The 115,343-nt window shown below is 36.3% G+C and carries 94 protein-coding genes and 1 other RNA gene (2 of these 95 only partly in view); 41 read left to right on the top strand and 54 right to left on the bottom strand.

The window, feature by feature from the left end:
* From ACZ1JT_RS01500 to ACZ1JT_RS01485, 4 genes are all read left to right on the top strand, one after another.
* Nucleotides 1–7,215: the 3' portion of a PKD-like domain-containing protein gene (locus ACZ1JT_RS01500; RefSeq protein ID WP_465094402.1), read on the top strand. Its footprint begins 4,425 nt before the window's first position; 7,215 of the gene's 11,640 nt are visible here — the last part of the coding sequence; its start codon lies off the left edge, out of view; the stop codon is at nt 7,213–7,215.
* A 351-nt stretch (nt 7,216–7,566) separates the two neighbouring features.
* Entirely contained in the window at nt 7,567–7,941 is a 375-nt protein-coding gene (locus ACZ1JT_RS01495; RefSeq protein WP_465094401.1) for a hypothetical protein, read from the top strand.
* Between the two features lie 6 nt (nt 7,942–7,947).
* Nucleotides 7,948–18,759: a T9SS type B sorting domain-containing protein gene (locus tag ACZ1JT_RS01490; protein ID WP_465094400.1), complete on the top strand. Its 10,812-nt coding sequence runs from the start codon at nt 7,948–7,950 to the stop codon at nt 18,757–18,759.
* 157 nt (nt 18,760–18,916) lie between these two features.
* The gene (locus ACZ1JT_RS01485) at nt 18,917–25,318 is read left to right on the top strand and encodes a T9SS type B sorting domain-containing protein (protein WP_465094399.1); all 6,402 of its coding nucleotides are present in this window, start codon (nt 18,917–18,919) and stop codon (nt 25,316–25,318) included.
* 243 nt (nt 25,319–25,561) lie between these two features.
* Here ACZ1JT_RS01485 and ACZ1JT_RS01480 read toward each other — a convergent pair whose 3' ends face one another.
* Nucleotides 25,562–26,752 carry a pyridoxal phosphate-dependent aminotransferase gene (locus ACZ1JT_RS01480; protein WP_465094398.1) on the bottom strand — a complete coding sequence of 397 codons (1,191 nt, stop codon included), beginning with the start codon at nt 26,750–26,752 and terminating at the stop codon, nt 25,562–25,564.
* 125 nt (nt 26,753–26,877) lie between these two features.
* Between ACZ1JT_RS01480 and ACZ1JT_RS01475 the strand changes: the two genes are divergently transcribed.
* On the top strand, nt 26,878–28,194 hold the full coding sequence (locus ACZ1JT_RS01475) for a PDZ domain-containing protein (RefSeq protein ID WP_465094397.1): 1,317 nt from the start codon (nt 26,878–26,880) through the stop codon (nt 28,192–28,194).
* 45 nt (nt 28,195–28,239) lie between these two features.
* Here the strand turns inward: ACZ1JT_RS01475 and ACZ1JT_RS01470 are convergent, their stop codons facing one another.
* Nucleotides 28,240–28,674: a DUF1573 domain-containing protein gene (locus tag ACZ1JT_RS01470; protein WP_465094396.1), complete on the bottom strand. Its 435-nt coding sequence runs from the start codon at nt 28,672–28,674 to the stop codon at nt 28,240–28,242.
* 314 nt (nt 28,675–28,988) lie between these two features.
* Between ACZ1JT_RS01470 and ACZ1JT_RS01465 the strand changes: the two genes are divergently transcribed.
* On the top strand, nt 28,989–31,616 hold the full coding sequence (locus ACZ1JT_RS01465) for a valine--tRNA ligase (protein ID WP_465094395.1): 2,628 nt from the start codon (nt 28,989–28,991) through the stop codon (nt 31,614–31,616).
* Between the two features lie 46 nt (nt 31,617–31,662).
* Here ACZ1JT_RS01465 and ACZ1JT_RS01460 read toward each other — a convergent pair whose 3' ends face one another.
* The 7 genes from ACZ1JT_RS01460 to rsfS all read right to left on the bottom strand — a co-directional run bounded on the left by ACZ1JT_RS01460 (nt 31,663) and on the right by rsfS (nt 37,265).
* On the bottom strand, nt 31,663–32,448 hold the full coding sequence (locus ACZ1JT_RS01460) for a superoxide dismutase (RefSeq protein ID WP_465094394.1): 786 nt from the start codon (nt 32,446–32,448) through the stop codon (nt 31,663–31,665).
* Nucleotides 32,449–32,474: 26 nt separating this feature from the next.
* Nucleotides 32,475–32,759, bottom strand: a complete 285-nt coding sequence (locus tag ACZ1JT_RS01455) for an acyl-CoA-binding protein (protein ID WP_465094393.1) — start codon at nt 32,757–32,759, stop codon at nt 32,475–32,477.
* On the bottom strand, nt 32,759–33,421 hold the full coding sequence (locus tag ACZ1JT_RS01450) for a phosphatidylserine decarboxylase family protein (protein ID WP_465094392.1): 663 nt from the start codon (nt 33,419–33,421) through the stop codon (nt 32,759–32,761). Before ACZ1JT_RS01450 ends, ACZ1JT_RS01455 begins: the two co-directional genes overlap by 1 nt.
* Nucleotides 33,402–34,223: a phosphatidate cytidylyltransferase gene (locus ACZ1JT_RS01445; RefSeq protein WP_465094391.1), complete on the bottom strand. Its 822-nt coding sequence runs from the start codon at nt 34,221–34,223 to the stop codon at nt 33,402–33,404. The genes ACZ1JT_RS01450 and ACZ1JT_RS01445 overlap by 20 nt, the downstream gene beginning before the upstream one ends.
* Nucleotide 34,224: 1 nt before the next feature.
* Nucleotides 34,225–34,830 (bottom strand): lactate utilization protein B/C, encoded by a 606-nt coding sequence (locus ACZ1JT_RS01440; protein WP_465094390.1) that lies wholly within the window; start codon nt 34,828–34,830, stop codon nt 34,225–34,227.
* Nucleotides 34,831–34,943: 113 nt separating this feature from the next.
* Complete coding sequence (ftsH, locus tag ACZ1JT_RS01435) at nt 34,944–36,881, bottom strand: ATP-dependent zinc metalloprotease FtsH (RefSeq protein ID WP_465094389.1); 1,938 nt, start codon at nt 36,879–36,881, stop codon at nt 34,944–34,946.
* Nucleotides 36,882–36,893: 12 nt separating this feature from the next.
* Nucleotides 36,894–37,265, bottom strand: a complete 372-nt coding sequence (gene rsfS, locus ACZ1JT_RS01430) for a ribosome silencing factor (protein WP_465094388.1) — start codon at nt 37,263–37,265, stop codon at nt 36,894–36,896.
* A 95-nt stretch (nt 37,266–37,360) separates the two neighbouring features.
* On the opposite strand from rsfS, the gene ACZ1JT_RS01425 reads away from it, so the two are divergent.
* Together ACZ1JT_RS01425 and ACZ1JT_RS01420 are read left to right on the top strand one after the other, a co-directional pair.
* Nucleotides 37,361–38,092 carry a biotin--[acetyl-CoA-carboxylase] ligase gene (locus tag ACZ1JT_RS01425; protein WP_465094387.1) on the top strand — a complete coding sequence of 244 codons (732 nt, stop codon included), beginning with the start codon at nt 37,361–37,363 and terminating at the stop codon, nt 38,090–38,092.
* Nucleotides 38,093–38,103: 11 nt separating this feature from the next.
* Nucleotides 38,104–38,466 carry a hypothetical protein gene (locus ACZ1JT_RS01420; RefSeq protein WP_465094386.1) on the top strand — a complete coding sequence of 121 codons (363 nt, stop codon included), beginning with the start codon at nt 38,104–38,106 and terminating at the stop codon, nt 38,464–38,466.
* Between the two features lie 33 nt (nt 38,467–38,499).
* Here the strand turns inward: ACZ1JT_RS01420 and ACZ1JT_RS01415 are convergent, their stop codons facing one another.
* Nucleotides 38,500–38,892: an SRPBCC family protein gene (locus ACZ1JT_RS01415; protein WP_465094385.1), complete on the bottom strand. Its 393-nt coding sequence runs from the start codon at nt 38,890–38,892 to the stop codon at nt 38,500–38,502.
* Nucleotides 38,893–38,919: 27 nt separating this feature from the next.
* Nucleotides 38,920–39,567 carry an orotate phosphoribosyltransferase gene (gene pyrE, locus ACZ1JT_RS01410; RefSeq protein WP_465094384.1) on the bottom strand — a complete coding sequence of 216 codons (648 nt, stop codon included), beginning with the start codon at nt 39,565–39,567 and terminating at the stop codon, nt 38,920–38,922.
* Between the two features lie 7 nt (nt 39,568–39,574).
* On the opposite strand from pyrE, the gene ACZ1JT_RS01405 reads away from it, so the two are divergent.
* Complete coding sequence (locus ACZ1JT_RS01405) at nt 39,575–40,177, top strand: NUDIX hydrolase (RefSeq protein WP_465094383.1); 603 nt, start codon at nt 39,575–39,577, stop codon at nt 40,175–40,177.
* A gap of 13 nt (nt 40,178–40,190) precedes the next feature.
* Here the strand turns inward: ACZ1JT_RS01405 and ACZ1JT_RS01400 are convergent, their stop codons facing one another.
* Genes ACZ1JT_RS01400 through ACZ1JT_RS01385 form a run of 4 tightly spaced genes read right to left on the bottom strand, consistent with a single transcriptional unit; the run spans nt 40,191 to nt 43,982 of the window.
* Nucleotides 40,191–41,927: a M14 family metallopeptidase gene (locus tag ACZ1JT_RS01400; protein WP_465094382.1), complete on the bottom strand. Its 1,737-nt coding sequence runs from the start codon at nt 41,925–41,927 to the stop codon at nt 40,191–40,193.
* Complete coding sequence (gene coaD, locus ACZ1JT_RS01395) at nt 41,927–42,391, bottom strand: pantetheine-phosphate adenylyltransferase (protein WP_465094381.1); 465 nt, start codon at nt 42,389–42,391, stop codon at nt 41,927–41,929. Before coaD ends, ACZ1JT_RS01400 begins: the two co-directional genes overlap by 1 nt.
* A 2-nt stretch (nt 42,392–42,393) precedes the next feature.
* Nucleotides 42,394–43,005 carry a zinc-ribbon domain-containing protein gene (locus tag ACZ1JT_RS01390; RefSeq protein ID WP_465094380.1) on the bottom strand — a complete coding sequence of 204 codons (612 nt, stop codon included), beginning with the start codon at nt 43,003–43,005 and terminating at the stop codon, nt 42,394–42,396.
* An 8-nt stretch (nt 43,006–43,013) separates the two neighbouring features.
* On the bottom strand, nt 43,014–43,982 hold the full coding sequence (locus tag ACZ1JT_RS01385; RefSeq protein WP_465094379.1) for a D-alanine--D-alanine ligase: 969 nt from the start codon (nt 43,980–43,982) through the stop codon (nt 43,014–43,016).
* Between the two features lie 184 nt (nt 43,983–44,166).
* On the opposite strand from ACZ1JT_RS01385, the gene ACZ1JT_RS01380 reads away from it, so the two are divergent.
* Nucleotides 44,167–44,796: a PASTA domain-containing protein gene (locus ACZ1JT_RS01380; RefSeq protein ID WP_465094378.1), complete on the top strand. Its 630-nt coding sequence runs from the start codon at nt 44,167–44,169 to the stop codon at nt 44,794–44,796.
* Complete coding sequence (locus ACZ1JT_RS01375) at nt 44,786–45,832, top strand: RluA family pseudouridine synthase (RefSeq protein WP_465094377.1); 1,047 nt, start codon at nt 44,786–44,788, stop codon at nt 45,830–45,832. The genes ACZ1JT_RS01380 and ACZ1JT_RS01375 overlap by 11 nt, the downstream gene beginning before the upstream one ends.
* Nucleotide 45,833: 1 nt before the next feature.
* Here the strand turns inward: ACZ1JT_RS01375 and ACZ1JT_RS01370 are convergent, their stop codons facing one another.
* The 3 genes from ACZ1JT_RS01370 to ACZ1JT_RS01360 form a co-directional block, all read right to left on the bottom strand.
* Nucleotides 45,834–46,379 carry a GNAT family N-acetyltransferase gene (locus ACZ1JT_RS01370; protein WP_465094376.1) on the bottom strand — a complete coding sequence of 182 codons (546 nt, stop codon included), beginning with the start codon at nt 46,377–46,379 and terminating at the stop codon, nt 45,834–45,836.
* A gap of 64 nt (nt 46,380–46,443) precedes the next feature.
* Entirely contained in the window at nt 46,444–46,914 is a 471-nt protein-coding gene (locus tag ACZ1JT_RS01365; protein ID WP_465094375.1) for a PepSY-like domain-containing protein, read from the bottom strand.
* A gap of 50 nt (nt 46,915–46,964) precedes the next feature.
* The gene (locus tag ACZ1JT_RS01360) at nt 46,965–47,363 is read right to left on the bottom strand and encodes a hypothetical protein (protein WP_465094374.1); all 399 of its coding nucleotides are present in this window, start codon (nt 47,361–47,363) and stop codon (nt 46,965–46,967) included.
* Nucleotides 47,364–47,464: 101 nt separating this feature from the next.
* Here ACZ1JT_RS01360 and yaaA point away from each other — a divergent pair, with 101 nt between their 5' ends.
* A complete protein-coding gene (gene yaaA / locus ACZ1JT_RS01355) occupies nt 47,465–48,223 on the top strand; it encodes a peroxide stress protein YaaA (protein WP_465094373.1) in 759 nt (252 codons plus the stop codon).
* A gap of 2 nt (nt 48,224–48,225) precedes the next feature.
* Here the strand turns inward: yaaA and ACZ1JT_RS01350 are convergent, their stop codons facing one another.
* The 15 genes from ACZ1JT_RS01350 to ACZ1JT_RS01280 all read right to left on the bottom strand — a co-directional run bounded on the left by ACZ1JT_RS01350 (nt 48,226) and on the right by ACZ1JT_RS01280 (nt 62,320).
* Complete coding sequence (locus ACZ1JT_RS01350; protein WP_465094372.1) at nt 48,226–48,576, bottom strand: hypothetical protein; 351 nt, start codon at nt 48,574–48,576, stop codon at nt 48,226–48,228.
* 235 nt (nt 48,577–48,811) lie between these two features.
* The gene (locus ACZ1JT_RS01345) at nt 48,812–50,389 is read right to left on the bottom strand and encodes an MDR family MFS transporter (RefSeq protein WP_465094371.1); all 1,578 of its coding nucleotides are present in this window, start codon (nt 50,387–50,389) and stop codon (nt 48,812–48,814) included.
* Between the two features lie 2 nt (nt 50,390–50,391).
* Nucleotides 50,392–51,471, bottom strand: coding sequence for an HlyD family secretion protein (locus ACZ1JT_RS01340; RefSeq protein WP_465094370.1), 1,080 nt, complete (start codon nt 51,469–51,471; stop codon nt 50,392–50,394).
* A gap of 13 nt (nt 51,472–51,484) precedes the next feature.
* A complete protein-coding gene (locus ACZ1JT_RS01335; RefSeq protein ID WP_465094369.1) occupies nt 51,485–52,795 on the bottom strand; it encodes a TolC family protein in 1,311 nt (436 codons plus the stop codon).
* Nucleotides 52,785–53,408, bottom strand: a complete 624-nt coding sequence (locus tag ACZ1JT_RS01330; RefSeq protein WP_465094368.1) for a TetR/AcrR family transcriptional regulator — start codon at nt 53,406–53,408, stop codon at nt 52,785–52,787. The genes ACZ1JT_RS01335 and ACZ1JT_RS01330 overlap by 11 nt, the downstream gene beginning before the upstream one ends.
* 332 nt (nt 53,409–53,740) lie before the next feature.
* Nucleotides 53,741–54,502 carry a tryptophan synthase subunit alpha gene (gene trpA / locus ACZ1JT_RS01325; protein ID WP_465094367.1) on the bottom strand — a complete coding sequence of 254 codons (762 nt, stop codon included), beginning with the start codon at nt 54,500–54,502 and terminating at the stop codon, nt 53,741–53,743.
* A gap of 113 nt (nt 54,503–54,615) precedes the next feature.
* The gene (gene trpB / locus ACZ1JT_RS01320) at nt 54,616–55,797 is read right to left on the bottom strand and encodes a tryptophan synthase subunit beta (protein ID WP_465094366.1); all 1,182 of its coding nucleotides are present in this window, start codon (nt 55,795–55,797) and stop codon (nt 54,616–54,618) included.
* Nucleotides 55,775–56,386: a phosphoribosylanthranilate isomerase gene (locus ACZ1JT_RS01315; RefSeq protein WP_465094365.1), complete on the bottom strand. Its 612-nt coding sequence runs from the start codon at nt 56,384–56,386 to the stop codon at nt 55,775–55,777. The genes trpB and ACZ1JT_RS01315 overlap by 23 nt, the downstream gene beginning before the upstream one ends.
* Nucleotides 56,383–57,174: an indole-3-glycerol phosphate synthase TrpC gene (trpC, locus tag ACZ1JT_RS01310; RefSeq protein ID WP_465094364.1), complete on the bottom strand. Its 792-nt coding sequence runs from the start codon at nt 57,172–57,174 to the stop codon at nt 56,383–56,385. The genes ACZ1JT_RS01315 and trpC overlap by 4 nt, the downstream gene beginning before the upstream one ends.
* Before the next feature lie 57 nt (nt 57,175–57,231).
* On the bottom strand, nt 57,232–58,230 hold the full coding sequence (gene trpD / locus ACZ1JT_RS01305; protein WP_465094363.1) for an anthranilate phosphoribosyltransferase: 999 nt from the start codon (nt 58,228–58,230) through the stop codon (nt 57,232–57,234).
* A 162-nt stretch (nt 58,231–58,392) separates the two neighbouring features.
* Nucleotides 58,393–58,962 (bottom strand): anthranilate synthase component II, encoded by a 570-nt coding sequence (locus ACZ1JT_RS01300; RefSeq protein WP_465094362.1) that lies wholly within the window; start codon nt 58,960–58,962, stop codon nt 58,393–58,395.
* Nucleotides 58,963–58,972: 10 nt separating this feature from the next.
* A complete protein-coding gene (locus ACZ1JT_RS01295; RefSeq protein WP_465094361.1) occupies nt 58,973–60,373 on the bottom strand; it encodes an anthranilate synthase component I family protein in 1,401 nt (466 codons plus the stop codon).
* Nucleotides 60,374–60,641: 268 nt separating this feature from the next.
* A complete protein-coding gene (locus tag ACZ1JT_RS01290) occupies nt 60,642–61,211 on the bottom strand; it encodes a YceI family protein (protein WP_465094360.1) in 570 nt (189 codons plus the stop codon).
* A gap of 20 nt (nt 61,212–61,231) precedes the next feature.
* A complete protein-coding gene (locus ACZ1JT_RS01285) occupies nt 61,232–61,864 on the bottom strand; it encodes an NAD(P)H-dependent oxidoreductase (protein ID WP_465094359.1) in 633 nt (210 codons plus the stop codon).
* 3 nt (nt 61,865–61,867) lie between these two features.
* Complete coding sequence (locus ACZ1JT_RS01280) at nt 61,868–62,320, bottom strand: MarR family winged helix-turn-helix transcriptional regulator (protein ID WP_465094358.1); 453 nt, start codon at nt 62,318–62,320, stop codon at nt 61,868–61,870.
* Nucleotides 62,321–62,527: 207 nt separating this feature from the next.
* Here ACZ1JT_RS01280 and ACZ1JT_RS01275 point away from each other — a divergent pair, with 207 nt between their 5' ends.
* Together ACZ1JT_RS01275 and ACZ1JT_RS01270 are read left to right on the top strand one after the other, a co-directional pair.
* Nucleotides 62,528–65,473, top strand: a complete 2,946-nt coding sequence (locus tag ACZ1JT_RS01275; RefSeq protein WP_465094357.1) for a M4 family metallopeptidase — start codon at nt 62,528–62,530, stop codon at nt 65,471–65,473.
* 81 nt (nt 65,474–65,554) lie between these two features.
* Nucleotides 65,555–65,869 carry a rhodanese-like domain-containing protein gene (locus ACZ1JT_RS01270; protein ID WP_465094356.1) on the top strand — a complete coding sequence of 105 codons (315 nt, stop codon included), beginning with the start codon at nt 65,555–65,557 and terminating at the stop codon, nt 65,867–65,869.
* Between the two features lie 43 nt (nt 65,870–65,912).
* Here the strand turns inward: ACZ1JT_RS01270 and ACZ1JT_RS01265 are convergent, their stop codons facing one another.
* On the bottom strand, nt 65,913–66,593 hold the full coding sequence (locus tag ACZ1JT_RS01265) for a Crp/Fnr family transcriptional regulator (RefSeq protein ID WP_465094355.1): 681 nt from the start codon (nt 66,591–66,593) through the stop codon (nt 65,913–65,915).
* A gap of 99 nt (nt 66,594–66,692) precedes the next feature.
* Between ACZ1JT_RS01265 and ACZ1JT_RS01260 the strand changes: the two genes are divergently transcribed.
* The 8 genes from ACZ1JT_RS01260 (at nt 66,693) to ACZ1JT_RS01225 (ending at nt 75,604) form a co-directional block, all read left to right on the top strand.
* Nucleotides 66,693–69,065 (top strand): heavy metal translocating P-type ATPase, encoded by a 2,373-nt coding sequence (locus ACZ1JT_RS01260; protein WP_465094354.1) that lies wholly within the window; start codon nt 66,693–66,695, stop codon nt 69,063–69,065.
* A 74-nt stretch (nt 69,066–69,139) separates the two neighbouring features.
* The gene (gene ccoS, locus ACZ1JT_RS01255; RefSeq protein WP_465094353.1) at nt 69,140–69,331 is read left to right on the top strand and encodes a cbb3-type cytochrome oxidase assembly protein CcoS; all 192 of its coding nucleotides are present in this window, start codon (nt 69,140–69,142) and stop codon (nt 69,329–69,331) included.
* A 2-nt stretch (nt 69,332–69,333) separates the two neighbouring features.
* On the top strand, nt 69,334–71,517 hold the full coding sequence (gene ccoN, locus ACZ1JT_RS01250; protein WP_465094352.1) for a cytochrome-c oxidase, cbb3-type subunit I: 2,184 nt from the start codon (nt 69,334–69,336) through the stop codon (nt 71,515–71,517).
* 16 nt (nt 71,518–71,533) lie between these two features.
* Nucleotides 71,534–71,719, top strand: a complete 186-nt coding sequence (locus ACZ1JT_RS01245) for a CcoQ/FixQ family Cbb3-type cytochrome c oxidase assembly chaperone (protein ID WP_465094351.1) — start codon at nt 71,534–71,536, stop codon at nt 71,717–71,719.
* Between the two features lie 103 nt (nt 71,720–71,822).
* Nucleotides 71,823–72,776 (top strand): cbb3-type cytochrome c oxidase N-terminal domain-containing protein, encoded by a 954-nt coding sequence (locus ACZ1JT_RS01240; protein ID WP_465094350.1) that lies wholly within the window; start codon nt 71,823–71,825, stop codon nt 72,774–72,776.
* 7 nt (nt 72,777–72,783) lie between these two features.
* Nucleotides 72,784–74,202 (top strand): cytochrome c oxidase accessory protein CcoG, encoded by a 1,419-nt coding sequence (gene ccoG / locus ACZ1JT_RS01235; RefSeq protein WP_465094349.1) that lies wholly within the window; start codon nt 72,784–72,786, stop codon nt 74,200–74,202.
* Nucleotides 74,203–74,353: 151 nt separating this feature from the next.
* Nucleotides 74,354–74,800: a FixH family protein gene (locus ACZ1JT_RS01230; RefSeq protein WP_465094348.1), complete on the top strand. Its 447-nt coding sequence runs from the start codon at nt 74,354–74,356 to the stop codon at nt 74,798–74,800.
* Nucleotides 74,801–74,902: 102 nt separating this feature from the next.
* Nucleotides 74,903–75,604: a sulfite exporter TauE/SafE family protein gene (locus tag ACZ1JT_RS01225; protein WP_465094347.1), complete on the top strand. Its 702-nt coding sequence runs from the start codon at nt 74,903–74,905 to the stop codon at nt 75,602–75,604.
* Here the strand turns inward: ACZ1JT_RS01225 and ACZ1JT_RS01220 are convergent, their stop codons facing one another.
* From ACZ1JT_RS01220 to ssrA, 4 genes are all read right to left on the bottom strand, one after another.
* Entirely contained in the window at nt 75,605–76,180 is a 576-nt protein-coding gene (locus ACZ1JT_RS01220; protein WP_465094346.1) for a uracil-DNA glycosylase family protein, read from the bottom strand.
* A 42-nt stretch (nt 76,181–76,222) separates the two neighbouring features.
* On the bottom strand, nt 76,223–77,587 hold the full coding sequence (gene hemN / locus ACZ1JT_RS01215; protein WP_465094345.1) for an oxygen-independent coproporphyrinogen III oxidase: 1,365 nt from the start codon (nt 77,585–77,587) through the stop codon (nt 76,223–76,225).
* 115 nt (nt 77,588–77,702) lie between these two features.
* Nucleotides 77,703–78,251: a DUF4468 domain-containing protein gene (locus ACZ1JT_RS01210; protein WP_465094344.1), complete on the bottom strand. Its 549-nt coding sequence runs from the start codon at nt 78,249–78,251 to the stop codon at nt 77,703–77,705.
* 89 nt (nt 78,252–78,340) lie between these two features.
* Nucleotides 78,341–78,738: a transfer-messenger RNA gene (gene ssrA, locus ACZ1JT_RS01205) on the bottom strand.
* 268 nt (nt 78,739–79,006) lie between these two features.
* On the opposite strand from ssrA, the gene ACZ1JT_RS01200 reads away from it, so the two are divergent.
* Nucleotides 79,007–80,209 (top strand): NAD(P)-dependent oxidoreductase, encoded by a 1,203-nt coding sequence (locus ACZ1JT_RS01200; protein ID WP_465094343.1) that lies wholly within the window; start codon nt 79,007–79,009, stop codon nt 80,207–80,209.
* Between the two features lie 57 nt (nt 80,210–80,266).
* On the opposite strand, the gene ACZ1JT_RS01195 is transcribed toward ACZ1JT_RS01200, so the two are convergent.
* From ACZ1JT_RS01195 to ACZ1JT_RS01180, 4 genes are all read right to left on the bottom strand, one after another.
* Entirely contained in the window at nt 80,267–81,127 is an 861-nt protein-coding gene (locus tag ACZ1JT_RS01195; protein ID WP_465094342.1) for a hypothetical protein, read from the bottom strand.
* A 26-nt stretch (nt 81,128–81,153) separates the two neighbouring features.
* Nucleotides 81,154–81,972, bottom strand: a complete 819-nt coding sequence (gene kdsA / locus ACZ1JT_RS01190; protein WP_465094341.1) for a 3-deoxy-8-phosphooctulonate synthase — start codon at nt 81,970–81,972, stop codon at nt 81,154–81,156.
* 87 nt (nt 81,973–82,059) lie between these two features.
* Entirely contained in the window at nt 82,060–82,521 is a 462-nt protein-coding gene (locus ACZ1JT_RS01185) for a 2-dehydro-3-deoxyphosphooctonate aldolase (protein ID WP_465094340.1), read from the bottom strand.
* 4 nt (nt 82,522–82,525) lie between these two features.
* Nucleotides 82,526–83,002: a DUF4199 domain-containing protein gene (locus ACZ1JT_RS01180; RefSeq protein ID WP_465094339.1), complete on the bottom strand. Its 477-nt coding sequence runs from the start codon at nt 83,000–83,002 to the stop codon at nt 82,526–82,528.
* A 117-nt stretch (nt 83,003–83,119) separates the two neighbouring features.
* Here ACZ1JT_RS01180 and ACZ1JT_RS01175 point away from each other — a divergent pair, with 117 nt between their 5' ends.
* From ACZ1JT_RS01175 to ACZ1JT_RS01165, 3 genes are all read left to right on the top strand, one after another.
* Entirely contained in the window at nt 83,120–83,677 is a 558-nt protein-coding gene (locus ACZ1JT_RS01175) for a YeeE/YedE family protein (RefSeq protein WP_465094338.1), read from the top strand.
* A gap of 3 nt (nt 83,678–83,680) precedes the next feature.
* On the top strand, nt 83,681–84,103 hold the full coding sequence (locus ACZ1JT_RS01170) for a DUF6691 family protein (protein WP_465094337.1): 423 nt from the start codon (nt 83,681–83,683) through the stop codon (nt 84,101–84,103).
* Between the two features lie 74 nt (nt 84,104–84,177).
* Nucleotides 84,178–84,447, top strand: a complete 270-nt coding sequence (locus ACZ1JT_RS01165) for a heavy-metal-associated domain-containing protein (protein WP_465094336.1) — start codon at nt 84,178–84,180, stop codon at nt 84,445–84,447.
* 25 nt (nt 84,448–84,472) lie between these two features.
* Here ACZ1JT_RS01165 and ACZ1JT_RS01160 read toward each other — a convergent pair whose 3' ends face one another.
* Complete coding sequence (locus ACZ1JT_RS01160; RefSeq protein WP_465094335.1) at nt 84,473–84,748, bottom strand: ATP-dependent Clp protease adaptor ClpS; 276 nt, start codon at nt 84,746–84,748, stop codon at nt 84,473–84,475.
* A 27-nt stretch (nt 84,749–84,775) separates the two neighbouring features.
* The gene (gene prmA, locus ACZ1JT_RS01155) at nt 84,776–85,612 is read right to left on the bottom strand and encodes a 50S ribosomal protein L11 methyltransferase (protein ID WP_465094334.1); all 837 of its coding nucleotides are present in this window, start codon (nt 85,610–85,612) and stop codon (nt 84,776–84,778) included.
* A gap of 99 nt (nt 85,613–85,711) precedes the next feature.
* On the opposite strand from prmA, the gene ACZ1JT_RS01150 reads away from it, so the two are divergent.
* From ACZ1JT_RS01150 to ACZ1JT_RS01140, 3 genes are all read left to right on the top strand, one after another.
* Nucleotides 85,712–86,929 (top strand): porin, encoded by a 1,218-nt coding sequence (locus tag ACZ1JT_RS01150; RefSeq protein ID WP_465094333.1) that lies wholly within the window; start codon nt 85,712–85,714, stop codon nt 86,927–86,929.
* A 120-nt stretch (nt 86,930–87,049) separates the two neighbouring features.
* Entirely contained in the window at nt 87,050–90,199 is a 3,150-nt protein-coding gene (locus ACZ1JT_RS01145) for a cytochrome c biogenesis protein (RefSeq protein ID WP_465094332.1), read from the top strand.
* Nucleotides 90,200–90,277: 78 nt separating this feature from the next.
* Nucleotides 90,278–90,865: a glutathione peroxidase gene (locus tag ACZ1JT_RS01140; protein WP_465095264.1), complete on the top strand. Its 588-nt coding sequence runs from the start codon at nt 90,278–90,280 to the stop codon at nt 90,863–90,865.
* Between the two features lie 99 nt (nt 90,866–90,964).
* Here the strand turns inward: ACZ1JT_RS01140 and ACZ1JT_RS01135 are convergent, their stop codons facing one another.
* Nucleotides 90,965–91,459 (bottom strand): N-acetyltransferase family protein, encoded by a 495-nt coding sequence (locus tag ACZ1JT_RS01135; RefSeq protein ID WP_465094331.1) that lies wholly within the window; start codon nt 91,457–91,459, stop codon nt 90,965–90,967.
* Nucleotides 91,460–91,603: 144 nt separating this feature from the next.
* Here ACZ1JT_RS01135 and ACZ1JT_RS01130 point away from each other — a divergent pair, with 144 nt between their 5' ends.
* From ACZ1JT_RS01130 to ACZ1JT_RS01120, 3 genes are all read left to right on the top strand, one after another.
* Nucleotides 91,604–92,230, top strand: a complete 627-nt coding sequence (locus tag ACZ1JT_RS01130) for a hypothetical protein (protein ID WP_465094330.1) — start codon at nt 91,604–91,606, stop codon at nt 92,228–92,230.
* Nucleotides 92,231–92,265: 35 nt separating this feature from the next.
* Complete coding sequence (gene menD, locus ACZ1JT_RS01125) at nt 92,266–93,918, top strand: 2-succinyl-5-enolpyruvyl-6-hydroxy-3-cyclohexene-1-carboxylic-acid synthase (RefSeq protein ID WP_465094329.1); 1,653 nt, start codon at nt 92,266–92,268, stop codon at nt 93,916–93,918.
* Nucleotides 93,919–94,009: 91 nt separating this feature from the next.
* The gene (locus ACZ1JT_RS01120; protein WP_465094328.1) at nt 94,010–94,351 is read left to right on the top strand and encodes a DUF2853 family protein; all 342 of its coding nucleotides are present in this window, start codon (nt 94,010–94,012) and stop codon (nt 94,349–94,351) included.
* A gap of 40 nt (nt 94,352–94,391) precedes the next feature.
* Here ACZ1JT_RS01120 and ACZ1JT_RS01115 read toward each other — a convergent pair whose 3' ends face one another.
* Nucleotides 94,392–95,918 carry a hypothetical protein gene (locus tag ACZ1JT_RS01115; protein WP_465094327.1) on the bottom strand — a complete coding sequence of 509 codons (1,527 nt, stop codon included), beginning with the start codon at nt 95,916–95,918 and terminating at the stop codon, nt 94,392–94,394.
* Nucleotides 95,919–96,025: 107 nt separating this feature from the next.
* Between ACZ1JT_RS01115 and ACZ1JT_RS01110 the strand changes: the two genes are divergently transcribed.
* Together ACZ1JT_RS01110 and ygiD are read left to right on the top strand one after the other, a co-directional pair.
* Nucleotides 96,026–96,853, top strand: coding sequence for a CvfB family protein (locus tag ACZ1JT_RS01110; RefSeq protein WP_465094326.1), 828 nt, complete (start codon nt 96,026–96,028; stop codon nt 96,851–96,853).
* A gap of 130 nt (nt 96,854–96,983) precedes the next feature.
* Nucleotides 96,984–97,817: a 4,5-DOPA-extradiol-dioxygenase gene (gene ygiD / locus ACZ1JT_RS01105; RefSeq protein ID WP_465095263.1), complete on the top strand. Its 834-nt coding sequence runs from the start codon at nt 96,984–96,986 to the stop codon at nt 97,815–97,817.
* 4 nt (nt 97,818–97,821) lie between these two features.
* Here ygiD and ACZ1JT_RS01100 read toward each other — a convergent pair whose 3' ends face one another.
* The gene (locus ACZ1JT_RS01100; RefSeq protein ID WP_465094325.1) at nt 97,822–99,012 is read right to left on the bottom strand and encodes a serine hydrolase domain-containing protein; all 1,191 of its coding nucleotides are present in this window, start codon (nt 99,010–99,012) and stop codon (nt 97,822–97,824) included.
* A gap of 305 nt (nt 99,013–99,317) precedes the next feature.
* Nucleotides 99,318–99,512: a hypothetical protein gene (locus ACZ1JT_RS01095; protein ID WP_465094324.1), complete on the bottom strand. Its 195-nt coding sequence runs from the start codon at nt 99,510–99,512 to the stop codon at nt 99,318–99,320.
* Nucleotides 99,513–99,717: 205 nt separating this feature from the next.
* Between ACZ1JT_RS01095 and ACZ1JT_RS01090 the strand changes: the two genes are divergently transcribed.
* From ACZ1JT_RS01090 to ACZ1JT_RS01065, 6 genes are all read left to right on the top strand, one after another.
* Nucleotides 99,718–100,557, top strand: coding sequence for a 1,4-dihydroxy-2-naphthoyl-CoA synthase (locus ACZ1JT_RS01090; RefSeq protein ID WP_465094323.1), 840 nt, complete (start codon nt 99,718–99,720; stop codon nt 100,555–100,557).
* Between the two features lie 71 nt (nt 100,558–100,628).
* Nucleotides 100,629–101,171: a PH domain-containing protein gene (locus ACZ1JT_RS01085; protein ID WP_465094322.1), complete on the top strand. Its 543-nt coding sequence runs from the start codon at nt 100,629–100,631 to the stop codon at nt 101,169–101,171.
* A complete protein-coding gene (locus ACZ1JT_RS01080) occupies nt 101,164–102,666 on the top strand; it encodes a PH domain-containing protein (RefSeq protein ID WP_465094321.1) in 1,503 nt (500 codons plus the stop codon). Before ACZ1JT_RS01085 ends, ACZ1JT_RS01080 begins: the two co-directional genes overlap by 8 nt.
* Nucleotides 102,667–102,671: 5 nt before the next feature.
* Nucleotides 102,672–103,571, top strand: a complete 900-nt coding sequence (menA, locus tag ACZ1JT_RS01075; protein ID WP_465094320.1) for a 1,4-dihydroxy-2-naphthoate octaprenyltransferase — start codon at nt 102,672–102,674, stop codon at nt 103,569–103,571.
* 20 nt (nt 103,572–103,591) lie between these two features.
* Entirely contained in the window at nt 103,592–104,269 is a 678-nt protein-coding gene (locus ACZ1JT_RS01070; RefSeq protein WP_465094319.1) for a metal-dependent hydrolase, read from the top strand.
* 10 nt (nt 104,270–104,279) lie between these two features.
* Nucleotides 104,280–105,320: an o-succinylbenzoate synthase gene (locus tag ACZ1JT_RS01065; RefSeq protein ID WP_465095262.1), complete on the top strand. Its 1,041-nt coding sequence runs from the start codon at nt 104,280–104,282 to the stop codon at nt 105,318–105,320.
* A gap of 7 nt (nt 105,321–105,327) precedes the next feature.
* Here ACZ1JT_RS01065 and ACZ1JT_RS01060 read toward each other — a convergent pair whose 3' ends face one another.
* The 4 genes from ACZ1JT_RS01060 to ACZ1JT_RS01045 form a co-directional block, all read right to left on the bottom strand.
* The gene (locus ACZ1JT_RS01060; protein WP_465094318.1) at nt 105,328–105,603 is read right to left on the bottom strand and encodes a hypothetical protein; all 276 of its coding nucleotides are present in this window, start codon (nt 105,601–105,603) and stop codon (nt 105,328–105,330) included.
* A 35-nt stretch (nt 105,604–105,638) separates the two neighbouring features.
* The gene (locus tag ACZ1JT_RS01055) at nt 105,639–106,310 is read right to left on the bottom strand and encodes an FAD-binding oxidoreductase (RefSeq protein ID WP_465094317.1); all 672 of its coding nucleotides are present in this window, start codon (nt 106,308–106,310) and stop codon (nt 105,639–105,641) included.
* Between the two features lie 103 nt (nt 106,311–106,413).
* Nucleotides 106,414–108,816, bottom strand: coding sequence for an alpha-ketoacid dehydrogenase subunit alpha/beta (locus tag ACZ1JT_RS01050; protein ID WP_465094316.1), 2,403 nt, complete (start codon nt 108,814–108,816; stop codon nt 106,414–106,416).
* A 198-nt stretch (nt 108,817–109,014) separates the two neighbouring features.
* Nucleotides 109,015–111,834 (bottom strand): gluzincin family metallopeptidase, encoded by a 2,820-nt coding sequence (locus ACZ1JT_RS01045; RefSeq protein ID WP_465094315.1) that lies wholly within the window; start codon nt 111,832–111,834, stop codon nt 109,015–109,017.
* Between the two features lie 222 nt (nt 111,835–112,056).
* On the opposite strand from ACZ1JT_RS01045, the gene ACZ1JT_RS01040 reads away from it, so the two are divergent.
* Nucleotides 112,057–114,057: an endonuclease gene (locus ACZ1JT_RS01040; protein WP_465094314.1), complete on the top strand. Its 2,001-nt coding sequence runs from the start codon at nt 112,057–112,059 to the stop codon at nt 114,055–114,057.
* 49 nt (nt 114,058–114,106) lie between these two features.
* Here the strand turns inward: ACZ1JT_RS01040 and ACZ1JT_RS01035 are convergent, their stop codons facing one another.
* Nucleotides 114,107–114,829 (bottom strand): LOG family protein, encoded by a 723-nt coding sequence (locus tag ACZ1JT_RS01035; RefSeq protein ID WP_465095261.1) that lies wholly within the window; start codon nt 114,827–114,829, stop codon nt 114,107–114,109.
* 32 nt (nt 114,830–114,861) lie between these two features.
* On the bottom strand, nt 114,862–115,343 hold the 3' portion of the coding sequence (gene uvrA, locus ACZ1JT_RS01030) for an excinuclease ABC subunit UvrA (RefSeq protein ID WP_465094313.1). Its footprint extends 2,350 nt past the window's final position; 482 of the gene's 2,832 nt are visible here — the last part of the coding sequence; its start codon lies off the right edge, out of view — the gene reads right to left on this strand; the stop codon is at nt 114,862–114,864.

Below are 115,343 nucleotides of genomic sequence, written 5' to 3'. Positions count from 1 at the left end.
TATACCACACCAGTATGTTATGATGCTGCAAATCAAATGCCTGTTCCGGTTCCTGGGTTTACTACTGGAGGAACGTATACCTCTACAGTAGGATTAACATTGAATGGAACAACAGGAGAAATAACACCTAGTTCAAGTACACCGGGAACTTATACGGTTACTTACACTTATCCTGCATCGGCATGTGGTGCTTTAGGTAGTAGTACTTTCAATATTACTATTACCCCACAAAACACGATAGCAGCAGGTACAAGCCAAACGGTTTGTATCAACACGGCTATTACCCCAATCACTTTGGCTACAACGGGCGCTACAGGAGCAACGTTCTCGGGCTTACCGGCAGGCGTAACGGGATCATGGGCAGCCAATACGGTAACCATTAGCGGTACTCCAACAGCATCAGGTACATTCAACTATACGGTAACGACTACCGGCGGATGTCCACCGGCTACAACCACGGGAACCATTACGGTTACACCACAAAACACGATAGCAGCAGGCACAAGCCAAACGGTTTGTATCAATACGGCTATCACGCCAATCACTTTGGCTACAACGGGCGCAACCGGAGCAACGTTCTCCGGCTTACCGGCAGGAGTAACGGGATCATGGGCAGCCAATACGGTAACCATCAGTGGTACACCAACAGCAAGCGGAACGTTCAACTATACGGTAACGACTACCGGAGGATGTCCACCGGCTACTACAACGGGAACCATTACGGTTACTCCACAAAACACGATAGCAGCAGGAACAAGCCAAACGGTTTGTATCAACACGGCTATCACGCCAATCACCTTGGCTACAACGGGTGCAACCGGAGCAACGTTCTCGGGCTTACCGGCAGGTGTAACAGGATCATGGGCAGCCAATACGGTAACCATCAGTGGTACACCAACAGCAAGTGGAACCTTTAACTATACGGTAACGACTACCGGCGGATGTCCACCGGCTACAACAACGGGAACCATTACGGTTACCCCACAAAACACGATAGCAGCAGGAACAAGCCAAACGGTTTGTATCAACACGGCTATTACCCCAATCACTTTGGCTACCACAGGAGCTACTGGAGCAACGTTCTCGGGCTTACCGGCAGGAGTAACAGGATCATGGGCAGCCAATACGGTAACCATCAGTGGTACACCAACAGCAAGCGGAATCTTCAACTATACGGTAACGACTACCGGCGGATGTCCACCGGCTACAACCACAGGAACCATTACGGTTACTCCACAAAACACGATAGCAGCAGGTACAAGCCAAACGGTTTGTATCAATACGGCTATCACGCCAATCACTTTGGCTACAACTGGCGCAACAGGAGCAACGTTCTCGGGCTTACCGGCAGGAGTAACAGGATCATGGGCAGCCAATACGGTAACCATCAGTGGTACACCAACAGCAAGTGGAACCTTCAACTATACGGTAACGACTACCGGAGGGTGTCCACCGGCTACTACAACGGGAACCATTACGGTTACACCTATACCAACAGCTACCATCAGTTATGTAGGAACACCATTCTGTACGAGTTTAACAACCGGTCAGACAGTTACCTTAACAGGAACAGGCGCTTATACAGGTGGAACATACTCTTCAACAGCAGGATTGACAATCGATTCTGTAACAGGAGCTATTACACCAAGTACAAGTACACCGGGCACTTATACGGTAACTTATACAGTTCCGGCAAGTGGCGGATGTGCTTCGGTTACGGCTACTACTAGCGTAACGATTACATTGGCACCAACAGCTACCATCAGTTATGCAGGAACACCATTCTGTACGAGTTTGACAACCGGTCAGACGGTTACCTTAACAGGAACAGGCGCTTATACAGGTGGAACTTACTCTTCAACAGCAGGATTGACAATCGATTCTGTAACAGGAGATATCACGCCAAGTACAAGTACACCAGGAACTTATACGGTAACTTATACAGTTCCAGCGAGTGGCGGATGTGCTTCGATTACAGCTACTACTAGCGTAACGATTACATTGGCACCAACAGCTACAATAAGTTATGTAGGTTCACCATATTGCGCAGGACCTGGAAATGCAGTGGTAACTCAAACCGGAGTTGGAGGTGGAACTTACTCTTCAACAGCAGGGTTGGTTATTAATACAACTACTGGTGACGTGGATTTATCATTGAGTACTCCTGGTGCTTATACCGTTACATATACAATTTCGGCAAGTGGTGGTTGTGCTGCATTTAGTACAACGGGGTCAATTACAATTAACCCAACAAATATTCCGGTTACCGGATTTAGTTATCCAACACCGGTATGTCAGAATGCAACTAATCCTACACCAACAGAAGTTGGAGGTTTTACAACTGGTGGAACCTACTCTTCAACAGTAGGATTGAGTTTAAATGCTACTACTGGTGAAATTAACTTGTCGACTAGCATACCAGGTACTTATACTGTAACCTATACTGTACCTGCTACTGTTTGCGGTCCAGTAGGAAGTAGTACTTTTAATATTACTATTACAGAAGTTCCAACGGCAACAATTAGTTATGCAGGAACACCATTTTGTACGAGTTTGACAACCGGTCAGACGGTTACCTTAACAGGAACAGGTGCTTATACAGGTGGAACTTATTCTTCTACAGCAGGATTGACAATCGATTCTGTAACAGGAGCTGTTACACCAAGTACAAGTACACCAGGAACTTATACGGTAACTTATACAGTTCCAGCGAGCGGCGGATGTGCTTCGGTTACAGCTACCACTAGTGTAACCATTACATTGGCACCAACAGCTACCATCAGTTATGCAGGAACACCATTCTGTACGAGTTTAGCAACCGGTCAGACGGTTACCTTAACAGGAACAGGTGCATATACAGGTGGAACTTACTCTTCTACAGCAGGATTGACAATCGATTCTGTAACAGGAGCTGTTACACCAAGTACAAGTACACCAGGAACTTATACGGTAACTTATACAGTTCCAGCGAGTGGCGGATGTGCATCGGTTACAGCTACTACTAGTGTAACCATTACATTGGCACCAACAGCAACCATCAGTTATGCAGGAACACCATTCTGTACGAGTTTAACAACAGGTCAGGCGGTTACTTTAACAGGAACAGGTGCTTATACAGGTGGAACTTATTCTTCAACAGCAGGATTAACAATTGATTCTGTAACAGGAGCTATCACACCAAGTACAAGTACACCAGGAACTTATACGGTAACTTATACAGTTCCAGCGAGTGGCGGATGTGCATCGGTTACAGCTACTACTAGTGTAACCATTACATTGGCGCCAACAGCTACCATCAGTTATGCAGGAACACCATTCTGTACGAGTTTAACAACCGGTCAGGCGGTTACCTTAACAGGAACAGGTGCTTATACAGGTGGAACTTATTCTTCAACAGCAGGATTAACAATTGATTCTGTAACAGGAGCTATCACACCAAGTACAAGTACACCGGGCACTTATACGGTAACTTATACAGTTCCAGCAAGTGGTGGATGTGCATCGGTTACAGCTACTACTAGTGTAACCATTACATTGGCACCAACGGCTACCATCAGTTATGCAGGAACACCATTCTGTACGAGTTTAACAACCGGTCAGGCGGTTACTTTAACAGGAACAGGTGCTTATACAGGTGGAACATACTCTTCAACAGCAGGATTGACAATCGATTCTGTAACAGGAGCTATTACACCAAGTACAAGTACACCGGGCACTTATACGGTAACTTATACGGTTCCAGCAAGTGGCGGATGTGCATCGGTTACAGCTACTACTAGTGTAACCATTACATTGGCACCAACAGCAACCATCAGTTATGCAGGAACACCATTCTGTACGAGTTTAACAACAGGTCAGGTGGTTACCTTAACAGGAACAGGTGCTTATACAGGTGGAACATACTCTTCAACAGCAGGATTGACAATCGATTCTGTAACAGGAGCTATTACACCAAGTACAAGTACACCGGGCACTTATACGGTAACTTATACGGTTCCAGCAAGTGGCGGATGTGCTTCGGTTACAGCTACTACTAGCGTAACCATTACATTGGCACCAACAGCTACCATCAGTTATGCAGGAACACCATTCTGTACGAGTTTAACAACAGGTCAGGTGGTTACTTTAACAGGAACAGGTGCTTATACAGGTGGAACATACTCTTCAACAGCAGGATTGACAATCGATTCTGTAACAGGAGCTATTACACCAAGTACAAGTACACCGGGCACTTATACGGTAACTTATACAGTTCCAGCGAGTGGCGGATGTGCTTCGGTTACAGCTACTACTAGTGTAACCATTACATTGGCACCAACAGCTACCATCAGTTATGCAGGAACACCATTCTGTACAAGTTTAACAACAGGTCAGGCGGTTACCTTAACTGGAACAGGCGCTTATACAGGTGGAACATACTCTTCAACAGCAGGATTGACAATCGATTCTGTAACAGGAGCTGTTACACCAAGTACAAGTACACCAGGAACTTATACGGTAACTTATACAGTTCCAGCGAGTGGCGGATGTGCATCGGTTACAGCTACTACTAGTGTAACCATTACATTGGCACCAACAGCAACCATCAGTTATGCAGGAACACCATTCTGTACGAGTTTAACAACAGGTCAGGCGGTTACTTTAACAGGAACAGGTGCTTATACAGGTGGAACTTATTCTTCAACAGCAGGATTAACAATTGATTCTGTAACAGGAGCTATCACACCAAGTACAAGTACACCGGGCACTTATACGGTAACTTATACAGTTCCGACAAGTGGTGGATGTGCTTCGGTTACAGCTACTACTAGTGTAACCATTACATTGGCGCCAACAGCTACCATCAGTTATGCAGGAACACCATTCTGTACGAGTTTAACAACCGGTCAGGCGGTTACCTTAACAGGAACAGGTGCTTATACAGGTGGAACTTATTCTTCAACAGCAGGATTAACAATTGATTCTGTAACAGGAGCTATCACACCAAGTACAAGTACACCGGGCACTTATACGGTAACTTATACAGTTCCAGCAAGTGGTGGATGTGCATCGGTTACAGCTACTACTAGTGTAACCATTACATTGGCACCAACGGCTACCATCAGTTATGCAGGAACACCATTCTGTACGAGTTTAACAACCGGTCAGGCGGTTACTTTAACAGGAACAGGTGCTTATACAGGTGGAACTTATTCTTCAACAGCAGGATTAACAATTGATTCTGTAACAGGAGCTATTACACCAAGTACAAGTACACCAGGAACTTATACGGTAACTTATACAGTTCCAGCAAGTGGCGGATGTGCTTCGGTTACAGCTACTACTAGCTTAACGATTACATTGGCACCAACAGCTACCATCAGTTATTCGCCAAGTTTATATTGTGTGGCGGTGTCATCACCTCAATCTGTTACGTTAAGTGGAGGAGTTGGAGCTTATACTGGAGGCGTGTATAGTGCGTCGCCTGCAGGATTAAGTATAAATCCTACAACTGGAGCTGTTACGCCAAGTGGAAGTATTCCAGGAACGTACACTGTAACCTATACTATTCCGGCAAGTGGAGGTTGTTCTTCAGTTCCGGTAACAACAAGTATTGAAATTGCTCCAAGACCAACAGTAATTCCACAAGTTACGACACCGGTTTGTGATGGAAGTACTTTGGATTTTGTTTTAGGAAGTAATATTTCAACAACTACTTTTACTTGGTCGGCAACGATGAGTAATATAAACGGAAGTTATCCTTCGAGTGGAACCGAAGCTAATATCAACGACGTTGTTCAGTTGGTAGATCCGATGGTTTCAGGTTCAATTACATATAGTATTTTACCAACGGCCAACAATTGTGATGGAGTTCCGGTTCAAGTTACTGTTATTGTAAATCCAATACCGGTTATTTCTACGGTTACTGTTGAGGACGATACTTTATGTACGGGAGAGACTGTTCATATAGAAGCCAATGCTTTACCGACAGGAACAACATTTACATGGCAGGTAATTAATGCTACTGATGTTCAAGTCCAAGGTGGAGCAACAAGTGGAACAAGTTCGGATGGACATATTGATTTAGTTTTGATTGCAACCAATGCAACTTCAGCAGGAACGATTCAGTTTGAGATTACTCCGATTAAAAATGGATGTACAGGATTACCTGTAGATACAGGAGTAATTACAGTTCATCCAGTACCAGGAACACCAATTCCTACGCCAATCTATGAGATTTGTAGTGGAGATTCTACCAATATTAGTGTAAATACATTCCCTGTTCTAACAGGAGCAGAGATTGAATGGGAGGTTGTTAATGTTCAGAATGTTACAGGATATTCTAACGGAACAGGAACTGTACCATATGTGATTGTACAACAGTTGTTCAATTCAACCAATCAGGTAGGTTATGTGACTTATCGAGTTAAATCGACTTTAAATGGATGTGAAGGAGCAAGTACTGATTATATTGTACGAGTGAATCCGCTTCCTATAGTTACTTTGAATGGCGGAACGATTTGTATTGATGCTAATGGAGTAGCCTTTACTTCAGTGGTGTTGAATACAGGATTGAGTAATACCGATTATTTATTCGACTGGACTTTGAATGGAAACCCAATTGTGGGAGGAAGCTCGGTGTTGGTTGATGAGACTGACGAGTTGGGTGAATACAGTGTTATAGTAACTAATATTCTAACCGGATGTACATCGGAGCCAGCAACGGCTACGGTAGTGGGTCACGATGTTGGAGTTAGCTTGAACTTGTTTACAAGTGAAGCTTTCTTAGATATGGGAACCATTACAGCTGTAGTTACCGGAGGAACAGGAGATTACTTGTACTCATTAGACGGTGGTGCATACCAAGAGTCAAATGTGTTTAACAATGTTTCTCCAGGACCGCATCAAGTACATGTAACGGATATTTACAACTGTACCAACTTAACACAGAATACATATTTGGTTAATTATCCACATTTCTTTACGCCAAACAATGACGGATATAACGATACATGGAACATTTGGGATTTACAAGATCAACCAAGTGCAGAGATTTATATCTTCGACCGTTATGGTAAGTTGTTAAAACAAATTACCCCGGCAGGAAACGGATGGGATGGAACACACAACGGACAACCGTTGCCATCAACCGATTACTGGTTCACGGTTAAGTTTATCGATCCGGCAACCAATGCGGAGAGAGTGTTTAAATCGCATTTCTCAATGAAACGTTAAATTTATAGTAGATAACAATGAAAAAGACCCCTTATTTAAGGGGTCTTTTTTTGATTATAGAATAGTGAAATTTGGTAATTAATGATGATTGTTAAAAAAAAACTTATTTTAATGATAATTATGTTTTTTTATATTGATAAAGTTTTGCATATTTGTTAATTAACATTATTTTAATATTTCCAAAAATATTTCAAAAATGATCCGAAAGAACAATTGTGTGTTTTTACATATCATTTAGGTTGTATGATTAATAAGTATAACCTAGATTCAATAATATTTTCCTGCTCTAACATCGTTGGGGTGGGATTTTTTTGTTTAAATCAAATCGTAATATTTTAAAAGTTAGTTGTTATGAAGCACTTGTATTTAATGCTTAGTCTGTTTTTTTTCCTTTTGGCTGATGCAACCTATGCTCAGGATAATTATAATTTGCCACCTGGGGCAAAGCTAAAGCCCAAATTTAAATTTTACGATTTATCGCCTAAACTTCATGGTAAAACAGTAGTTTATAAACCAGAAGAAATTAAAATCTTGAAGGATATTCCCAAAAATTCTTTAGAAGATTTAAAAGAACAAGCCCCCGATTATTATACCTACTATATTACTGGAGTTAGTTATATCAGTTCATTGTCTTTAAAAGTCAAGACAATTTATAATGAAGACGAGCTTTGGTATATCTATGCATTAGACCAAAAATTAAAAGAAAAATTAAAAACAATTAAGTAGGTTGGTATGAAAAAAAGATACTTTTTTTGGGTATTATTACTGGTCAGTTTTGGGTTGTATTCCCAAACTTATAACATGGCTAATGGAGCAAATGGAACAATATCAACATGTTCTGGTACTTTTAAAGATGGAGGAGGTAATTCGAATTACTCTAACAGTCAAAGTAGTACAATAACGTTTTGTCCTTCAACGCCTGGTGATAAAATTTCAGTAACTTTTAATTCTTTTTCTACTGAATCTATTGGTAGTACATGTTATGATTATTTAGAAGTTTGGCACGGAACAACCACAACTGGACCAGCAACTGATACTTTTTGTGGAACGTTAACAACTTTTACAGTTACATCAACGAGTCCTGGAGGATGTCTAACTTTTAGATTTACTTCAGATAGTTCTGTGACATATGCAGGTTGGAGTGCAACAATTGCTTGTATAACACCTTGTGTTCCACCAACAGCCGCCTTAACGGTTACTACGCCAGTAAATATTTGTCAGGGCACAGCTTTAAATCCTGGTAGTACAAATGTTGCTTTTAGTGGATCGGCATCAACAACTCCAGCTGGAAGTTTAGTGCGTTATGAGTGGGACTGGGGAGATGGAACTACTAGTGTTACAGCTACTGCAAATACATCTCATACATTTCCAACAACGGGTGGAATATATTTGGTAAGATTAAAGGTAAGAAACAATATAACAACATCCGATCCATTAGGGTGTCAGAGTACTAATTATGCTTCAAGGTTGATAAGGGTAACGCCAAGGCCTAGTTTTGCTGGTACATCGAGTACGCTCAATATAAATTGTGGGGACACGGCCACATTGAATGGAAGTGTTTTATCTCAAACTGTAAATCAAAATCCACCATCTGTAACTTCTGGGACTATTAATTTACCGGATGGATCAGGTGTAAGTTATACATCAGGATTAGATTTTTCTGGATTATTTCCTGCTAGTTCAACGGTTTCGTCCGGATGTTATCCTACATTATCATTTACTATTGAGCACTCATTTACTGCGGATTTGATTATAAAACTTATTTCTCCCACAGGTCAACAAGTTACAGTATTTGATGGTAATAATTTTACATTAGGACTTTTTGGAACCTGTGTTGATGCAGCTACCGATGGTGTTCCAGGATGTCCTGCAACGTATACAGTTGTGAATTCTGGTGGAGTAAACTGGTTTTCTGCCGGATCAACAACCACTACAACCGCTACATGTGCTGCATGGTCAGGCGCTTGTGAAGCCGGAACTTATGCTTTGCCGTTAACATATAATTCTGAGAATTCATTTGCCGCTTTAAATGGAGCAGATTTAAATGGAGTTTGGACACTAAGTATCACTGATGATCAATCGAGTGATGATGGAATTATAACCAGTTGGTCATTGGTTTTCCCTGCATCTTGTTATGGAGGTATAGATACGATTACTCCGGACTTATCAACAGCTGCTTGGACAGCTACAGGAGGTGCACCTGCAGTTCCAGTTCAGTCAACGACCAGTACTGTTGTTAATAATCCTGGTCCAGCAGCATGTCCTTCGGCAGGTGCTTGTGTTGGAAATCAATTAACAAATAATATTACAGTAGGACCTTTTAACACTGCAGGTTCTTATGTATATAATTTTACTGCAACTGATGAATATGGTTGTCAATATAGAACTAGCGCAACGGTTAATGTTTCAGCAGCTTGTCCAACTGCATCTATATCTTATGTAGGTTCGCCATTTTGTAGTACAAGTGGTGCTGTAAATGTGACTCTTACAGGTACGGGATCATATACTACAGGTGTTTTTAGTGCTCCAGCTGGACTTTCTATAAATCCAGTTACAGGACAAATTACTCCTTCGACTAGTACACCTGGTACATATACGGTAACATATACTATTGCACCTAATGCTTGTTGTGCTGTTTCGACAGTAGCGACAACTTCGGTTACAATTAGTACAGGCCCTACCGCAAGTGTAACTTCAACTTCTCCTGTATGTTCTGGAGGAAATGCAGTCTTTAATTTAACAGGAACTCCAAACGCAACTGTTACATATAATATTAATGGAGGTGCTTCAACTACAACTACTTTAAGTGGAGCTGGAACTGCTACAGTTACTATTCCATCAGTTGTAACCAACACTACTTTTAATGGTACTTTAGTGGCTACAGCAGGAACGCCTGTGCTTGCTTATGGATTATCTGCTTCTGGTGGAAACACACCTGCAAATGCTACTGGTACAATATCTGCTTCTGGTGCTGCTGCAAATGGAACAAACTGTGCTTTTGTTGATGGTACAACCACCACATTAACAATTACCTTGCCTAATACGGTACCTGCTGGAACGGTTATTACAATTAGTATTGCTAGAGATACAAATGCAGGGTCGGTTTCAATTTCAGATGGTACTGCTTCGATAGGGACTTTCAATGCTGGTCCAAATGATGTTCTTCAATATATAACTGTTACAACAACTGTTGCAACAAATACAATTGTAATTACTAGAACTGGAGGTATAGTTTGGGTTGATGGTGTAAGATATACATATACACCTCCTGGATGTAGTACAAGTTTGGCAATATCAAGTACTGTAGTTGTTACCCCACAAAACACGATAGCAGCAGGAACAAGCCAAACGGTTTGTATCAACACGGCTATTACCCCAATCACTTTGGCTACAACGGGCGCAACCGGAGCAACGTTCTCCGGCTTACCGGCAGGAGTAACAGGATCATGGGCAGCCAATACGGTAACCATCAGCGGTACACCAACAGCAAGTGGAACCTTCAACTATACGGTAACGACTACCGGCGGATGTCCACCGGCTACAACCACGGGAACCATTACGGTTACACCACAAAACACGATAGCAGCAGGCACAAGCCAAACGGTTTGTATCAACACGGCTATCACGCCAATCACATTGGCTACAACGGGTGCAACAGGAGCAACGTTCTCGGGCTTACCGGCAGGAGTAACAGGGTCATGGGCAGCCAATACGGTAACCATCAGTGGTACACCAACAGCAAGTGGAACCTTCAACTATACGGTAACGACTACCGGAGGATGTCCACCGGCTACTACAACGGGAACCATTACGGTTACACCACAAAACACGATAGCAGCAGGAACAAGCCAAACGGTTTGTATCAACACGGCTATCACGCCAATCACCTTGGCTACAACGGGTGCAACAGGAGCAACGTTCTCGGGCTTACCGGCAGGAGTAACAGGATCATGGGCAGCCAATACGGTAACCATCAGTGGTACACCAACAGCAAGCGGAACGTTCAACTATACGGTAACGACTACCGGCGGATGTCCACCGGCTACAACAACAGGAACCATTACGGTTACTCCACAAAACACGATAGCAGCAGGTACAAGCCAAACGGTTTGTATCAACACGGCTATTACCCCAATCACTTTGGCTACAACGGGTGCAACAGGAGCAACGTTCTCGGGCTTACCGGCAGGAGTAACAGGGTCATGGGCAGCCAATACGGTAACCATCAGTGGTACACCAACAGCAAGTGGAACCTTCAACTATACGGTAACGACTACCGGAGGATGTCCACCGGCTACTACAACGGGAACCATTACGGTTACACCACAAAACACGATAGCAGCAGGAACAAGCCAAACGGTTTGTATCAACACGGCTATCACGCCAATCACATTGGCTACAACGGGTGCAACAGGAGCAACGTTCTCGGGCTTACCGGCAGGAGTAACAGGGTCATGGGCAGCCAATACGGTAACCATCAGTGGTACACCAACAGCAAGTGGAACGTTCAACTATACGGTAACGACTACCGGCGGATGTCCACCGGCTACAACAACAGGAACCATTACGGTTACTCCACAAAACACGATAGCAGCAGGTACAAGCCAAACGGTTTGTATCAACACGGCTATTACCCCAATCACTTTGGCTACCACAGGAGCTACTGGAGCAACGTTCTCGGGCTTACCGGCAGGAGTAACAGGATCATGGGCAGCCAATACGGTAACCATCAGTGGTACACCAACAGCAAGTGGAACCTTTAACTATACGGTAACGACTACCGGCGGATGTCCACCGGCTACTACCACAGGAACTATTACGGTTAATTCCATGATTGTACCGGTAACAGGATTCAGTTATACCACACCAGTATGTTATGATGCTGCAAATCAAATGCCTGTTCCGGTTCCTGGGTTTACTACTGGAGGAACGTATACCTCTACAGTAGGATTAACATTGAATGGAACAACAGGAGAAATAACACCTAGTTCAAGTACACCGGGAACTTATACGGTTACTTACACTTATCCTGCATCGGCATGTGGTGCTTTAGGTAGTAGTACTTTCAATATTACTATTACCCCACAAAACACGATAGCAGCAGGTACAAGCCAAACGGTTTGTATCAACACGGCTATTACCCCAATCACTTTGGCTACAACGGGCGCTACAGGAGCAACGTTCTCGGGCTTACCGGCAGGCGTAACGGGATCATGGGCAGCCAATACGGTAACCATTAGCGGTACTCCAACAGCATCAGGTACATTCAACTATACGGTAACGACTACCGGCGGATGTCCACCGGCTACAACCACGGGAACCATTACGGTTACACCACAAAACACGATAGCAGCAGGCACAAGCCAAACGGTTTGTATCAATACGGCTATCACGCCAATCACTTTGGCTACAACGGGCGCAACCGGAGCAACGTTCTCCGGCTTACCGGCAGGAGTAACGGGATCATGGGCAGCCAATACGGTAACCATCAGTGGTACACCAACAGCAAGCGGAACGTTCAACTATACGGTAACGACTACCGGAGGATGTCCACCGGCTACTACAACGGGAACCATTACGGTTACTCCACAAAACACGATAGCAGCAGGAACAAGCCAAACGGTTTGTATCAACACGGCTATCACGCCAATCACCTTGGCTACAACGGGTGCAACCGGAGCAACGTTCTCGGGCTTACCGGCAGGTGTAACAGGATCATGGGCAGCCAATACGGTAACCATCAGTGGTACACCAACAGCAAGCGGAACGTTCAACTATACGGTAACGACTACCGGCGGATGTCCACCGGCTACAACAACGGGAACCATTACGGTTACCCCACAAAACACGATAGCAGCAGGAACAAGCCAAACGGTTTGTATCAACACGGCTATTACCCCAATCACTTTGGCTACCACAGGAGCTACTGGAGCAACGTTCTCGGGCTTACCGGCAGGTGTAACAGGATCATGGGCAGCCAATACGGTAACCATCAGTGGTACACCAACAGCAAGCGGAATCTTCAACTATACGGTAACGACTACCGGCGGATGTCCACCGGCTACAACCACAGGAACCATTACGGTTACTCCACAAAACACGATAGCAGCAGGTACAAGCCAAACGGTTTGTATCAATACGGCTATCACGCCAATCACTTTGGCTACAACTGGCGCAACAGGAGCAACGTTCTCGGGCTTACCGGCAGGAGTAACAGGATCATGGGCAGCCAATACGGTAACCATCAGTGGTACACCAACAGCAAGTGGAACCTTCAACTATACGGTAACGACTACCGGCGGATGTCCACCGGCTACAACCACGGGAACCATCACGGTTAATCCACTATCGGCTATTGCACTGACTTCGGCTGCAGCAACAACTTCTCAAACAGTGTGTCAAAATACAGCTATTACTACTATTACTTATAATGTTAGTAATGTTACTGGAGCTGCTGTTGTAGGATTACCTACGGGAGTAACAGGAAATTATTTAGGAGGCGTATTAACTATCAGCGGAACACCAACAGTAAGCGGTACGTTCAATTATACAGTAACCACTTCAGGTGGTTGTGCTCCGGACGCTACGGATACAGGTAATATTACTGTAAATCCTTCTATGACACCAGTCACAGATTTTAGTTATCCTACTCCAGTATGTATAAATGCTACTAATCCTACACCGACAGGAGTTGCAGGATTTACCACAGGAGGTACTTATTCTTCTACAGCAGGATTGGTTTTTGTTAGTGCTACTACAGGGGAGATTAATTTGTCAGCAAGCACAGCTGGTACTTATACGATTACGTATAGTTATCCTGCAACTACTTGTGGACCTGCAGGAAGTAGTACATTTAATATTACAATAATTCCATTACCGGCTATTACTTTAACATCTGCTGCAGCTACAACTAATCAAACAGTATGTATTAATAGTGCTATTACTAATATAACTTACAGTGTTACTGGAAGTGCAACTGGTGCAACTGTTACTGGTTTACCTGCTGGAGTTTCTGGTAATTATTCTGCAGGTGTATACACAATTAGTGGAACGCCAACTGCAAACGGTACATTCAACTATACAGTAACAACCTCTGGAGGTTGTGTACCTAATGCTACAGCTACCGGTACAATAACTGTAAGACCACAAAACACAATAGCAGCGGGAACAAGTCAAACGGTTTGTATCAACACGGCTATCACGCCAATCACATTGGCTACAACGGGCGCAACCGGAGCAACGTTCTCCGGCTTACCGGCAGGCGTAACGGGATCATGGGCGGCTAATACGGTAACCATCAGTGGAACACCAACAGCAAGTGGAACCTTCAACTATACGGTAACGACTACCGGAGGATGTCCACCGGCTACTACAACGGGAACCATTACGGTTACACCACAAAACACGATAGCAGCAGGAACAAGCCAAACGGTTTGTATCAACACGGCTATCACGACAATCACATTGGCTACAACGGGTGCAACAGGAGCAACGTTCTCGGGCTTACCGGCAGGAGTAACAGGGTCATGGGCAGCCAATACGGTAACCATCAGTGGTACACCAACAGCAAGCGGAACGTTCAACTATACGGTAACGACTACCGGCGGATGTCCACCGGCTACAACAACAGGAACCATTACGGTTACTCCACAAAACACGATAGCAGCAGGTACAAGCCAAACGGTTTGTATCAACACGGCTATTACCCCAATCACTTTGGCTACAACTGGCGCAACCGGAGCAACGTTCTCCGGCTTACCGGCAGGAGTAACAGGGTCATGGGCAGCCAATACGGTAACCATCAGTGGTACACCAACAGCAAGTGGAACCTTCAACTATACGGTAACGACTACCGGCGGATGTCCACCGGCTACTACAACGGGAACCATTACGGTTACACCACAAAACACGATAGCAGCAGGTACAAGCCAAACGGTTTGTATCAACACGGCTATCACGCCAATCACCTTGGCTACAACGGGTGCAACCGGAGCAACGTTCTCGGGCTTACCGGCAGGTGTAACAGGATCATGGGCAGCCAATACGGTAACCATCAGTGGTACACCAACAGCAAGCGGAACGTTCAACTATACGGTAACGACTACCGGCGGATGTCCACCGGCTACAACAACAGGAACCATTACGGTTACTCCACAAAACACGATAGCAGCGGGTACAAGCCAAACGGTTTGTATCAACACGGCTATTACCCCAATCACTTTGGCTACAACGGGCGCAACCGGAGCAACGTTCTCCGGCTTACCGGCAGGAGTAACAGGGTCATGGGCAGCCAATACGGTAACCATCAGTGGTACACCAACAGCAAGTGGAACGTTCAACTATACGGTAACGACTACCGGCGGATGTCCACCGGCTACAACCACGGGAACCATTACGGTTACACCACAAAACACGATAGCAGCAGGTACAAGCCAAACGGTTTGTATCAACACGGCTATTACCCCAATCACTTTGGCTACCACAGGAGCTACTGGAGCAACGTTCTCCGGCTTACCGGCAGGAGTAACAGGATCATGGGCAGCCAATACGGTAACCATCAGTGGTACACCAACAGCAAGCGGAACGTTCAACTATACGGTAACGACTACCGGCGGATGTCCACCGGCTACAACAACAGGAACCATTACGGTTACTCCACAAAACACGATAGCAGCAGGAACAAGCCAAACGGTTTGTATCAACACGGCTATTACCCCAATCACTTTGGCTACAACGGGTGCAACAGGAGCAACGTTCTCCGGCTTACCGGCAGGAGTAACGGGATCATGGGCAGCCAATACGGTAACCATCAGTGGTACACCAACAGCAAGCGGAACGTTCAACTATACGGTAACGACTACCGGAGGATGTCCACCGGCTACTACAACGGGAACCATTACGGTTACTCCACAAAACACGATAGCAGCAGGAACAAGCCAAACGGTTTGTATCAACACGGCTATCACGCCAATCACCTTGGCTACAACGGGTGCAACCGGAGCAACGTTCTCGGGCTTACCGGCAGGTGTAACAGGATCATGGGCAGCCAATACGGTAACCATCAGTGGTACACCAACAGCAAGCGGAACGTTCAACTATACGGTAACGACTACCGGAGGATGTCCACCGGCTACAACAACGGGAACCATTACGGTTACCCCACAAAACACGATAGCAGCAGGAACAAGCCAAACGGTTTGTATCAACACGGCTATTACCCCAATCACTTTGGCTACCACAGGAGCTACTGGAGCAACGTTCTCGGGCTTACCGGCAGGCGTAACGGGATCATGGGCAGCCAATACGGTAACCATCAGTGGTACACCAACAGCAAGTGGAACCTTCAACTATACGGTAACGACTACCGGCGGATGTCCACCGGCAACTACAACAGGAACCATTACGGTTACTGCTGTGCCTACGGCAGTTATCAATTATGCAGGTTCGCCATACTGTATGAGCTTGACTACAGGTCAGGCGGTTACCTTAACAGGAACAGCAGCGTATACAGGCGGAACTTACTCTTCAACAGCAGGATTGACAATAGACCCTGTAACAGGAGCTATTACGCCAAGTACGAGTACTGCTGGTTCTTATGTGGTGACCTATACTATCCCAGCGAGTGGAGGATGTGCAGCAGTACCAGTAACGGCATCTGTTGTTATTACAGCAGTTCCAACAGCTACCATCAGCTATTCATCAAGTTTATATTGTGTGGCGGTGTCATCACCTCAATCTGTTACGTTAAGTAGTGGAGTTGGAGCTTATACTGGAGGCGTGTATAGTGCGTCGCCTGCAGGATTAAGTATAAATCCTACAACTGGAGCTGTTACGCCAAGTGGAAGTATTCCAGGAACGTACACTGTAACCTATACTATTCCGGCAAGTGGAGGTTGTTCTTCAGTTCCGGTAACAACAAGTATTGAAATTGCTCCAAGACCAACAGTAATTCCACAAGTTACGACACCGGTTTGTGATGGAAGTACTTTGGATTTTGTTTTAGGAAGTAATATTTCAACAACTACTTTTACTTGGTCGGCAACGATGAGTAATATAAACGGAAGTTATCCTTCGAGTGGAACCGAAGCTAATATCAACGACGTTGTTCAGTTGGTAGATCCGATGGTTTCAGGTTCAATTACATATAGTATTTTACCAACGGCCAACAATTGTGATGGAGTTCCGGTTCAAGTTACTGTTATTGTAAATCCAATACCGGTTATTTCTACGGTTACTGTTGAGGACGATACTTTATGTACGGGAGAGACTGTTCATATAGAAGCCAATGCTTTACCGACAGGAACAACATTTACATGGCAGGTAATTAATGCTACTGATGTTCAAGTCCAAGGTGGAGCAACAAGTGGAACAAGTTCGGATGGACATATTGATTTAGTTTTGATTGCAACCAATGCAACTTCAGCAGGAACGATTCAGTTTGAGATTACTCCGATTAAAAATGGATGTACAGGATTACCTGTAGATACAGGAGTAATTACAGTTCATCCAGTACCAGGAACACCAATTCCTACGCCAATCTATGAGATTTGTAGTGGAGATTCTACCAATATTAGTGTAAATACATTCCCTGTTCTAACAGGAGCAGAGATTGAATGGGAGGTTGTTAATGTTCAGAATGTTACAGGATATTCTAACGGAACAGGAACTGTACCATATGTGATTGTACAACAGTTGTTCAATTCAACCAATCAGGTAGGTTATGTGACTTATCGAGTTAAATCGACTTTAAATGGATGTGAAGGAGCAAGTACTGATTATATTGTACGAGTGAATCCGCTTCCTATAGTTACTTTGAATGGCGGAACGATTTGTATTGATGCTAATGGAGTAGCCTTTACTTCAGTGGTGTTGAATACAGGATTGAGTAATACCGATTATTTATTCGACTGGACTTTGAATGGAAACCCAATTGTGGGAGGAAGCTCGGTGTTGGTTGATGAGACTGACGAGTTGGGTGAATACAGTGTTATAGTAACTAATATTCTAACCGGATGTACATCGGAGCCAGCAACGGCTACGGTAGTGGGTCACGATGTTGGAGTTAGCTTGAACTTGTTTACAAGTGAAGCTTTCTTAGATATGGGAACCATTACAGCTGTAGTTACCGGAGGAACAGGAGATTACTTGTACTCATTAGACGGTGGTGCATACCAAGAGTCAAATGTGTTTAACAATGTTTCTCCAGGACCGCATCAAGTACATGTAACGGATATTTACAACTGTACCAACTTAACACAGAATACATATTTGGTTAATTATCCACATTTCTTTACGCCAAACAATGACGGATATAACGATACATGGAACATTTGGGATTTACAAGATCAACCAAGTGCAGAGATTTATATCTTCGACCGTTATGGTAAGTTGTTAAAACAAATTACCCCGGCAGGAAACGGATGGGATGGAACACACAACGGACAACCGTTGCCATCAACCGATTACTGGTTCACGGTTAAGTTTATCGATCCGGCAACCAATGCGGAGAGAGTGTTTAAATCGCATTTCTCAATGAAACGTTAAATTTATAGTAGATAACAATGAAAAAGACCCCTTATTTAAGGGGTCTTTTTTTATTAATAACATTTTATTTGGTTTTTGTGTTATCAATAATTGAGTAAATGTTTAATTATTACTTTAATTAATATTAATTTTGTATTTTAAGATAAATTTATTTGTAATGAAGAATAATTACTTTTACGTATTGTTGTTGAGTTTACTTTCTTTAGGTTTGAATGCTCAAGCTCCAGCACCTATACGTGTTGTAACAAATTCCGCATCACCAATATGTAGCCCGGGTGATGCAACCAGTTTGTCATGTACATTCACACAAACATACCAAACAACAGGTTATAATGTAGCTTCAATTCCTTTTAATCCACCTTTTGGATATACTAATGGAGCTGCTACACAGCTAACAATAGATGATCAATGGACAGGGATAATAGACTTAAAAGGTTTGACACCTCAAGATTTTAACTTTTGTTTTTACGGGAATAGCTATGTAAAGTGTTTGGTATCTACAAACGGAGCTATAACTTTTAGTATAAGTGGCCTAGTAGCTGGAGGTTTATATAATCCTGGTGCATTTAGTACATGGGTTATGTCAGGACCAATACCGTATTCTGGACCATCAGGAAATGCACCCTTTAAAAATTCAATTAATGGCGTTTTTCAGGACACAAATCCCGCCGTTTCAAATGCTTTTGCAAACCCTAACATCAATTATTACACAACAGGAACGTACCCTAATCGTGTTTTTGTAGTTAATATTGCTGATGTTGCACAATATGGTTGTTCATCAGATCCTTCAGTAGGTGCTCAAACCGCTCAAATGATTTTGTATGAAGGAACTAATATTATTGACGTATATGTAAAACGTAGAGTCCCATGTATGTCCTGGACAAGTACAGCACCAGGGAATGGTTTAATTGGGGTCCAAAATGGTACAGGTACCGTAGGAACAGTTGCCCCTGGAAGAAACTGTGTTGCTTCAGGATCTGGGGGGGCTTGGATTGCTAATAATGAAGCATGGCGTTTTTCACCTAATGGTGCCGCTATTACTCCAACATTTGTTTGGAGAGACGATAGTAATGTAGTAGTTGGAACTGGACAAAATATAACGGTTAATCCAACACAAACTACAACCTATACAGTTACGGCAACGTATCCGAGTTGTAGTCCTTCAGTTAATTATGATGTTACAGATGATGTTACAGTCGATTTAATTGATATTCCTACAAATGTACCTCATGATTATACAGTGTGTGATGTAGGTCAGAACCCATATGTATTTGATTTTAGCGATAATACAGATTATATATTGAATGGATTAGATCCATCCTTGTATGTGCTTACCTATCATACTTCGCAATCTAGTGCAGAAGGTACTTACACAGATTTAATTACTAGTGATATTTCTAATTATCAAGTAGCAACGGTGCCACAAACTATTTGGGTAGCTGTTGAAGATTTAATTTGGGGTTGTATTCAAGTGCAATCATTTCAGTTGAACTCACAAAGTTGTCAGGTTTCCGATATGAGTATATGTGATATTGGGAATGATGGCAGTGAATCGTTTAATTTAACACTTCAGGATACACCAATTTTGAATGGTCAGCCTGCAACAGATTACACCATAACCTATCATACCACATTATCTAGTGCAGATGGAACAACTTTAAATAGTGATTTAATTCCTCCGGGAACTGCGCTTGGTCAGGATCAAAATTTTGTTAGTGCAGGACAAATAATCTATTATAGAAAAGTTAATAATTCAAATGCTTCGGATGTTCTTTTCGGAAGTTTTAATTTAATTTTACTTCCAACACCTATAATTAGTGGGACTACTTCTGTTTGTGAAAGTTTTACAACACAACTTTCAGGTAATGGAACACCTGCCTCAACATCACCTTGGACCTCTGATAATACTTCTATAGCGAGTGTAAGTGTAACTGGATTAGTTACAGGAGTTGCTTCGGGAACTGCAAATATTACATATACTAATTCAAATGGATGTCAAGACACTGTTTCAGTAACAGTAAATGCAGCACCAACAATCACAGGAACATTCTCAGCTTGTCAAGGAAACACGACGCAATTGTCAGGTTCAGGGACTCCCTCGTCTACTACACCTTGGTCTTCTAGTAATACGGGTGTAGCAACAGTTAATGCAACTGGATTAGTAACTGGAGTTACTTCAGGTACTTCAACGATAACATATACAGATAGTAATGGTTGTCAAACAACACAAGTAATAACAATTAATAGTTTGCCAACAATTACAGGTGTTGCACCAGTATGTATTGGACAAACAGTACAATTGAGTTCAGGGAATGCTGCAGCAGCCGTTAATCCTTGGGTGTCTTCAAATACTGGTGTGGCAACAGTTAGTGGAACTGGATTGGTAACTGGTGTTACTTCAGGTACTACAACGATAACATATACAGATGTAAATGGTTGTCAATCAAGCTCTAGTATTACTGTAAATGCAATACCTACTGTTACGGTTAATAGCCCAGTTGTTTGTGCTGGAGCTACAGCTACGGTTACTGCGACTCCAGGTATAGCTGGGACATATAATTATGTTTGGACAGTTCCTGCTGCTGCTACCAATCCAGGAAATGTTGCTAGTTTTACAACAACAACAGCTGGTAGCTATTCAGTAGTAATTACAAATACAACAACAAACTGTTCAAGTGCTAGCGCGTCAGGAACAGTTACTCATAACCCTTTACCAACTGTTTCTGTAAATAGTCCTTCTGCTTGTTCAGGGAATAGTGTAACAATGACTGCTACTCCAGGTACAGCTGGGACATATAATTATGTTTGGACAGTTCCAGCTGCAGCTACCAATCCTGGAAATGTTGCTAGTTTTTCAACAACTGTTGCTGGTACTTATAGTGTAGTGATTACTGATACTACAACTAATTGTAGTAGTGCAAGTGCTTCAGGAACCTTTACTGCAAACCCTGCTGGGGGAAGTATGAACTTACAATGTGGTGTATATAATTCTGCTGGACATGCTGGTGAATTATATGTTGATTGGTCGAATGTGCCAGGTATAACTACTTTTAATTATAGTTATTCAATCAATGGAGGTCCAACAATTACAGGTAGTCAAAACAGTCCAAGTTCAATATATATTTTAACTAATGGTCAACCAATAACATTTACATTGTCTGGAGTTGGTAGTGTTTGTGTTGCTGATGAAACAATTACATGTGGTTGTCCAAATCCAGTTATTAATAATAATACTAATCAAACTATTTGTTCTGGCCAAAATGTTGGACAATACAATTTTACAACAACTGATGCATATGATTCTGTAAGTTGGACTAACAGTAATCCAGCTATTGGATTACCGGCTAGTGGAACAACAATGTTTTTGCCTGCATTTGTTGCGCCTGCAGTTGCAACACCTACCGTTGCTACAATTACAGTTAATTTAACAAAATCGGGATGTGAAGGTTCTTCAAGAACATTTACAATTACAATTAATCCACAAAACACGATAGCAGCGGGTACAAGCCAAACGGTTTGTATCAACACGGCTATCACGCCAATCACGTTGGCTACTACGGGCGCAACAGGAGCAACGTTCTCCGGCTTACCGGCAGGCGTAACGGGATCATGGGCAGCCAATACGGTAACCATCAGTGGTACACCAACAGCAAGTGGAACGTTCAACTATACGGTAACGACTACCGGCGGATGTCCACCGGCTACAACCACGGGAACCATTACGGTTACACCACAAAACACGATAGCAGCAGGCACAAGCCAAACGGTTTGTATCAATACGGCTATCACGCCAATCACGTTGGCTACAACGGGTGCAACAGGAGCAACGTTCTCGGGCTTACCGGCAGGAGTAACGGGATCATGGGCAGCCAATACGGTAACCATTAGTGGTACACCAACAGCAAGTGGAACCTTCAACTATACGGTAACGACTACCGGCGGATGTCCACCGGCTACTACAACGGGAACCATTACGGTTACACCACAAAACACGATAGCAGCAGGCACAAGCCAAACGGTTTGTATCAATACGGCTATCACACCAATCACATTGGCTACAACGGGTGCAACAGGAGCAACGTTCTCGGGCTTACCGGCAGGAGTAACGGGATCATGGGCAGCCAATACGGTAACAATCAGTGGTACACCAACAGCAAGCGGAACCTTCAACTATACGGTAACGACTACCGGCGGATGTCCACCAGCTACAACCACGGGAACCATTACGGTTACTCCACAAAACACGATAGCAGCAGGTACAAGCCAAACGGTTTGTATCAATACGGCTATTACGCCAATCACGTTGGCTACAACGGGTGCAACAGGAGCAACGTTCTCCGGCTTACCGGCAGGCGTAACGGGATCATGGGCAGCCAATACGGTAACCATCAGTGGTACACCAACAGCAAGCGGAACCTTCAACTATACGGTAACGACTACCGGCGGATGTCCACCGGCAGTAACAACGGGAACCATTACGGTTACACCACAAAACACGATAGCAGCAGGAACAAGCCAAACGGTTTGTATCAACACGGCTATCACGCCAATCAGGTTGGCTACAACTGGCGCAACAGGAGCAACGTTCTCCGGCTTACCGGCAGGAGTAACGGGATCATGGGCAGCCAATATGGTAACCATTAGCGGTACACCAACAGCAAGTGGAACCTTCAACTATACGGTAACGACTACCGGAGGTTGTCCAACAGCTATTACTAATGGTGTTATAACTGTTAATCCAATTGTAACTCCAACATTTAATTTTGCTACAACATATTGTTCTGGTGTATCTCCATCTCCACTAGCAACAACTTCTTTGGAAGGAATTGTAGGAACATGGTCGCCGGCATTTAGTAATACAACAACTGGTACATATACTTTTACACCAAATGCTGGACAATGTGCTACGACACCGCCTCCTGTGACTATTCAGATAATCCAAGGAGCTTCGTTTACTATGACTAATTCAAGCCCAACCATTTGTGATGGATCATCAGTTAATATTGCCTTATCGAGTACGGTTCCAGGAACTACATTCTCTTGGCATGCTTCATCAAGTAATATTTCTGGGTCTTATCCTACGGATGGAGATGAAACAACTATTAATCAGTCTGTTCAGTTGATAGATCCTTTAGTAAGCGGAAGTATAACTTATATTATTACATCTAATTCTATTAATGGTTGTCCAGGAGAACAAAAAACAACAACAGTAATTATAAATCCTGTTCCGGTTATTTCTACGGTTACTGTAGAGGATGACACTTTGTGTACTGGAGAAACTGTTCATATAGAAGTTAACGCATTACCAACAGGGACTGTATTTAACTGGCAAGTAATTAATGCTACTGATGCTCAGGTTCAAGGAGGAGCAACAAGCGGAACAAGCACAAATGGACATATTGATTTAGTTTTGATTGCAACTAGTGCTACTTCAGTAGGAACAATTCAGTTTGAAATTACTCCAGTTAAAAATGGATGTACAGGTGCAACTCAACAAACTGGTGTAATCACTGTTAATCCAATACCGGGGAAACCAATTCCAACACCTATTTATCAAATTTGTAGTGGAGAATCTACTAATATTTCAATCAACTTGCCTCCAACATCAATAGCTGGTGCAGACATTGAATGGGAAGTGGTTAATGTTCAGAATGTTACAGGATATTCTAACGGAACTGGAACAGTACCATATACTATTGTTCAGCAGCTATTTAACTCTACAGGTCAGATAGGTTATGTGACTTATCGAGTTAAATCGACTTTAAATGGATGTGATGGAGCAAGTACTGATTATATTGTACGAGTTGACCCAGCTCCTGTAGTTACTTTGAATGGCGGAACGATTTGTATTGATGCTAATGGTGTAGCCTTTACTTCTGTGGTGTTAAATACAGGTTTAAGTAGCTCTAATTATTTATTCGACTGGACTTTGAACGGAAACCCAATTGTTGGAGGAAGTTCGGTGTTGGTTGATGAGACTGACGAGTTGGGTGAATACAGTGTAATAGTAACTAATATTACAACAGGATGTACATCGGAACCAGCAACGGCTACGGTAGTAGGTCATGATGTTGGAGTTAGTTTGAACTTGATTACAAGCGAGGCTTTCTTAGATATGGGAACCATTACAGCTGTAGTTACCGGAGGAACAGGAGATTACTTGTACTCATTAGACGGTGGTGCATACCAAGAGTCGAATGTATTTAGCAATGTATCTCCAGGATCTCATCAAGTACATGTAACGGATATTTACAACTGTACCAACTTAACACAGAACACGTATTTAATTAGTTATCCTCATTTCTTTACACCAAATAATGACGGTTATAACGATACATGGAACATTTGGGATTTACAAGATCAACCAAGTGCTGAGATTTATATCTTCGATCGTTATGGTAAATTGATAAAACAAATTACCCCGGCAGGAAACGGATGGGATGGAACTCGTAATGGTCAACTATTGCCATCAACCGATTACTGGTTCACGGTTAAGTTTATCGATCCGGCAACCAATGCGGAGAGAGTGTTTAAATCGCATTTCTCAATGAAGCGATAATATAATTATACAAATAAAAACGCCACCTCACTGAGTGGCGTTTTTATTTGTTATAAAGTTTGATAAAATACAATACGATTATATAGCCCTGATGGGAGCGGCATCCTTTTTACTGTGCTAGGGATTTTCGAATTGGCAGTAAAAAGATATAGCAGACAGCAGGAAACATATTTTGTTTTGAAAACTTAGGTTCTTGCTTTGAATAAAAAAGCCTCCAGTTATATGCTGAAGGCCTTGTTTATTTTAGTTGTTATAAACACTGAGTGCTTCTTTAAGTATTTGTACCGATTTAATTAAATCTTCTTTTTTCAATACATAAGCAATTCGAACTTCGTCTAAACCAACTCCAGGAGTAGAATAGAATCCGGCAGCTGGAGCCACCATTACTGTTTCACCTTGAAAGTTGTATGATTCTAAAAGCCATTGTGCAAAATCATCGGCGTTTTTAACTGGTAATTTGGCAATGCAGTAAAAAGCACCTTTTGGTGTAGCTACTGTAACACCTTCAATTTTGTTTAATTCGGCAATTAACGTATCGCGACGATCTTTGTATTCTGTGATAACATCGTCAAAATAAGATTGAGGTGTATCTAAAGCAGCTTCACTGGCAATTTGAGCATAAGTTGGCGGGCTTAAACGGGCTTGTGCAAATTTCATAGCGGTAGCCATTACTTCTTTGTTTTTAGAAACAATACAACCAATACGAGCCCCACACATACTATAGCGTTTCGAAACGGAATCAATCATAATAGCATGGTCTTCTAAACCCTCAACATTCATCACAGAATGGTGTGTATAACCATCGTAAGCAAATTCACGATATACTTCATCGGCAATTAAAAATAAATCGTGTTTTTTTACCAATTCGGCTAGTTGAAGAATTTCTTCTTTCGAATACAAATAACCTGTTGGATTTCCAGGATTACAGATTAATATTGCTTTGGTTCTTGGAGTTATTAATTTTTCAAAATCAGCAATAGGTGGTAATGCAAAACCTGTTTCGATTCCAGAAATTACAGGCACCACTTTTACTCCCGAAGCAGTAGAGAAACCGTTGTAGTTTGCATAAAAAGGTTCAGGTATAATTATTTCGTCACCAGCATCCATAGTACTTCCCATAGCGAAAAGTAAAGCTTCCGATCCACCAGTGGTGATTATAATATCTGAAGCATCAATGGGAAGTCCGTGTTTTTGATAATAAGCAGACAGTTTGTTTCTGTAGCTTTCAAAACCGGCAGAATGACTGTATTCTAAAACTGAAATATCAGCATTCTTAACGGCATTAAGAGCCACATCTGGAGTTTTGATATCGGGTTGACCAATATTTAAATGATATACTTTATGGCCTTTTTTCTTGGCCATTTCAGAATACGGAACCAGCTTTCTTATAGGTGATTCCGGCATTTGTTTTCCTTTATTAGAAACTTTTGGCATAGCTTATTTTTTTGTCTTGCAAATTTGCGATTATTTTTAAAAATATGATAAAATGAAATGTTATAAATTTTTAAAATATATTGGATTTACATATAAAATGTAGTAATTTTCAGAAAAATAACAGTATGAAAATAGGGTACTTTATTTATTTTTTGTTTTTTTCCTTTTTTGCTATCGCGCAAGATGGATTTCAATGGGAATCCAATCGTGATAAAATTGTTATACCCTTTACTTTCGTAGATAATCTTATTATTATTCCGATGGAGCTTAACAATGTTAAGCTTAATATGTTGTTAGACTCGGGTTCTGAGCCATCATTGCTTTTTAGCTTTCCTGAAAACGATTCAATAAATCTCTATAATACTAGAAAAATAAAAATTTCTGGATTAGGTAATGAAGAAATGGCTGAAGGTATATTTTCAGAAGGTAATTATGCTGGAATTGATGGTTATGTTGATAGAAAATTTCCAATTTTGATTATAATAGATGAAAAACTCAATTTCTCATCTCGAATTGGTATTCCGGTAAATGGAATTTTGGGATATTCATTTTTTAAAAACCACGTACTTGATATTGATTATAGTAGAAAAAAAATTACTCTCTATAAAGATCATGATGTGTTGAAAAAACAAAAGATGTCAACTTATGAACGGTTTCCAATATCAATTGTTAATGATAGGCCTTATTTGGATGTTGAAACCAAGTTAGATGAAAAGGAATATAATTTAAAGTTATTAATTGATACAGGTTTGGGCGATGGTTTATGGCTTTTTGAAAATGATACAATTAAATGTAATTCCAAATTTTTTAATGATGTTTTAGGCGAGGGTGTTGGAGGAACTGTGCTTGGAAAAAAATCAAGACTAGATGAGATTAAATTTTCGAAATTTAAATTTAAAGAACCTTTGGTTTCTTATCCAGACACAGCTTCATACAAACAGCTACAACTGATAAGCAATAGAAATGGTTCTATAGGAGGTGAAATTCTTAAACGATTTCGTATTTTTTTCGATTTTAGAGGGAGTCAATTGTTTTTGAAGAAAAACAATTATTATAATGATCCTTTTAATTACAATATGAGTGGTTTGATGTTAGTTCATTCTGGAGTAGAATGGGTTAGGGAAGAGGTAAATCGTGATGCGTCTTCTAAAAATGAGATTAATGTTAATGATATTGTTTTCGAAAACAGTAAATTACGCTATAAGTTTACCTTAAAACCAGTATACGAAATTGCAACAATACGGAAAGATTCACCTTCAGAAAAAGCAGGATTAATGGTTGGTGATAAGGTTTTAAAAATCAACGGAAAAAACACTGGGAATTATACCAAACAGAAAATAGACGATATGCTACAATCCGAGGAGGGTAAAACAATAGAGTTGGAAATTGAACGAAAAGGAGTTAAAAAGAAATTTTCATTTCAACTTCAAAAATTACTATAATAAAAAAGTCCGCTACTAGCGGACTTTTTTTATTTGTTCATTGGTTTACGATTGCGGACCAACTTTTGCTTTTTGAAGCACATTTTTTTCTTCCTTAACGATAACTTCACCTTTAATACGTATAGCAATTTTTCCTCCTTCAACATTTACTGCGTTAGATTCTACAGTAATGGTTTTAGAAATTTTACCCGGATTCATATTGTATTTTACATCAATTTTCCCTGTTTTTCCAGGCATAATTGGTTCAGTTGGTTTAGAAGGCACAGTACATCCACAAGTAGATTGTACATTAGTAATAATTAAAGGCGCATCACCAGTATTGGTAAATTCAAAAGTTCTGATTCCGTTATCCGAATCTTTAGTTACAGTACCATAATCTATAGTGTTATCCTTTGCCTTGAACTCAATTTTAGGTCCGCTTTGCGCATAAGAAGCAACACCGAAAGCTAAAATGGCTACTAATCCTAATAATTTTTTCATTTCAATACGTTTTAATTGTTAATTGTAAAATTACATTGTTTTAATAAACGAACAAATATTTTAACGCTCTTTTTTTATTTGCTCAGTTATAACTATTTTTGCAGATATATTTACAAAAAGTGTACCAAAAACTATTTCATATCAATCTTTTTTTGGAGCGAGTCAACGGTTTTCGCCTGTAATCTTCGTTCCCGCTGTTCGCACTACGAGGTAGTTTGCTTCCATCGGGGCTAGGCAATACACGTCAAGCACTTTTGTAATCTTAATAAAGTTTAAAAACAATTAAACTTTTCAACATTTAAACATAAAAACTAATGATACCAGCTCAATTTGATGCCAAACTAGTAGAAAAAAAATGGTACGATTACTGGATGGAAAATAAGTATTTTCATTCTAAACCAGACCATAGAACACCATATACCATTGTAATTCCGCCGCCAAATGTTACCGGAGTTTTGCATATGGGACACATGCTTAATAACACCATTCAAGATGTATTAATTCGACGTGCGCGTTTAAAAGGATTTAACGCCTGTTGGGTACCAGGAACCGATCATGCATCTATTGCTACAGAGGCAAAAGTAGTTGCTAAATTGAAAAGCGAGGGTATCAATAAAAACGATTTGTCTCGTGACGAATTTTTAAAGCACGCTTGGGATTGGACCGAAAAATACGGCGGAACAATTTTAGAACAGCTTAAGCAATTGGGGTGTTCATGCGATTGGGATCGTACTAAATTTACAATGGACCCCGATATGTCGGCTTCTGTAATTCGTTCGTTCGTTGATTTGTATAACAAAGGAATGATATATCGTGGTTACCGTATGGTAAACTGGGATCCTGAAGCTAAAACAACTTTGTCTGATGAAGAAGTTATTTACGAAGAGCGTCAAGGTAAATTGTACCATTTAAAATACCAAATTGAAGGTTCGAATGAGTTTGTAACTATTGCAACCACGCGTCCTGAAACCATTTTAGGGGATACTGCTATTTGTATTCATCCAGAAGACGAACGTTATTTTCATTTGAAAGGAAAAAAAGCCATTGTACCTATTTGCAATCGCGTTATTCCAATCATTTTTGACGAATATGTAGATAGAGAATTTGGTACGGGATGTTTAAAGGTAACGCCAGCCCACGATGTCAATGATAAAACATTAGGCGAAAAACACAATCTTGAAATTATCGATATTTTCAATGAAGACGCTACCTTAAATTCATTTGGCTTGCATTACGAGGGTAAAGATCGTTTTGTAGTTCGTGAAGAAATTTCTAAAGAACTTGAATCAATAGGAGCATTAGCTAAAGTTGAAAATCATATTAATAATGTAGGTACATCCGAAAGAACCAAAGCTGTAATCGAACCAAGATTATCCGATCAATGGTTTTTGAAAATGGAAGAGCTTGTAAAACCTGCTATTAAAGCTGTTTTAGAGTCGGATGAAATTAAATTATACCCGAGTCGCTTTAATAATACCTACGCTCATTGGTTAAATAATATTCGCGATTGGAATATTTCGCGCCAGTTATGGTGGGGACAACAAATTCCAGCGTATTATTTTGGTGATGGTAAAGAAGATTTTGTAGTTGCTGAAACTATTAACGAAGCGCTTGAACTTGCAAAAGCAAGAACGTCTAACACTGCATTAACTACTGCCGATTTGCGTCAGGATGCCGATGCCTTAGATACTTGGTTTTCGTCATGGTTATGGCCAATGGCTGTTTTTGGGGGTATTATGAATCCTGAGAATGAGGATTTTAAATATTATTATCCAACAAACGACCTAGTTACAGGACCGGATATTTTATTCTTCTGGGTAGCGCGTATGATTATCGCCGGATACGAATATGCCGATGCGAAACCGTTCTCTAATGTTTATTTGACAGGCTTGGTTCGTGATAAACAAGGACGAAAAATGTCGAAATCGTTGGGTAATTCACCGGAACCATTAGGTTTAATCGAAAAATTTGGTGCAGATGGAGTTCGTGTTGGATTGCTTTTAAGTGCTTCTGCAGGAAATGATATTTTATTCGATGAAGAATTATGTAATCAAGGAAAAGCATTTGCTAACAAGATTTGGAATGCATTCCGACTAATAAAAGGTTGGGAAGTTGCCGATATTGCACAGCCAGAATCTTCACGAGTTGCTATAGAATGGTATGAAGCTAAACTGCAACAAACGTTAGTAGAAATTGAAGATAATTTTGATAAATACAGATTGTCTGATGCGTTGATGTCGATTTACAAATTGGTATGGGATGATTTCTGTTCTTGGTTCTTAGAAATGATTAAACCAGGATACCAACAACCAATTGATCGCGTAACATTTAATAAAGCCATCGAAATGTTAGAGTCTAACTTAAAATTGATACACCCTTTCATGCCTTTCTTAACAGAAGAGATTTGGCAACATATTGCAAACAGAACGCCTGAAGAAGCTTTAATTGTTGCAAAATGGCCGGAGGTGAAAAGTTACAACAAACAATTGATTGCAGACTTTGATTTTGCTACCGATGTAATTTCAAGAATACGTACTATTAGAAAAGACAAAAACATTTCGTTTAAAGATACTATCGAATTGAAAGTAGTGAACAATGAAAAAGCCTCCACTCATTTTGATACGGTAATCATGAAACTGGGTAATGTTGTTGATATGGTTTACGTTTCAGAAAAAGTAGATGGTGCTTTATCCTATCGTGTGAAATCAAACGAATATTTTATTCCAATTTCAGGTAATATTGATGTAGATGCCGAAATAACTAAACTAACGGATGAGTTGAATTACACCAAAGGTTTCTTAAAATCGGTTCAAGCTAAATTATCTAATGAGAAATTTGTAGCTGGAGCTCCAGAACAAGTTATCGCAAACGAACGTAAAAAAGAAGCTGATGCTCTTGCTAAAATTGCAACTATAGAGCAGAGTTTAATGAGTTTGAAATAAATAATGAAATAAAAAATCCCAAGTTATGCTTGGGATTTTTTTTGTTTTAATTTAAAGGAAGATGTTTTACGGCTTCCAGATATTTTTTCTCTACAGCTGTCCAATTCACAACATTAAAAAAAGACGAGATATATTCACCACGTCGGTTTTGATGTTTTAAATAATATGCATGTTCCCAAATGTCTAAAGCTAAAATTGGAGTTCCAGATATTGGCATATCAGGCATAATTGGATTATCTTGATTGGAAGTCGAGCCAATTAATAGTTTTCCTTTTTTATCAACAACCAACCAAGCCCATCCTGAGCCAAAATGTTTTCCAGCAGTATTTACAAATTCTTTTTTAAAAGCATCATACGAACCAAAGTCACGATTAATTGCAGCTTCTAAACTGTCTTTCGGTTGACCTCCAGCTTTTGGAGCCATTATTTCCCAATATAAGTTATGGTTGTAATAACCGCCAGCATTATTTCGAATATCTTCATTGTTGATATCCCCCGCTTTTAGTATTTGCTCCAAAGTCCATTTTTCTAAATCGGTTCCTTGAATGGCTTTGTTAAGATTGTTGCAATAGCTTAAATGGTGTTTCGAATAATGGATTTCCATTGTTTTTCCATCTATATATGGCTCAAGAGCATCATAAGCATAATTTAGTCCGCGCATTTTAAATTTACCTTTTTCGGCTTTAACTTCGGCAGGATTGCCATACACCGATTGTGTTTCTTGTGCTTCCGGTTCTGGAATTTGGACTACTTCTTCTAAATTATTTTTGTCGTGACAAGCAATAATTGAACTTAAAGTAAATGAAATAATGAAAAATTGAATAACTCTCATAGTATAAAATAAAAAACGAAATTATATTACAAATTTCGTTCTTTCATTAGGTTGTTTATAATCGTAATGTATTGTTTTTTTGCTTCTTCTGGAGACAATTGATTGACTTGCATCCAGGCATTTAATTTGAAAGCACTTCGAATGTTTTGTGAATCTTGTCGAAAAAAAAACTGTTCAGACATATTTGAAGTGGCTTGCTTGTACAGGCCATACAGTATCAACTGCAAATCTATCGGAACCGAAGATTGCGGTATCAATTGGGCGTTTTCAAAAGCCTCATCAAATAATGTATCTAAATCGTTCGAACTCATTATTTTTTCGTAGCGATAATTGTTTTATTTCCTACTGCTTTTTGATTGAGTTTTACATTAATTTCGGTACCTAAAGGTAAGAATAAATCAACTCTTGAACCAAATTTGATAAAACCCGCATCTGTTCCTTGAACCACTTGCATGCCTTCTTTAGCATAATTAACAATTCTACGTGCTAATGCACCTGCAATTTGTCTATAAAGAATTTCGCCAAAAGCACGATTTTCAATCACTACAGTTGTGCGTTCGTTTTCTTCACTAGCTTTTGGATGCCAAGCTACCAAGTATTTACCAGGATGATATTTGCTAAACTTTACTAATCCGTTTACAGCATAACGTGTAACGTGAACATTTATTGGCGACATAAAAATAGAAACCATTAAACGTTTGTCTTTGAAGTATTCAGGTTCGTAAACTTCTTCAATGACAACTACTTTACCATCAACAGGTGCAACTATTTGGTTGTCATTGGCAACAATACTTCGGTTAGGGTTTCTGAAAAACTGTAAAATCATTATCAAAAAGAACAACGTGATAATTTGTACAGCTTTTTGTAGCCAAAATATAGAAATAAACTCATCGGCTAAAAATATGATAGCTGTTGCAACTACCGTTGCTCCTAAAATAATTTTTGCGCCTTCTTTATGAAACTGTATGAACATAATTTAAAATTTGATAAAACAAATACAAAAATGGTATTACAAATATAACACTATCTAAACGATCTAAGATGCCTCCGTGTCCCGGCATTATTTTTCCACTGTCTTTAACTCCGGCAGTTCTTTTAAATTTTGATTCGATTAAATCGCCAATAGTGCCAAAGAATCCCACAAACAAACCGGTTATTACCCATATTACAGGAGAAAGAAAAGTGAAAAACATACTAAGTACATAACTTCCAATCATGGTAAATACCAATCCTCCAAGAAAGCCTTCTATGGTTTTTTTGGGTGAAATTCGTTCTAAAAGTTTGTGTTTACCCATCGATTTGCCAACGATATAAGCAAATGTGTCGTTTGTCCAAATTAAGATGAAGATGCCAATGATTATTTTCGGATTAAAATTCCCTTGTAAATAAGGCATTTTCATTAATAAAACGAATGGAAGTATGATGTAACCGAACAGTTTTACATATTTTGAAGATGAATCTCCTTTCGGTTTATATTTATGTTGAAACAAATCGACAATAAGCATAACTGAGACAAATAGGGTTGCCAATGTTAATAATAGGTCGGATGTAGAAGTATTGTTGGATTTAAAAAAAACAAAAACGATGTAACTAGTTAAGCTAAGTAGTATAGGAACTGAACTTTTAAGTTGGATTAATTTACAGAACTCAACCACACAAATTAGCATGAAAATACCAAATAGCAATGAAAAGCTGTATTCGGAATAAAGTGTTGCCGAAATCAGAAGTACAATATATACGATTCCTGATAAGGTTCTTGTGAGGCTTTCCTGCATGTTATAAATCTTCTAAAAGCAATAAATACAGATTCTTAGGGCAGCTTCCGTATTGAAGAAAATCTTCTTCTTTTGCTTTTTCGAAATATTTGAAAGTAGTAATATTAGTAGGATATTCTTTGTCGTATTTCTTTTTTATTTCACGAAGACCATCACTTTTGTTTCCAGTAATTTGACTTGTAGTCGCTAAAATCACAATATTATCTGGAAGTTCGTTTGGTTTAAAATGCTTTATCTGTTTCGAAGAAAATAAAATTGAACCTTCGTTTGCTATTAAGTTTTCACAAGATGCTAATAAAAATACCGGAGTTTTAGGATCGTTATGGTTAATCTTGTTTTCGTCTAATAAACTAAAAAGCTTTGGCTCAATGCACATGGCTTCTTGTTCGAACCAGTCGTTTTCTTCGAGTATGCTTTCAAAATTATCGTGAACTTCAGTTAAGTTTTCACAATACAGAAACTTTCCTCCGTTTCGTTTAAAATTGTAGGTAAAAAGTTCATCAGCCGGTAGAATAGGGTCGGGTAGATATGGACTTGTTTTGTCCTTTTCTTTATCTTCATTCGAATCTTCGGATGATGTACCAAAAAATTTTCTGAAAAGACTCATATATTTTATAAAATCTCGAAATTTCACACTTTGACAACAATCAAAGATAAAAAAATCTTAATTCAATAAGCAATCGAATTAAGATTTTTATAAACAATTATGTAATAAAATTGTTAGTTTTCTGTAACAGGTTCAATATCTGATTTTTCAAAAGGTCTTTTTCCGAAAATTGTTTCCAAATCATCTTTGAAAATAACCTCTTTTTCAATCAAAATATCAGCTAATTGCTCCAATTTGTCTTTGTTTTCATTCAAAATTTCAATGGCGCGCTTGTATTGATTTTCAATTAAATCTGAAATTTCTTTGTCAATTACTTTAGCTGTTTCTTCAGAATAAGGTTTTGAAAAGTTATAATCGGTTTGACCTGACGAATCATAATAAGTTATGTTTCCTAATTTATCATTTAAACCATAAACCGTAACCATTGCTCTGGCTTGTTTTGTTACTTTTTCTAAATCGCTTAATGCTCCAGTAGAAATTTTATTAAAAATAACTTTTTCGGCTGCACGACCACCCATAGTAGCACACATTTCATCGAGCATTTGCTCAGGGCGAACAATTAAGCGTTCTTCTGGTAAATACCAAGCTGCACCTAAACTTTGACCACGAGGTACAATTGTTACTTTTACCAAAGGTGCTGCATGCTCCAACATCCAACTTACCGTTGCATGTCCGGCTTCATGAATGGCAATTGCTCTTTTTTCTTCTGGTGTAACAATTTTGTTTTTCTTTTCTAAACCTCCAACAATACGGTCAACTGCATCTAAGAAATCTTGTTTTCCTACTGCTTTTTTGTTTTTTCTTGCGGCAATTAATGCAGCTTCATTACAAACGTTGGCAATATCGGCTCCTGAAAATCCAGGTGTTTGTTTTGCAAGAAAATCGGTATCTAAAGTTTCTTCTTTTTTCAGAGGTTTTAAATGCACCTCAAAAATTTCTTTTCGTTCACGAATATCTGGTAAGTCAACATAAATTTGTCTGTCGAAACGTCCAGCACGCATTAGGGCTTTGTCTAAAATGTCGGCACGGTTGGTAGCTGCTAATACAATTACATGTGTATTTGTTCCAAAACCATCCATTTCAGTTAAAAGCTGGTTTAACGTGTTTTCACGTTCATCATTTGAACCTGAGAAATTGTTTTTACCACGCGCACGACCAACAGCATCAATTTCGTCAATGAAAATAATGGCAGGTGATTTTTCTTTTGCTTGTTTGAATAAATCTCGAACTCGAGAGGCTCCAACACCTACAAACATCTCAACGAAATCAGATCCTGAAAGGGAAAAGAAAGGAACTTTTGCTTCACCAGCAACTGCTTTTGCTAATAATGTTTTTCCTGTTCCTGGAGGTCCAACCAATAAAGCACCTTTAGGAATTTTACCTCCTAATTCGGTATATTTTTCAGGGTTTTTCAAGAATTCTACAATCTCTTGAATTTCTTCTTTAGCGCCTTCTAATCCAGCAACATCTTTAAAAGTGACTTTTACGTCACTCTTTTCGTCGAATAATTTAGCTTTCGATTTTCCAATTGAAAAAATTTGTCCGCCTCCACCAGCACCACCGCTGTTAGACATACGTCGCATTAGATAAATCCAAAAACCTATAATTAGAATTAGTGGTAAATACGTTATTAAAATCTCTCCCCAATTGCTTTCGGGTTCAGAGGCATAATCGTTTAATTTACCTGCTTCACGAGCTTCTTCTAATTTCTTTTGAAAAAGTTCGCTGTTGGTTCCAATGTCTAAACTATAGTGAGGCCCAGTATTTTCTTTTTTAAGTAACGTTTCTTTCGGAACATCTTTATGTGTTTTGCTTTTTAAAGCTTCTTTTTTTAGATATACCTGCGCAGTAGTTTTGTTGAAAATAACTTTGTTTACTTGCGATGAATCTAAAAACTGATAGAATTTAGAAAGTGTTGTAGGTTTAACCTCTTGGAAATTTGCTCCACTGGAAACCAACTGAATGGTAATTAATATAAGTAATACAGCAACATAGATAATCCAAGGATTAAATTTGTTTTTCACTGAATTTGGTTTTTTATCTTTTGACATGAAATGTGCTAATTAATATTTGTTTTCAATTGAAGTAATGGATGCGTCACCCCATAACCCTTCAATATTGTAATATTCACGGATGTGTTTTTGAAATACGTGAACTACAATACTAACATAGTCCATAAGAACCCACTCGGCATTTTCGGTTCCTTCCACATGCCAAGGTTTGTCTTTTAATTCTTTAGATACTACTTTTTGAATGGAGTTAACAATTGCGTTAACTTGTGTATTGGATGTACCGTTGCAAACTACAAAATAATCACAAACGGTATTTTCTATTGCTCTTAAATCTAGAATGTCTATATCACTTCCTTTTACATCTTCAATTCCTTTGATGATATTTGCTAATAAATCATCGTTAATTATCTCCTTATTCGCCATTTATTATTTTTACGTTTTTTGCAAAGTTACCAATTTTTGTGATTATTTTTGACTACTTAACACAAGATTAAAACACTTAAAGGTAAACTTTTTTCATGAATATAATCAAACTCAGTGCCACTTCTTCTACAAATGATTTTCTTAAGCAATTGCTGATAAAACAGTTCGTGGAAAATTTGACTGTTGTAGTTGCTGATAATCAAACAGAAGGCCGTGGACAAATGGGGTCGAATTGGATTGTGGAAGAAGGTAAGAATCTTACATTTAGTGTTTTAGTAAAAGATTTGTTGTTGGATGTATCAGCCATTTTTCATCTGAATGTTGCCATTGCCGTTAGTATAGTGGAAGGGTTAAAAGAATTTGGAATTCCGGGTATGACAATTAAATGGCCAAACGACATTTTGGCAGAAAATAAAAAAATTGCCGGAATTTTAATCGAAAACAGCATCAAGAACGATGGTGAGATTTTTTCAATTGTTGGAATTGGCTTAAATGTGAATCAACAAAATTTTGATAATTTACCCAAAGCAGGATCTCTTCTTACAATTACTCATAAGGAATTTGATAAAGCGATTGTGTTGGATGCAATTCTTAAAAAAATGAAGCAAAATTTAGCATCCTTACGTAATCAAAATTTCTCTGGGTTTTGGAAGTTATATGATGAGATTTTATACAAAAAAGGAATTCCAATGCCTTTTGAAGATAAAGAAGAGCACAAGTTCATGGGAATTATTCAGGGCGTTACACAAACGGGGAAATTGCAGGTGCTGCTTGAAGATGATAGTATAAAAGAATTCGGAATTAAAGAGATTGCATTAATGTATTAATACTTGCATGTATGAGTAAGCTTATTTTAGAGTTGGAAGGAAAAAATTATCCTTTGTTAACCAGTACTTTTAATTCGTACAACCGAGGAACTGATTTAGAATCGTATCCAACAGATAATACCTTTACAGTTCAAATTAAAATTGCAAAAGTCGATAAGTCTTTAAATGATTGGTTTTACAATATTGCTGGGTTAACCAAAAATGGCCGAATTATTTTTATTAATGATGACGATCAACCGGTGTATGAACTTTGTTTTTTAGAAGCACAAACCTCCAGTATTAATGGAAATTTGAATGTAGCGCAGGGCGATTATGGAAACGATTTAATGGTGACACTAATTGCAGAAACTGTTTTCACTAATGTTTTACTTTAAATAAAAAAACCTCTCAAGCGAGAGGTTTTTATGTTATAGGTTATTCATATTACCCACCAAGGTTTCAATGAATTTACTAATAGGTCCTTTTATCATCATGGCCATCATTGGGTTAAACTCCCCATCAAATAACAATTGAACTTCCGATGTGTTTTGTGTTAACGATACAATATTTGCAGTTAATGTAAATGGAAGTTTATCACTTGCAGCGCCCAAAACTACTTTGTTAGGAGCTACCTTGTCTTTCATTTTTAATTTAATTTCAGGCATACCTTTTAGTCCGAAAACAAAAGCGTTTTCGTCTAAAACTTCAAATTTAGCAATGTTTTCCGGCATTAGTTTTTCAAAATTCTTAACATCGGTTAAGGCTGAAAATAAATATTCTGCTGGTTTCTCAACATTTACTTTTGGACTTTCTAAATTCATATTTTTAATTCTTATTATCTTGAATAATTATACTTCAACACCCCATGTAGAAGGATTACTACGCCATTCTTTTAATGTATCTAGTTCTTCTTCAGTAATATACTGTTTAGCAACGGCTTCTTCTAAAAGAGTGGTGTAATTGCCTAATGTGTATACTTCTAAATTGGCGTTTTTGAAATTTTCTGAAGCAATGTCAAAACCATAGGTAAAAATAGCTACCATTCCTTTAACGTTTGCTCCGGCTTCTCTTAACGCTTCTATAGCCTGAAGACTACTTTTACCGGTACTAATCAAATCTTCTACAACTACTACATTTTGTCCTTTTTGTAAAAAACCTTCCACCTGATTTTGACGACCGTGTTTTTTAGGTTCTGGTCTTACATAAACAAAGGGTAGTCCCATTATCTCTGCAACAAGCATACCAATTCCGATGGCTCCGGTGGCAACTCCTGCAATTACATCTGGTTTTCCAAATTGTTTTTCAATGTTCTTAGAAAATTCTTCACGAAGATAATTTCTAATTGGTGGAAATGAGAGTGTTATCCGATTATCACAATAAATTGGTGATTTCCATCCCGAAGCCCATGTAAAAGGATTTTTGGGATTTAATTTAATTGCGTTTATTTGTAAAAGCAATTCGGCAGTTTTTTTAGCTGTGTCTGTGTTAAAAATCATACTACAAATGTATAAAGTTTTTGTAAACGATAAACCACTTTTCCTGACAAATCAAATTGTCAAGGAAACCGATTTCCAACTATTTTTACTTGAAAGCGTTGATATCAAGCAGATTATTGTGAAAATGTTTCAGAATAAAATTGACAAAGCTTTTTTGTATTACCCAGATGAAAAGGAAATACTAACCAAACTCAAAGAAAAGATTCCTGCGGTTAAAGCGGGTGGGGGATTGGTGTATAATGATAATGGTGAGGTACTTTTTATTTTTAGAAATGGAAAGTGGGATTTGCCTAAAGGCGGCATTGAAAAAGGAGAAACTATTGAAGAAACTGCAATTCGTGAAGTAGAAGAAGAAACCGGTGTTGGCGGGTTAACCATAACACGTAAGCTTCAAAAAACGTATCATGTTTTTAAACGAAATGGTCGTTACAAACTTAAAGTTACACACTGGTTTGAAATGAAAAGTAGTTTTAAAGGTATTCCTCAAGGACAAGCCGAAGAAGGCATAGAAAAAGTAGTTTGGTTAGCACCAAATCAAATAAAGGAAGTTTTAGGCAACTCCTATGAAAATATTAAGTTATTGTTTGAAGAAGAAAAGCTCCTCGTTTAGAGGAGCTTTTTTATTAATAGAGCATTTTTTTGTAAATAGGATATTGCAGATAAGCTTTCTCAAAATATTTTGAGTGTTTATACACCCAATCTAACTGGGCTTCTCCACTTTCGACGAACTTTTTGTCTTCTAGACGTTTTTTCTCAAGTTCTTCTTTAAGTTTCGGATTTTCATCCAATACTTTTTTGGCTAAATCTTCAAACACATAAGGAGAATAATATTCTTTTTGTTGTAATACGGTGTCAAAAAAGTTCCAGTTAAAAAATGAATCTGTTGCTTCTGGCTCTAGCGTTTCAAGTAAGTATTTTACGTTTCGTTGATTGGTTTTTACAATATAATCCCCTTTTTTAAATTGAATATTTTCTCGGGTTGTATTTACCGTTGTATTGAAATGAAAATAGTGATTTTCAAAAGGTTGTGTTGCCGTTTTGTAATCTGAAATTTTGTAACTATCAACAGAGATAAGACTGTCTTTTCTCAATTGAGTCATTTCAATACGGTTCAACTTCAACAATTCAATGACATTCCAATATTGTTCCGGAATGATATAATATTCTGGGATAGTTATTTCTTTTTCAGCCTTATAGATTTCGTAAAAAGGAATGTTTTTGTTAAAAGGTTTTTGACGGTCGTAGTACAAACGTGGCTTTCCGGAAACATCACTGTTTTTGTATTTGCCTTCGTAACCTAAAAAAGCTATTTGTTTTACTTTTGCCGAATCGATTTCCCAACGAACTGTGTACTTGTTATGCGGATAATAATTCGAAGCATTTTCAAGTCGTAATTTTTTAATTTCAGCCGAATTTTTATCAGTATAATTTAGCGTTGAAAGCATATACTCATACGTAACCTTTACACGATCGGAGTATTTTTTTAGCATATGAGTTTCAACCATGGCACCCAAAACATTAAACATAGAAGCATACCCGGTAGAGAATCTAGGTGTGTCCATGTTTTTAGCAAATCCATGTTCGGGGGTTTGGTTATAGATATTTACATAAGGAGTTGATTCAATTTTTTTTGATTTCAAATCTTTTAAAATTGCGGGTATCATCTTTTCATTAAAAAAAGTACCAAGATTTCCACCTAGTTTTTGATAATGTGTATCAATATAGGTTAACGTATACTGATAATCAGCCCCATTGCTTACATGATTGTCTATAAATACATCTGGATTAACAGTATTGAATAGTACTTGAAAGCTTCTTGAGTTTCGTGTATCCGATTTAATAAAGTCACGATTCAAATCAAAATTTCTGGCATTTCCTCTAAATCCATAGGCTTCAGGACCATTTTGATTGGCACGTGTAGTAGAGTTACGATTTAAAGAACCACCAATGTTATAAACTGGAATTGCAACTACAATAGTATTTTTAGGAGCAGCAATTTTCCCTGTAGCTAAATCACGTAGTAATAACATTGTAGCATCAATACCATCAGTTTCACCTGGGTGGATTCCGTTATTAATTAACAAGATGGTTTTGTTGGTATTGCTTAATTGTTTGAAATCGAAATATTTGTCAGGGTTGTATGTGACAATATGCAAAGGCTCACCACTATCGGTAACCCCCATTGTTTTCATGGAAATTGTTTCGAAATTTTTATCCAAGTCGCGGTAATAATCTATAGCTTCTTGATAGGTGGCCGATTGGTTTCCATTTCCTTTTTCAAATGGTGTTTTTAAGTTGTTTTGTTGAGCAAATAGGTTGAATGCACTCAAAAACAAACATAAAAGGGCAGTTTTTTTCATTATTTGTGTTGTTTTATTTTTACAGATTCGGGAACCAAAATAGTATAATCACCGCCGTTTCTAATTACATCTCGAACGATACTTGAGCTTATATGCGAAGTATCTATAGCGGTTAAAAGGAAAACGGTTTCAATATCGGATAATTGTCGATTGGTATGTGCAATAGCTTTTTCAAATTCGAAATCAGCTGGATTACGAAGTCCGCGTAAAATGAACTGTGCATTAAGTTTATGGCATAATTCAATAGTTAAGCCCTCGTAGGTAACTACAGATACTTTAGGTTCATTTGCAAATGCTTTTTCAATAAAGGTTTTGCGCTCTTCTAATGAAAACATGTATTTTTTTTCGGCATTGATACCAATAGCAATAACAATCTCATCAAATAGAGGTAATGCTCTTTTAATGATGTCAAAATGACCTAACGTAATTGGATCAAATGACCCAGGAAATATTGCTTTTCTCATAATTAGTTTCTATCGATTGTATAAATACTGTCTTTTTTGAATAAATCGAGTATTTGAGACTTAGAGTAAGTTTTATATTTAGTAGTATAATATCGGTCTTTATTTATTGAAAAAACTTTCATGAATTTTGAAACAGATGTGTCGTTGGCTATAAAGTGAATACTATCATTTTCGATTGCAGCTATTTTCATTGTAGAATATTTTGAAGGTATACAATTTAAGAAATAAATATCACCAACTTTAGGATTGTTTATGAAATCTGCTTTTTTCACACCTGCTTTAGAAGATTGAAGCATAGCCAAAGGAATTAAAATGATTACAATTATCAATCCTGAAAACATCCAAATTGGATTTTTGGCTGGCTTTAATTCGTTTTCTCGCTGAAGCTTAAGCCTTAGATTCTCTGAAAATTGCTTTTGTTCAATAACGCTTCCACATTCACTACACGTTACAATAGTATTTTTTTTATAGGGAAAAACGGGAATCCAATACAAATGGAAATACTTTGAATTTACACTGTATCTCATAGTAGTGTTTTTATCGCAAACACGACAAGAAATCGTATTAATTTGACCTGTTTTTATTTCCTTTTTTTTGGTTCCGAAAAATATCATATCATTTTTTATAAAGCCAACTCAATCGCGTTACTGAATAATTCAGTTAAAGAAATACCCGCTTCTTTGGCTTGTTGTGGTAAAATACTTTCGGTAGTTAATCCCGGTATAGTATTCATTTCTAGCATATAAGGCTCACCGTTCACAATGATAAACTCGCTTCTGGAAAAACCTTTCATTTTTAAAACTTCATACGCTTTTTTAGAAACTGCTTCAATTTTTAAGCGGATATCTTCCGTTAAACGGGCTGGAGTGATTTCTTGTGATTTCCCTAAATATTTGGCTTCATAATCAAAGAAATCATTTTCTGAAACGATTTCAGTAATTGGTAAAACCGTTGTTTCTCCTTTATAATTAATTACGCCAACAGATACTTCGGTTCCATCCAGAAAACTTTCAATAATAATTTCATTGTCTTCTTTATAAGCATTTTCAATAGCTGGAAGTAATTCTTCTTTCGATTTTACCTTCGAAATTCCGAAACTTGAACCGGATTTGTTTGGTTTTACAAATAAAGGTAATCCTAAGGTCTTGATGATTTCATCTTCATTAATTACGTCTCCTTTATCCAAATAAAACGAAGTTGCAGTTTTTATGCCATACGGTTTTAAAACCGAAAGCATATCTCTTTTGTTAAAGGTTAGCGCTGCTTGGTAATATCCACATGAAGTTTGAGGAATTCCAAGCAATTCAAAATATGCTTGCATTAATCCGTCTTCTCCGGGTGTTCCGTGAATAGCATTGAAAACCACATCAAAAGTTACTTTGTTACCAGCGTAGTCTACTGAAAAATCATGTTTGTTTACTGGAAATTCACTTTCGTTTTCATCGACCATTACCCATTTCTCTTTAAAAATGTGAATACGGTAGGCGTTAAATTTATTTTTGTCCAGAAAGTTATACACTACATTTCCGCTTTTTAACGAAATTTGGTACTCGCTGGAATAGCCTCCCATAATAATGGCAACATTTTTCATAGATGGTCGTTATTTAAAAATAGTTCTTACAAAATTATCACTATTTGTTGAAACCCACATCAAAAAATATTTTTCTTCGGATAAAAATAAAAAAGTGGGTTCTAGATAACCTTAGGCTAAGAATTACTTTTTAAGAAGAAACAAAAAATCTTTAGTATTTTATATATTTGCCAAAACCCAAAACATGAGTTGGAAAAATTTTATTAAGAGTCCGGTATTTTTTAAAAATCTTGCAGCAGCATTAGTTATTGTTGTCGCTTTTATTTTTGGTGTCATGAAATTTTTAAGCGTGGCCACCAATCACGGCGAGGAAATCCCGGTACCAAACCTTTCTAAAGCCAATGTAGAGAAAGCAGAGGAGCGTTTAAACGATATCGACTTAAAATTTCAGTTGCTTGATACTGTTGATTATAACCCAGATTTTCCGCCATATTCTATTGTTGAGCAAGACCCATTACCAGGAGTTACTGTAAAATCGGGTAGAAAAGTATATGTGAAAATTAACTCTGGAGGATATTCAAAAGTTGCAATGCCAGATTTAATTCAAAAAACATACCGTCAGGCCTTATCTACATTACGCGCACTTGGCTTGCAAGAAGGCGACGTAAAATATGTTGAATATATGGCGAAAGATGTTGTTTTGGAAATGAAGCAAAACGGTAAAAAAATTAAACCCGGAGATAGAATTTTAAAAGCATCTAAGATAGATTTTGTTTTAGGAGATGGAAAAGCAGGATTTAATGATGAAGAACTTGATAGTATTAACCCGGCAGATATTTTAGAGCCGGCTCCAGCAGTAGAAGATGCAGAATAATATAGACTTTGACCCAGATGAAATTGATGATGATTTATATGAACATCATCGTTTTGAAGTAGCAAAAGGGCAACAACCTTTGCGTGTAGATAAATTTTTAATGAATTTAATTGAAAATGCCACACGTAGTAAAATTCAAAAAGCTGCCGATTCGGGAACTATTTTCGTAAATGACGTTTCAGTAAAATCCAATTATAAGGTAAAACCTAACGATGTTGTTCGTGTGATGTTAGAACATCCACCGTACGAACATTTGTTGAAAGGAGAGAATATTCCTTTGGATATAGTGTATGAAGACGATCAATTAATCGTAGTGAATAAACCAGCAGGTATGGTTGTACATCCAGGTCATGGAAATTACTCTGGAACATTGGTAAACGCGTTGGCTTATCATTTTGATAATTTGCCAATGAATAGCAGTGAAAGACCAGGTTTAGTTCATCGTATCGATAAAGATACTTCAGGACTTTTGGTTGTAGCTAAAACGGAGTTGGCGATGGATTACTTAAGTAAACAGTTTGCCGAAAAAACTTCGGAACGAGAATATATCGCAATTGTTTGGGGAAATATAGAAGAAGAGCAAGGTACCATTGAAGGTAATATTGATCGTCATCCAACCAATAGAATGCAAATGTCGGTTTATCCCGATGGAGATAAAGGTAAACCTGCAATTACCCATTATAAAGTTTTAGAACGTTTAGGATATGTTACTGTTGTTTCATGTAATTTAGAAACTGGTAGAACACACCAGATTAGAGTGCACATGAAATATATTGGGCATACGCTTTTTAACGACGAACGCTACGGTGGAAATGCCATTTTAAAAGGAACAACCTTTACCAAATACAAGCAATTTGTAGATAATTGTTTCAAGGTTTTGCCACGTCAGGCGCTACATGCACGAACATTAGGTTTTGAGCATCCTGTGACTAAAGAATTTATGCGATTTGAATCTGAAATCCCACAAGATATTCAGAATTGTATTGAAAAATGGCGTGTATATTCAAAATCACATACCGCTGAAGACGAAGATTAATTTATGTCCCGTAATATTCTTCTTTCAAAAGAGAATAAACCAACGAATCTTCTAAAATGTTGTCTTTGTAGTAATGCTGTCGTAAATGGCCTTCTTTTTTAAAACCGAATTTTGCTACAAGCCTTAGTGATGCTTCGTTTTTAGTGCCAATAAACGCTTCAATACGATTAAGTTTCATTTCTTTAAAACCATAATCAAGAATAGCCTTTAGGGCTTCGCTCATAATGCCTTTACCTTTAAAGTCATCATGATTTAATGCGTAACCAATTTCCGCACGTGCATGATCGAGATACCAGGTATGAAAACCACAAGCTCCTATGATAGTTTGAGTTTGTTTGTCTATAATTTGAAAATTGACAAAGGATTTATTGTAAGTCCGGATGCCCTGTTGGAATTTTGTTTTTTCTCTTTCAAATTCTTCATCAGATTTTAAAAATAAAAAATGCATAATAGCTTCTTTTTCAAATGAACTGAAAAGAGTATTATATACCTCGGGAGTAAGTTTTTTAAGAAGCAAGTTTTCGGTTTCTAATAATTCGGATAACATGTGATAATTAAAAGTTGATGTGTTAAAGAAAAAGCCCCTTAAAAGGGGCTTCTGTTAATTATGACTAGTCGTTGTCTTCGTCATCTTTTTCAGTTTCTTTTTTCAAGATTTTTCCGCTTGATGAAACAAGTACTTCAAAAACTTCTTTTTCTTTTTTAAGTTTTACTTCATAAACGGTTCCGTTGTTATGTGTTTCGGCTTTTTCAGCTTCTTCAACTTTATAACCCGTAAAATCTTTATTAATTGCAGAAACTACTGTTTTTGGAAGGTCTGAAACTTTAATATCGGTTTCAGTTTCAATCCATTTCCCAGATTTATCAAATTTAGCAGAATGTTTTTTACCATTCATATTGAAATCTGTTTCGTATTCAGAATCGCTTTCCATTTCCCAACCTTTCGCTTGAGCTGAAGGATATTTAGATTTAAAGCTGTTTAGTACTTCATTGGGTACTTTATCAGTTGATATTTTTTGAGCAGATGCCGAATAAAAACCAATTAGTAAGGCACAAGCTGTAATCAATTTTGTTGTTTTCATAGTATAATATTATTTAAGACTTTTTGTGTTTTCTAAATTTTATGAACATCTTAAACAATTGGAGGTCGAAATTTTTTTGATATAAAATCAGTTGTAAATATATTTTTTGAGATAGAATGGATTTTAGTTTTAGAATGATAAATGAATTTATCTTTTAGCAAATCAAAATCATAACTTACAGTTGTGAATAATTGTATAGTATTGGCTAAAAATTGAAATGATTTATGAGGTTTTTGCTCATCGCCATGATCATGAGCGTCAAAAAGGCCATCGAAATTAAGTAAATGATCAGTCACAAAATCAACAAGATCCATATCTGGGTCTTCCGTAATTTTACATTGTGAATACATTTTCGGAAGATTGGGTGCAATAGAAAAGTCACTCATTGGTAAAATGAATGTTCCTAAGGTGTAATAAAAAAAGAATCCAATTGAAATTAGTCGTTTCATTTTTTATTTTAGTGAAAATCTAAAGTAATGATTTTTTTCAAATTTTGGGAAAGAAAAGTTTGAATTCGTTTTGTATTTTTGAAACCCGTAAATTTTTTAAAATGAAAATCGTTATATCTCCAGCTAAATCGTTAGACTTTGAAAAAACATTGCCAACGCAACAATATTCTGAGCTTTGTTTTTTAAAAGAAGCCAATACGGTTCATAAAGTGCTTAAGAAAAAGAAACCTAAGCAATTAATGGAATTGATGGATATTTCGGATAAATTGGCCGATTTGAATTGGCAGCGTAACCAGGATTGGGCAACTCCTTTTACTCCAGAAAATGCCAGACCCGCAGTATATGCATTTAACGGTGATGTATATATTGGTTTGGATGTGTATAATTTGCCAGTTGAAAAATTAGCCGTCTTACAGGACAAACTTCGCATTCTTTCTGGGCTGTACGGACTATTAAAACCACTCGACTTGATTCAACCGTACCGTTTGGAAATGGGAACCCAGCTTCCAATTGGTAAAAATAAAAACCTATATGAGTTTTGGAAGTCGAAAATTACCAAAGAACTTAACAAAGACCTTAAAAAAGGTGATTTGTTCATCAATTTAGCAAGTAATGAATATTTTTCTGCTATCGATGTTAAGGCGTTAAAAGTACCCGTAATTACCCCAGAATTTAAAGATTATAAAGATGGCAAATTAAAAATGATAAGTTTTTTTGCCAAAAAGGCTAGGGGAATGATGGTGCGTTATATTATCGATACAAATGCAGAAACCCTCGAAGACTTGAAAGGGTTCAATTACGAGGGTTATACATTTGATGATTCTTTATCTAAAGGAAATACGTTGGTTTTTACCCGATAGAGCTACCGAAATTGGATATATTCTTCGTAATCACGAATGGTTTCACGTGTTAATTTGTGTTGATCACGTGATAATTCACGTAACGCCTCGACGCCTTTTCGAGCACATCGTTTAACACGTAGCAAACGAGTTGAAAACTCAAGAAGTCGTTTTGCATCGTTTGGCTGAAGTTTCTCACGCAGTTCATCCACTAACTCATTAAATTCATTCACCACATAACTGTTCTCGTCATATTCAGATTGTAAATCTACCAGGAATTCGTCTATTTCTTTTTCGATGTCGTGACAATTGTGTTCACTTTTTCTTAGAAACTCTTCAAGCAGTCTTTTGTCGTTGTTAGTAAAGATTCCCATAATGATGACATTTTTGATTAATACTTAACTATCTATATGTCAATCAAATATATATTAAATTTAAGTTAAGTTATTATTATTGATTTGAAAATCGATTAAATGTTAAAATGCCCGTTTAAAAGAAATTAATGAAAGAAAATCTTTAATGAAATAATTATGCTGTTGCTCTAGGTAAATGGAATAAAAAAAAACTCCGGGAATTCCGGAGTTTTAGTTGGGTTGTATGATTTAGATATTAATGAACGTTCGACATATCTACTTTTCCGGAGCTTTTTTTAATTAAAAGCATAAACGGAATGCAAATCAGGAACATGATGCCTAAGTATAAAAACACGTCCATATAAGAAAGTACGGTACTTTGTTTGATAACAGCACCTTCCAGAGCTTTATGAGCCTTATCTAATGCTTGGCTTGCACTGAAACCTTTCGACATAAAAGCCATTTGCATTTGGTGGATGCGTTGTTGTACTTCAAATTTGGTAGCATCTAGGTTTACAATTAAATCTACGCGGTGTTGCTGATTGAAGCGCGAAATAAATGTTGTAATAATGGCAATTCCAAATGAACCACCCAACTGTCGCATCATACCCGTAAATGCTGCTCCTTCACCAATTTGTTTTCCTTGTAATGTTGATAGGGCTAAAGTTGTAATCGGTACAAAAAGAAACCCTAAACCAACACCTCGTAATATCAATGGCCAAAACATGTGTTCGGTACCAGTATCTGGAGTCATTACGTTGTGCATCCAGAAAGTAAATCCGAAGAAAACCAGAAAACCTATGGAAACCAAATACGCTTGTGGAATTCCTTTTTGAATCAATTTTCCAATAATTGGCATTAATATCGCGGTTGTTATCGAACTTGGAATCAAGAGTAATCCTGTATCGGTAGCCGTCCATCCTAAAATGGATTGGGTGTAAATTGGTACGATAAAAGTTGTTCCGTACAAACCAAATCCTAAAATAAAACACATGATGGTTCCTATGCGCAGGTTCTTGTCTTTTAAAACCCGGAGATTTACAATCGGATATTTATAAGTCAATTGGCGCCAGATAAAAAAGATTAAACCAAACACCGATAAAACACTTAATGCTATAATGGTTGGATTTTCAAACCAATCGTCCTGTTGTCCGTGTTCCAGAACAAACTGTAAGGAACCGATAAACGACGCTAAGAATACAATTCCCCACCAATCTACTTGGCTTGCTTTTAGTTTTTCGCCATATTTTGGGCTTTTTACAAATGAAAGTGTCAAAATAGTAGCAATAATCCCTAACGGAATGTTGATATAAAAAATGTAAGGCCATGAAAAGTTATCTACCAAATAACCCCCAAGAGGCGGTCCTAACGTTGGACCTACAATTACACCCATTCCGTAAATTGCCTGTGCCATTCCTCTTTTGGCTGCGGGATAACTTTCGGTAATAATGGTTTGAGCCGTTACCAATAATGCACCACCTCCCATTCCCTGGATGAATCGGAAGAAAACCAATTCCCAAATATTTGTAGCGTTTCCACATAAAAAAGAAGAAACGGTAAAAATGATAATGGAAGCGGCAAAATAATTTCTACGACCAAATTGTTGCGATAACCAACTGGTCATCGGAATAATGATAACGTTGGCAATGGCATAAGCGGTAATCACCCAAGCAACATCAGTTAATGTAGCACCTAATGTACCACGCATGTCGTTAAGCGCAACGTTTACGATAGTAGTATCTACAATTTCAAGCAGCGCACAGAGTACGGCCGTTATTGTGATAATGACTCTGCGAAAGCCATATTCTACTAAATCTTCTGCTTGTGTTGTCATGATTATTTTACGTGTACATCAACTTCAACATTCATACCTGGGCGTAATAATTTTATTTTCTCCGCATCGTTGTTTGCTAAAAGCTTGATTTTAACCGGAAGACGTTGAATGGTTTTAACAAAGTTACCTGTTGCATTATCTGGAGGTAAAATTGAAAACTTAGCTCCAGTTGCAGGAGAGAATGAATTTACCTCACCTTCAAATTCGGTATCAGGATAAGCATCAACTTTTAAAGTTACTTTTTGTCCAACTCTCATTTTGTTTAACTGCGTTTCTTTGAAATTAGCAACTACCCAAGTATCTGTATTGTTAACAATGTAAAACAAAGCTTGTCCTGGTTGAACCATTTGTCCGGCCTGAACATCAACGCTGGATACTTGCCCGTCTAATGCTGCAGTAATTACAGTATAACTCAAGTTTAATTTGGCTGCTTCTAATACGGCTTGTGCACGTTTAATATTTGCAGAAGCAACAGAGGTTTGTTTGTTGGCTACATTTGTTTTTGAAGCTACAGCCTCACGTTGATGAATGTTAGCATTGCGTTGTTGTTGCAGAATTTCAACTTGTTTTTGCGCTTCTTGTTTGGCTGCCAATGCTTGCTCGTATTGTTGTTTGGTAATCGAATGGTTTTGATATAAATTCGAATAACGCTCAAAGTCGTTTGAAGCTCTTTCTAAACGAATTTTTGCAGCATCAATGCTACCGGCATTCGATTGAATTGTTGCATTTGAGATTGAAATGTTAGCTGCTGCAGCTCCAACATCTGCTTTAGAAACTTCGAAAGTGTTTTCTGCTGCTGCTAATGCTGCTTTAGCTTCTTCCACTTTAACCATAAAGTCACGGTTGTCAATAACTAGAAGTGTGTCACCTTTTTTTACAAAGTCATTATCTTTTATGTAAACCTTTGCCACATATCCAGAAACACGTGGAATTATAGGGTTCATGTTTTGTTCAATTTGAGCATCGTCTGTTTCTTCGTGTGCTTGAGCGTGAAGGTATTTGAAAATACCATATACAAGACCAAGAATCACTAAGCTGCTAATGATGATGATGAATTTTTTATTGGATTGTTTCTTTTCCATGACGAATAAGAGATTAGTTTTTTGTTATAGATGTGTTTAATTTTCCTGAAGCTGCCAAAACATCATAATATTTTTGAATAATATCGGCTTTCGAATATGCTTCGTTTATTTTGGTTTGCAATTGCTGAACATCGGCTTCTAATAAATCATTAGTGTCGGCTAAGCCATTGTCGTATTTATCTTTTACAATACGGTAATTTTCGCTGGCTTGTGCTACAGCTTCAAGGTAAACTTGGTTTTGTTTTAAAGCTAAGGCATAATTTTCGTTGGCAGATTGTATTTGGATTTTTGCCTGATCGGTCATTATTTCCAATGTTTCTTCAGCTTCTTTAGCTTTGCTCTTAGCGGCTTTAACGTCTTTTCCATTTTTGAAGATTGAGGTCATATCGTACGATAATCCCACACCAAAGTTCATGGCGTTAGTTACTGTTACTACATTTTGCAGGTCTAGAGCAATGTATCCACCCATTAAACTTATCGCAGGGTAGTAATTGCCTTTTGCAATTTTAATGTTGGCTTCGGCTGCTTTCTGTTGTGCGCGAATTGCGTTTAAATCGTTTCTAGATTTGATATCATCTTCAGAGGTGTTGATTGTCGTCTTTTGGGCAAAAAGGGTAGAAATCGGCGTTATTTGTGTTTCTTGAGGTATTTTCAAAAGAGTAGTCAGTTGAAAATTGATTATTTTACTATTTTTTTGAGCATCTTCAAGCGCTATTTGATAATTGGAAACCTGTAATTGAGCTTTCAATAAATCGTTACGAGCAATAAGTCCGTTTTGCTCCATTGCTTTAAAATCTGTTACACGTTGTTCGGCACGTTTGATGTTTTCCAAAATCAGTTTTTCACTTTCTTGAGCTTTAAAAAGGTTGACATAAAGTTTAACCGTTTCTAAGGCAAGCTGCTCTTTCTTGCTTTTTGCGTTAAATTGTTCGGCTTCCAATAAGCTTTCAGATACCTTAATGCTGTTTTGGATTTTGAATCCAGCAAAAACAGGAGCGGTAACCATAGCATTTCCAAGGAGTAATTGGTTTACTTTTGGTGCTGAGCCACCTTGACTCGGGTTTCCAAGTTTTAAATTTACATCGGCATTGGTTAGGCGTTGGTATTGTCCGTTGATTTTTAAATCGGGATATTGTTTGTTTTTTACAGTTTGCACTTCGAATTCTTTGGTTGCAACTTTAGTGTCTGCTAGTTTGGATTCGGAGCTTTGCGTAACTGCAAGTTGGATAGCTTCTTCAAGCGTAATGGCTTTTTTTTCTTGTGCAGCAGTAGAAAGCGTGCCAAGGAAAAAGAGTATTCCCAAACGAAATGAATTACTTTTCATAGGTTAAAAGTGCTTTAATGGTTTGTTTGATGTGAAGGGTCAGTTCGTTGTAGACATAATTGCTGATGTCTTGTTCCGAATTCAAATTGAGGAATTCTTTGAAAAAAGGCTTGTTCATTTGAAAATGAAAATACGTTCCCATAATTGTTGTTGGAAGTAAAATCACATTTACGTCTTTTCTGAAAACCCCTTTGTCTTGTCCTTCTTTAATAATGTTTTTTAAAACTTCCAGATTGTGTTTTTTCATTTCGTTAAATGCGTCACAATTGATGATTCTTTTTCCTGAAGAAATTTCGAAATGAATAATTTGATACATGCCTTTATTTTGATGAATACGTTTGATGTACAATTCGATTAGGCGATCAACTTTTTCGATAGGGGTAAGTTCTTCACGATACAGATTTTCCATCTGTAAGCGCATGTCCGAAATTCTATAAATGATTAGAGCTTCCAGGAGTTTTTCTTTTGAACCAAAATAGTACGAAATCATCGCAATATTGATATTTGCAATTTTGGCAATATCACGAACTGAAGTTCCGTCAAAACCTTGTTCGGAAAACAAGTTTTCAGCGGCTTGTAAAATTTCAATTTGCTTGTCGTTAAAATCGGTCATTGTATTTTGATTTTAAATTCGAGTACAAAATTAAACACTTGTTTAAATTAAACGTTTGTTTAAATTAATTTTAACCTTTTTTTAACAATGTGTTTTGTGTAATTATTTTGCTTATTTTTGGATAGAGTAGGTGAGTGATTTATTATATAGAAAAGGTGTTTTTTTAAGATTTTTATCACTAACTTTATCCTGTTGAGTTTTCGGTCCGATCCCGAAGATTCAAGATGAGAAAAAGGCTGTTTTTAGTACTAAAAACAGCCTTTTTTAGTATATAAACAAAATCTATAGTAAATATTTAGTTTGTTAATTACCAATAATATAGATTGTTTTATTTAAATAATTGATTTTATATAATTCTCTATAGCTGAAATTTTATTATTTTTAATGAAATTCACAAAAGAACTACCAATAATTGCTCCTTTTTGATGCTTGATTGCCTGATTAAAAGTCTCTCTGTTTGATATTCCGAAACCAACAATTTGTGGATTTTTAAGGTTCATTTGGGCTACTTTTTCGAAGTAGTTTTGTTGGGTTTCGCCGAATGAATTTTGACCTCCGGTAGTACTCGAACTGCTCACCATATAGATAAAACTGTCGCTGATTTTATCGATTTTTCGGATGCGTTCTTCCGAAGTTTGCGGTGTAATCAGGCAAATGTTTTTGAGGTTATAACGGTCAAAAATGGACTTAAAATCCTGCTCAAAAACCTCGATGGAAAGGTCTGGAATGATGAGTCCGTCGATGCCAATTTCGGAACATTTTTTACAAAATTCTTCTACTCCATACTGCAAAATCGGGTTGAAATACCCCATAATTATTAGTGGAATTTGGACCGTTTTTCGGATGTTTTTTAGCTGTTCGAAGAGCAATTTTGTGGTCATTCCGTTGGCTAAAGCGATGGTGGAACTCTGCTGAATTGTCGGTCCGTCAGCCAGCGGATCACTGAAAGATAAGCCAATTTCAATCATGTCCACACCGCTTTTTTCGAGTGTTTCGATGATGGAAACCGTATCATTTAAAGTAGGAAAACCCGCCGTAAAATAGATGGAAAGTAGCTTCTTATTTTCGCTAATTTTGAGGTTTAATCGATTCATTTTTTAGTGTTTTTTACGTGCGTTAGGGATGGAAATGACATCCTTTTTTGTGGTTTTTTCAGCCGAAAAAAAGATATAATGTACAGCCCGACCCTTGTGGTAACGCCCCATAATTAATAGTTAAAATAGTTGATATAGGTGTTCAAATCCTTGTCGCCACGACCCGATAAATTAATGATGACAATATCGTTTTCGTTGAACTTTTTATGGTCTAAAACCGCCAAAGCATGGGCACTTTCGATGGCCGGAATGATGCCTTCAGACTTGCACAAATTATGTCCTGCCAACATGGCTTCATCGTCAGTAATGGATAAAAATTCAGCTCTTTTTGTGGCGTGCAAATGGGCGTGCAATGGGCCAATTCCCGGGTAATCCAAACCTGCGGAAATGGAGTAAGGCTCCGTAATTTGACCATCTTCCGACTGCATCAGGAGGGTTTTACTACCGTGGATTATCCCAATTTTTCCCAATACCGAAGTAGCTGCGCTTTCACCAGAATCAATGCCTTTACCGGCTGCTTCTACAGCAATTAGCTTTACATCTACATCGTCCAGAAAGTGATAAAAAGCACCTGCTGCATTGCTTCCGCCACCCACACAAGCAATTACATAATCGGGGTTTTCACGACCTTCTTTTTCAATTAGCTGTTTCTTAATTTCCTCAGAGATAATGCTTTGGAATTTAGCGACCATATCGGGATAAGGATGCGGCCCGACCACGGAACCAATAATATAAAAGGTGTCCGTTGGGTTGTTAATCCAATCCCTAATAGCTTCATTAGTAGCGTCTTTCAGGGTTTTGGAGCCAGAAGTGGCGGGACGAACTTCGGCGCCGAGCATTTTCATGCGGGCAACATTCGGGGCTTGTCGTTTAATGTCGATTTCACCCATATAAACGATACATTGTAAACCCATTAAGGCACAGACGGTTGCGGTGGCTACGCCGTGCTGTCCGGCACCTGTTTCAGCAATAATTCTGGTTTTTCCTAAGCGTTTAGCCAGTAAAATTTGTCCAATGGTATTGTTGATTTTATGGGCGCCGGTATGACATAAATCTTCTCTTTTTAAGTAGATTTTTGTGTTGTATTTGGCGGATAAACTTTCTGCAAAATACAGTGGTGTTGGACGCCCGACGTAGTCTTTCAAAAGTTGCTGAAACTCGCGTTGAAAGCTTTCGGTTTGTATGATTTTGAGATAGTTTTGTCGCAATTCTTCTACATTTGGATAGAGCATTTCGGGGATAAAAGCGCCTCCAAACTCGCCATAATAGCCTTTATCGTTCACTTGATAGTTCATGTTGTAATTGTTTTATAAGTTGTGTATTTTTTAATCCTGGTTCGATTTCAAATTTGCTGTTCACGTCTATGGCATGAATGGGTAAATCCAGTTGTTTTATGGCTTTGACTTCTTCCAAACCAATGCCTCCGCTTAAAAAGAATGGTTTTTTTGAAGGATAGTCTTTTAAAATTTGCCAGTTGAACTTGGTGCCGTTGCCGCCATGATACATGCCTTTAGTGTCAAACAAGAAGTAATCGCATACCGGTTCATAAGGTATTATGGCTTGAAAATCAAAGGCATCATCAATTGAAAAAGTTTTGATTACCGGTATATTGACCATCTTTAGGATTTCACAAATTTCAACACTTTCATTACCGTGCAACTGAACGAGTTGTAAATCGTATTTTCTGATTGTATCTAAAATTGTTTTTAGGGAAGCATCTACAAAAACACCAACTTTTTGAATAGATTGCGGTATTTTGGGTAATTCACCACTAAAATAACGTGGTGATTTTTCATAGAAAATAAACCCAAGATAATCAGATTGTAACTTAGTAACTTCCTCGATATTAGTCGAATATTTCATGCCGCAGATTTTTAGTTTCATATTTTTGCAAGTGTTGAGTTGATAAATTCTGCTGCCGTTTGTCCCGGATTTTCGGTTTTCATGAAATGTTCTCCGATTAAAAACCCTTGATATCCATATTGTTGTAGGTTGATTACGGCTTCTGTAGTGCTAATTCCGCTTTCAGAAACCTTGACAAATTCATCGGGAATATGTTGAGCCAATTCTTTGCTGTATTCCAAACTGACCTCGAAGGTTTTCAGGTTGCGGTTGTTCACACCAATCATGTCAAGGCTTGGCATAATAGCTTTCTCTAATTCTTCCTTATTGTGAATTTCCAGCAAAACTTCCAGTCCTAAGGATTGCGCAAATTCTGAAAGTTGTTTGATTTCGGAACGGTTTAAAATGGCTGCAATAAGTAGTATAGCGTCGGTACCGTGGGCTTTGGCTTCTAAAATCTGATATTCGTCTATGATGAATTCTTTTCTTAGTAACGGCATATTTACTAAAGCTTTTGCCAGTAGCAAATCGTCTAAGGAGCCACCAAAATATTTGCCATCGGTTAAAACGGAAATACCTGAAACACCCGCATTTTGGTAGCCAATAACTACTTCTTCCACAGAAAAATTGTTGTTGATGACTGATTTCGAGGGTGAACGACGCTTGTGCTCGGCAATGATGCCAACGACATTGTTTCGTAAATTCTTGCCTAAGGAATACGTTCTGCTTCCAAACAAGGCACAATTTTCAAGTTGTGTTACGCAAATCAGTTGTTTTTTAAGAACAACTTCTCTTTTTTTATCGGCTATGATTTTGTCGAGTATTGTCATGATTTTGTGTGTTGAGTTATTAGATGAAAGGGAAAAGGGAATATTTGTCCTTATTGCTTATCCCTTATTACTTATCTCTTGTAGTTTCTTTAGTTTTTCGTAAGCTTTGCCACTAAACAAACATTCTTTTGCCAATTCAAATCCGTCGGAAATGGAACAATTTTTTACTGTTGCAATGGCCATTCCTGCATTAGCGCACACGACATTATTTTGAGCTTCGGTTCCTTTTCCTTTTAAGATGTTGAGGAAGATTTCGGCTGATTTTTCGACGGTAATTCCACCTAAAATTTCATTTTCATGGAGTTTGGTAGCGTTAAAATCTTCGGGTTTAAAAAGTTGCTCGTAGTTTTTGGAAATGATTTTGGTGTTTCCGGTTAACGAGATTTCGTCATAACCTTCCAGACTGTGCAGAATCGTGAAGTTGGTTTCGGTATTCTGATACAGATAGGCGTACATTCTGGCTAATTCTAAACTGAAAACCCCAACCATTTGATGCTTCGGAAAGCTCGGATTGACCATCGGACCTAACATGTTGAAGAAGGTTTTTACGGCTAGTTCTTTACGAATCGGAGCGACATTTTTCATGGCAGGGTGGAAGAGTGGCGCATGCAATACACAGATTCCGGCTTCTTCAATGGATTTTTTCAGGAAAGCCTCATCATTACTGAACTTAACGCCTAGAGCTTCCATCACATTGCTGGATCCCGAAATCGAAGAAACGCCGTAATTGCCGTGTTTCGCGACTTGAATGCCAGCTCCTGCCGTCACAAAAGAAGCTAAAGTTGAAATGTTGAAAGTGTTTTTTCCATCGCCTCCGGTGCCGCATAAATCGATGGTGTTGTAATTAGATAAATCAATGGCAATGCAAAGTTCTAAAAGGGCTTCACGAAATCCTGAAAGTTCTTCAATAGTAATACTTCGCATCATATAAACGGTCAGGAAACTGGCAATCTGACTGGGATTGTAGAGTCCGTTGGAAATGTTTTTAAGTACTTTTTTCGCTTCTTCTTTGGAAAGCGTTTCGTGCTGTATGAGTCTGTTTAATATGGTTTTCATGTTTTTTGCTTTAAATTGTTAGTAATGAGGGATAAGGGATAAGTTTGGGCAATACATCTCAAGCATAGGATGTTAATCCTATGATAACTGTTTGATTATATGGTTTTTAGGTTATTTTATGTACGCAAAGATTCTTGTCACTTTTTACTTTTTCCTTTTGACTTAACTGTTTACCCAATTTTCAAGAATCTTCTTTCCGTTGGGCGTAAGAACACTTTCGGGATGGTATTGTACTCCGCGTACATCGTAGGTTTTGTGTCGAAGTGACATAATCTCTCCGTTTTCATCAACAGAAGTAATCTCTAAAACCTCTGGAAAATTTTCTTTGGAAACGACCCAGGAATGGTAGCGCCCCACTTCAATTTCATCGGCTAAATCTTTAAAAAGAATTTCATCGGGAACCGTGATTTTAACTTGGGTTGCCACACCATGATATACCTTTTCAAGATTAGTCAAACTTCCGCCAAAAACTTCTCCAATGGCTTGTTGGCCCAAACAAACTCCGAGAATACTTTTGGTAGGCGCATAGGTTTTGATGACTTCTTTCAATAAGCCCGCCTCATCAGGAATTCCCGGTCCCGGAGAAAGCAGGATTTTGTCGAAGAATTTTATTTCGTCGATATAGAACTCATCGTTGCGAAAAACGGTTACCTCGCAGTTCAAATCCTCCAAATAATGAACTAAATTGTAAGTGAAACTATCGTAATTGTCTATGACTACTATCTTTTTCATGATTCTAATTTTAAATTGTTTCTGCTAAATCCAGTGCTTTGTTCAAGGCACCTAATTTATTGAAGACTTCTTGTGTTTCGCTTTCTTCATCGGAATTGGCAACTATTCCAGCTCCGGCCTGATAATGTAATTGATGGTTTTTACTCAAAAAAGTTCGGATCATAATGGCGTGGTTAAAATTACCATCAAAATCCATAAAACCAATGGCACCGCCGTAGAAATTTCGATTGGTATTTTCTATGGATTCAATGAGTTGTAAAGCTTTGTGTTTTGGTGCTCCGGATAAAGTTCCGGCCGGAAACGTATCGGCCACGACCTGCATGGTTGATGCTTTTTGGTGTAATTGCCCACTTACTTTGGAAACCAGATGGATTACATGCGAAAAGAACTGAACTTCACGGTAATTTTCAACGTTTACGCTGTGGCCGTTGCGGCTTAAATCGTTTCGGGCTAAATCTACCAGCATCACGTGTTCGCTATTTTCTTTAGGATCTTCAGATAGTTGTTTGGCAAGCAAAGCGTCTTGTTCGTCATTTCCGGTGCGTTTAAATGTTCCTGCAATCGGGTGGATTTCCGCTTTTTGGTTGTTGATAACCAATTGGGCTTCAGGAGAAGAACCCATGATTTTGAAATTGCCATAGTCGAAAAAGAACAGGTAAGGGGAAGGGTTGATACTTCGCAAAGCTCTGTAAACATTGAACTCGTCTCCTTTAAATCCTTGCGTAAATCTTCGGGACAAAACTAATTGGAACACGTTGCCGCGATAACAGTGTTTTTTGGCTAAAGCGACATTGGTTTTAAAATCGGCATCGGATAAATTGGAAACCGAAGCACCTTCTTTTGAAAAGGAATAGGAAGCAAAGTTTTTGGATTGAATTAATTGTTCGATTTCATCAATATTGTTTTGATTATCAAAGCTATGACAAAAAATATAGGCTTCGTTTTTAAAATGATTGATGGCGATAATGTTCTGATATACGGCATAATACAAATCAGGAATTTCTAAATCGGAAGCTTTCTTTTCTACAGTAACTTTTTCAAAATAACGAACGGCATCATAACTGGTAAAACCGAATAATCCGTTGGTAATGAATTTAAAAGCATTGCTTTCTGTTGCAAATTGTGCGGCGAATTCCTGAATGCTTTTCACGACTTCTGTTTGCTTTTCAATAGCTTTTTCTGTTGAAGTACCGTTGGGAAAAGTTGTTGTAATCACTTCGTTTTCCACTATAATAGTCGCAATTGGATTGCAGCAGATAAAGGAAAAACTGTTTTCATTACTGTGGTAATCATTGCTTTCCAGTAAAAGACTGTTCGGAAATTTGTCGCGGATTTTCAAATAAATGCTCACCGGTGTAATAGTATCAGCAAGGATTTGTTTATAGTGGGTATGTAATTTATATTTTGTCATAATCTTAAGTTTTGGAAATAAAAAAAGGCTTGTCGTGATTGACAAGCCTTTATATCTATTTTGGTTTTAAAAATACAGATAGGAGGATTCGCTCACGATTTTCGACGTAAGTTAATCCACCACCAAGTATTGTTTAAAATATTGTTCATTTTGTGTTTTTTGTATGCTGCAAAGTTATAGAAATGTTTTTTGAATAAACAAATATTTGTAATAAAAAAATCCTGAATGTTGAAATTCAGGATTTTACATGTATTTTTTGTTGCTTGAATTAGAATGCTAAGCTTACGTTTAATTCAAATTCGTCGTTGATTGCTTTATCTGCAACAGCTCCAAAACCTGTTGAAGCATATTTAATATCGTACTTAGTTCTATCCACCATTAATTTTGTAGTAGCAACACTTTTGTTTACCACAATATCAAAAGTAATAGGATTTGTAATATCCTTAATAGTTAAATCGGCAGTTACGGTATAAGTATTGTTTCCTTTAGGAGTAATAGTTTTGAAAGCCAATTTTGCAGTTTGGAATTTTTCAACACCAAAGAAATCATCAGCTTTTAAATGACCTTCAAGTTTTTCTTTCCCTTTTCCAGCTTCTAAATCGGTAACTACAATTGAATTCATATCAACAGTAAAATTACCTCCAGCCAATTTTTTTCCTTTAAAAACTAAAGCTCCGTCTTTAAATGAAATTGTACCTTCATGTTGACCTGTGAATTTTTTACCAACCCATTCGATTTTGCTTTCTGATGTTTTTACTTTTTTTGTAGTTTGTGCAGAAGCAGTTAAAGTACCTAAAGTTGTAACTAAGGCAAGTGCAATTAATTTTAATTGTTTCATGGTTTAATTTAATTTAATGATTATAAAGTAATAAATAATTCTTTGTTTGATTTTCGAACTTTAATGTTGTGCTGATTGGCATCTTCTTCATGACGATATCCAACAGTAGCTATAAGTGAAGCGTTAAGTCCGAGTTCGTTAAGTCCTAAAATTTCATTTACCTTTTCCGCTTCAAAACCTTCCATTGGAGTAGCATCAATTTCTAATTCTGCTGCAGCATTAAGTAAATTTCCAAGCGCTAAATAGGTTTGTTTGGCTGTCCAATTGTTTTTAGCATCATCGGGTAAAGTGTTTATTTTCGATTTCATAAAATCACCATAGCCTGAAATATTTTCAATGGGAACACCTCTAGTTTCAGCAATGTTTTTAATGTATTTGTCTATTTCGTTTTCCCCTAAATTGGTAATATTAGCGAAAATAAATAGGTGAGAAGCATCTACAATTTGAGATTGTCCCCAAGCTGCAGGTTGTAATTTTGCACGCAATTCTGGATTTTCGATAATAAATACTTTGTAAGGTTGTAAACCGTATGAAGATGAACTTAAGCGAATGGCTTCTTTTAAAATTTCTAAATTTTCATTTGAAATTTTTTTAGTTGCATCAAATTTTTTGGTGGCATAACGCCAATTTTGAGTTTTTATAAAGTTTGTCATGGTTTAATTTCTATATTTTTCTAGTAAAAGGTTAAGTTGTTCTAATTCTTCTGAAGTAAGCTTATTGGCATAACTATTTTCATGGCTTACAACAATAGGATCTAATTCTTCTAATACTTTAAGTCCTTTTTCGGTTATTGTTATTTCCATTTTTCGTCTATTTTCAGGGCAAACTTTACGGAGCACTAATTCTTTCAATAAAAGTTTGTCGACTAATCGTGTTGTATTACTTGTTCTGGCAATCATACGTTCTTGAATGCATGCCATATTAACAGGTTTTCCTTTTTGACCTCTCAATATTCTTAGTACATTATATTGTTCGCTTGATAAATCGTACGGTTTTAAAATTTCTAAGAATTTTTCACCTATAACATGTCTGGTAAAGGAAAGGTTCAATAAAACTTTCTTTGCAAGTGATAATTTCACCGTGCTTTTTATTTCTTTTTCGATATCCATAACGGTTAATATTTGTATGTACAAATGTATAGAATATTTTAATTTGTATATACAAACATTAGTTAAATTTTTATTAAAAAGAATGAAAACGTCAATGTGTTGGAAATTAGAAGGTTATTTGGATAAAATATCTAATTATTCTTGAATAGTTTTTTACTTTTTTTATTAATATTGCAATCAAGAACTAAATTAACTTAAACTAACCCAATGAAAAGGAAAAATTATTTAATTTTTGCTATCGCGTTTTCTGTTTTTGGAAGCATTAATGCTTTTGCCCAAAACGAAAAATACGATGAAGACAAAGCCCAACAAAAGGCTTTGAGCTTTGATAATCCAACCACCAAGGATTATGCAATAGCTCAATTTTCTAAACTTTACAAACTGGATAAGAATTATTCGTATCAAACTATCCGAACCACAAAGGACGGTACTGGTATGAGCCATGAAAGAATTCAGCAGTTTTATAAAGGAATAAAAGTAGAATACGGTGTATTTATTACACATACTAAAGAAGGGAAAGTAAATTCTATTAATGGAGAATTATACAATGCTTCTTCTGCAAATTTAACACCTAGTATTTCTAAGGAACAAGGTTTTAATAAAGCTAAAATGGCTTTAAATGCTACTCAATTTTTATGGGAAGATGCAGAGCAAGCTAAAGCTATGGATTATGTTAAACCGGTTGGAGAAATGGTTTTATATCCGAATATTAAAACTGGCGAAGTTCGTTTAGCCTATAAATACGATATCTATGCTATAAAGCCAATGGCTAGAGATATTGTGTATATAGATGCAATTACTGGAGATGTTTTGTTTAGAGATGCTGTTATTAAACATGCCGATCGTTTTGTTTCAAGAAAAGAATCTGAAGATGCTTCAAAGACTTTTGAAGTTTTAGTAACTGGATCTGCTGCTACTCGTTACAGCGGAACAAGAAGTATTGAAACTACATTTGATTCTGGTTTAGGAATGTATATATTAAACGACTTTACTAGAGGTAATGGTATTTTAACATACAATAGTGCTGGAACTAATACACGTCCATCAACTAACTTTACAAATGCAACCAATACTTGGAATACTGGAAACTATGCATCAGCTTCTTCTACCAAAGATAATGCTGCTTTAGACGCGCATTGGGGGGCAGAAATGACATTCGATTTCTGGAAGAATGTTTTCAACAGAAATAGTTTTGATGATGCTAATGCTCAAATAAAAAGTTATGTTCACTACGATGATGTTCCTGGAGGTGCTGGTTATAGTAATGCTTTTTGGAATGGAAGTTCAATGACATATGGAGATGGTGGAACAAAACCGTTTACAGCACTTGATGTATGTGGACATGAGATTGGACATGCTATTTGTACCTATACTGCAAATCTTGTTTATGCTCAACATTCGGGTGCTATGAATGAAGGTTTTTCGGATATTTGGGGTGCTTGTATTGAGCACTACGGTAGAACTGGTTCAATGTCTGGTACTCCGGTTTCAAATGTTTGGTTAATTGGTGAAGATATTTCTACTGGAGGATTGCGTTCAATGGCTAATCCAAATTTAATGGGAGATCCAGACTGTGTTAAAGGAACAGGATGGGTAACAACAAGTAGTGAAGGAACATGTAATCCTACTCAAGCTAACGATCAATGTGGTGTACATACCAATAGTGGTGTTTTGAATCACTGGTTTTACATTTTAGCTGTTGGAGAATCTGGAACTAACAATGCCCCAATTGCAGAAAGAGATACGTATGCAGTAACAGGAATCGGACTTTTAAAAGCAGCTCAAATTGCTTATTTTGCTGAGCGTGATTACTTGACTTCAAATTCAACATATACAGATGCAAGAAATGCTACTCTAGCTGTTGCTGCAAGTTTATATTGTGGAAGTAGCCCTGAGTATATTGCTGTAACAAACGCTTGGATGGCTGTAAATGTAGGGAATGCTTATGTGGCTCAAACCAATGATGTGGCTTTAAAAACATTAACAGCTTCTTCTAGTCTTGCTTGTGGTGCACCATACTCTGCTGACATTGTGTTTGAAAATACAGGATCGAATAATATTAGCTCTGTTAATGTAGCTTATTCTATTGATGGAGGTGCTGCAACTAATGCAACATGGAATGGGAGTTTAGCAAATTGTGCTACTCAAAATTATTCAATACCAGTTTCAGGTTTGTCTAGAGGTACTCATTCGTTAAGTGTAACTACAACTGTAACAAGTGATGGTAATGCTACTAACAATACAAAATCATCATTATTAACAGTTAACGATAATGGTATTGTAAATACAATTAACACATTTAATACTACTACAGATAATTTAGTTTCTGTTGATGAAAATGGATTAACAAATACTGTATGGCAACGTGGTTCTTCAGCAAAAGCATTATTAAGCAATACAGTTGCTGGCTCACAAGTTTATGCTACGAAATTATTTGGAAATTATCCTGATAATACAACTTCATATTTGGTTTCTCAATGTTATGATTTAACTAGTTATACCAATACTTCTGTAAGTTTTGATATGGCGTTTGACTTAGAAGCGAATTGGGATATTATTTATTTCGAGTATTCAACTGATGCTGGGTCTTCTTGGAATGTTTTAGGAACTTCTTCAGATCCGAACTGGTATAATAGTAGTCGATTACCAGATGGAAATGACTGTTTTAATTGTATTGGAAAACAATGGACAGGGGATTATGCTACTGCTCCTTCAGGAAGTAATGGTATGAATGGTAACAAACGTAATTATTCTCACTCGTTATCACAATTTGGTTTTGGTGGTGCTTCTCCTGCATCAAGCATTATGTTTAGATTTGCATTTGTTTCTGATGAAGCTGCTAATCAAGAAGGTGCTATCATTGATAATTTCGTGGTTCAAGGAACATTAGCAACGCAAGAGAATACTTTTGAAGCATTTAATGTTTGGCCAAACCCTTCAAACGGAAATATCAATATTCAATTGTCAACTTCAGATAAAGTGAATGTAGTTTTGTTTGATATGAGAGGGAGAAATGTATTTAGTAATACATACCAATCTGGTGGGGCTGTTTTCCAAAAAGAAATCAACTTTAATAGCTTAGAAAAAGGTATTTATTTATTAAGTGTTGAATCTGAAGGTAAAAAAGCAACTAAAAAATTAATTATCAACTAATTAATTTAGTTAATATTTTCAAAAGCGGATAAAAGTTTTTTTATCCGCTTTTTTGTTATTTTTGAAATCAAAATAAAAAACATGGATATTTCACAAGAACAGTGGTGGGAGGGCGTTCAGCAGGATGAAAATGCAGTAATCCTTGATGTGAGAACGGAAGGTGAATGGAACGAAGGCATCATTCCCGGCGCAATGCACATTGACATATACAAAGGACAAGGTTTTATTTATCAGGTGGATGAATTGGATAAAACCAAAAACTATTACATTTATTGCCGTTCCGGTGGACGAAGCGGTCAAGCCTGCAACATCATGCAACAAATGGGATTTGCCACTACATATAATTTAGTTGGTGGAATTATGGACTGGGAAGGACCAGTTGTATCCCCAGAATAAATATTACTGTGATAAATAAAAAAGGAGCAATTTGCTCCTTTTTTTATTCGGCTAATTTTCGCAGCTCTTTTTTATCTTTTAAAATAATTTTCTTTCCGCTAAGCTCTATCCATCCATTTTTGTTAAATTCGGATAATAACCTAATACAACTTTCGGTAGCAGTTCCAATAATGCTGGAAATTTCTTCCCTCGACAAATGTAGTTTTAGCGAATCATCTTCATTAACACCAAAGGTATCGTGCAAATAGAGTAGTGTGGCGGCCAAACGTTCTTTAACGCTTTTCTGGGCTAAGTTCACTAAAACATTATCGGCTTCTTTTAAATCGTGACAAACATTTTTCATCACGCCAAGCGAAAATTTGTTGTTTTGGTTGAAGAAGTCCATTACCTGACTTTTCGGTACAAAACAAACGGTCATGTCTTCTAAAGCAGTAGCACTTAGGTTGGTAGGTTCTTCACTGATTAGAGAGCGTTGTCCTAACAATTCCCCTCGGGTCACCAGTTTCACAATCTGATCTTTTCCGTTGGAACTCAGTTTAGTCAATTTACAAACGCCATCTTTCACACAAAAAATGCCATCCAAATGATCACCTTCGTCAAAAATAACCTCGCCTTTTTTTACAACATAGGAAGTTTTACAATCGGCGAGTTTTAACAATTCGTCCTTGTTCAAAGCCTTTAAAGCACTGAATTCTCTAACGATACATTGTTCACATTTACTCATTTTTTCCGAATGTTTTTGCAAAGATACTAAAGTATGACAAAAATCATATTTTATAAATTTATTGCAAAGGAAATTTGTCTCAGGTAAAATGAGCAAATTATGAGTGCACAAAATTGTTTCCATTGCGGGAATGATATTGTAACAGCGGAAGAAATTCTGTTCGAAGAAAAATCTTTTTGTTGCACCGGATGCAAAACGGTATATGAGATTTTTAGTATGAACGATTTAACCTGCTATTACGATTTCGAAAACGCACCCGGAGCGACTCCTCAGGACATTAAAGGGAAATATGATTTTCTGGACAATGCCGATATTGTAGAAAAGCTACTGGATTTCAACGAGGAGAAAACCCAAATCGTTTTGCTATATATTCCGCATATTCACTGCAGCTCTTGTATTTGGATTTTAGAAAATCTGAATAAATTGAACAAAGGAATTGCCGCTTCACAAGTTAATTTCCACGAGAAAAAAGTGAGAGTTACATTTAGTTTCGAGCATGTTTCGCTTAAGGAAATCGTTTTGTTGTTGAGTTCCATTGGATATGAACCGTATATCAGCTTAGAGAATTACGAAAACAAGAAAAAAGAAGTCGACCGTAGTTTGTATTACAAAATTGGAGTGGCTTTTTTCAGTTTCGGAAATATTATGTTGTTGTCGTTTCCGGAGTATTTCGAAGTAGGCGAATTCTGGATTGAACAATACAAAGGCTTTTTCCGTTGGCTGATTTTTGCTTTGGCTTTACCGCCGTTTTTCTACTCGGCTTCAGGGTACTATATATCTGCTTGGAAAAGCATCAAATCGAAAATGCTGAATATCGACATTCCGATTGCTTTGGGAATTGTGGTAATGTTCATCCGAAGTACCGTAGATATTGCCATGAATTACGGACAAGGCTTCTTCGACAGCATGTGCGGACTTATTTTCTTCATGTTGTTAGGGAAGATGTTTCAGCAGAAAACCTATAATTTTCTTTCGTTCGAGCGCGATTACAAATCCTATTTCCCGATTGCCGTAACTAAGATTTTAAGCGATAAATCGGAAGAAGCCATTCAGGTATATGACATTAAAAAAGGCGATCGTTTGTTAATCCGAAACCAAGAATTAATTCCTGTTGATGGAATCCTGATTTCCGATAAAACCGCGATTGATTACAGTTTCGTTACCGGAGAAGCCGTTGCCATTGATAAAAAATCAGGCGATAAAATTTACGCCGGCGGCAAACAAATAGGAAACGTGGTGGAAATGGAAGTACTGCAATCGGTTTCACAAAGTTATTTAACGCAGTTGTGGAGTAACGATGTGTTCCAAAAAAGAGTAGATCAACACTACAAAACCATTACCGATACCATTAGTCGCTATTTTACACCGGCTTTGTTGTTGTTGTCTTTTGTGGCTTTCGGTTTCTGGATTTTCAGAGATGTGACCACGGCATTCAATGTCTTTACCGCGATTTTGATTGTCGCTTGCCCTTGTGCTTTAGCTTTAACGGCACCTTTTACATTAGGGAACGTACTTCGAATCATGGGCTATAAAAAACTGTATCTGAAAAATGCGACAGTAATCGAGCAATTGGCCAAAGTAGACACCCTAGTTTTTGATAAAACCGGAACGATTACCACTAATAAAAAGACTTCCATTGTATATGAAGGAATGCCTTTAAATGAGGAAGAACTTAAATTATTGAAAAGCACGCTAAGAGGTTCCAATCACCCGTTAAGCCGAAGATTGTACGACTTCATTCCCAATCAGGAAAAACTAGAAACCACACATTTTGAGGAAATTATTGGAAAAGGAATTTTTGCAACTGTTGATAGTCACACGGTAAAGTTGGGTTCATCACAGTTTCTGCAACACATGAGTGAAAACACCCATAAGAAAACGAAAGTGCACGTAGAAATCAACGGAATTTACAAAGGAAGTTATGTGTTCAACAATCAGTACCGAGAAGGCTTAGAGCAATTGTTTGATCGTCTTTCCAAAAAATACAATCTGGTGGTTTTGTCCGGAGATAATGACGGGGAACGCAAGATTTTAGAAAAGATGCTGCCATCCAACACCAACTTGGTTTTCAACCAAAAACCGGAGCAAAAACTGGAATTCATTGAACAACTTCAAAAGGAAGGTAAAAACGTAATGATGGTAGGCGATGGGCTTAACGATGCCGGAGCTTTAGCACAAGCAAACATCGGGATTTCCATATCGGAAAATGTAAATGTGTTTTCACCAGCCTGCGACGGAATTCTGGACGCCACCCAATTTTCGAAAATCGCGTATTTTTTAAAACTGTCCAAGAACGCAATGAAAACCATTTACATGAGTTTCGGGTTGTCGCTCTTGTATAATGTGGTCGGATTGAGCTTTGCCGTGTCCGGAAATTTATCGCCTTTGGTAGCGGCTATCATTATGCCGTTGAGCACCGTAACCATTGTGAGTTTCGTGACGATTATGAGCAATTATTTCGCAAGAAAATAAAAATTGTAGCGTATGACAAAAGTCATGTTTTATCTGTAATCACTAAAGTAATTTTGACCTATAAAACGTAAGGTATGAGTGTTATTTATCTGTTAATCTCCATCAGTATCGTTGTGGCGCTGGCGTTCTTGTACATTTTCATAAGAGCGGTAAAAAGCGGTCAGTTTGACGACGATTACACGCCATCGGTTCGAATGTTGTTCGAAGATGAGCTTCAAAACAAAACCCAGAAAGAATCCAAAACACAAATAGAAAAACAAAACTAATTATGGAAGTGCAACAATTTTATTACGATAACAAAATTGTAAAGAAGTTCCTGTATGCTTCAATCCTTTTTGGAGTTGTAGGGATGCTCGTAGGACTTTTAATTGCCACGATGTATTTGTTTCCGAATATGACAGACGGAATCTCGTGGTTAAGCTATGGTCGTTTACGTCCTTTACATACAAATGCGGTAATTTTTGCTTTCGTTGGGAATGCCATTTTTGCCGGAATTTATTATTCATTACAACGGTTATTAAAAACCAGAATGTGGAGCGATGCACTCAGTAATATTAATTTCTGGGGTTGGCAGTTAATTATAGTGGCTGCAGCAATTTCACTTCCATTGGGTTATACCACTTCCAAAGAATATGCCGAATTGGAATGGCCTATTGATATTGCCATTGCTATAATTTGGGTGACGTTTGGGGTTAACATGATTATGACAATTTTACGCCGAAGAGAACGTCATTTGTATGTTGCCATTTGGTTTTACATCGCAACGTTTGTAACGGTAGCGGTATTGCATATTTTCAACAGCTTAGCCTTACCAGTTAGCGGAATGAAAAGTTATTCCGTTTATGCTGGGGTTCAGGATGCTTTGGTACAATGGTGGTACGGTCACAATGCAGTAGCGTTCTTTTTGACAACGCCATTTTTAGGGTTGATGTATTACTTCATTCCTAAGGCTGCTAACCGACCTGTTTATTCGTATCGCTTATCGATTATTCACTTCTGGTCACTTATTTTCTTATACATCTGGGCGGGTCCACACCACTTGTTGTACACGGCTTTACCGGATTGGGCTCAAAACTTAGGAGTAGTTTTCTCGGTTATGCTAATTGCACCATCTTGGGGAGGTATGATTAACGGATTATTAACCCTTCGTGGCGTTTGGGACAAAGTTAGAACTGAGCCAATTTTAAAATTCTTCGTAGTAGCAATTACGGGTTATGGTATGGCCACTTTCGAAGGTCCAATGTTATCTCTTAAAAATGTAAATGCCATTGCACACTTTACCGATTGGATTGTAGCACACGTTCACGTAGGAGCGCTTGCATGGAATGGTTTTATGACCTTCGGTATGATTTATTGGTTGGTTCCAAGAATGACAAAAACCGAATTGTACTCTAAAAAATTAGCCAACTTCCATTTCTGGATTGGAACTTTAGGGATCATTCTATACGCTTTACCAATCTATGTGGCCGGATTCGTTCAGGCGCAAATGTGGAAACAATTCAATCCTGATGGTTCTTTGGTTTATGGAAACTTCCTTGAAACGGTTAAAGAAATCATGCCAATGTATGCCATGCGTGCCGTAGGAGGAACCTTATTCATTATCGGATTGTTTGTATTGGTATACAACATCATCATGACTGTTAAACAAGGTCAACCGGTTGAAGACGAATTAGCAGAAGCTCCAGCATTAGTAAAAATTTCTCCAAACCGATTAAAAGGAGAGAAATTCCACGGATGGTTAGAAAGAAAACCAATTCAGTTAACACTGTTAGCAACGATTGCTATTTTAATTGGAGGAATCATTCAGATTGTACCAACTCTTGTTGTGAAATCGAACATTCCAACGATTACGAGTGTGAAACCTTATACACCGCTAGAGTTAGAAGGACGTGATTTGTACATCCGTGAAGGTTGTGTAGGCTGCCACTCGCAAATGGTACGTCCGTTCCGTTCTGAAGTGTCACGTTACGGAGAGTATTCAAAATCAGGAGAATATGTGTACGATCACCCATTCTTATGGGGTTCAAAACGAACCGGTCCCGATTTAATGCGCGTCGGTGGAAAATACAACGATAACTGGCATTTCAACCACATGTGGGATCCGCAAAGTACATCAGCTGGTTCAATTATGCCAGGTTATAAATGGTTGTTCGATAACAAACCTATGGATTATTCTAAAACAGAAGATAAAATGCGTGTGATGGTGAAATTAGGCGTTCCGTATACCGATGAAGAAATTGCCAATGCTCAAAAAAGTATTGCAACGCAATCGGCTAAAATTGAAGAAAACCTTAAAAATGATCCTGATTTCGTTAAAAGTTATGAGCAAAGTATGAAAAATGCGAAGGCTAGAGGTGAAAACTTTATACCGATGAAAGATCGTGAAATCACCGCCTTAATTGCTTATTTACAACGATTAGGAACCGATATTAAAGTTAAAAAAGCAGAATAATTTAAAAGTTCAGGCCATGTTAAAATTCATCAAACACAATTTGGAAACTATCTCAGGAATTGAAATTTATCCAATCATATCGTTACTTATTTTCTTCTTGTTCTTTGTAGGGTTGTACGCTTGGGTATTTACCTATAAAAAAGAGAAAATCACAGAAATGAGTAACATTCCGTTTAACAATGATAACGCTGTTGAGCTTTAAAATCAGCTAATTATGAAATCGCTTCTAATAAAAAGTTTGTGCAAACAAACACCAATAAAATAAGCGATACCATATGACCTTAAAAAAATGATAAATATTACATATGAAAAAGTATTTTCCCATGTACGTTAGAATTCCGGTTTTATTTGCGATGTTTTTCATTGCCATGGAATTCTTTATAGACTCAGGTGACCGACCGGCTTTCATCAAATATCCGATGGTTTCTTTAATTCTGTTGCTTTTCTTATTCCTTTTAATAGCAATAGAAGTAGTTGTTAAAGCTTCAAATACCATTCTCAATAGTTTATTGTCTGAGGAACAACGCAAACAAAAAGAAATTGAAGACGAATTGCCGTTCACAGAAACACTATTCTATAAAAATTTAATGCAAAAATTAACTCGTTCCCGTAAAATTGAGGAAGAAGGTGAGTTAATGATGGATCACGATTATGATGGAATTAAAGAGTTAGACAATGTATTGCCGCCATGGTGGGTGTATTTATTTTACGGATGTATAGCATTCGCATTCATTTATTTGGTTCGTTTTCACATTTTGGGGCACGACAATCAAACTATGGAATTTGAAAAAGAAATGGCCGAAGCTAAAATTGCTGTTGAAGAATACAAGAAAACCGCTCCGGATTTAATGGATAAAGAAAAAGTAACGTTGCTTACCGATGCATCGGAATTAGCAGCCGGGAAAACCATTTTTGAAGCTAATTGTGTTGCCTGTCACCGCCCAGATGGTGGAGGAGCTATCGGTCCAAACTTAACGGATAATTATTGGATTAATGGAGGTGGTATTAAGAATGTATTTAATACCATTATGGAAGGTGGTCGTTCGGGTAAAGGTATGGTGCCTTGGAAGGAAACTATTAAGCCTTCAGATATTCAAAAAGTGGCTAGTTATGTGTTAAGTCTTCAAGGAAGTAATCCTAAAGATGGAAAAGCACCGGAAGGCGACGTTTGGGTAGATGAAAATACACCAAAACAAGAAGGAACAAAAACCGTAACGGATTCCACTAAAACAGCCGCTCCAACGGTGGCAGTAAACTAAGAATGCCATGTCCAATCAACCTGATGAAAGTTTTAGAGACAGTATAGCCACCATCGATAAAGAAGGGAAGCGCGCCTGGATTTTTCCTAAAATTCCAAAAGGAAAATTATATGAAAGAAGAAAACTGCTGAGTTATTTTTTGTTAGCCTTTCTCTTTTCGGCACCGTTCATTAAAATCAATGGCAATCAGTTTTTACTGTTTAACATTATGGAACGGAAGTTCTCGATATTCGGGTTTCCGTTCTGGCCTCAGGATTTTCATTTGGTAGTCATTTCGATGATTATCGGGGTAGTAGGGTTGGCCTTGTTTACAGTTGCTTTCGGACGTATTTTTTGTGGATGGTTTTGTCCGCAAACAATATTCATGGAAATGCTTTTCAGAAGAATCGAATTTTGGATTGAAGGCGACCGTGGTGCTCAAGTGAAACTTGATAAACAAGAATGGAATGCTGATAAAATCAGAAAGAAAGTTACGAAATGGTTTTTGTTCTTCATCGCATCCTTTGTAATTGCCAACGTGTTTTTGGCTTATTTGGTAGGAAGTGATCAGGTATTAGACATGGTGAGACAAGGACCGTTTCATAATGTTAATACGCTCATTGCCTTATTGATTTTTACAGCAGTTTTCTACTTCATTTACGGATGGTTTCGCGAGCAGGTGTGTATTATTGCGTGTCCTTACGGAAGAATGCAAGGCGTTTTACTCGACAATAAAACAATAAACGTTGCCTACGACCATGTTCGTGGGGAAGGTGCTTCTGGGAGAGCGAAATTCAAGAAAAATGAAGACCGTAAATTGTTCGGAAAGGGCGACTGTATTGATTGCCACCAGTGTGTAAACGTATGTCCGACAGGAATTGATATTCGTAACGGCGTTCAGTTGGAATGTATTAACTGTACTGCTTGTATCGACGAATGCGACCATATCATGGAAAGCGTAAATCTGCCGAAAGGTTTGATTCGTTATGCATCCGAGAATGAAATTGTGAAAAAGGAGAAATTCGTATTCACCACACGAATGAAAGGGTATGCAGCAGTACTTACCATTTTGATTGGTCTTTTAATCGGAATGCTATTTTTAAGAAACGATGTGGAAGCTACGGTTTTACGACTTCCAGGACAATTGTTTCAACATAAAGGCGAAAAAATCAGTAATGTATTTACCTATAAAGTTGTGAACAAAACGGTTCGTGATTTTGATAACATCCATTTCAAATTGGCGAAACCTGAAGGAAAAATACTAATGGTAGGAAAAGACAGTTTTAAAGTCGGAAAAGAAGGTATGGCACAAGGAACTTTGTTTGTAGAAATTCATCCGGCTTTCTTACAAGGTGATAAAACGAAGATTACCATTGAAGTATATAACAATGAAGAACTTCTGGAAACTACGACGACAAATTTTTTAGGACCTAGGAGTTTTGATTGAGAAATAGGGAAAAGGGAAAAGGGAAAAGAGAAAAGGGAAAAGGGAAAAGGGAAAAGGGAAAAGGGAAAAGGGAAAAGGGAAAAGGGAAGCAGTTATCAACTTATTACTTATCCCTTACGACTTATCTCTTGTAATAAAAAAAATATAGACTATGAAAATTAATTGGGGAACAGGAATTGTTATTGCTTTCGGGCTGTTCATGACATTTATTTTGTACTTCGTGTTTAAAGTACAATCCGATTCGCAGTACGACCATGAAATGGTTACCGAAGATTATTATAAAAAAGAATTGTCCTTTCAGCAGCAGTTAGACAAGTCGCAGCATGCCTACGATTTGAAAGAAAAACTAACCGTAACGGCGCAAAACGGCAGCTTAGTAATAAGCTTTCCAAAATCGTTCGATTATACTAAAATTAAAGGTAAAGTGTCCTTTTACAGACCGTCCAACCAGAAATTGGATTTTGAGAAAACCATCTCATTATCTTCTTCAAATTTGCTCATACCTAAAACAGATTTGGTTGGCGGTCATTGGGACATTACTATTGATTGGGAATATGAAGGCGTTGGGTATTTGAATAAACAACAAGTGAATTTGTAGTTGAAAGGGAAAAGGGAAAAGGGAAAAGGGAAAAGGGAAAAGGGAAAAGGAACATAGTTAAAAACTTATCCCTTACAACTTATCCCTTAAATAAAAAAAAAGATGTTATACTCAGGGTTCATATTAGGGTTGATCAGCAGTTTGCATTGTATTGGGATGTGTGGTCCCATTGCCATGATGCTTCCGCTCGATCATAAGAATCCGGCAAAAAAGATAGTACAGCTTTTAACGTATCATTCCGGAAGGGTAGTAGCCTACATGATTTTCGGCTTGGTTTTTGGTTTGTTGGGTAAAGGACTTTTTCTGGCTGGAATACAGCAACAGTTGTCTGTTGTCATTGGCATTTTGATGATTGCATTTGTTTTAGTTCCAGAGAAAGTTCTCGCCCAATATAATTTCTCCAAACCCATTTACCGCTTGATTTCCAATATTAAAACTTCTTTAGGAAACCAGTTTAAAAAACGAAGCTATAAAGCGTTGTTTACTATTGGTTTGTTAAACGGATTTTTGCCTTGCGGATTGGTGTATGTTGCTTTATTCGGAGCCATAGCCATGCAAAACGAACTTTTGGGCGTAGGGTATATGTTCCTTTACGGATTAGGAACGATTCCGATGATGAGCGCCGTAGTTTACATCTCCAATTTATTCTCTGTTCCGATGCGCAACAAGATGCAGAAGGTCATTCCCATTGTAACGATTTTTATAGGAATGTTATTCATTATGCGCGGTTTAGGATTGGGAATTCCGTATGTTTCTCCAAGTAATTTAAGTCTTTTTGTACAAAACAATCCGGTTTGCCGCTAATTAGGTTCTAAGCGCTTCCCGAACAATTCTTCGCAGTTCCGGAACCACTTCTTCTTCGAACCATGGATTTTTCTTCTGCCATAATTTGTTTCTCGGAGATGGATGTACCAGTGGTAAAAACTTCGGTAAAAAATCTTTGTAATGCAGCACGTTTTCTGTTAAGGTGGAGTATGATTTATCTTTCAGATAGTATTTGTGGGCATAATTTCCGATGAGTAAAATGAGTTTCACCTCGGGGAGTTCTTTTAAAATTTGTTCGTGCCAAAGTGGTGCGCATTCGGGTCTGGGTGGCAAATCGCCGGATTTTCCTTTTCCCGGATAACAGAACCCCATCGGCATAATGCCAAAAATAGAAGTATCGTAAAACTGATTTCGATCCACGTTCAGCCAACGGCGTAATTCTTCACCGCTCGCATCGTTCCAGGGAATACCGCTCGCATGGGCTTTCGTTCCCGGAGCCTGACCAATAATGATGATTTTCGAGTTCTTGCTAAAAGATAAAACCGGTTTCGGAGGATTTGGCAAAAAATCTTTGCAGAGGGTACAGTATTCTATTTTACGAAGTAATGCGTCCATAATTGGGTTAGGCTTACTTCAAAAATAAGTATTTCTCGTCGATTATACCGTCATCGAGAACAATTGTGTTTGCGGTGCCTTGCGTTTCAAACGTAAATCGAAAGCCATACAAATATTGCGCACAAAAGGTTTTCCTTTTTCGGTTACGGTGATGGCGTTGTGTTGCAGGATGAGAAAACCGTCGTTTTCCATTTCCTGTAATTGCGCTAAAACTTCAGGTAGCTCTTTAAAATATAAATGACTTTCATCCCAAGAAGTGGTAAATTGACACATCAGGTTTAAAATATGTTTACGGATGATTAAATCTTCATTATTTAAAATATGACCTTTAAAAACCGGAAGTTCATTGTTTTCCAAACGAGCATAATAATCTTCTAACGATTTTTCATTTTGTGCAAAGCCATACCAGCTGTCGCTAATGGAAGAAACGCCTAAACCAATCATTAACTGCGTTTTAGAAGAAGTATACCCCATAAAGTTGCGGTGCAGTTTTCCTTCCTGAAAAGCCTGAAACATAGTGTCTTTTTTGTATGCAAAATGATCCATTCCAATTTCGTGATACCCTTTTTTGGCTAATAGTTGTTTACCCACTTCATACAAACGTCTTTTTTCATCATCTTTCGGCACATCTTCGTCTTTAAATCCACGCTGCCCGTTTCCTTTTATCCAAGGCACGTGTGCATAGCTGTAAAATGCCAACCGGTCGGGAGAAAGGGCTTTTGTTTTTTCAATAGTATCCACAATATTTTCAAGCGATTGAAATGGCAAGCCGAAAATCAAATCATGTGAAATAGAAGTATATCCAATTTCTTTCGCCCAAAACGTGACTTTAGCCACATTGTGAAAAGGTTGAACCCTGTGAATGGCTTGCTGCACTTTGTCAGAATAATCCTGAACGCCGAAACTCACTCTTCGGAAGCCCAAATCGTATAATTTTTGCAGATGTTCGCGAGAAGTGTTGTTTGGATGACCTTCAAAACTGAATTCGTATTCTGTAGCTTTTTCAGCGCGTTTGAAAATTCCGGTGATGAGGTTCTCAAGATTTTCCGGAGAGAAAAATGTTGGTGTGCCTCCACCCAAGTGGATTTCTTTGATGATGGGTTTTTCAGGGAACAAATCGCAATATAAATTCCATTCTTTCAGAACAGCTTCTATATAGGGATGTTCCACTTCATGCCGTTTGGTAATTCTTTTATGACAACCGCAAAAAGTACAAAGGCTCTCGCAAAACGGGAGATGAATGTAAAGACTGATGCCTTCCGAAGTATTGCTTTCAGAAAACGACTTCAGGAAACTGTTTTGCCACAAGTTTGTTGAAAACGAGTTGTCATCCCAATACGGAACTGTTGGATAACTGGTGTAACGTGGGCCAGGAACATTATATTTTTGAACTAATGAAGTTGTCATGATTTTGATTTTACACCTTCAAAAGTAATGTGTGTCAGGCAGCATTAAAATGATATTTGTCATAAAAAAAGCTCCTAAAAAGGAGCTTTTACTAAAGTATTAAGATGATGAGGTATTACCATTCGCTTGAATTTGCATTCGCCTTACTCATTTCTTTTTTAATATTCGATTTGATTGTTTCAATTTCAGCATTTATCGCAGCATAGTAACCGGTTAAAGCTTCCATAAGTTTTGGTTTTTGATCTGCTTTTTCAACTGCTTGTTTGTCAAACATTTTTTCTAGCGGAGTTTCAGAAACTTCAGTTTTAGTTAAGATATTTTTGATTTCGTATTTGTATTTGTTGTCTTTCGAATAAATAGAAACCGTATAAAATAATTTTACTTTTACATCACTTCCATTAACCTTTACGTTCATGATGGAATATTGTGTATTAGTAACTGAAGAAGATTCGTTATTGATTTTTAGTTTGTCTTGAGTGATTTTATACGTATTTACAAAAAACATTTTTGAATTGGCAAACAAATCTTGTTTTGGTTTTCCTTCAGCAGAAACAACTTCAGAAAAAATAATTTGTCCGTTTTCATTAAGTGGAAAATCAAATTTAGATTGTTGTGCATTTATTCCGAAAGTAACCAATAGTAATGCTAAAAATATCTTTTTCATTCGATTAGGGTTTAATAAATTGATTAATAGATTACAATATTAGCATTATTTTTAAAATAAAAAAGCCTTTAAAACTTTTTAAAGGCTTTTTGTGGAGTCGGAGAGAATCGAACTCTCGTCCAAACAGGCAATCAAAGAGCTTTCTACACGTTTAGTTCCCGATTGAATTTTCGACAAAAAGCAAGGCCGGAAACCGCCACTTTTTGCTTAGCTTTATGAGTGTCAGAACAGATTTAAAGCTTTACTGTTCTTAGGTTTACTTTTACGGTTCCCCAAAACCAAACGCCATAAACCAAGGCTTTTGTGGAGAATCTAGCTTTCCTACCTGGTAGGAACTAGGCAAATCTTACTATGATTCAGATTAAGCAGCTAAAGCGTAATTATTTTCGCCGTTTAAAGTTCGTATAGCAGATATTTACGAGCCTACCATACTTGGCTCGACGTGCTTACTAATCAATTCCACCCGCTGTCAAAACCAGTCGACCCCAGAGTGTTTTTTAGTATCCAAATTTTACTTCCGCAAAAATCAGACCGCAAAGTTAGAGTTTTTAATTTTCTTCCGAAAATCTTTACTTGTTTTTTATGGTCATCTAGAACTCAATTCTCATTTTCGGAGAAGAAAATGCTATTTTTATTCGGGTTTCAATTAAAAAGTATTGCTACACTATTATAGATACACTACATTTGACCCAATAAACTAACCAAAAGAGATTGTTTTGTTATACAACCAAATAATTTCTTTAAGATTCAATCGAATGAAAATAGGAATAATAAAAGAAAGAAAAAACCCGCCAGACCGAAGAGTCGTTTTTACGCCTTTAGAATTGGTCAAATTAAAACAACAATATCCTCAAGTTGAAATTAAAGTTGAAGCATCGGATATTCGCGTTTTTTCAGATGAAGAATATTCAAAATTAGGATTTGAAGTAGCTACCGATATGTCGGATTGTGATGTACTTATCGGAGTAAAAGAAGTTCCCGTTTATGCTCTAATACCAAATAAAAAATACTTTTTCTTTTCTCACACTATTAAAAAGCAAGCCTATAACAGAAAACTACTTATTGCAATTTTAGAAAAAAACATAGAGTTGTTGGATCATGAAACTATTGTTGATGGAACCAATCACAGATTAATTGGTTTTGGCCGTTATGCCGGAATCGTAGGGGCTTATAATGGTTTTAGAGCATTTGGATTAAAATACGAATTGTATAATTTGCCCAAAGCCGAAACGCTTACCGATAAAGCCGCTTTGATAGAAAGACTACGCAGACCAATGTTGCCGCCTATTAAAATTGTATTGACAGGTCATGGTAAAGTAGGAATGGGAGCTAAGGAGATTCTTGACGGAATGAAAATTAAGCAAGTATCTATTGAAGATTACCTTACAAAAACCTATACGCAACCGGTTTATGCTCAAATTGATGTGAAGGATTATAATATGAGAATAGACGGAAAACCTTTTGATAAGAAAGATTTTTATGCTAATCCGGAAGAATATACATCTAATTTTGAACGTTTTACCAAGGTGTCCGATATGTTTATTGCCGGTCACTTTTATGGTAACGGAGCACCGGTAATTCTATCTAGAACAATGCTTAATGCACCAGATAATAAAATTAAGGTTATCGCTGATGTTTCTTGCGATGTTAATGGGCCAATTGAATCTACTTTAAGGGCTTCAACCATTGCAGAGCCAATATATGGTTATTATCCTAGTGAGGGTACAGAAGTAGATGTAAATCATCCAGGAGCTATCGTAGTTATGGCAGTTGATAATTTACCTTGTGAACTACCAAAAGACGCTAGTGAAGGTTTTGGAGAAATGTTTTTAGAGCATGTTATTCCTGCTTTTTACAATGGTGATAAAGATGGAATTCTTCAAAGGGCAAAAATTACTGAAAATGGTAAGTTGACAGAGCGATTTAAATACCTGCAAAATTACGTTGATGGAAATTAACTTGTAATACAACATAAAAAAGGCTTTCATTTGAAAGCCTTTTTTTATGTTTTGAATTTATATTCTAAATATTCCTCCGAAAGATACAACTCTTTGCAAAAAGAAAAATTCTTGTGTGGCTCTATCTGCACCTTCGTATGTGGTTTTAATATCATTCATATTGATATAGCCACCTTTTAATTCGGTTTGTATAAAGAAATACTTAAAAAAAGTAAAGTTTAAACCAACTTTTGCAGCCATTCCATATCCTGAAATATGAAAATCGTCGTGACGTCTTTTTTCTAAAACTTTAGCATTTGTTTTCGGATATAAAACACCACCACCAACACCTTCGGTTATATTTACTTGAAAGACATCGGTATTGTTAATGGAAAACAATTTAGAAATATCGTCAACTCTGGAAAACTCTGTATTAACATAATTTAATCCGTCAGTATGCTCAAAAGTTAAAAAATCTTCTGTCATAACTTGCGGAACATTAGTGTATATTCCATTGTAAGCAGCACCAGCATCAGTTCCGGGTAAATTAATATACCCATTCATGTTAACGGTTTGGTTTTGAGTCATGATGTATTTCATGTGGTCAACACCAATTGAAATATTGTATTTATCTGTAATAAAATATCCAATTCGTAAATTGGTTTGAGGGATTGTCATCCTTGCCGGGTTGAAATAATCAATATGCCAACCTTTAGGTCTGTCATGTGCTTCCACATCATAAATGGTAAAGTTGTAATCTTTTCCAGTAAAATTGATATCCGATTTGCTATACGAATCACGATTTCCGCCCCAAAAAATATAGAATTTACCTTTATTGTGTGCCGTGTATTTTTCTGGGGTTACAATTTCTTCTTGAGCGAAAACTTGTTGAGATGCAAAACCCATTAAGAGCATTAACATCAAAAACGATTGTTTCATTGTAGGTTAAGTTTTTAAATAAAAAATTAAAATGTATTAATAGTTTGACGGATTGCAACTAGTTTCGTCATTAAGCCTTCAAATAAATCTAAATGAAGCATGTTAGCACCATCACTTTTAGCATTAGCTGGGTCGAAATGAGTTTCAATGAAAATACCATTAACACCAACGGCAATTCCTGCTTTAGCAATAGTTTCAATCATGTCCGGTCGCCCTCCAGTAACACCAACCATTTGGTTAGGTTGTTGAAGTGAATGGGTAACGTCCAGCACGGTAGATGCAAATTGTTGCATGGTTGGAATTCCTCTAAAATCAACAATCATATCTTGATACCCGAACATTGTTCCACGATCGGTAACCATTACATTTTGGTTGTGGCAATCCAGTACTTTTTGAACGGCGTGCTTCATGCTTTCCGGACTCATAAATTGTCCTTTTTTCAAGTTTACCGTTTTTCCAGTGTTGGCAGCAGCAACTACCAAATCGGTTTGACGAACTAAAAAAGCAGGGATTTGTAATATATCCACATATTCGGCAGCCATAACTGCATCTTCATTAGTATGTATGTCTGTTACTGTGGGAACGCCAAATTCTTTAGATACTTTTTCAAGAATTTTCAAGGCTTTTTCATCGCCAATTCCGGTGAAACTGTCAATTCTTGAGCGGTTTGCTTTTTTAAAAGAACCTTTAAAAACATAAGGAATTTTTAATTTGTCGGTAACTGAAACTGTTTTTTCAGCAATACGCATTGCCATTTCTTCTCCTTCAATGGCGCAAGGTCCAGCCAATAAAAAGAAATTATTGCTGTCTGTATGTTTAATTTGTGGTATGTTGTTTAAATTCATAGTTGAAAAATTGTGGTGCAAAGATAAGATAAAAAAGCCTTTCTTCGTAATTGAAAAAAGGCTAAAAAAATTATAAAATTCTTACTATTAGTTAGTTCTGGTTGGATTGTTTTTAATGGCAAGACCAATCGGACACATAATTTTTCCTCTTTCGTAAATATTGAAATACAATCGAGTAGGTTTCGTTTGACCTTTCCAGGTAACTTCGTATACAAATAACATTCCGCCGCCAATTTTATTGTTTTTAGTTGGAAATGGGCAGCAAGTTTCAACTTTTTTATAGGATAATGATTCTCCTTTTGGTCCTTCTAAGCCGTTAAAAAAGTATTTTATAAACTTATCTTCATTCATTTCTAGAATAAATCCAATATTGATAGGATAATCAGCATCATAGCCGTATTTTTTATCGGAAGCATATTCGGTTATTAAGTAAGCTTCGTCTTTTAAAATAGGTTTGGATACAGTATTGTCTATATTTTTTATGCTTGATTTTGTACTAATGCACGAAGCCAGTATTAAAAAAACTCCAAAGGTTAATATGCGTTTCATATGATTACTTTGTTTTTTGAAAATAGGAAAAAATACCCGATAACAACACACCGTATGATAATCCGGTAGATATGGATTGCGTGATATAACTACTCATATTGAAGTAAGCTTCTGCGTCAATTTGCGACATTCTTTTTGATTCTACTGTAAAACTAATGATATTTTTGAAAAAATCAGGAGAGAGGTACACAAATGAAACATAGTATATAAAAGGACTAGCTAATGTGATAAAGAAAGTTAGTGCCAAACCCGAAAAAAAACCTTGCTTCCAGGTAATCACTCCGTTGTAAAAATTTCCCTTCTTGTCTCTAAGTGATAAATAGTAAATAGGAATTGTGATGAAAAAAACGAGCATGTTAAATAAAGGTTGCCATTTTACATCTTCATTATGCATTCCCAAAGATTTTTCCAATAGAAACCAAAGAAAAGTAGTGATTATAGCTATGGAAGCCCATTTTAACTCAATGCTGAAATTTTTCATGTATGCTATTTTTTATGTTTCAAAAGTAAAAGAATATAATGATACAAAGAAAATTATGTAATGTTTGTTACAAAAAATAGCGATTGGCTGTTTACTTTTGTCAAAAAATATTTTAGTATGTATTCATTTTATGGTACTTGGCCCTGGTATATTTCAGGCTTTTTAATAGCAGTGATTATGTTGACATTGTTTTTTTTCGGAAAAACTTTTGGAATGTCGTCTAACTTACGCACGCTTTGCACAATGGCGGGAGCGGGCAAAACAGCCAGTTTTTTTAATTTTGATTGGCGTGAACAAAAATGGAACCTAGCAGTAGTTTTAGGAGCTATTATTGGTGGTTTTGTAGCTGTTCATTATTTATCGGATGGAAGTGGGGTAAATCTAAATCCTAAAACAGTTGAACAACTTACAGTATTGCATATTGAAGCACCAAATGGTAATTTGGGACCAGACAGTCTATTTGGTTACGATGCTTTGAAAAATGGAAAAACCATTGCGATTTTGTTTTTTGGAGGTCTATTAATAGGTTTTGGAACACGTTATGCAGGTGGATGTACTTCAGGTCATGCAATCACAGGACTTAGTAACTTGCAAAAACCATCTCTAATTGCAGTAATTGGGTTTTTTATAGGCGGTTTAATTATGTCGCATTTTCTTTTGCCATTAATTTTTTAAGTTATGAAAATATTAGGATTGTTAAAATTTGTTTTAGTTGGTTTTGTATTCGGAATAGTATTAACCAAGTCGGAAGCCGTATCATGGTACAGAATCTATGAAATGTTTCAGTTCCAGTCGTTTCACATGTATGGAATTATTGGTGTGGCAGTTGTAACCGGAATATTAGGTGTACAAATAATTAAAAGAAAATCGATAAAAGATAGCAAGGGATTACCTATTGTAATTGCCGATAAAGAACCAGGCTTTGTACGTTATATTGTAGGTGGTATACTGTTTGGCTTAGGATGGGCGCTTGTTGGGGCATGCCCAGGACCAATTTTTATTTTGTTAGGAGCTGGTTTTTATGGTATAGTCCTTGTTCTATTTGGAGCGCTTTTAGGAACCTATTTCTATGGCGTTTTGAAAGATAAATTGCCTCATTAAAAGAGTCTTAAGTAACATTTGTTACAATTAACTTGCTTATTATGTTGTAACTTAGTTGAATAGATTTTAAAATCATGAAAACTAAAGTATACATACAAAATTTAAAATGTAGCGGTTGTGCTAATACTATAACCAGTAAACTAAGCGAAATTGACCATATTAGTGATGTGGAAGTAAGCAATGAAGACGATTCTGTAGTGTTTAATTATACCGTAGAATCGGATTTAGATGTTGTTCGAAATGCTTTGCGAAGTATTGGCTATCCAGAAATAGAAGATAAAAATTCACTTACCACAAAAGCAAAGTCTTATATAAGTTGCGCAATAGGCAAAATGAATTCATAAAAAAATCCCGAGTAATCGGGATTTTTTATTGAATTTCGGCACTTAAGCCGGCATCTAAAAGTTTACTGCATTGCGGCTCAAGTTCTTTATACGAACCTGTTTTTACAGCACATTTACCTTTGTAATGTACTAATAAAGCACATTGTTCGGCTTGTAAAGGCTCGTGCTGGCAAACCTCAATTAGTGTGTCAATTACATGATCAAACGTATTTACATCATCATTAAAAAGAATGATTTCGTAGTTTGATGCTAGTATTTCCTTAACGGAAATCTGCTCTTTTATTTTTTCTTTTACACTCATAATCAATGGATTATAAATAAAGTAATACTAATTTACGTATTTTAAAGATACCCAATTGTTCTTTTGAAACTTTTTTATAAATGTTAGGCCTTTTTCAGTGCAAGAAGCATCTAAATAAGCAATATCTTCATTATAAAAACCACTTAACAATAAAATTCCATCTTTGTTTAAACAGTCTACATAGGTTTGCATGTCGTTCAATAAGATGTTTCGATTAATATTTGCTATTATCAAGTCGTATTTTTGTCCTTGATTTAACAATGAAGCATCGCCTTCGTAAACCGAAATGTGCTGACAATGGTTACGCTCGGCATTTTCGATTGAGTTCAAATAACACCAGTTGTCTATATCAATGGCGTCAATCGGTTTTGCTCCTTTCATTTCAGCCAAAATAGCTAGAATAGCTGTTCCGCAACCCATGTCTAGTGTTTTCATGTTGGTAACGTCTGTTTCTAATAAATGTTGAATCATCATGAAAGTTGTTTCGTGATGGCCGGTACCAAAACTCATTTTGGGCTCAATAACGATATCGAATTGCGCATTGGTTTTTTCATGAAAAGGTGCTCTTACATAACAAACACCTTCTACATCAATTGGATCGAAATTCTTTTCCCATTCTTCATTCCAATTCACTTGTTCAATTTCCTCCATGATATATGAAATCTTGAACTCATCGGATTGTAAAATAAAAATATCGTCTAAGATATCTTCTGTCCAAAGGGCTTTTGGAACGTAAGCCGAAATCCCTTCTTCAGTTTCGATAAAGCTTTCAAAGGCTTTTTCGCCCAATTCGGCAACCAAAATTTCTGAACCCAGTTCTTTTGGTTCTACTTTAAAATGATATCCGATATAATTGTTTTCCATAGTTCAAAATTTTTGCAAAGGTAACAATAACTTAATATTTGAGGAAATTAATAACATTAGCTTTGCGCCCAAATAACACACAACTAACAATTAATTAACATGAGAAAAAATATTTTATTTTTTTTTATGTGCTTTGCTGCTGTAATACAAGCGCAAGACATAAAGTTTTCTACTAAAGATAACGATTTAAAATTAGCAGCCCTTCCATACTATAACTACGGGAAAGGCTTAGGAATTACCTCTGCAGATAGTATTTTTCAGTTAAATGTTCGTTTTCGAATTCAGAACCGGATTGGTTACATTCAAAATGAAGGTGAAGAAGCGGCATACGATGGACAAATTCGTCGTTTGCGTTTGCGTTTTGATGGCTATGTTGGAAATCCAAAGTTTTTGTATGTAATACAACTATCGTTTGCACCCGGTGATGTTGGAGAAGTTCGCGATGGTGAAAATATTAACATTATTCGTGATGCAGCTGTTTTTTATCGCCCAGATTCTAATTGGAGTTTCACTTTTGGTCAAACGAAAATTCCGGGAAACCGTCAAAGGGTAAATTCCTCTGGAGCGCTTCAGTTAACAGATAGAAGTATTAATAATAGTAAATTTAACATCGATAGGGATTTTGGTTTCCAAGCCTATTATTTGCATGAAAAACCTAATACGTTTTCGTATAATTTTAAAACCGCAGTAACTACTGGTGAAGGAAGAAACTGGACCAAAAGCCCTGATAATGGTGTCGCTTTTACTGGTAAATTAGAAGTTTTCCCATTTGGTTCTTTCAAAAAAGACGGTTCTAATTTTGAAGGTGATTTGTCTCGTGAAGAAAAACCAAAATTAATGTTGTCTGCTGCTGCACATCAAAACAATCATGCCCGAAGAACACAAGGTGAAACGGGTAATGATTTATACGAACAACGAACGATGTCTTCAGTTTTTGGAGATCTAATGTTTAAATACAATGGTTGGTCGGCAATGGCAACTTATATGAAACGAATGGCTAAAAATCCAATAACCATAAACCCCTTAGATACGACCCAAAGTAATTTTATTAATGTTGGGCAAGGCATGGATTACCAGTTAAGTTACATTTTTCCTTCAATGTATGAGATTATAGGAAGATACTCGTTTCAAAATGTGCATGAGGATATTAGAACTCTTTCTCCTAATACTAACGAATATACAGTAGGTGTGACCAAATATATTTGGGAGCATGCATTTAAGTTGCAAACAGAAATCACCTATGATCAATTGCATTATTACGACAATAGCGTTAAAAATAATTGGTATATACGATTTCAGATAGAAATTGGAATTTAAAAATAAGCCTGAACGGATTTTCCAATCAGGCTTATTAGTTTCTTAAAATACGTTAAAAAGCGTTAACAAAAACTTGTTTTTAAGTATCTTCGCGACAATTTGTATAAAACGCATTCCGTCATGGATAAAAAAATATTTTCCTTTTTGTTCTCTACTCGTTTAATGGCTATTTTGTTTCTGGTTTTTGCCGCAGCTATGGCAACCGGTACATTTATAGAAAGTAAATACAATACTGATACTGCTCGAATTTTAATTTATAATGCACGTTGGTTTGAAGTTATTATGGTGTTTTTCGTCATTAACTTCATTGGCAATATTAAGCGTTACAACTTACTGCAAAAGAGTAAATGGGCTTCGTTGTTATTACACTTGGCTTTTATTCTGATTATAGTTGGGGCCTTTATTACACGCTATATCAGTTTTGAAGGGATGATGCCAATTCGTGAAGGTGAATCGTCTACTCAAATTTTTTCTGATAAAACGTACTTGAATGTATTTGTAGATGGAAACTACAAAGGCGAAATGAAACGTCGTTCGTTCGAAAAACTGTTATTATTATCTCCTGTTACCAATAACGATTTTAGTATTTCTGAGAAATTTGATGAAATACCTTTCGAAATTCGTTACAAGGATTTTATCATGGGTGCCAAAGAAACCATTAAAGCCGATGAAAATGGAGTTTTCTATTTGAAATTGGTTGAGTCTGGAGATGGCACACGACACGAACATTTCTTGAAAGAAGGTGAAGTGCAAAACATTCATAATGTACTTTTTGCATTCAACAAATTTACACCTGGAGCTGTAAATATTACTAAAATCAGCGAAGCTTATACAATCCAATCGCCTTTTGATGGAAATTTTATGCGAATGGCCGATCAGTTTAAAGGTGAAGTTGAAAAAGATAAAATTCAACCGTTAATGCTACGTTCGTTATACAATATGGGCGGAACCCAGTTTGTAATTCCGGAACCGGCTATTAAAGGAAAAATGGTTCAGGAATCAAATGGAGATTATAAAGACAAAAACACAGATGATGCTTTAGTGCTAACAGTTACTTCTGAAGGAAAAGAAAAAGAAGTAACACTTATCGGTTCTAAAGGAAAAATGGGAGTGCCGCAGTCGTTTAAATTAGGAAATTTAGAATATACTTTCCTATACGGAAGTAAGGTTTACGAAACGCCTTTCTCTGTTAAACTTAACGATTTTATTGCGTCTAAATATCCAGGGACTGAAAAGAGTTATTCGGCATTCGAAAGTCAGGTTACAATTGACGACAAAGAGCAGAATACTAAATTTGATGCAAGAATTTTCATGAACAATATTCTCGATTATAGAGGATACCGTTTCTTTCAGGCATCGTTCGATCCAGATGAAAAAGGAACAATATTATCGGTTAACCATGATTTTTGGGGTACTTGGATAACCTATATTGGATACTTCTTGTTGTTTGCCGGAATGTTAGGTATTCTGTTTACTAAAGATTCTCGTTTTGGTGATTTGAAACGCAAATTGAAAAAAGTAAAAGATAAGAAAGCTGCAGTTTTGAATATTTTTGTTTTGTTTTTTGCTTTGAATACAATAGCGCAACATCAAGAGCATCAACCAAAAATGCCAACCGAAAAGCAAATCGATTCCTTGTTGGAACATTATAAAGTTTCGGAAGAGCATTCCTCAAAATTTGGAAGACTAATAGTTCAGGATCAAGGTGGACGTATGAAACCTGTAAATACGTTTTCATCAGAATTGCTTAGAAAAGTAAGTAAAAGTGATTCATATAAGGGAATGAATTCCGATCAGGTGTTCCTTTCCATGACACAGTATCCACAATTATGGTACAATGTGCCGATTATTTACATTAAAAAAGACAATGATAGCATTCATAATCTGATTGGAGCAGATAAAGGAACGAAGTATGTTTCTTTGATGAAATTTTTTGATGAAAGAGGTAACTATAAATTATCGCCTTATTTGGATGAAGCCTACAAAGCAGCAGTTCCGAATCAGTTTCAGAAAGATTTTATAGAAACCGATAAGAAAGTAAATCTTTTGTATTCTGCATTAAGCGGCCAAATTTTAAAGGTTTTTCCAATTCCGTACGATAAAAACAACAAATGGGTTTCGCATCTTGAACTTAATGAGGCGGGCTTAAAAGGTATAGATTCGTTGTTCACCAAAAATGTATTGCCATTGTATTTATCTTCATTAGATGAGGCTGTAATCAAAAAAGATTATAAAGCGGCCGATACATTTTTAGATGGATTAATCAAGTTTCAGAAAAAGTATGGTAATGAGGTTTATCCGAGTGAAGAAAAGATAAATTCGGAAATTCTATATAACAAATACGATGTTTTCAAGAAGTTATTCTCATGGTATATGTATGCCGGGGTATTGATGTTCTTGTTTGTAATCGTAAAGATTTTCAATTCAGGAAAAACAATTAATACCTTGGTTAAAATTAGCCATGTTATAATTGCGTTACTGTTTGCTTTACACACTGCCGGGTTAATTGCACGTTGGTATATTTCTGGTCATGCGCCATGGAGTGACGCCTACGAATCCATGATATATGTAGGTTGGGCCACGATGTTGTTTGGGTTAATATTTGGAAGAAAATCTGAATTAACGGTAGCATCAACTGCATTCGTAGCTGCAATGATTTTAATGATTGCGCACTGGAACTGGATGGATCCAGCTATTGCGAATTTGCAACCGGTATTGAATTCTTATTGGTTAATGATTCACGTTGCCGTTATTGTGGCGAGTTATGGGCCATTTACCTTAGGAATGATACTAGGAATTGTTTCCTTGCTGTTAATGTTGTTAACCAACTCAAAGAACAAAAAGAAAATGGAGCTTAATATTCGTGAGTTAACCATTATTAATGAAATGGCGTTAACCGTTGGTTTAGTAATGTTAACTATAGGAAACTTCCTTGGAGGACAATGGGCCAATGAAAGTTGGGGACGTTATTGGGGTTGGGATCCGAAAGAAACCTGGGCTTTAATTAGTATTATGGTTTATGCTTTTGTAATTCACGCTCGATTTGTTCCGGCATTACGAGGTAAATGGATTTTTAATTTGATGAGTGTTTTTGCATTCTATTCGATTATGATGACGTATTTCGGAGTGAATTTCTATTTGACCGGATTGCATTCGTATGCAAAAGGGGATAAAGTAGTAACGCCTAATTTTGTCTATGTTTCCGTAGCTTTGGTTACACTTTTGGGAATTGTTTCGTACATGCAGTATCGTAAATTTTACAAGAAATAAATTTAGTTAACATAATTTTAATGAATGTACAGATTTTGAAATTGACAAATTCTGTAACTTTATAAAAACAATACTATGATAAAAAAAACGTTATTGCTTATCGGGATTTTGTTCATGATTAGTTGTCAGGGGCAAAAACAAAAAAATAAAGTTATGGAAACACAAGAAAAAACAAAAACTACTGGGGTTCAGAATATTTATCAGTTTAAAGTTAAAGATATTGATGGTAAAGAATTTGATTTTGCTTCGTTAAAAGGAAAGAAAATCATGATTGTTAATACAGCTTCCGAGTGTGGATTAACTCCTCAATACGAACAATTACAAAAAGTGTATTCCGAGTATAAAGACAAAAATTTTGTAATTATTGGTTTTCCGGCAAATAATTTTGGCGCTCAGGAACCAGGAAATAATACTGAAATTAAAGCTTTTTGTACTAAAAATTACGGGGTTACTTTCCCAATGATGGAGAAAATTTCAGTTAAAGGAGACGATATGCATCCGTTGTATCATTTTTTAACGGAAAAGGCTAAGAATGGTTTAGAAGATAATCATGTAGAGTGGAATTTTCAAAAGTACCTGATTAACGAAAAAGGAGAATTGGATAATGTAATCAGTCCACGTGTTTTACCAGACGATAAAGAAATAACAGATTGGATTAAGAGTTAGGTTCTAGTCGCAGTAGGCAGTAAAAAAGGCTTTTAGTTTATTAACTAAAAGCCTTTTTTGTTATCATCTTAAATATACTATTTAATTAGCATAATTACACTATAGCAACATCTGCACAAAAACCGAATCCAACCAACGATTAAACTTGTAGCCCGTTTCTTTTAAATGTCCAACATTTTTAAATCCGAGGCGTTCGTGAAAAGCTATGCTGCCTATATTATCTGCATCAATTACGCCAATCATGGTGTGTAGCTCTTGTTGTTGTGCTATAGCAATCAATTCTTTTACAAGAACAGTTCCAATCCCGTTTCCAATATAATCGGGATGAACATAAACGGAGTGTTCAACAGTAAAACGATAGCCGTGTTTAAAACGAAATGGTCCATAAGTGCCAAATCCTACTATAACAGCATCTTTTTCGGCGACTAAAAAAGGCAAATTTTTTTCTTTTTTCTCCTTGAAAATACTTCTTTGTTCTGCAATAGTTCTGCAATCATAATCCCAAATAGAAGTCGAATGTAAAATCTCATGATTTACAATTTCCAAAACAGATGGCATATCTTCAAAAGTGGCTGGACGTATTGAAATTGACATAAAAATGGTTTATATTGAGAAAAAATGTTAAATTTATAAGCTAACGTCGTAATTGATTTAATGAAAATTAAGAATTCATCAAAAATACTAATTTATTCCTACTTAATAAACCTGGTTTTATATAGTTTTTCCTCTTTTTTAAACTTGGAAGAATATACTCAACTTTTTTGGTTTATACGAATTCCAATTCTTATTGCATTGTATTGTGTTAGTTCAAAAAAGATTAAACCCATATATATACTTGGGTTATTGTTGTATCAGTCGGCTTCGGTTTTGTTTAGGTTTGATAGCCCTGATTTGATTATTTATGCATCCATAGCTTCAGCACTTTTTAAAGTCTGTTTGCTTATTTTGGTTATAAAGATGATTAGTAGAGAGAATGTTAAAGCTATTTCCATTGCATTCATACCTTTCTTTATAATATACTTATACATAATTGAATTGGTAATGGATGATTTAGGTAATAGTTATTACGTATGGCTCTTTAATGCCCTTATCACTTCTTTCATAGGGGGTATTGCTATTATTAATTATGTTAACAGTCCGAGAAGAAAAAATTATTGGCTTTTAATAAGTTCTGTCTTATTCATTATTCAGGTTGGTGCGTTCTTTATTAACAAGTTTTATGTAAAAAACGAAGGTGTATATCAAATGGTAATTTTGTTTTATGGGATATCTCATTTTACATTTTATAAATTCATCATCTTGCAAGAGCATGAAGACGCTAATAGTTTAAATTCTCAAAGGAAAGAAGATATAGCAAGCATATAAATATTCTTATCTTTGTGCTATATCTAATTACCAAAATGATTTACCCAAAAATTCCTTTAGCACAAAGTATTATAGAGCTATGTAAAGCTAAAGATATTCACGATATAGTAATCTCTCCAGGTTCTCGTAATGCGCCATTAACCATTGGTTTTGCTAGTAATCCTAGTTTTGCTAGTTATAGTATAGCCGATGAACGTTGTGCAGCTTTTTTTGCCTTAGGAATTGCCCAACAAAAAAGAAAACCGGTAGCGGTTGTTTGTACTTCTGGTTCGGCTTTGTTAAATTATTATCCGGCTATAGCCGAAGCATTTTACAGTCAGATTCCAATGGTTGTAATTTCTGCAGACCGTCCTAAAAGTAAAATCGATATTGGAGACGGGCAAACCATTCGACAGGAAAATGTATTTGCAAACCATATTCTTTATACAGCTAATCTGGAAGAAAATGCATCGGAAGAAAACGACCTAAAAATCAACGAAGCTATTCAAACGGCTATTAGTAAAAAAGGGCCGGTACACATTAACGTTCCATTTGAAGAACCTTTATACGAAACTACAAATCAATTAACTGTTCAGCCAACGGTATTGCATTATAAACCGACGGAAAAGCCACTTCCTAGCATTGATACTTTTAGTCAAAAATGGAATGCTGCTCGAAAGAAATTAGTTTTAATTGGAGTTAATAATCCTAATGAAATTGATGTTGAGGTAATTAATAACCTTGCAAACGATTCTTCAGTAGTTGTGATGACGGAGGTGACATCAAATGTACATCATCCAAACTTTATTACAAATATCGATACCATCATCACGCCTTATACAGCAAAGGATTTTGAAGAGTTCAAGCCTGAAGTTTTAGTAACGTTTGGCGGTATGATTGTTTCTAAACGAATTAAAGCTTTCTTGCGAAAATATACACCTTCAGAACATTGGCATATAGATGAATTACGGGCTTATGATACATTTGGATGTTTGACAAATCATATAGAGACAACGCCCAATACATTTTTTAAATCACTTTATAACAGTTCGCAAAGTGTAGAAAGTGATTATCAAAAGAAATCATTATTGTTGAAAGTTTTTAGAAAAGAAAAACATAATGCTTACGTAGAACGTATTCCATTCTCGGACATGAGGGTTTTCAATGATATATTTAAAATACTTCCCCAAAACAGTCAACTGCAAATTAGTAACAGTTCACCCATTCGATATGCGCAATTATTCGATATCGATTCAAGCATTGAAGTGTTTTGCAACCGTGGAACAAGTGGTATAGATGGGAGTACAACAACAGCTATTGGTGCAGCAGTTGCAAATGATAAACCAATGATTTTTATAACGGGCGATGTAAGTTTCTTTTACGATAGTAATGCTTTGTGGAATAATTATATCCCGAATAATTTTAAAATTATAGTAATCAACAATAAAGGTGGAGGTATCTTTAGGATTTTACCGGGACATCAAGAAACGGAAGTTTTTAATACTTTTTTCGAGACAAAACACGACTTAAGTGCTTCGCATTTAGCAAAAATGTATGGTTTTCAATATTTTAAGGTTAACAACGAATTTGAGTTACAAACCGAGTTGAAGTTTTTACTCAACAGTGATAAGCCATCTATTATGGAAATTAGTACTCCTACAGCAGTTAATAATGAGATTTTACTGGAGTATTTTAAAAATTTAACCTAAAATTAAAGGATAATGTTGTTTTTTTCTTTCATTCGTTAGTATAAATGTTTAAATTTGAGAAATACCTTAGTAGAAATTAAAAAAATTAATTATGAGTAAAAGAGATGAACTGATTGCAAAGTACGCTGCAGATTTGAAAGATAAATGTGGTGTAACTCCAAACATGGATTTGTTAACGAAAGTAACTATTGGTTGCGGACCATCAATTTACAATGCCGATGCTTCTACAGTTTCTGGATCTTCAGATACTGAGTTGGCAACAGTTAAAAACAATTTTTTAATAAAAAAATTAGGCCTTAAAGATGGAGCCGATTTAGATAAAGCTATTGATTCGGTAATTGAAAAATATGGCAGATCTAATAAAAACAAATACAGAGCAGTTGTTTATTATCTTCTAACAGTACATTTCAAAAAAGAAAGTGTTTACAAATAGTAGATATTTAATTATATGAAAGCGCCTTTAAGGCGCTTTTTTAATTTAAAATGCTGCTTTCAAGAACTTCACCTAATGCATCAAATACAATTAAGCGCATTTTAGAATCTGGTAATTGAGTTATAAATGATTCATTTTCATCAAGTAGGTTGCAACGAAAAGGAACTTTGTTTTTGTAATCATGTATGTCATTTAATTCTTCCTCAAAATAAATGGTTACTTGAACTTTACGATTTAATGTGTTCGAATAGGTAAAGTTGCCTTTGGTTTCTTTTAATGATAAATTGTTTATTATTTTATAATCGGTGTTTTGTAGACTATCTGGTAAGTCTTTACTATCTATAAGAATTAGTGAATTTGTTAAGTCTCGATAGCTACTGTAATTCGTTTGTGAAAAAGTAATTGGATTAATGCTGTATTTTTCATTAAAATGCATTGCCATCCATTTTTTGTTATTGCTGTCTGGTTGTTCTGTGATATGCGCAATACCTGCAAACACTATAACTTTTGCAGTCGAATCTTTTGCAAATGTTTTGTTGTATAAATTTTCAGCTTCGGCTATTTCCCTGTTTTTATCATTGTCAAAATTTTCATAGGCAACAAATTTAAAACCTAGCGCCTGAGCACTTCTAATTAATTCTGCAAAATATTGTTCTTTGGTATAAAACCCAGTTTCCATGTCTAACTTGCCTCTAGCATTTAAGATACTATCTTTGTTTTGATCAAGTGTTTCTAAGGCGAGGTATTTGAAGCCGCTTTTTTTTAAGTCGGGTAGAAGTTTGGTAAGCAATAATCTGTGATTGGGATAAAAATGATTTTCATTAAACATAATAAGCTTTTCATTTTTTACAATTGAAATAATTTTATGCTGAACAGTATCTAAACCAAAAATTCCTTTATTCTGTATTAAATCAATAGTGCTTTTTTTCTTTTCACTTTTTTCCCATTGTGCCATCAACTCGTTGTAATATTTATTAGGCCCTAAAAAAGAAGCATAGGTTAGTTGGAGTTGCAGTTTGATGCTTTTTTCTTCATTCGTTATTGCTTTAAAATTGTTTAATTCTTCAAACCCTTTTAGAAATTGATTGGATAATTTATTTTCCTTAAGAATATCAAAAGGCGTTTCTTTTTGTTTACTGTTTGTTGAATTAGAACTTATTTTTTTCGACAAAAATTTGAAATCAATACTGGTTGAATTTTTATACGGATATCCAATAAAACTATAGGTGTGATTGTTTATTACAGAGTCTTTTTTGAAGTAATAAGAGTATTCCTCTTTTTTAGTATTATCAATCAGAATGTAATATTCATAGATCGGTTCGATAAAAGTCTTTCCATAAACTAAAACATTATTGTATTTAAAATGCGTTTTCTTTAAAAGCTTTTTTAATTCCTTCTTAGACTTAATATATCGTACATCTCCATACGACTCATGAGAAAACTTTAAACTGTCATTTAGTACTAAGTTTTTGGAGGTGTCATATTTATTGTATTCAAAAAAAGGGCTGATTTTATTGGAACAGCTTAATAATATAAAGAATAGTAAAAGCGCTAAAAATTGTTTCATTTTTAAAAGTAATAATTTTCTGTCTATCTGAATTATTTTTATGATTGTTAAAAGATAAAACGTAAGTTGAAACTACTTCGTATCTTTGTGTCCTTATATTTTTTATAATGATTGAAATAGGAAAATTTAATACCTTAAAAATTGCTCGCGATACTAAGGTTGGACTTTATTTGACAGACGGAACAACAGATATTTTGTTGCCTAATAAATATGTACCTGAAAACTTTCAAATAGACGATGAAATTGCCGTTTTTGTATATTTAGATCACGAAGAACGTCCGGTAGCCACCACACTGGAACCCTATATTTTTCTAAATGAATTTGCATTACTTCGAGTGAATTATACCAATAAATTTGGGGCTTTTCTTAATTGGGGTATGGAAAAAGATTTGTTCGTTCCTTTTAAAGAACAAGCGCGTCCTATGGAGCAAGGCAAGCGTTATTTGGTTTACATGTATCTTGATGAAAAAACCAAACGTCTTGTAGCTTCCAGTAAAACCAATCAGTTTCTAAAAAATGATGAAATTACTGTAGAAGTAGGAGAGGAAGTAGATTTGATAGTTTCTCATATTACCGAAGTGGGCATCAACGTAATAATCAACGAAAAACACAAAGGACTTTTATATAAAAATGAAGTTTTTGAAGATTTAAGAACTGGTGATCGTATTGTTGGTTATATTAAAACGATACGTCCCGATGGTAAAATTGATGTTTCTAGACAACCATTTGGTATGGAACGCATCGATGCTTCTGCACAATTAATTTTAGACGAACTTAAAGCGAGTAAAGGTTATTTACGGTTGAATGATGAAAGTCATCCAGAAGACATTAAAACTGTACTTCAGATGAGTAAAAAGACTTTCAAAAAAGCTATAGGTACACTGTACAGACAAAAAATGATTGCTATCAAAGACGATGGTATCTATTTACTCTAATCGTTTCACAGACTGTTAAATACTTATAAAAATGATGAAAGTCTAAAATATTAATTATACATTTGTATATACAAATATTGTTTGTATGAATCGTAATGAATTTATAAAAAGTATAACAGGAGGATTGATTATGGCAAGCTTGCAACCGTTTTATAATTGGACAAAGGAGTTGACAACTGAAGATGATAAGCTACCGGTTTTGTTTATTGGTCACGGTTCACCAATGAATGGTATTGAAAATAATGCATTTTCTTCAACATGGAAAAAAATGGGACAAGAAATCCAAAAGCCTAAAGCGGTTTTAGTGATTTCGGCTCATTGGCTTACTCGAGGTACGCACATAACCGCTATGAATAATCCGAAAACAATTCACGATTTTGGTGGTTTCCCTAAAGAGCTTTTTGATGTGCAATATCCAGCCCCAGGAAATCCAGAATTAGCTTTGGCAACTAAGGAGTTAATTACAACTACTAATGTGGGACTTGATCACGATTGGGGTTTGGATCATGGAACATGGACAGTCGTTAGGCATATGTATCCGGAGGCTGATATTCCGGTTTTGCAACTGAGTATCGATTATAGCAAACCGGCACAATATCATTATGAATTAGCAAAACAATTGGCAAGTCTAAGAAAAAAAGGAGTTCTAATTATTGGAAGCGGAAATATGGTACATAACCTCGGGATGATTGCTTGGGATAAGCTAAACGAACCTGAATATGGCTATGATTGGGCGTCCGAAATGAATACTATTTTTAAAGAAAAAATTACAGAGGGTAATCATAAAGCTTTAATGGATTATGAAACCTTAAACAAAGCTGCAAAATTAGCTATTCCAACACCCGATCATTATTTTCCGTTACTGTATTCTGTAGCCTTGCAAGACAGTAAAGATGATATTACCTTTTTTAATGATAAGGCAGTGGGTGGCTCATTAACAATGACTTCAGTTAAAATAGGGTAAAGGCTTATTCGGCACCAATTACTTCATCATCAAACTTAAACGGATAATCGCCAAAATGAGGCGCCAGTTTTTTGGTTTGATAGGTTTTGTGTGTGTATTTGTTCGAAATAGCAATAATGGATACATTTTCTTTACGTAATGTTACTAACGATGAGGTGTTTCCATGCCACCACCCGTTATGAAAGAAATAAGTCTGTCCAGTTTCAAATTCTAGCATACGTATACCTAATCCATAATTGCGTGTTCCTTTACGTTCGTAACTGTACCCTTTAAACATTTCTTTTTTCATTTCCGGACTTAAAAATTCATCCGAATAGGTGGCAAGCTCAAATTTCAGTAAATCTCTTGGTGTAGAATATATATTTTTGTCACCATAAACCTGATCTAAAAATTCAAATGCTAAGCGCAGGTAATTGTTTTTATACGACTGACTTACTTCGTCTTTCCTTTCTAAATTATCAAAAACAAAGGTGTTTTTCATTCCTAAAGGTTCGAAAATCTTTTCAGTCATTACTTTAGAATAGGATTCTTCTGTAACTTTTTCAATGATTAAAGCCAGTAAAGCATAATTGGTATTGCAATACCCAAATCGAGTACCAGGTTTCGACTCTAAACCAATTGGCTTTGTTGCTAATAACGTAAGGACGTCTTGGTTGGTCAGCGTGTTTTTCTTATCCCATACATTTTTGTCATCCGTAAAATAAGCATAGTTACGCAATCCGCTTCTGTGGTTTAACAACATTCTTACCGTTGTTTCTTCCCATGGAAATTCGGGTAGATACGTTTTAACCGATTTGTCAAGTTCAATATCACCTTCGTCAACTAATTTGAGTACACAAACCGCAGTTAGCATTTTACTTACCGATGCAATGTGAATTGGCGTTTCAGCATCAATTTTAGTTCCTTTTTCTTTGTATGCATAGCCACTGTAATTTTCGTAGATAATCTGACCGTTCTTCGCAACTAAAAAACCACCGCTATAGTCTTTCGGATTGTATTTTTTTAAATAGAAAGCCTCAACATATTTTCTGTTTTTTTCTAAAAAAGAATCATTTAGTTTAGGAAAACTTACTTCGTATTTATCGGCTAATAGAGTAGTGTCTTTACTGGTTGAATTATGGTTACCGGATTTGTCTTTGTTACAGGATGTTAGTAAAAAAAAGGCTACTATTGTTATATATGTAGAAAATTTCATTGTGATTCGTTGGTAAAAAAACAAATATAAGTAACCCAAGTAGTTTACAAAAACATAACATTGCCAATTTCTGTTAAAGTTTATAACAGCATGTTAATAACTGTAAATAAAATAGGCTAACCTATTTCCAAGCTAGCCTATTTTTTAAACCGATAATGATAATTACAACAATTTGAAAAATAGAACTGTTCGTAATTATCGTAAATTTCTTTTGTCTTTTAAATGGATAGTCGAAACCTGATTTCAAAATTTTGATGTTCGCTTCATTACCCGTGGTACCTTAAAATAACTTAAAAGAAACTGACTTATTTTTTTGTCAAAGTATCCTTCTCCATCTCCACAGGTGCTACTTCACCAGCTTTAATGCTGTCAGTTGCAAATGAATCCACTTGCTCTTCCATAGTCGCTTCCATTGTTTCCTCTGGCTTTACTTCATTATTTTTGCAACTAGCAAAAAATACAACTGATAAAAGAGCGACAAAAATTACAGATTTTTTCAAATAATAATGTTTTTAATTAATAAATCAGTGAGCTAACTTCTTGTTTAAGAAGTAGTTAAATTTACAAAAAAATAAGTTTAAGCTAAAGCTATTTGGGTAACTTTTTTTGAAATTCGATTATCTTTTGGTTTTTTGAATTATTTGTTGAAAAATCTTCATAAGGAAGCGCTCAAATTGTTTTATTTTTACGGTAAAATTTTTAATTATGAGTACTATTCAATGGCAAACCGTAAAAGAGTTTGAAGATATAACTTACAAGAAATGTAATGGTGTGGCACGAATTGCATTTAACCGCCCCGATGTTCGTAATGCCTTTCGTCCTAAAACAACAAAAGAACTTTTAGAAGCATTTCATGATGCTCATGAAGATACATCTATAGGTGTTGTATTATTGTCTGCCGAAGGACCTTCTACCAAAGATGGTATTTGGTCGTTTTGTAGTGGTGGTGATCAAAAAGCCAGAGGAAAACAAGGCTATGTGGGCGATGATGGCTACCATCGATTAAATATATTAGAAGTTCAACGCTTAATTCGTTTTATGCCTAAAGCTGTAATTGCTGTAGTGCCAGGTTGGGCTGTTGGAGGTGGACATAGTTTGCATGTGGTATGCGATTTAACATTGGCGAGTAAAGAACACGCAATTTTTAAACAAACCGATGCCGATGTTACCAGTTTTGATGGCGGCTATGGTTCGGCATATTTAGCAAAAATGGTCGGACAGAAAAAAGCTCGTGAAATTTTCTTTTTAGGGCGTAATTACTCTGCTCAAGATGCATTCGATATGGGAATGGTTAATGCTGTAATTCCTCATGCAGAATTAGAGGATACGGCTTATCAATGGGCACAAGAAATTTTGGAAAAATCACCAATCTCTATTAAAATGCTGAAATTTGCAATGAATCTTACCGATGACGGTATGGTGGGGCAACAGGTTTTTGCTGGAGAAGCTACACGTTTGGCTTATATGTCGGATGAAGCTATTGAAGGAAGAAATGCATTTTTAGAAAAGCGTAAACCAAATTTCGAAAAGAAATATATTCCATAATAAAAAGTGTAAAGTAGCTTATAAATCTAACTGATTTTGCGTTTTACTTATTTTTAATTTAAACAAATACTGTGAACTTCACCAACAACACTATTGATGTAAATGCACTTCCTAAATTTGAAGCAATAGCCTTATTGCCGTTGCATAAAAAGTACTGGAAAATCATTTTAGTTCGAAATTTTATTTTCCTTACAGTAATGATTGTTGCTGGAATTGTAGCGATTCTAACTCTTGAAGAAGCTCAAACTAATTGGCTTTTAATTTGCATGGCTATAGTTGCTTTATTTCTGATTTCCTTTTTTTATGGAAAACTTAGTTTCAAAAAAAGAGGCTATGCGTTCAGAGAACAAGATGTGCTGTATAAAGAAGGCGTAATTTCTGAAACTACAACCATTATTCCGTTTAACAGAATTCAGCATGTTGAATTAAATGAAGGGCCTATTTCAAGAATCTTAGGCTTAGCTTCTATTGGAATTTATACCGCCGGCGGAAGTAACAGTGATATTGAAATCCCGGGTATAGAAAAAGAACAAGCGTTGCAAATTAGACAGTTGTTAATGTCGAAACTGATTGTTAAACAAGAAGATAATTCGGAGTCGGTTTCTAATGAATAAATTTAACCAACCTCAAAGGCAATCGTTAATTGGTGTATTGGTTATGTTTACCGATACATTCCAGAAAATTATACGACATTTTTGGCCAATTTTGGTGATTTGGATTTTTAAATTCAATCAAATCAATAAGCTATACTTGCTTTTGGGAGTTATTGCTGTATTGCTTGTAGTAGCCATTATTGCTTATTTGAAATACTTGAATTTTACGTTTTATATCGATGAAGAAAACGAAGAGTTTATAGTTCAAAAAGGTGTTATAAGTAAAACCAAATTAGCTATTCGCTTGGATAAAATTCAGCAGGTAAATATCAATCAGACTTTAATTCAACGAATAGTAGGTGTTCATGCTTTAGATGTTGATTCTGCCGGAAGTACTAAAAAAGAAATTTCAATTAGAGCGGTTTCTCATGACTTGGCTGTGGCTTTAAAAACAAGATTATTATCGGAATCTAATCAAAAAAAATCGGAGGATATAATAGAGGAGGACAAGGTAAACGCCGAAGTAAATGATATCAAAATAAGTTTTTTGAGTTTGCTTAAAATCGGAATTACGTCTAATTATGTTAAGAGTTTCTGGCTATTGGTTGCTTTTTGGGGAACATTATTCGATAATTTTCAACATTTTTTTCAAGATCAAAATACTGTTGATAAGGTCGATTCTACCATAGAAAGTTTTTTTAATGAAACGTTCGTCTTTTATGCGGTTCTAATATTGATTTTAGTACTGTTTTCAGTTATTCTAATTATTAATTTGGTTCGTACCATAGTTAGATACTTCGATTTCAAAATTGTACGACAAAATGAATCGTTGTTATTGTCATTCGGACTAATAAATACCAAAAGCACAATAATTAAATCAGATAGAGTTCAGATTGTAGGAGTAAGTCAGAATTGGTTTCAGAAGAAAATGAATGTTTTAACCTTGAATATTAAGCAGGCTGGAGGACACGAATCGGATAAAAGAAATAAAAATGCCAACATTGAAATACCCGGTTGTAACACATTTGAAAAAGAGGAAATTTTACGTTTGATTTTTAAAAACCTTCCAAACAAAGGAAATGTGGTAAAACCAAACATTAGAAAATTAATTATTCCTTTGATTTTTTTTGTACTTATTCCTGTTGTAGGTTTCTTTTATCTTGGTAGTTTAGAAAGTGAATTTCAAAATTACTATTTCTTGATTCCCGTATATGTTGCTTTTGTTTCGGTTCTTCAATATTTTGATTTTAGAAATTACAGACTGTTTGTTAATGAAAAATACATTATTAAACAGAGCGGTGCTTGGGATATTGATACCGAATGTATAGAGCCTCATAAAATTCAAGCCATAAAAGTGAGTCAGTTGTTTTGGCATAAAGCTCTTAATATTGGAAGTGTTACTGTGGTAACAGCAGGAGGAAAATTGTCTTTTCATTTAGGCAATTTTAATGTCGTAAAAGAACTCGTAAATACGTGGTTGTATCAAGTTGGAACCACACCTAAAAATTGGATGTAAATTGTATGAATGTTGCAAATTGGATAAAAGCCGCTAGGCTTCGCACGTTACCTTTATCGGTTTCAGGAATTATTGTAGGAAGCAGTTATGCCTATTATCAAGGATATGATAACTGGAAAATAGTTGTTTTAGCCTTAATTACAACATTAGGATTTCAGGTATTATCGAATTTTGCAAACGATTACGGCGATGGCGTTAAAGGTACCGATAATGAATTTCGTTTAGGTCCGAAACGCGCTATTCAAAGTGGTGAAATATCGATTCCTCAAATGAAAAAAGGAATCATGATTACAGCATTATTGTCTTTGCTATCCGCAATAGCTTTAATTTATGTGGCTTTCGGGAAGGAAAACTTTGGATATTCCTTGTTGTTTTTCTTGTTAGGAGTCGCTTCAATTGTTGCAGCTATTAAATATACCGTAGGTAAAGGAGCTTATGGATATAGTGGTTTTGGTGATTTTTTTGTTTTGGTGTTTTTTGGTTTAGTTAGTGTTTTAGGAACTCATTTTTTGTTTTCAAAACAGCTGGATCAATTCTTGTTTTTACCAGCTTTTGCCATCGGAATGTTAAGTACGGCAGTTTTGAATTTAAACAATATGCGCGATATTGAAAACGATAAAAATTCAGGTAAAAATACCATAGTTGTTAAAATAGGACTGAACAAAGCCAAATATTATCATTACTCCTTGGTAATTAGTGCTGTAGTATTATTAGTGGCTTTTGCATTAATTACCGAAACATCAACTTTTCCGGTTTTATTTCTAGCTATTTTAATGTTCAGACACCTTCGTGTGGTTTATTTAGCCAAAAGCTATCAAGATTTCGATCCTGAACTTAAAAAAGTAGCATTAGGCACTTTTGCCTTGTCGTTACTACTGTTCATTTTTTTAGTACTTTTAAAGTAATCTTTTAAAAAATCCATCTTATGAAAATAACGTTCTACGGTCATGCTTGTCTTGGTATCGAAGTTAGTGGTAAACATATTCTTGTAGATCCATTTATAAGCGGTAATCCAAAAGCATCTCATATCGATATCAATACCTTAAAGGCAGATTATATTCTGGTTACGCACGCGCATCAGGATCATGTGCTAGATGTAGAAGCCATAGCCAAACGAACCAACGCAGTTATAGTGTCGAATTATGAAATTGCAACGCATTACGGTAACAAAGGGTTACAGTACCATCCTATGAATCATGGTGGAAGCTGGAAATTCGATTTTGGTATAGTAAAATATGTGAACGCAATTCATACTAGTTCTTTTGTAGATGGTAGCTATGGTGGACAACCTGGCGGATTTGTAATTGAAGGAGAACATAAAAATATTTACATTGCTGGCGATACAGCTTTAACCATGGATATGAAGCTTATTCCTATGCGTACCAAATTGGATTTAGCAATTTTGCCTATCGGAAGTAATTTTACTATGGATGTAGATGATGCTATTGTAGCTTCAGAGTTTTTAGATTGCGATAAAATATTAGGGTATCACTACGATACATTCGGATTTATAGTTATCAATCATGAAGAAGCTATTAAAAAATTCTTCGATAATGGAAAAGATTTAATGCTTCTGGAAATAGGAAGTTCAATCGATTTATAATTCGATAATGATCCAAGCCTCGTATAAAAAATACATTCTCAATTTTAAAAGACCGAGCGGGACTTCCAGAGGTGTTTTAACCGAAAAGGAAACTTGGTTTATCATATTGGAGCAAAATGGTAAAAAAGGCATTGGAGAGTGTGGCATTCTAAGAACGTTGAGTATTGATGATCGTCCAGATTATGAAAAAATGGTGCAATGGGTTTGTGAGCATATCCATTTAGGGAAAGAAGCACTTTTAGATGCCCTGCGAGAGTTTCCTTCTATTCAATTTGGGGTAGAACAAGCCTTTTTATCTTTGCAAAGCGAATCTTCATTTTTGTTGTTTCCGTCAGAATTCACAAAGGGTGAAAATCCAATTCCAATTAACGGATTGGTTTGGATGGGTGATGAAGCATACATGAAAGCCCAAATTGAAGAGAAATTAGCATCTGGATTCCACTGCATTAAATTGAAAATAGGTGCTATCGATTTTCGTCAAGAATTAAGTTTACTCGAATTCATTCGTGCTAATTTTGATGAAAAAACCATTGAGATTAGAGTCGATGCCAATGGTGCATTTTCACCAGATGATGCGCTGAATAAATTAAAGCAGTTAGCCGAGTTTAAAATTCACAGTATTGAACAACCTATAAAATCAGGTAATTGGGAATTAATGGCTAGTTTGTGTTCCGAAACACCTTTGCCTATTGCTTTAGATGAAGAATTAATTGGGATTTTTGATTTTCAAGATAAGGAAAGACTGCTACAAACTGTAAAACCTCAGTACATTATTTTGAAGCCTAGTTTGGTTGGAGGTTTTAAGGGGTCGCAAGAGTGGATTGATCTTGCCGAAAAATACGGAATAGGGTGGTGGATTACATCGGCACTGGAAAGTAATATCGGACTTAATGCAATTGCACAATGGACCCATACTTTGCAAAGCCCTATGCCACAAGGGTTAGGAACAGGCAGTTTATATACTAATAATATAAATTGCCCGCTTGAAGTTACAAACGGGCAACTGTTTTATAATCCAAATTTATTTTGGAAAGCTGATGCTTTATTTTAATTGAAGCTTATTTTTTTACTTCAATAGCAGCACCATCTTTTGTAGCGTTAACTTCTAGTTTTTTTTCACCGTCTTTACTGCTAACACTTACACCTTCAGAACTTACACTAACAGAAGTTCCATCTGCAGCAGCACTGTCAGTAGCAGTTTGATTTTCCATAGGAGCTTCTTGTACAGCTTCTACTGGAGCAGTAGTATCAGCATCCATTGTTTCTTCTTTTTTCTTACACGATACAATAACTAGTAAAGCGAAAATTCCAGATAACAAAATTGATTTTTTCATAATAAAATATTTGAGTTAATATAAAAGGTTACTATTTATTCTTCAAAAATTATGGTTTCTGCAGTAGCACCTAATTCCAAAAGATTTTTTTTAATTGAACTTACAAAATCTTCTGGACCGCACACATAAAAATTCTGACTAAAGTCAACGATGTTTTCAATAAGAAAGTTGCGATCGATTCGTCTGCCGGAAAATCCAATTACTTTTTCACGAGTGTAGACATTGATAAAATCGTTTTTAAGCATGTGAAACAATTCTTGCCCCATTATCACATCTTCCGAGGTTTTGTTCACGTAAATAAGTCGGTTGCCTCTTATTTTATTGTGCTTGTACAATTCTCTGAAAATTGATAAAAAAGGAGTAATTCCGGAACCCGCAGCAATAAAAACACCAGGTCCTTTGTAATTAATTGTGCCAAACACTTCGTGAAGAATTAATTCGTCACCGGCATTTACTTTACTCATTTCATGAGTTACACCATTTCTATCGGTATAAATTTTAATCATGAATTCCAGATAGTTGGATTCTGCTAAGCTGGTAAAAGTAAAGGGGCGTGCTTCGTTTTTCCAATTGGGTTTGTTTATCGAAACTTCCGTGGCCTGACCGGGAATGAAACTAAAATTTTCAGGTCGCTCTACTTTAATAGATTTTACATCATGTGTAACAAATTGCGATTGAATAACTTTAACGATGTGTTTGTTTTTCATTTTTGTAGAAAAATTGATACAACTATAAAGTTACTAATTTGTTTTGAAAATGACTAAAAAAAACCAGACTACTAGTCTGGCTTTTCTATTTTTAAAATTGGGCTTAATATAAGCTAGGATATTTTGAAGGATTTACTTCATGCATAATTTCGTAAACTTTCTCGTAAATATCTTCTACAGAAGGTTTTGAGAAATAATCACCATCGGTACCATAAGCTGGACGGTGTGCTTTTGAAGTTAACGTTTCCGGATTACTGTCTAAGTGACGGTAAGCTTTCTGGTCATCTATAATTTGTTGTAAAATAAAAGCAGAAGCACCTCCAGGCACATCTTCATCGATAACCAGCAAACGATTTGTTTTTGCAACCGATTTCACGATGTCGTGGTTGATGTCAAAAGGTAAAAGTGATTGAATGTCGATGATTTCAGCATCAATACCAACTTCTAACAATTCTTTTGCAGCTTGTTCTACCAAGCGAAGGGTGGAACCATAAGAAACTAAGGTAATATCTGTTCCTTGTTTTATGGTTTCTACAACACCAATAGGAGTTCTAAAATCCCCTAAATTTGTTGGCATTTTTTCTTTTAAACGATAGCCGTTCAAACATTCCACCAATAAAGCAGGCTCGTCAGTTTCTAATAAAGTATTGTAAAAACCGGCAGCTTTAGTCATATTTCTTGGAACCAAAACGTGAATTCCGCGAATGGCGTTAATAATCATTCCCATTGGAGAACCCGAATGCCAAATTCCTTCTAAACGGTGACCACGAGTTCTTATAATTAATGGAGCTTTTTGGCGTCCAGCAGTTCGGTATTGTAGCGTAGCTAAATCGTCACTCATAATCTGGATTGCATATAATAAATAGTCCAAATATTGAATTTCTGCAATAGGACGTAATCCACGCATGGCCATTCCGATACCTTGACCTAAAATGGTAGCTTCACGAATTCCGGCATCAGCAACACGAAATTCTCCGTATTTTTCCTGCATACCTTCTAATCCCTGATTAACATCACCAATATTCCCTGAATCTTCACCAAAGATTAGCGTTTCAGGATGTTTTTCGAAAATAACATCAAAATTATTTCGTAAAATTAAACGAGCATCTACTTCTTCTGAGTTTTCATCGTAATGAGGAAGAACTTCATTTATAGCATTTACAGTTTTGTTTGATTGTGAGAAAAGATGTGAGCTAAACTTAGGTTGGATTTTTTCTGTATAAGCAGTAATCCAAGCAGAAAGTTGAGCTTTTCCATTTTCTTTATTAATTAAACGCAATACTTTTCGAGCAGTTGTGATAATGTCTTTACGAATAGGCTCTTTGATAGACGCTAAATCGTTTGCGAATTTTTCGATAAAAATTTTGTTATCACTAGTCGAAGCAATTGCGTTTAATAATGATACAAGTTCTTGTTGTTCGTCTTTTATTGGAGCAACAAAAGCATTCCAAGCAGCTTTTTTACCTTCTAAGACTTCTTTTTTGCTTTCAGAATCGATCGTCTCAAGTTCATCAGTTGTTGCTAAATTGTTTTCTAACAACCATTTGCGCATTTGTGCCAAACAATCATATTCAGCTTCCCAAGCTAATCTGTCAGCATTTTTGTATCGTTCGTGTGAACCAGAAGTGGAATGCCCCTGTGGTTGCGTTAATTCGTTTACGTGAATTAAAACAGGAACATGTTCTTCTCGCGCTATTTGTGAGGCTTTTTGATACGTTTCTATTAAAGCTGGATAATCCCAACCTTTTACAGTCATGATTTCGTAGCCTTTGTTTTCTTCGTCTCTTTGAAATCCTTTTAATATTTCTGAGATATTTTCTTTTGTAGTTTGATAACGTGCATGTACTGAAATACCATATTCGTCATCCCAAACACTCATAACCATAGGAACCTGAAGTACACCAGCAGCATTGATAGTTTCGAAAAACAATCCCTCTGAGGTAGAGGCATTACCAATAGTTCCCCAAGCCACTTCATTTCCTTTTTCAGAAAAATTAGTTTGGTCGATGCCTTTTACGTGGCGGTATATTTTTGAAGCTTGTGCCAAACCTAGCAAACGAGGCATTTGTCCAGCAGTAGGAGAGATGTCGGCACTAGAGTTTTTTTGTTGCGTTAAATTTTTCCAATTTCCGTTTTCATCCAACGAATGTGTTGCAAAGTGTCCACCCATTTGTCGGCCAGCACTCATGGGATCATGGTTTAAATCGGTATGACCATATAAACCAGCAAAAAATTGTTGAATTGTCATTTGTCCAATAGCCATCATAAAGGTTTGGTCACGATAATATCCAGAACGGAAATCACCGTTACGAAACGCTTTTGCCATGGCTAATTGCGGCACTTCTTTTCCGTCGCCAAAAATACCGAACTTGGCTTTTCCGGTAAGTACTTCACGACGTCCTAAAAGGCTACATTCACGACTAATTACTGCAATTTTATAATCGTTGATAACTTCTGTTTTAAAATCTTCAAACGAAATAGATTCTTTAGAGGCAGTTTGGTTCATAAAAAAAATGTTATGTGACAAATTTAACGATTTAGGTAATACAAAGCAATTGGTTATGAATTTTTAAATTTCATTTTTGATAAAAATACCATAATTTTTTGAGTTTTTATTGTGATATTGTTAGTGATATTTCAATTTTAAATAAAATAAATCAAAACAATCCAATAAAAAATATGTTGTAGGTATAGTAAAATAACATTAAAGCCATTTTCTGGTAAATAATGATGTAAGTGTTTTCGGGCTTAATGTGATTACAAAACGAATTTTTTGGTCGTAATTGTCTTGTGAAATTTCCCATCCGTTTTTAGAGTATACAGGGAAATATAATTCGAAATAATCAGGTACTAAATTTAAACGAATACCACTATCATACACAAATTGTGCGTCATGAAGTTTGTTTTTAAAAAGTCCCAAATCACCATAAATTTCTATCCAATTCCATATATTGAAGCTTCCATTAACAGTAGACATCCATTGATTAGCAAATCGTGTATCAAATTTAGATTTGAATCCTCCTTCTGCCATAATATACTGTTGACTGTATATACCAGTACTTTCTGAACGACCTAGTAAACCATAATCAAACAAATAATCCGTTGGGCGATCTAATCCAAAGCTAAAAAATTCTGAACTAGTACTTCTAAAAATAAACATACCGGTATAAAATCGTAAGTTCACCTGCCTGTTGTTGTCAAATAATTTTCGAAATTGAATTTCCCCACCTAGTTTTCCAAAATTAGTAGCAACTTGAACATCAGTTTGAAGATTATAGTATTGTGTGGCTTCATTTTCTAATTTAGAATAATGAATGTTGAAAACGGAGTAATTTTCGTCTTTTGAAGTTGCAAAACTAGATTTTTCCCGGTTAAGAAAAATATGTCGAATTGTTAAGTATTCTTTTTTATTAGCCCTATAGTCTAAATCTCTAAATCTAAAATGTATAGATGGAACTATTTTAATATATGAAGCGTTTGGAGCATAGTGATACGTATTTCCACCTAGCATGTATCGTATATTGTACAAGCGATCTTCGCGAATATTTTGGTTTACGGTAAAAAATGCACCACCTGTTAATTGTTGTGTTCTACTAGAGTATATTGGTGTAACGTCAAAAATGAAAGGCTTATCTAATAAGGTTTTGTTATGTATGCTTAATCCAGGCGAAACGCCATCGTAAAGGTTGTATGAAAACTCAGGAACATAAAAAATCTGATTCTTTTTAGGGTTTTCTAAATCTTTAAGAAAAGCCAATTTAAAAGGTTTGTTGTTGCCTAGAAAACTATGAAGCGATTTCCAGTTATTGCGGGCATTGTATTCTGGAATTTCATTGTTGTAATTTAGAACTAGTTTGTCTGCGTTTTCAGAAGCTATAGTAAATGTAGAGTCGGTTGTAATGTTTTCAACCCATTTTTTAAATACAATAGTATCGTTTTTTATTCCATACAACGAAACCGGTACATTGGTTTTTGTTTTGTTTTTTATGGTAACTTCTACATTGTCGGCTTTCTTTTTAGCATGTGTTATTTTGAAATCGATTAATTTTCGTGAATTTACAACCGTAGTGAAAAACCAATCGATGTTTTTGTCTGTTTTGTTTTTTAAAATTTGCTCAAAATCATCGGCAGAAGTTTGCTGGTTTTGGTTTTTAAGAATGAATTCTTGAATAGAATTTTTTAATACAGAATCGCCAAGGTAATCGTTAAGGTAATTAAAACTTATTCCGGCTCTGTATTTTCCAGCAATTTGTTCGTTAAATTTTATAAATGAACTTTTATCATCCCCAATGGTTTGATCCAAATTTTTGCGAGCCATTAATAAATACACATAGGAAAACTGTTCGTTGAAATTGGAACTAAAAATATTATACCCTTTTAGTAAGCCAATATCAGATAAATTTCCCATCATTTTCATTTTAGGATAGTTGTCTTCAATGTATTTCATTATCATATACGTTTGAAGTCCATCGTAAATCCATGTGTCTTTTCTAGGGTTTAAATGCAAAACCGATTTAAGATAGGTTTCAGAATAAATTTTTAGAAATTTAATTTCATACAGAAAACTATCGGGAAACGGACTTAAAAATGCGGGTAGCTGATTGAGTCCGTAAAATGGGTTTTTATCGTAATCGATTTGTGAAATTAAAATACGATTTTGAGAAATTGGCCCATAATTTTCTTCTACATAGCTTGTTACATTGTCAATAACCAAAGCCTTTTGGATTTCATTTAAGCGTCTATCTTTTAAATTACTAACTACTTCAAAAGCGTTGTTCTTGTAACTAAAAAAAGTAGGTTTCTTTTCAATTACAACATTAATGTCAGATCGATTAAGTCCTTCTAAATTATAGATTAGCGAATTTTCTTTTTTTGTTTCGGTTACCAAATCCAAATCACTAAATAAATGATATTGTTTGTCTATTTCAAATTGCAATTGAAAGTCGGTTAAACCGTTAGCAATATCATCCAGATTCTCATTGCTATAAGTTGTAAAACCTGAATCGTCGAGTCGTGCTGGAATTAAAAACCAATTTTTCAGTATAAAATCACCATTATTTGTAAATCCGTAACGAGTGAATTTGTCGTTAGGAATTTTAACGGTGTATTTTAAATTCAATGGAATTGTTTCATTGGGAGAAAGTGTAGTTGGTAGTTCAATTTCAAGTAAATCGGGATGATTTTCGGTTCTTTTATAAGTTATTGGAATGGAATTACTTGTTGCTTCTAGTATTGTTGTGCCACCGCGATCTGCATCTTTTGCTATGTGAAAGCTTCTCACAAATTCATCTGAAAATCGTTTCCCAAGCGGGGTATTTTTATCTGAAAATGCATTCATCCAATCATTTAAAACAATAGTATGTAAAGATTGATTAGATGTATTAAAGAACAAAATAGTTTGTTCAATTTCGATACTATTATTATCTGCATCAAGTTTTGCAGAAATTGAAGTTTTATGTTGTGAATACCCCAAATTACCTATAAAGTAGATTGCTGTAATTAACAGGAATTTTAAGTATTTCATTTTTTTATAGTGCATGTACAAATTTGAATCAGCTTTCGGTAAATATAAATAAAAATAAGTATTTGATTTCTTAATTCTTTCTTAGTCGTTTTTATAGTATTTTTCTTAAAAAAAATAAAGATAATTGAATTTTATTTTGATTTTGTTGAAAAATTAATAAAGTTTTAATCAAGATGTTAATGTTAATGGTTAAATTTGAGGTTCCCAAATAAAGAAAAAGAAATGATAAAAAAACTACTAATCTTATTTTTTGCGTTTATAACAAACTCAATTTTCGGACAGGTTCAAATTAGCGAAATAGATGCCGATACCCCTGGAGCCGATGTAGCCGAATTTATAGAATTAAAATCAAGCTCTCCAAATTTTGCATTAGATGGCTATGTTTTGGTTTTCTTCAATGCAGGATCAAGTCCTTATGCTGGAACAACAAGTTATTATGCTATCGATTTAGATGGTTATGTTACAGATGTTAATGGAAACTTTCTTATAGGTAATGCTGCAGTTTCTCCATCACCTAGAATCATTATTCCAAATAATACCATTCAAAATGGACCGGATGGTGTGGCTTTGTATTTTGCAAACGATACCGATTTCCCTTTTGGAACTGTTGCTACTGCAACAAATTTGATTAATGCTGTTGCTTACTCAAATAGCGGTTCAACACAACCTTCGGGTTTGATGTCGATTTGGGGATTGTCAACTTGTGTGAATGAAGCACAAAATTCTGCTGCAGCTACACAATCGATGCAATTGCTTAGTGGAAGTTTTGTTGCAGCAACTCCAACTCCGGGAGTAAACAATGATGGTTCAGGTATACCTATAAATTATGTTACCGTGTCATTTACGCAAGCTTCTTATAATGAAGGCGATGCTTTTAATATTACTTTTACAACAAGTCAGCCGGTTCAAAACCAAACCTTAATCATGAATTTTACCTTGAATAACGGTAATTTCACGATGGCTGATTTCTCAGGTGGTTTAACGGTTTCTATTCCGGTTGGCGGAACTACTACACAAACAGGAATCATTTTAACCGATGACGCTATTGATGAAGGTGATGAAGAAATGTTATTCAGATTTCAAGCCTTGCCAACGGGTTATGTAGCCAATAACGACAATATAATTGTTAGAGTTTATGATAATGATTATCAGGTTAATCCTTGGGGTACACCGGTAAATCCAACGTATGGTGTTGTAACCAGTACTGCGCCAGCGGGATATTACGATTCGTTAGAAGGATTGAGCGGAGCAGCTTTAAAACAAGCTTTGCAGGATATAATTGCAAATCCGGCTGTGGTTCATTTACACAGTTATGCCGATATATGGGAAATACTAAGAACTGCGGATCAGAACCCAGAAAACTCAAATCAGGTTTGGGCAATTTATACCGAGCAACCTATGGCTAAAATGGATCAGCAAACAGGAAGTAGTATTGTAGGGAAATGGAATAGAGAGCATATTTTTTGTCAGTCCAGAGGAGGTTTTAATGTAGCTCCAGGCGATACAGCAGATGGAATAGGAGTGTGGACAACAACAAGCGCTAATAGTACTTCCGATGGTGTTTCAGATGCACATCATATACGTGTGGCTAACGGTCAGGAAAATTCTTCGCGAAATAATAAAAATTACGGGCCGGTTGGTACTGCAACAGTTTATGCAGGTCCATCAGGAACTCTTGGTTCTTGGCATGGCGATGTAGCGCGCGCATTATTTTATATGGCAGTTCGCTTTAACGGATTGAATGTTGTTAATGGCGATCCTTCCGAATATTTACCAAGCTCAAGTACACCATCTGGAGAAATTGGAGATTTAGCAACATTATTAACGTGGAATACTTCAGACCCAAGAGATGATTTCGAAATGAATCGTAATAACTATATCTATACGTGGCAATACAACAGAAACCCATTTATTGATTATCCGCAATTAGCTGATTATATATGGGGAATTCATGCTGGTGAACCGTGGTCTACTGCATTGAGTACAAATCAGGTTTCCGATTTGAAATTTAAATTATATCCAAATCCGGCAACCAATCAAATTACTATTTCAGGTTTGATGGGTAATGCTACAGTTGAGATTTACTCTTATACTGGTCAGGTTTTATTCACGCAAAATTTTAGTGGAACAGCTACTTTGCCACTTAATTTAGCTTCGGGAATGTATTTTGTAAAAGTTACTTCAGAAAATAAAACACACACTCAAAAACTACTTATTAAATAATAGATTTTACGTATAAAAAAAGCGCTCAATTAGAGCGCTTTTTTTATGCTTAGAAATTCGGACTAAGATTGTATTTTTTGTAGAAAGTGTCTAATACTTCTAGAACTTCATCTTCGGTATCAACTACTTTTATTAGGTTTAAATCTTCCGGATTCGCATTCTTTTCTTGATCAATCATTACTGCTTTTATCCAGTCTAACAAACCGCTCCAGAATTCTCTTCCAACTAATATAATTGGGAATTTTCCAATTTTTTTGGTTTGAATTAAGGTAATTGCTTCAAATAATTCGTCTAATGTTCCAAAACCACCAGGCATAACAACAAATCCTTGTGAGTATTTTACAAACATTACTTTACGTACAAAGAAATAGTCGAAATTCAAGTTTTTATCTTTATCAATATACGGATTGAAGTGTTGTTCGAAAGGAAGTTCAATATTTAAACCAACAGAAGTTCCGTTGCCTAAATGTGCTCCTTTGTTACCAGCTTCCATAATTCCAGGACCACCGCCTGTAATTACACCATAACCCGCTTTACTGATTTTATAAGCGATTTTTTCTGCTAATTGATAGTATTTATTGTCTGGTTTTGTACGAGCAGAACCAAAAATGGAAACACAAGGTCCAATTCGACCCATTGTTTCATATCCATTCACAAATTCCGACATGATTTTAAAAATCGCCCAGGAATCATTGGTACGAATTTCATTCCAGGTTTTCTGTTTAAAAACTTCCTGGATTTTATCTTCGTCACTTAAAAATTCATCTTTCATCATTTTCTTTTCGTTAAAATTAAAATAGCCTGCTAATGTAATTCTTTTTTCAAAAATTGCGCAGTATAACTATTTTTATTTTTAATGATTTCTTCAGGAGTACCTTTGGCAACAAGCTCTCCGCCGCCTTTTCCTCCTTCGTAACCTATATCTATAATATAATCGGCAAGTTTAATAACATCAAGATTGTGTTCAATTACAACTACCGTATTTCCTTTTTCTACCAGTTTATTAATAACATCCATTAGAACACGAATATCTTCAAAATGCAAACCCGTAGTTGGTTCGTCTAAAATATAAAACGTGTTTCCTGTATCTTTTTTAGATAACTCGGTAGCTAATTTAATGCGCTGTGCTTCACCACCCGAAAGTGTTGTGCTTTGTTGCCCAAGTGTAATATAGCCTAAACCTACATCTTGAATGGTTTTTACCTTTCGATAAATTTTCGGAATGTTTTCGAAGAAATCTACAGCTTCATCTACCGTCATTTCTAAAACGTCCGATATGGATTTAC

This window comes from Flavobacterium sp. IC2-16 (genome assembly GCF_055521455.1).
The sequence above is the reverse complement of the archived record's forward strand: the minus strand, read 5'-3'. Positions and strand labels throughout refer to the sequence as shown.

Excerpts from the sequence above, each read along its gene's own strand:
- ACZ1JT_RS01495 (WP_465094401.1), top strand. The coding sequence starts at position 7,567 with ATGAAGCACTTGTATTTAATGCTTAGTCTGTTTTTTTTCCTTTTGGCT.
- ACZ1JT_RS01490 (WP_465094400.1), top strand. The coding sequence starts at position 7,948 with ATGAAAAAAAGATACTTTTTTTGGGTATTATTACTGGTCAGTTTTGGG.
- ACZ1JT_RS01485 (WP_465094399.1), top strand. The coding sequence starts at position 18,917 with ATGAAGAATAATTACTTTTACGTATTGTTGTTGAGTTTACTTTCTTTA.
- ACZ1JT_RS01480 (WP_465094398.1), bottom strand. The coding sequence starts at position 26,752 with ATGCCAAAAGTTTCTAATAAAGGAAAACAAATGCCGGAATCACCTATA.
- ACZ1JT_RS01475 (WP_465094397.1), top strand. The coding sequence starts at position 26,878 with ATGAAAATAGGGTACTTTATTTATTTTTTGTTTTTTTCCTTTTTTGCT.
- ACZ1JT_RS01470 (WP_465094396.1), bottom strand. The coding sequence starts at position 28,674 with ATGAAAAAATTATTAGGATTAGTAGCCATTTTAGCTTTCGGTGTTGCT.
- ACZ1JT_RS01465 (WP_465094395.1), top strand. The coding sequence starts at position 28,989 with ATGATACCAGCTCAATTTGATGCCAAACTAGTAGAAAAAAAATGGTAC.
- ACZ1JT_RS01460 (WP_465094394.1), bottom strand. The coding sequence starts at position 32,448 with ATGAGAGTTATTCAATTTTTCATTATTTCATTTACTTTAAGTTCAATT.
- ACZ1JT_RS01455 (WP_465094393.1), bottom strand. The coding sequence starts at position 32,759 with ATGAGTTCGAACGATTTAGATACATTATTTGATGAGGCTTTTGAAAAC.
- ACZ1JT_RS01450 (WP_465094392.1), bottom strand. The coding sequence starts at position 33,421 with ATGTTCATACAGTTTCATAAAGAAGGCGCAAAAATTATTTTAGGAGCA.
- ACZ1JT_RS01445 (WP_465094391.1), bottom strand. The coding sequence starts at position 34,223 with ATGCAGGAAAGCCTCACAAGAACCTTATCAGGAATCGTATATATTGTA.
- ACZ1JT_RS01440 (WP_465094390.1), bottom strand. The coding sequence starts at position 34,830 with ATGAGTCTTTTCAGAAAATTTTTTGGTACATCATCCGAAGATTCGAAT.
- ftsH (WP_465094389.1), bottom strand. The coding sequence starts at position 36,881 with ATGTCAAAAGATAAAAAACCAAATTCAGTGAAAAACAAATTTAATCCT.
- rsfS (WP_465094388.1), bottom strand. The coding sequence starts at position 37,265 with ATGGCGAATAAGGAGATAATTAACGATGATTTATTAGCAAATATCATC.
- ACZ1JT_RS01425 (WP_465094387.1), top strand. The coding sequence starts at position 37,361 with ATGAATATAATCAAACTCAGTGCCACTTCTTCTACAAATGATTTTCTT.
- ACZ1JT_RS01420 (WP_465094386.1), top strand. The coding sequence starts at position 38,104 with ATGAGTAAGCTTATTTTAGAGTTGGAAGGAAAAAATTATCCTTTGTTA.
- ACZ1JT_RS01415 (WP_465094385.1), bottom strand. The coding sequence starts at position 38,892 with ATGAATTTAGAAAGTCCAAAAGTAAATGTTGAGAAACCAGCAGAATAT.
- pyrE (WP_465094384.1), bottom strand. The coding sequence starts at position 39,567 with ATGATTTTTAACACAGACACAGCTAAAAAAACTGCCGAATTGCTTTTA.
- ACZ1JT_RS01405 (WP_465094383.1), top strand. The coding sequence starts at position 39,575 with ATGTATAAAGTTTTTGTAAACGATAAACCACTTTTCCTGACAAATCAA.
- ACZ1JT_RS01400 (WP_465094382.1), bottom strand. The coding sequence starts at position 41,927 with ATGAAAAAAACTGCCCTTTTATGTTTGTTTTTGAGTGCATTCAACCTA.
- coaD (WP_465094381.1), bottom strand. The coding sequence starts at position 42,391 with ATGAGAAAAGCAATATTTCCTGGGTCATTTGATCCAATTACGTTAGGT.
- ACZ1JT_RS01390 (WP_465094380.1), bottom strand. The coding sequence starts at position 43,005 with ATGATATTTTTCGGAACCAAAAAAAAGGAAATAAAAACAGGTCAAATT.
- ACZ1JT_RS01385 (WP_465094379.1), bottom strand. The coding sequence starts at position 43,982 with ATGAAAAATGTTGCCATTATTATGGGAGGCTATTCCAGCGAGTACCAA.
- ACZ1JT_RS01380 (WP_465094378.1), top strand. The coding sequence starts at position 44,167 with ATGAGTTGGAAAAATTTTATTAAGAGTCCGGTATTTTTTAAAAATCTT.
- ACZ1JT_RS01375 (WP_465094377.1), top strand. The coding sequence starts at position 44,786 with ATGCAGAATAATATAGACTTTGACCCAGATGAAATTGATGATGATTTA.
- ACZ1JT_RS01370 (WP_465094376.1), bottom strand. The coding sequence starts at position 46,379 with ATGTTATCCGAATTATTAGAAACCGAAAACTTGCTTCTTAAAAAACTT.
- ACZ1JT_RS01365 (WP_465094375.1), bottom strand. The coding sequence starts at position 46,914 with ATGAAAACAACAAAATTGATTACAGCTTGTGCCTTACTAATTGGTTTT.
- ACZ1JT_RS01360 (WP_465094374.1), bottom strand. The coding sequence starts at position 47,363 with ATGAAACGACTAATTTCAATTGGATTCTTTTTTTATTACACCTTAGGA.
- yaaA (WP_465094373.1), top strand. The coding sequence starts at position 47,465 with ATGAAAATCGTTATATCTCCAGCTAAATCGTTAGACTTTGAAAAAACA.
- ACZ1JT_RS01350 (WP_465094372.1), bottom strand. The coding sequence starts at position 48,576 with ATGGGAATCTTTACTAACAACGACAAAAGACTGCTTGAAGAGTTTCTA.
- ACZ1JT_RS01345 (WP_465094371.1), bottom strand. The coding sequence starts at position 50,389 with ATGACAACACAAGCAGAAGATTTAGTAGAATATGGCTTTCGCAGAGTC.
- ACZ1JT_RS01340 (WP_465094370.1), bottom strand. The coding sequence starts at position 51,471 with ATGGAAAAGAAACAATCCAATAAAAAATTCATCATCATCATTAGCAGC.
- ACZ1JT_RS01335 (WP_465094369.1), bottom strand. The coding sequence starts at position 52,795 with ATGAAAAGTAATTCATTTCGTTTGGGAATACTCTTTTTCCTTGGCACG.
- ACZ1JT_RS01330 (WP_465094368.1), bottom strand. The coding sequence starts at position 53,408 with ATGACCGATTTTAACGACAAGCAAATTGAAATTTTACAAGCCGCTGAA.
- trpA (WP_465094367.1), bottom strand. The coding sequence starts at position 54,502 with ATGAATCGATTAAACCTCAAAATTAGCGAAAATAAGAAGCTACTTTCC.
- trpB (WP_465094366.1), bottom strand. The coding sequence starts at position 55,797 with ATGAACTATCAAGTGAACGATAAAGGCTATTATGGCGAGTTTGGAGGC.
- ACZ1JT_RS01315 (WP_465094365.1), bottom strand. The coding sequence starts at position 56,386 with ATGAAACTAAAAATCTGCGGCATGAAATATTCGACTAATATCGAGGAA.
- trpC (WP_465094364.1), bottom strand. The coding sequence starts at position 57,174 with ATGACAATACTCGACAAAATCATAGCCGATAAAAAAAGAGAAGTTGTT.
- trpD (WP_465094363.1), bottom strand. The coding sequence starts at position 58,230 with ATGAAAACCATATTAAACAGACTCATACAGCACGAAACGCTTTCCAAA.
- ACZ1JT_RS01300 (WP_465094362.1), bottom strand. The coding sequence starts at position 58,962 with ATGAAAAAGATAGTAGTCATAGACAATTACGATAGTTTCACTTACAAT.
- ACZ1JT_RS01295 (WP_465094361.1), bottom strand. The coding sequence starts at position 60,373 with ATGACAAAATATAAATTACATACCCACTATAAACAAATCCTTGCTGAT.
- ACZ1JT_RS01290 (WP_465094360.1), bottom strand. The coding sequence starts at position 61,211 with ATGAAACAATTAAAATTAATTGCACTTGCCTTAGTTACAACTTTAGGT.
- ACZ1JT_RS01285 (WP_465094359.1), bottom strand. The coding sequence starts at position 61,864 with ATGACAAACTTTATAAAAACTCAAAATTGGCGTTATGCCACCAAAAAA.
- ACZ1JT_RS01280 (WP_465094358.1), bottom strand. The coding sequence starts at position 62,320 with ATGGATATCGAAAAAGAAATAAAAAGCACGGTGAAATTATCACTTGCA.
- ACZ1JT_RS01275 (WP_465094357.1), top strand. The coding sequence starts at position 62,528 with ATGAAAAGGAAAAATTATTTAATTTTTGCTATCGCGTTTTCTGTTTTT.
- ACZ1JT_RS01270 (WP_465094356.1), top strand. The coding sequence starts at position 65,555 with ATGGATATTTCACAAGAACAGTGGTGGGAGGGCGTTCAGCAGGATGAA.
- ACZ1JT_RS01265 (WP_465094355.1), bottom strand. The coding sequence starts at position 66,593 with ATGAGTAAATGTGAACAATGTATCGTTAGAGAATTCAGTGCTTTAAAG.
- ACZ1JT_RS01260 (WP_465094354.1), top strand. The coding sequence starts at position 66,693 with ATGAGTGCACAAAATTGTTTCCATTGCGGGAATGATATTGTAACAGCG.
- ccoS (WP_465094353.1), top strand. The coding sequence starts at position 69,140 with ATGAGTGTTATTTATCTGTTAATCTCCATCAGTATCGTTGTGGCGCTG.
- ccoN (WP_465094352.1), top strand. The coding sequence starts at position 69,334 with ATGGAAGTGCAACAATTTTATTACGATAACAAAATTGTAAAGAAGTTC.
- ACZ1JT_RS01245 (WP_465094351.1), top strand. The coding sequence starts at position 71,534 with ATGTTAAAATTCATCAAACACAATTTGGAAACTATCTCAGGAATTGAA.
- ACZ1JT_RS01240 (WP_465094350.1), top strand. The coding sequence starts at position 71,823 with ATGAAAAAGTATTTTCCCATGTACGTTAGAATTCCGGTTTTATTTGCG.
- ccoG (WP_465094349.1), top strand. The coding sequence starts at position 72,784 with ATGTCCAATCAACCTGATGAAAGTTTTAGAGACAGTATAGCCACCATC.
- ACZ1JT_RS01230 (WP_465094348.1), top strand. The coding sequence starts at position 74,354 with ATGAAAATTAATTGGGGAACAGGAATTGTTATTGCTTTCGGGCTGTTC.
- ACZ1JT_RS01225 (WP_465094347.1), top strand. The coding sequence starts at position 74,903 with ATGTTATACTCAGGGTTCATATTAGGGTTGATCAGCAGTTTGCATTGT.
- ACZ1JT_RS01220 (WP_465094346.1), bottom strand. The coding sequence starts at position 76,180 with ATGGACGCATTACTTCGTAAAATAGAATACTGTACCCTCTGCAAAGAT.
- hemN (WP_465094345.1), bottom strand. The coding sequence starts at position 77,587 with ATGACAACTTCATTAGTTCAAAAATATAATGTTCCTGGCCCACGTTAC.
- ACZ1JT_RS01210 (WP_465094344.1), bottom strand. The coding sequence starts at position 78,251 with ATGAAAAAGATATTTTTAGCATTACTATTGGTTACTTTCGGAATAAAT.
- ACZ1JT_RS01200 (WP_465094343.1), top strand. The coding sequence starts at position 79,007 with ATGAAAATAGGAATAATAAAAGAAAGAAAAAACCCGCCAGACCGAAGA.
- ACZ1JT_RS01195 (WP_465094342.1), bottom strand. The coding sequence starts at position 81,127 with ATGAAACAATCGTTTTTGATGTTAATGCTCTTAATGGGTTTTGCATCT.
- kdsA (WP_465094341.1), bottom strand. The coding sequence starts at position 81,972 with ATGAATTTAAACAACATACCACAAATTAAACATACAGACAGCAATAAT.
- ACZ1JT_RS01185 (WP_465094340.1), bottom strand. The coding sequence starts at position 82,521 with ATGAAACGCATATTAACCTTTGGAGTTTTTTTAATACTGGCTTCGTGC.
- ACZ1JT_RS01180 (WP_465094339.1), bottom strand. The coding sequence starts at position 83,002 with ATGAAAAATTTCAGCATTGAGTTAAAATGGGCTTCCATAGCTATAATC.
- ACZ1JT_RS01175 (WP_465094338.1), top strand. The coding sequence starts at position 83,120 with ATGTATTCATTTTATGGTACTTGGCCCTGGTATATTTCAGGCTTTTTA.
- ACZ1JT_RS01170 (WP_465094337.1), top strand. The coding sequence starts at position 83,681 with ATGAAAATATTAGGATTGTTAAAATTTGTTTTAGTTGGTTTTGTATTC.
- ACZ1JT_RS01165 (WP_465094336.1), top strand. The coding sequence starts at position 84,178 with ATGAAAACTAAAGTATACATACAAAATTTAAAATGTAGCGGTTGTGCT.
- ACZ1JT_RS01160 (WP_465094335.1), bottom strand. The coding sequence starts at position 84,748 with ATGAGTGTAAAAGAAAAAATAAAAGAGCAGATTTCCGTTAAGGAAATA.
- prmA (WP_465094334.1), bottom strand. The coding sequence starts at position 85,612 with ATGGAAAACAATTATATCGGATATCATTTTAAAGTAGAACCAAAAGAA.
- ACZ1JT_RS01150 (WP_465094333.1), top strand. The coding sequence starts at position 85,712 with ATGAGAAAAAATATTTTATTTTTTTTTATGTGCTTTGCTGCTGTAATA.
- ACZ1JT_RS01145 (WP_465094332.1), top strand. The coding sequence starts at position 87,050 with ATGGATAAAAAAATATTTTCCTTTTTGTTCTCTACTCGTTTAATGGCT.
- ACZ1JT_RS01135 (WP_465094331.1), bottom strand. The coding sequence starts at position 91,459 with ATGTCAATTTCAATACGTCCAGCCACTTTTGAAGATATGCCATCTGTT.
- menD (WP_465094329.1), top strand. The coding sequence starts at position 92,266 with ATGATTTACCCAAAAATTCCTTTAGCACAAAGTATTATAGAGCTATGT.
- ACZ1JT_RS01120 (WP_465094328.1), top strand. The coding sequence starts at position 94,010 with ATGAGTAAAAGAGATGAACTGATTGCAAAGTACGCTGCAGATTTGAAA.
- ACZ1JT_RS01115 (WP_465094327.1), bottom strand. The coding sequence starts at position 95,918 with ATGAAACAATTTTTAGCGCTTTTACTATTCTTTATATTATTAAGCTGT.
- ACZ1JT_RS01110 (WP_465094326.1), top strand. The coding sequence starts at position 96,026 with ATGATTGAAATAGGAAAATTTAATACCTTAAAAATTGCTCGCGATACT.
- ygiD (WP_465095263.1), top strand. The coding sequence starts at position 96,984 with ATGGCAAGCTTGCAACCGTTTTATAATTGGACAAAGGAGTTGACAACT.
- ACZ1JT_RS01100 (WP_465094325.1), bottom strand. The coding sequence starts at position 99,012 with ATGAAATTTTCTACATATATAACAATAGTAGCCTTTTTTTTACTAACA.
- ACZ1JT_RS01090 (WP_465094323.1), top strand. The coding sequence starts at position 99,718 with ATGAGTACTATTCAATGGCAAACCGTAAAAGAGTTTGAAGATATAACT.
- ACZ1JT_RS01080 (WP_465094321.1), top strand. The coding sequence starts at position 101,164 with ATGAATAAATTTAACCAACCTCAAAGGCAATCGTTAATTGGTGTATTG.
- menA (WP_465094320.1), top strand. The coding sequence starts at position 102,672 with ATGAATGTTGCAAATTGGATAAAAGCCGCTAGGCTTCGCACGTTACCT.
- ACZ1JT_RS01070 (WP_465094319.1), top strand. The coding sequence starts at position 103,592 with ATGAAAATAACGTTCTACGGTCATGCTTGTCTTGGTATCGAAGTTAGT.
- ACZ1JT_RS01060 (WP_465094318.1), bottom strand. The coding sequence starts at position 105,603 with ATGAAAAAATCAATTTTGTTATCTGGAATTTTCGCTTTACTAGTTATT.
- ACZ1JT_RS01055 (WP_465094317.1), bottom strand. The coding sequence starts at position 106,310 with ATGAAAAACAAACACATCGTTAAAGTTATTCAATCGCAATTTGTTACA.
- ACZ1JT_RS01050 (WP_465094316.1), bottom strand. The coding sequence starts at position 108,816 with ATGAACCAAACTGCCTCTAAAGAATCTATTTCGTTTGAAGATTTTAAA.
- ACZ1JT_RS01045 (WP_465094315.1), bottom strand. The coding sequence starts at position 111,834 with ATGAAATACTTAAAATTCCTGTTAATTACAGCAATCTACTTTATAGGT.
- ACZ1JT_RS01040 (WP_465094314.1), top strand. The coding sequence starts at position 112,057 with ATGATAAAAAAACTACTAATCTTATTTTTTGCGTTTATAACAAACTCA.
- ACZ1JT_RS01035 (WP_465095261.1), bottom strand. The coding sequence starts at position 114,829 with ATGAAAGATGAATTTTTAAGTGACGAAGATAAAATCCAGGAAGTTTTT.